114 protein-coding genes (1 of these 114 only partly in view) are annotated in these 94,429 nt (G+C 70.1%); 19 read left to right on the top strand and 95 right to left on the bottom strand.

Annotated elements, in window-relative coordinates; genetic code table 11:
* The 3 genes from JYK17_RS17185 to JYK17_RS17195 all read right to left on the bottom strand — a co-directional run.
* Nucleotides 1–167, bottom strand: partial view of a gamma-glutamyltransferase family protein gene (locus tag JYK17_RS17185; RefSeq protein WP_222810674.1) — the 5' portion only. Its footprint begins 1,663 nt before the window's first position; 167 of the gene's 1,830 nt are visible here — the first part of the coding sequence; its start codon is at nt 165–167; the stop codon falls past the left edge of the window.
* A gap of 118 nt (nt 168–285) precedes the next feature.
* Nucleotides 286–948 carry a response regulator gene (locus tag JYK17_RS17190; RefSeq protein ID WP_108006467.1) on the bottom strand — a complete coding sequence of 221 codons (663 nt, stop codon included), beginning with the start codon at nt 946–948 and terminating at the stop codon, nt 286–288.
* Complete coding sequence (locus tag JYK17_RS17195; RefSeq protein ID WP_108006469.1) at nt 945–2,048, bottom strand: sensor histidine kinase; 1,104 nt, start codon at nt 2,046–2,048, stop codon at nt 945–947. The genes JYK17_RS17190 and JYK17_RS17195 overlap by 4 nt, the downstream gene beginning before the upstream one ends.
* 166 nt (nt 2,049–2,214) lie before the next feature.
* Between JYK17_RS17195 and JYK17_RS17200 the strand changes: the two genes are divergently transcribed.
* Together JYK17_RS17200 and JYK17_RS17205 are read left to right on the top strand one after the other, a co-directional pair.
* Entirely contained in the window at nt 2,215–3,216 is a 1,002-nt protein-coding gene (locus JYK17_RS17200; RefSeq protein ID WP_108006471.1) for a carboxymuconolactone decarboxylase family protein, read from the top strand.
* A 213-nt stretch (nt 3,217–3,429) separates the two neighbouring features.
* A complete protein-coding gene (locus JYK17_RS17205; RefSeq protein WP_222810675.1) occupies nt 3,430–4,095 on the top strand; it encodes a hypothetical protein in 666 nt (221 codons plus the stop codon).
* A 29-nt stretch (nt 4,096–4,124) separates the two neighbouring features.
* On the opposite strand, the gene JYK17_RS17210 is transcribed toward JYK17_RS17205, so the two are convergent.
* The 9 genes from JYK17_RS17210 to JYK17_RS17250 form a co-directional block, all read right to left on the bottom strand.
* Nucleotides 4,125–5,654: an NCS1 family nucleobase:cation symporter-1 gene (locus JYK17_RS17210; protein WP_222810676.1), complete on the bottom strand. Its 1,530-nt coding sequence runs from the start codon at nt 5,652–5,654 to the stop codon at nt 4,125–4,127.
* Nucleotides 5,655–5,806: 152 nt separating this feature from the next.
* Nucleotides 5,807–6,826 carry a TIGR03842 family LLM class F420-dependent oxidoreductase gene (locus JYK17_RS17215; RefSeq protein WP_222810677.1) on the bottom strand — a complete coding sequence of 340 codons (1,020 nt, stop codon included), beginning with the start codon at nt 6,824–6,826 and terminating at the stop codon, nt 5,807–5,809.
* A 10-nt stretch (nt 6,827–6,836) separates the two neighbouring features.
* Complete coding sequence (hydA, locus tag JYK17_RS17220) at nt 6,837–8,240, bottom strand: dihydropyrimidinase (protein WP_108006479.1); 1,404 nt, start codon at nt 8,238–8,240, stop codon at nt 6,837–6,839.
* 49 nt (nt 8,241–8,289) lie between these two features.
* Complete coding sequence (locus JYK17_RS17225; protein WP_108006481.1) at nt 8,290–9,132, bottom strand: nitrilase-related carbon-nitrogen hydrolase; 843 nt, start codon at nt 9,130–9,132, stop codon at nt 8,290–8,292.
* 155 nt (nt 9,133–9,287) lie between these two features.
* Nucleotides 9,288–10,847 carry a PucR family transcriptional regulator gene (locus tag JYK17_RS17230; RefSeq protein ID WP_108006483.1) on the bottom strand — a complete coding sequence of 520 codons (1,560 nt, stop codon included), beginning with the start codon at nt 10,845–10,847 and terminating at the stop codon, nt 9,288–9,290.
* A gap of 27 nt (nt 10,848–10,874) precedes the next feature.
* Nucleotides 10,875–12,158: an aspartate aminotransferase family protein gene (locus JYK17_RS17235; RefSeq protein WP_222810678.1), complete on the bottom strand. Its 1,284-nt coding sequence runs from the start codon at nt 12,156–12,158 to the stop codon at nt 10,875–10,877.
* Nucleotides 12,155–12,997, bottom strand: a complete 843-nt coding sequence (locus JYK17_RS17240) for a nitrilase-related carbon-nitrogen hydrolase (protein ID WP_108006487.1) — start codon at nt 12,995–12,997, stop codon at nt 12,155–12,157. Before JYK17_RS17240 ends, JYK17_RS17235 begins: the two co-directional genes overlap by 4 nt.
* Before the next feature lie 167 nt (nt 12,998–13,164).
* On the bottom strand, nt 13,165–14,622 hold the full coding sequence (locus JYK17_RS17245; RefSeq protein ID WP_222810679.1) for a hypothetical protein: 1,458 nt from the start codon (nt 14,620–14,622) through the stop codon (nt 13,165–13,167).
* Between the two features lie 199 nt (nt 14,623–14,821).
* On the bottom strand, nt 14,822–15,073 hold the full coding sequence (locus JYK17_RS17250; RefSeq protein WP_108006491.1) for a helix-turn-helix domain-containing protein: 252 nt from the start codon (nt 15,071–15,073) through the stop codon (nt 14,822–14,824).
* 57 nt (nt 15,074–15,130) lie between these two features.
* Here JYK17_RS17250 and map point away from each other — a divergent pair, with 57 nt between their 5' ends.
* Both map and JYK17_RS17260 read left to right on the top strand, forming a co-directional pair.
* Complete coding sequence (gene map, locus JYK17_RS17255; protein WP_222810680.1) at nt 15,131–15,910, top strand: type I methionyl aminopeptidase; 780 nt, start codon at nt 15,131–15,133, stop codon at nt 15,908–15,910.
* Between the two features lie 530 nt (nt 15,911–16,440).
* On the top strand, nt 16,441–18,963 hold the full coding sequence (locus JYK17_RS17260; RefSeq protein ID WP_128801541.1) for an ATP-dependent Clp protease ATP-binding subunit: 2,523 nt from the start codon (nt 16,441–16,443) through the stop codon (nt 18,961–18,963).
* Between the two features lie 49 nt (nt 18,964–19,012).
* Here the strand turns inward: JYK17_RS17260 and ggt are convergent, their stop codons facing one another.
* Complete coding sequence (ggt, locus tag JYK17_RS17265) at nt 19,013–20,827, bottom strand: gamma-glutamyltransferase (protein WP_128801542.1); 1,815 nt, start codon at nt 20,825–20,827, stop codon at nt 19,013–19,015.
* Between the two features lie 105 nt (nt 20,828–20,932).
* Between ggt and JYK17_RS17270 the strand changes: the two genes are divergently transcribed.
* Both JYK17_RS17270 and JYK17_RS17275 read left to right on the top strand, forming a co-directional pair.
* Entirely contained in the window at nt 20,933–21,694 is a 762-nt protein-coding gene (locus JYK17_RS17270) for a hypothetical protein (RefSeq protein ID WP_108006499.1), read from the top strand.
* A gap of 116 nt (nt 21,695–21,810) precedes the next feature.
* A complete protein-coding gene (locus JYK17_RS17275) occupies nt 21,811–23,376 on the top strand; it encodes a CocE/NonD family hydrolase (protein ID WP_108006501.1) in 1,566 nt (521 codons plus the stop codon).
* Nucleotides 23,377–23,688: 312 nt separating this feature from the next.
* Here the strand turns inward: JYK17_RS17275 and JYK17_RS17280 are convergent, their stop codons facing one another.
* The 5 genes from JYK17_RS17280 to JYK17_RS17300 all read right to left on the bottom strand — a co-directional run bounded on the left by JYK17_RS17280 (nt 23,689) and on the right by JYK17_RS17300 (nt 28,197).
* Nucleotides 23,689–24,096 (bottom strand): DUF6278 family protein, encoded by a 408-nt coding sequence (locus JYK17_RS17280; protein WP_108006503.1) that lies wholly within the window; start codon nt 24,094–24,096, stop codon nt 23,689–23,691.
* Nucleotides 24,097–24,174: 78 nt separating this feature from the next.
* Nucleotides 24,175–24,954, bottom strand: coding sequence for an exodeoxyribonuclease III (locus tag JYK17_RS17285; RefSeq protein ID WP_222810681.1), 780 nt, complete (start codon nt 24,952–24,954; stop codon nt 24,175–24,177).
* Between the two features lie 50 nt (nt 24,955–25,004).
* Complete coding sequence (locus JYK17_RS17290; RefSeq protein WP_108006507.1) at nt 25,005–25,640, bottom strand: MBL fold metallo-hydrolase; 636 nt, start codon at nt 25,638–25,640, stop codon at nt 25,005–25,007.
* Between the two features lie 26 nt (nt 25,641–25,666).
* Nucleotides 25,667–26,983, bottom strand: a complete 1,317-nt coding sequence (gene pcaDC, locus JYK17_RS17295) for a bifunctional 3-oxoadipate enol-lactonase/4-carboxymuconolactone decarboxylase PcaDC (RefSeq protein WP_222810682.1) — start codon at nt 26,981–26,983, stop codon at nt 25,667–25,669.
* Nucleotides 26,984–27,003: 20 nt separating this feature from the next.
* Nucleotides 27,004–28,197 carry a tyrosine-type recombinase/integrase gene (locus JYK17_RS17300; protein WP_222810683.1) on the bottom strand — a complete coding sequence of 398 codons (1,194 nt, stop codon included), beginning with the start codon at nt 28,195–28,197 and terminating at the stop codon, nt 27,004–27,006.
* A gap of 386 nt (nt 28,198–28,583) precedes the next feature.
* Here JYK17_RS17300 and JYK17_RS17305 point away from each other — a divergent pair, with 386 nt between their 5' ends.
* Together JYK17_RS17305 and JYK17_RS17310 are read left to right on the top strand one after the other, a co-directional pair.
* Nucleotides 28,584–28,829: a DNA-binding protein gene (locus JYK17_RS17305; protein ID WP_222810684.1), complete on the top strand. Its 246-nt coding sequence runs from the start codon at nt 28,584–28,586 to the stop codon at nt 28,827–28,829.
* Nucleotides 28,830–29,062: 233 nt separating this feature from the next.
* Entirely contained in the window at nt 29,063–29,347 is a 285-nt protein-coding gene (locus JYK17_RS17310) for a helix-turn-helix domain-containing protein (RefSeq protein WP_222810685.1), read from the top strand.
* Between the two features lie 31 nt (nt 29,348–29,378).
* Here the strand turns inward: JYK17_RS17310 and JYK17_RS17315 are convergent, their stop codons facing one another.
* From JYK17_RS17315 to JYK17_RS17345, 7 genes are all read right to left on the bottom strand, one after another.
* Nucleotides 29,379–29,693, bottom strand: coding sequence for a MazG-like family protein (locus JYK17_RS17315; protein ID WP_222810686.1), 315 nt, complete (start codon nt 29,691–29,693; stop codon nt 29,379–29,381).
* Nucleotides 29,694–29,725: 32 nt separating this feature from the next.
* The gene (locus tag JYK17_RS17320; RefSeq protein WP_372465157.1) at nt 29,726–30,523 is read right to left on the bottom strand and encodes an endonuclease/exonuclease/phosphatase family protein; all 798 of its coding nucleotides are present in this window, start codon (nt 30,521–30,523) and stop codon (nt 29,726–29,728) included.
* A complete protein-coding gene (tmk, locus tag JYK17_RS17325; RefSeq protein WP_261995840.1) occupies nt 30,408–31,130 on the bottom strand; it encodes a dTMP kinase in 723 nt (240 codons plus the stop codon). The genes JYK17_RS17320 and tmk overlap by 116 nt, the downstream gene beginning before the upstream one ends.
* An 11-nt stretch (nt 31,131–31,141) precedes the next feature.
* Nucleotides 31,142–32,248 carry a radical SAM/SPASM domain-containing protein gene (locus tag JYK17_RS17330; protein ID WP_222810687.1) on the bottom strand — a complete coding sequence of 369 codons (1,107 nt, stop codon included), beginning with the start codon at nt 32,246–32,248 and terminating at the stop codon, nt 31,142–31,144.
* 76 nt (nt 32,249–32,324) lie between these two features.
* Nucleotides 32,325–32,513 (bottom strand): hypothetical protein, encoded by a 189-nt coding sequence (locus JYK17_RS17335; protein ID WP_222810688.1) that lies wholly within the window; start codon nt 32,511–32,513, stop codon nt 32,325–32,327.
* Nucleotides 32,514–32,537: 24 nt separating this feature from the next.
* Nucleotides 32,538–33,020 carry a hypothetical protein gene (locus JYK17_RS17340; protein WP_222810689.1) on the bottom strand — a complete coding sequence of 161 codons (483 nt, stop codon included), beginning with the start codon at nt 33,018–33,020 and terminating at the stop codon, nt 32,538–32,540.
* Nucleotides 33,017–33,544, bottom strand: coding sequence for a hypothetical protein (locus JYK17_RS17345; RefSeq protein ID WP_222810690.1), 528 nt, complete (start codon nt 33,542–33,544; stop codon nt 33,017–33,019). Before JYK17_RS17345 ends, JYK17_RS17340 begins: the two co-directional genes overlap by 4 nt.
* 156 nt (nt 33,545–33,700) lie before the next feature.
* On the opposite strand from JYK17_RS17345, the gene JYK17_RS17350 reads away from it, so the two are divergent.
* The 4 genes from JYK17_RS17350 (at nt 33,701) to JYK17_RS17365 (ending at nt 36,566) form a co-directional block, all read left to right on the top strand.
* A complete protein-coding gene (locus tag JYK17_RS17350) occupies nt 33,701–34,819 on the top strand; it encodes a helix-turn-helix domain-containing protein (protein WP_222810767.1) in 1,119 nt (372 codons plus the stop codon).
* 12 nt (nt 34,820–34,831) lie between these two features.
* Nucleotides 34,832–35,419: an HD domain-containing protein gene (locus tag JYK17_RS17355; protein ID WP_222810691.1), complete on the top strand. Its 588-nt coding sequence runs from the start codon at nt 34,832–34,834 to the stop codon at nt 35,417–35,419.
* Nucleotides 35,420–35,695: 276 nt separating this feature from the next.
* Nucleotides 35,696–35,905: a hypothetical protein gene (locus JYK17_RS17360; protein ID WP_222810692.1), complete on the top strand. Its 210-nt coding sequence runs from the start codon at nt 35,696–35,698 to the stop codon at nt 35,903–35,905.
* A gap of 22 nt (nt 35,906–35,927) precedes the next feature.
* Complete coding sequence (locus tag JYK17_RS17365) at nt 35,928–36,566, top strand: hypothetical protein (RefSeq protein ID WP_261995841.1); 639 nt, start codon at nt 35,928–35,930, stop codon at nt 36,564–36,566.
* Between the two features lie 157 nt (nt 36,567–36,723).
* Here JYK17_RS17365 and JYK17_RS17370 read toward each other — a convergent pair whose 3' ends face one another.
* The 28 genes from JYK17_RS17370 to JYK17_RS17505 all read right to left on the bottom strand — a co-directional run bounded on the left by JYK17_RS17370 (nt 36,724) and on the right by JYK17_RS17505 (nt 67,571).
* Complete coding sequence (locus JYK17_RS17370; protein ID WP_222810694.1) at nt 36,724–37,389, bottom strand: collagen-like protein; 666 nt, start codon at nt 37,387–37,389, stop codon at nt 36,724–36,726.
* The gene (locus tag JYK17_RS17375) at nt 37,386–37,697 is read right to left on the bottom strand and encodes a hypothetical protein (protein ID WP_222810695.1); all 312 of its coding nucleotides are present in this window, start codon (nt 37,695–37,697) and stop codon (nt 37,386–37,388) included. Before JYK17_RS17375 ends, JYK17_RS17370 begins: the two co-directional genes overlap by 4 nt.
* Nucleotides 37,698–37,727: 30 nt before the next feature.
* Nucleotides 37,728–38,048 (bottom strand): hypothetical protein, encoded by a 321-nt coding sequence (locus JYK17_RS17380; protein ID WP_222810696.1) that lies wholly within the window; start codon nt 38,046–38,048, stop codon nt 37,728–37,730.
* Nucleotides 38,049–38,125: 77 nt separating this feature from the next.
* Nucleotides 38,126–39,202, bottom strand: a complete 1,077-nt coding sequence (locus JYK17_RS17385) for a glycoside hydrolase family 25 protein (RefSeq protein ID WP_222810697.1) — start codon at nt 39,200–39,202, stop codon at nt 38,126–38,128.
* On the bottom strand, nt 39,199–39,396 hold the full coding sequence (locus JYK17_RS17390) for a hypothetical protein (protein ID WP_222810698.1): 198 nt from the start codon (nt 39,394–39,396) through the stop codon (nt 39,199–39,201). Before JYK17_RS17390 ends, JYK17_RS17385 begins: the two co-directional genes overlap by 4 nt.
* A gap of 649 nt (nt 39,397–40,045) precedes the next feature.
* The gene (locus JYK17_RS17395; RefSeq protein WP_222810699.1) at nt 40,046–40,594 is read right to left on the bottom strand and encodes a hypothetical protein; all 549 of its coding nucleotides are present in this window, start codon (nt 40,592–40,594) and stop codon (nt 40,046–40,048) included.
* 10 nt (nt 40,595–40,604) lie between these two features.
* A complete protein-coding gene (locus JYK17_RS17400) occupies nt 40,605–44,021 on the bottom strand; it encodes a hypothetical protein (protein WP_222810700.1) in 3,417 nt (1,138 codons plus the stop codon).
* 9 nt (nt 44,022–44,030) lie between these two features.
* Nucleotides 44,031–47,717 carry a phage tail tape measure protein gene (locus tag JYK17_RS17405; protein ID WP_222810701.1) on the bottom strand — a complete coding sequence of 1,229 codons (3,687 nt, stop codon included), beginning with the start codon at nt 47,715–47,717 and terminating at the stop codon, nt 44,031–44,033.
* Nucleotides 47,718–47,812: 95 nt separating this feature from the next.
* Nucleotides 47,813–48,265, bottom strand: a complete 453-nt coding sequence (locus tag JYK17_RS17410; RefSeq protein ID WP_222810702.1) for a phage virion morphogenesis protein — start codon at nt 48,263–48,265, stop codon at nt 47,813–47,815.
* 242 nt (nt 48,266–48,507) lie between these two features.
* Nucleotides 48,508–48,873 carry a hypothetical protein gene (locus JYK17_RS17415; protein ID WP_222810703.1) on the bottom strand — a complete coding sequence of 122 codons (366 nt, stop codon included), beginning with the start codon at nt 48,871–48,873 and terminating at the stop codon, nt 48,508–48,510.
* Between the two features lie 47 nt (nt 48,874–48,920).
* Entirely contained in the window at nt 48,921–50,168 is a 1,248-nt protein-coding gene (locus tag JYK17_RS17420) for a phage tail tube protein (RefSeq protein WP_222810704.1), read from the bottom strand.
* A 3-nt stretch (nt 50,169–50,171) separates the two neighbouring features.
* Nucleotides 50,172–50,582, bottom strand: a complete 411-nt coding sequence (locus JYK17_RS17425; protein WP_222810705.1) for a hypothetical protein — start codon at nt 50,580–50,582, stop codon at nt 50,172–50,174.
* A 73-nt stretch (nt 50,583–50,655) separates the two neighbouring features.
* Nucleotides 50,656–51,189: a hypothetical protein gene (locus JYK17_RS17430; RefSeq protein WP_222810706.1), complete on the bottom strand. Its 534-nt coding sequence runs from the start codon at nt 51,187–51,189 to the stop codon at nt 50,656–50,658.
* A gap of 4 nt (nt 51,190–51,193) precedes the next feature.
* Nucleotides 51,194–52,081: a hypothetical protein gene (locus JYK17_RS17435; RefSeq protein WP_222810707.1), complete on the bottom strand. Its 888-nt coding sequence runs from the start codon at nt 52,079–52,081 to the stop codon at nt 51,194–51,196.
* A 46-nt stretch (nt 52,082–52,127) separates the two neighbouring features.
* The gene (locus tag JYK17_RS17440) at nt 52,128–52,460 is read right to left on the bottom strand and encodes a hypothetical protein (protein WP_222810708.1); all 333 of its coding nucleotides are present in this window, start codon (nt 52,458–52,460) and stop codon (nt 52,128–52,130) included.
* Nucleotides 52,461–52,489: 29 nt separating this feature from the next.
* Nucleotides 52,490–52,762: a hypothetical protein gene (locus JYK17_RS17445; RefSeq protein ID WP_222810709.1), complete on the bottom strand. Its 273-nt coding sequence runs from the start codon at nt 52,760–52,762 to the stop codon at nt 52,490–52,492.
* A gap of 89 nt (nt 52,763–52,851) precedes the next feature.
* The gene (locus tag JYK17_RS17450) at nt 52,852–54,567 is read right to left on the bottom strand and encodes a hypothetical protein (protein WP_222810710.1); all 1,716 of its coding nucleotides are present in this window, start codon (nt 54,565–54,567) and stop codon (nt 52,852–52,854) included.
* Between the two features lie 72 nt (nt 54,568–54,639).
* Nucleotides 54,640–56,472 carry a hypothetical protein gene (locus tag JYK17_RS17455; RefSeq protein ID WP_222810711.1) on the bottom strand — a complete coding sequence of 611 codons (1,833 nt, stop codon included), beginning with the start codon at nt 56,470–56,472 and terminating at the stop codon, nt 54,640–54,642.
* Nucleotides 56,473–56,527: 55 nt separating this feature from the next.
* Nucleotides 56,528–59,161, bottom strand: coding sequence for a phage minor head protein (locus JYK17_RS41005; RefSeq protein WP_308011690.1), 2,634 nt, complete (start codon nt 59,159–59,161; stop codon nt 56,528–56,530).
* A gap of 109 nt (nt 59,162–59,270) precedes the next feature.
* On the bottom strand, nt 59,271–59,504 hold the full coding sequence (locus tag JYK17_RS17465) for a hypothetical protein (protein WP_222810712.1): 234 nt from the start codon (nt 59,502–59,504) through the stop codon (nt 59,271–59,273).
* Nucleotides 59,505–59,523: 19 nt separating this feature from the next.
* Nucleotides 59,524–60,999, bottom strand: a complete 1,476-nt coding sequence (locus JYK17_RS17470; RefSeq protein ID WP_222810713.1) for a hypothetical protein — start codon at nt 60,997–60,999, stop codon at nt 59,524–59,526.
* A 14-nt stretch (nt 61,000–61,013) separates the two neighbouring features.
* A complete protein-coding gene (locus JYK17_RS17475) occupies nt 61,014–61,607 on the bottom strand; it encodes a hypothetical protein (protein WP_222810714.1) in 594 nt (197 codons plus the stop codon).
* Nucleotides 61,607–62,059 (bottom strand): hypothetical protein, encoded by a 453-nt coding sequence (locus tag JYK17_RS17480; protein WP_308011691.1) that lies wholly within the window; start codon nt 62,057–62,059, stop codon nt 61,607–61,609. Before JYK17_RS17480 ends, JYK17_RS17475 begins: the two co-directional genes overlap by 1 nt.
* A 17-nt stretch (nt 62,060–62,076) precedes the next feature.
* Nucleotides 62,077–62,397 carry a hypothetical protein gene (locus JYK17_RS17485; RefSeq protein WP_222810715.1) on the bottom strand — a complete coding sequence of 107 codons (321 nt, stop codon included), beginning with the start codon at nt 62,395–62,397 and terminating at the stop codon, nt 62,077–62,079.
* Nucleotides 62,398–62,413: 16 nt separating this feature from the next.
* Nucleotides 62,414–65,569 carry a hypothetical protein gene (locus JYK17_RS17490; protein ID WP_222810716.1) on the bottom strand — a complete coding sequence of 1,052 codons (3,156 nt, stop codon included), beginning with the start codon at nt 65,567–65,569 and terminating at the stop codon, nt 62,414–62,416.
* A gap of 112 nt (nt 65,570–65,681) precedes the next feature.
* Nucleotides 65,682–66,587, bottom strand: a complete 906-nt coding sequence (locus JYK17_RS17495) for a glycosyltransferase family 2 protein (protein ID WP_261995842.1) — start codon at nt 66,585–66,587, stop codon at nt 65,682–65,684.
* Between the two features lie 103 nt (nt 66,588–66,690).
* Nucleotides 66,691–66,915, bottom strand: coding sequence for a hypothetical protein (locus JYK17_RS17500; protein WP_222810717.1), 225 nt, complete (start codon nt 66,913–66,915; stop codon nt 66,691–66,693).
* Nucleotides 66,912–67,571: a hypothetical protein gene (locus JYK17_RS17505; protein WP_222810718.1), complete on the bottom strand. Its 660-nt coding sequence runs from the start codon at nt 67,569–67,571 to the stop codon at nt 66,912–66,914. The genes JYK17_RS17500 and JYK17_RS17505 overlap by 4 nt, the downstream gene beginning before the upstream one ends.
* A 166-nt stretch (nt 67,572–67,737) precedes the next feature.
* Between JYK17_RS17505 and JYK17_RS17510 the strand changes: the two genes are divergently transcribed.
* Both JYK17_RS17510 and JYK17_RS17515 read left to right on the top strand, forming a co-directional pair.
* The gene (locus JYK17_RS17510) at nt 67,738–68,061 is read left to right on the top strand and encodes a hypothetical protein (protein ID WP_222810719.1); all 324 of its coding nucleotides are present in this window, start codon (nt 67,738–67,740) and stop codon (nt 68,059–68,061) included.
* 163 nt (nt 68,062–68,224) lie between these two features.
* Complete coding sequence (locus tag JYK17_RS17515) at nt 68,225–68,902, top strand: hypothetical protein (RefSeq protein WP_222810720.1); 678 nt, start codon at nt 68,225–68,227, stop codon at nt 68,900–68,902.
* Between the two features lie 151 nt (nt 68,903–69,053).
* Here the strand turns inward: JYK17_RS17515 and JYK17_RS17520 are convergent, their stop codons facing one another.
* The 3 genes from JYK17_RS17520 to JYK17_RS17530 are packed head-to-tail and all read right to left on the bottom strand — an operon-like array spanning nt 69,054 to nt 69,929.
* On the bottom strand, nt 69,054–69,314 hold the full coding sequence (locus tag JYK17_RS17520) for a hypothetical protein (protein ID WP_222810721.1): 261 nt from the start codon (nt 69,312–69,314) through the stop codon (nt 69,054–69,056).
* Nucleotides 69,296–69,532 (bottom strand): hypothetical protein, encoded by a 237-nt coding sequence (locus JYK17_RS17525; RefSeq protein WP_222810722.1) that lies wholly within the window; start codon nt 69,530–69,532, stop codon nt 69,296–69,298. Before JYK17_RS17525 ends, JYK17_RS17520 begins: the two co-directional genes overlap by 19 nt.
* Before the next feature lie 10 nt (nt 69,533–69,542).
* Entirely contained in the window at nt 69,543–69,929 is a 387-nt protein-coding gene (locus JYK17_RS17530) for a hypothetical protein (protein ID WP_222810723.1), read from the bottom strand.
* Nucleotides 69,930–70,085: 156 nt separating this feature from the next.
* Between JYK17_RS17530 and JYK17_RS40560 the strand changes: the two genes are divergently transcribed.
* The 3 genes from JYK17_RS40560 to JYK17_RS17545 are packed head-to-tail and all read left to right on the top strand — an operon-like array spanning nt 70,086 to nt 70,827.
* Nucleotides 70,086–70,445, top strand: coding sequence for a hypothetical protein (locus JYK17_RS40560; RefSeq protein WP_261995843.1), 360 nt, complete (start codon nt 70,086–70,088; stop codon nt 70,443–70,445).
* On the top strand, nt 70,442–70,588 hold the full coding sequence (locus tag JYK17_RS17540) for a hypothetical protein (RefSeq protein WP_222810724.1): 147 nt from the start codon (nt 70,442–70,444) through the stop codon (nt 70,586–70,588). The genes JYK17_RS40560 and JYK17_RS17540 overlap by 4 nt, the downstream gene beginning before the upstream one ends.
* Entirely contained in the window at nt 70,585–70,827 is a 243-nt protein-coding gene (locus JYK17_RS17545) for a DUF8847 domain-containing protein (RefSeq protein ID WP_222810725.1), read from the top strand. The genes JYK17_RS17540 and JYK17_RS17545 overlap by 4 nt, the downstream gene beginning before the upstream one ends.
* 50 nt (nt 70,828–70,877) lie before the next feature.
* On the opposite strand, the gene JYK17_RS17550 is transcribed toward JYK17_RS17545, so the two are convergent.
* The 38 genes from JYK17_RS17550 to JYK17_RS17730 form a co-directional block, all read right to left on the bottom strand.
* Entirely contained in the window at nt 70,878–71,294 is a 417-nt protein-coding gene (locus JYK17_RS17550; RefSeq protein WP_222810726.1) for a hypothetical protein, read from the bottom strand.
* A 299-nt stretch (nt 71,295–71,593) separates the two neighbouring features.
* The gene (locus JYK17_RS40565; protein ID WP_261995844.1) at nt 71,594–71,716 is read right to left on the bottom strand and encodes a hypothetical protein; all 123 of its coding nucleotides are present in this window, start codon (nt 71,714–71,716) and stop codon (nt 71,594–71,596) included.
* Nucleotides 71,713–72,147 (bottom strand): HAD family hydrolase, encoded by a 435-nt coding sequence (locus JYK17_RS17555; RefSeq protein ID WP_222810727.1) that lies wholly within the window; start codon nt 72,145–72,147, stop codon nt 71,713–71,715. The genes JYK17_RS40565 and JYK17_RS17555 overlap by 4 nt, the downstream gene beginning before the upstream one ends.
* A gap of 3 nt (nt 72,148–72,150) precedes the next feature.
* Nucleotides 72,151–72,369: a hypothetical protein gene (locus tag JYK17_RS17560; RefSeq protein ID WP_222810728.1), complete on the bottom strand. Its 219-nt coding sequence runs from the start codon at nt 72,367–72,369 to the stop codon at nt 72,151–72,153.
* A complete protein-coding gene (locus JYK17_RS17565) occupies nt 72,366–73,274 on the bottom strand; it encodes a hypothetical protein (protein ID WP_222810729.1) in 909 nt (302 codons plus the stop codon). Before JYK17_RS17565 ends, JYK17_RS17560 begins: the two co-directional genes overlap by 4 nt.
* Complete coding sequence (locus JYK17_RS17570) at nt 73,271–73,630, bottom strand: hypothetical protein (protein ID WP_222810730.1); 360 nt, start codon at nt 73,628–73,630, stop codon at nt 73,271–73,273. Before JYK17_RS17570 ends, JYK17_RS17565 begins: the two co-directional genes overlap by 4 nt.
* A 372-nt stretch (nt 73,631–74,002) precedes the next feature.
* Entirely contained in the window at nt 74,003–74,326 is a 324-nt protein-coding gene (locus JYK17_RS17575) for a hypothetical protein (RefSeq protein WP_222810731.1), read from the bottom strand.
* The gene (locus JYK17_RS17580) at nt 74,323–75,357 is read right to left on the bottom strand and encodes a WDGH domain-containing protein (RefSeq protein WP_222810732.1); all 1,035 of its coding nucleotides are present in this window, start codon (nt 75,355–75,357) and stop codon (nt 74,323–74,325) included. The genes JYK17_RS17575 and JYK17_RS17580 overlap by 4 nt, the downstream gene beginning before the upstream one ends.
* 1 nt (nt 75,358) lies before the next feature.
* Nucleotides 75,359–75,952 (bottom strand): hypothetical protein, encoded by a 594-nt coding sequence (locus JYK17_RS17585; protein ID WP_222810733.1) that lies wholly within the window; start codon nt 75,950–75,952, stop codon nt 75,359–75,361.
* The gene (locus JYK17_RS17590) at nt 75,949–76,230 is read right to left on the bottom strand and encodes a hypothetical protein (RefSeq protein ID WP_222810734.1); all 282 of its coding nucleotides are present in this window, start codon (nt 76,228–76,230) and stop codon (nt 75,949–75,951) included. The genes JYK17_RS17585 and JYK17_RS17590 overlap by 4 nt, the downstream gene beginning before the upstream one ends.
* Nucleotides 76,227–77,000 carry a hypothetical protein gene (locus JYK17_RS17595; RefSeq protein ID WP_222810735.1) on the bottom strand — a complete coding sequence of 258 codons (774 nt, stop codon included), beginning with the start codon at nt 76,998–77,000 and terminating at the stop codon, nt 76,227–76,229. The genes JYK17_RS17590 and JYK17_RS17595 overlap by 4 nt, the downstream gene beginning before the upstream one ends.
* Entirely contained in the window at nt 76,997–77,548 is a 552-nt protein-coding gene (locus tag JYK17_RS17600) for a hypothetical protein (protein WP_222810736.1), read from the bottom strand. Before JYK17_RS17600 ends, JYK17_RS17595 begins: the two co-directional genes overlap by 4 nt.
* 175 nt (nt 77,549–77,723) lie before the next feature.
* On the bottom strand, nt 77,724–78,131 hold the full coding sequence (locus JYK17_RS17605; protein ID WP_222810737.1) for a hypothetical protein: 408 nt from the start codon (nt 78,129–78,131) through the stop codon (nt 77,724–77,726).
* Between the two features lie 70 nt (nt 78,132–78,201).
* Nucleotides 78,202–78,381 carry a hypothetical protein gene (locus JYK17_RS17610; protein WP_222810738.1) on the bottom strand — a complete coding sequence of 60 codons (180 nt, stop codon included), beginning with the start codon at nt 78,379–78,381 and terminating at the stop codon, nt 78,202–78,204.
* Nucleotides 78,378–79,673 carry a hypothetical protein gene (locus JYK17_RS17615; RefSeq protein ID WP_222810739.1) on the bottom strand — a complete coding sequence of 432 codons (1,296 nt, stop codon included), beginning with the start codon at nt 79,671–79,673 and terminating at the stop codon, nt 78,378–78,380. Before JYK17_RS17615 ends, JYK17_RS17610 begins: the two co-directional genes overlap by 4 nt.
* Nucleotides 79,674–79,742: 69 nt before the next feature.
* Complete coding sequence (locus tag JYK17_RS17620) at nt 79,743–80,723, bottom strand: DNA-methyltransferase (RefSeq protein WP_222810740.1); 981 nt, start codon at nt 80,721–80,723, stop codon at nt 79,743–79,745.
* Between the two features lie 5 nt (nt 80,724–80,728).
* Nucleotides 80,729–81,187 carry a hypothetical protein gene (locus JYK17_RS17625; protein ID WP_222810741.1) on the bottom strand — a complete coding sequence of 153 codons (459 nt, stop codon included), beginning with the start codon at nt 81,185–81,187 and terminating at the stop codon, nt 80,729–80,731.
* Between the two features lie 55 nt (nt 81,188–81,242).
* Nucleotides 81,243–81,761: an ASCH domain-containing protein gene (locus JYK17_RS17630; RefSeq protein ID WP_222810742.1), complete on the bottom strand. Its 519-nt coding sequence runs from the start codon at nt 81,759–81,761 to the stop codon at nt 81,243–81,245.
* A gap of 35 nt (nt 81,762–81,796) precedes the next feature.
* Nucleotides 81,797–82,366, bottom strand: a complete 570-nt coding sequence (locus tag JYK17_RS17635) for a hypothetical protein (protein ID WP_261995845.1) — start codon at nt 82,364–82,366, stop codon at nt 81,797–81,799.
* Nucleotides 82,367–82,388: 22 nt separating this feature from the next.
* Nucleotides 82,389–82,616, bottom strand: a complete 228-nt coding sequence (locus JYK17_RS17640) for a hypothetical protein (RefSeq protein WP_222810743.1) — start codon at nt 82,614–82,616, stop codon at nt 82,389–82,391.
* 197 nt (nt 82,617–82,813) lie between these two features.
* Nucleotides 82,814–83,095, bottom strand: a complete 282-nt coding sequence (locus JYK17_RS17645) for a hypothetical protein (RefSeq protein ID WP_222810744.1) — start codon at nt 83,093–83,095, stop codon at nt 82,814–82,816.
* A 19-nt stretch (nt 83,096–83,114) separates the two neighbouring features.
* The gene (locus tag JYK17_RS17650) at nt 83,115–83,411 is read right to left on the bottom strand and encodes a hypothetical protein (protein ID WP_222810745.1); all 297 of its coding nucleotides are present in this window, start codon (nt 83,409–83,411) and stop codon (nt 83,115–83,117) included.
* Complete coding sequence (locus JYK17_RS17655) at nt 83,408–83,881, bottom strand: hypothetical protein (protein ID WP_222810746.1); 474 nt, start codon at nt 83,879–83,881, stop codon at nt 83,408–83,410. Before JYK17_RS17655 ends, JYK17_RS17650 begins: the two co-directional genes overlap by 4 nt.
* Nucleotides 83,878–84,120 (bottom strand): hypothetical protein, encoded by a 243-nt coding sequence (locus JYK17_RS17660; protein ID WP_222810747.1) that lies wholly within the window; start codon nt 84,118–84,120, stop codon nt 83,878–83,880. Before JYK17_RS17660 ends, JYK17_RS17655 begins: the two co-directional genes overlap by 4 nt.
* Before the next feature lie 16 nt (nt 84,121–84,136).
* Complete coding sequence (locus tag JYK17_RS17665) at nt 84,137–84,490, bottom strand: hypothetical protein (RefSeq protein WP_222810748.1); 354 nt, start codon at nt 84,488–84,490, stop codon at nt 84,137–84,139.
* Nucleotides 84,487–84,801, bottom strand: a complete 315-nt coding sequence (locus JYK17_RS17670) for a zinc finger domain-containing protein (RefSeq protein WP_222810749.1) — start codon at nt 84,799–84,801, stop codon at nt 84,487–84,489. The genes JYK17_RS17665 and JYK17_RS17670 overlap by 4 nt, the downstream gene beginning before the upstream one ends.
* An 18-nt stretch (nt 84,802–84,819) precedes the next feature.
* The gene (locus JYK17_RS17675; protein WP_222810750.1) at nt 84,820–85,953 is read right to left on the bottom strand and encodes a zinc finger domain-containing protein; all 1,134 of its coding nucleotides are present in this window, start codon (nt 85,951–85,953) and stop codon (nt 84,820–84,822) included.
* A gap of 70 nt (nt 85,954–86,023) precedes the next feature.
* Nucleotides 86,024–86,344, bottom strand: a complete 321-nt coding sequence (locus JYK17_RS17680; protein WP_222810751.1) for a hypothetical protein — start codon at nt 86,342–86,344, stop codon at nt 86,024–86,026.
* Nucleotides 86,341–86,637, bottom strand: coding sequence for a WhiB family transcriptional regulator (locus JYK17_RS17685; protein WP_222810752.1), 297 nt, complete (start codon nt 86,635–86,637; stop codon nt 86,341–86,343). The genes JYK17_RS17680 and JYK17_RS17685 overlap by 4 nt, the downstream gene beginning before the upstream one ends.
* The gene (locus tag JYK17_RS17690; RefSeq protein WP_222810753.1) at nt 86,638–87,093 is read right to left on the bottom strand and encodes a LuxR C-terminal-related transcriptional regulator; all 456 of its coding nucleotides are present in this window, start codon (nt 87,091–87,093) and stop codon (nt 86,638–86,640) included.
* Between the two features lie 3 nt (nt 87,094–87,096).
* Nucleotides 87,097–87,348 (bottom strand): hypothetical protein, encoded by a 252-nt coding sequence (locus JYK17_RS17695; RefSeq protein WP_222810754.1) that lies wholly within the window; start codon nt 87,346–87,348, stop codon nt 87,097–87,099.
* A gap of 5 nt (nt 87,349–87,353) precedes the next feature.
* Nucleotides 87,354–88,091: a hypothetical protein gene (locus JYK17_RS17700; protein WP_222810755.1), complete on the bottom strand. Its 738-nt coding sequence runs from the start codon at nt 88,089–88,091 to the stop codon at nt 87,354–87,356.
* On the bottom strand, nt 88,084–88,386 hold the full coding sequence (locus tag JYK17_RS17705; RefSeq protein WP_222810756.1) for a hypothetical protein: 303 nt from the start codon (nt 88,384–88,386) through the stop codon (nt 88,084–88,086). The genes JYK17_RS17700 and JYK17_RS17705 overlap by 8 nt, the downstream gene beginning before the upstream one ends.
* Complete coding sequence (locus tag JYK17_RS17710; protein ID WP_222810757.1) at nt 88,383–88,772, bottom strand: hypothetical protein; 390 nt, start codon at nt 88,770–88,772, stop codon at nt 88,383–88,385. Before JYK17_RS17710 ends, JYK17_RS17705 begins: the two co-directional genes overlap by 4 nt.
* The gene (locus JYK17_RS17715) at nt 88,769–89,380 is read right to left on the bottom strand and encodes a hypothetical protein (protein ID WP_222810758.1); all 612 of its coding nucleotides are present in this window, start codon (nt 89,378–89,380) and stop codon (nt 88,769–88,771) included. Before JYK17_RS17715 ends, JYK17_RS17710 begins: the two co-directional genes overlap by 4 nt.
* On the bottom strand, nt 89,377–90,405 hold the full coding sequence (locus JYK17_RS17720; RefSeq protein ID WP_222810759.1) for a BN159_2729 family protein: 1,029 nt from the start codon (nt 90,403–90,405) through the stop codon (nt 89,377–89,379). The genes JYK17_RS17715 and JYK17_RS17720 overlap by 4 nt, the downstream gene beginning before the upstream one ends.
* Nucleotides 90,402–91,019, bottom strand: coding sequence for an RNA polymerase sigma factor (locus JYK17_RS17725; protein WP_222810760.1), 618 nt, complete (start codon nt 91,017–91,019; stop codon nt 90,402–90,404). The genes JYK17_RS17720 and JYK17_RS17725 overlap by 4 nt, the downstream gene beginning before the upstream one ends.
* A gap of 95 nt (nt 91,020–91,114) precedes the next feature.
* Nucleotides 91,115–91,390 carry a helix-turn-helix domain-containing protein gene (locus tag JYK17_RS17730; protein WP_308011692.1) on the bottom strand — a complete coding sequence of 92 codons (276 nt, stop codon included), beginning with the start codon at nt 91,388–91,390 and terminating at the stop codon, nt 91,115–91,117.
* Between the two features lie 246 nt (nt 91,391–91,636).
* On the opposite strand from JYK17_RS17730, the gene JYK17_RS17735 reads away from it, so the two are divergent.
* Complete coding sequence (locus JYK17_RS17735) at nt 91,637–92,104, top strand: helix-turn-helix domain-containing protein (RefSeq protein ID WP_261995847.1); 468 nt, start codon at nt 91,637–91,639, stop codon at nt 92,102–92,104.
* A 63-nt stretch (nt 92,105–92,167) separates the two neighbouring features.
* Complete coding sequence (locus tag JYK17_RS17740; RefSeq protein WP_222810763.1) at nt 92,168–92,713, top strand: hypothetical protein; 546 nt, start codon at nt 92,168–92,170, stop codon at nt 92,711–92,713.
* Nucleotides 92,714–93,137: 424 nt separating this feature from the next.
* On the opposite strand, the gene JYK17_RS17745 is transcribed toward JYK17_RS17740, so the two are convergent.
* Nucleotides 93,138–94,271: an outer membrane protein assembly factor BamB family protein gene (locus tag JYK17_RS17745; RefSeq protein ID WP_222810764.1), complete on the bottom strand. Its 1,134-nt coding sequence runs from the start codon at nt 94,269–94,271 to the stop codon at nt 93,138–93,140.
* Between the last annotated feature and the right edge of the window lie 158 nt (nt 94,272–94,429).

The following is a 94,429-nucleotide window of genomic DNA, read 5'->3' on the forward strand; positions in this document are numbered from 1 at the left end:
TTCAGGTGCGGCTCGACGACGTGCAGCACGAACGCCCCCGCCACGGCCGCGTCGTACGCGTTGCCGCGGTCCTCCAGTACGGCCATCGCGGACTGCGAGGCCAGCCAGTGGGTGGAGGACACCATGCCGAAGGTGCCCTGGAGGGTGGGGCGGGTGGTGAACGGCATCTCTCACCTCACTGCTGACGCGCCTTCGCGGGCCGATCGGCGCTCGGGTCCACGGGGAGGCTACCCAGCCGCGGGCGCACCAAGATTCCGCCTTCTGGCCGGGCCCGCGGGCCGGTGATCAGGCGTGGCGCGGCGACACCAGGCCCGACTCGTAGGCGAACACGACGAGTTGGGCCCGGTCGCGCGCGCCCAGCTTCGTCATCGCCCGGCTGATGTGGGTCTTGGCCGTGAAGGGGCTGACGACCATGTGGGCGGCGATCTCCTCGTTGCTCAGGCCCCGGGCGGCCAGCGCCGTCACCTCGCGTTCGCGGCGGGTGAGGCAGTCGAGGCCGGGAGCCGTGGCCCGGTCCGGCGGCCGGGAGACGAACTCGCCGATCAGGGTGCGGGTGACCGACGGGGAGAGCAGCGCCTCGCCGCGGGCGACCACCTCGATGGCCTGGAGGAGGTCGGACGGTTCGGTGTCCTTGAGGAGGAAGCCGCTCGCACCGGCCCGCAGGGCCTCGAAGACGTACTCGTCCAGGCCGTAGTTGGTGAGGATGACGACGCGCACGGCGTCGAGCGTGGGGTCCGCGGCGATCCGGCGGGTGGCCTCGATGCCGGTCATCACCGGCATCTGCACATCGATCAGCGCGATGTCCGGCGCCTGCTCACGCACCAGCGCCAGCCCCTGCTCCCCGTCGGGCGCCTCCCCCACCACCTCGATCCCGTCCTCGGCATCCAGCAGGGCCCGAAACCCCGCCCGCATCAACGCCTGGTCGTCCACGAGCGCAACCCTGATCATCCCGCCTCCCCCAACGGCAGACACGCCCGTATCTCGAAACCGCCCTGCGGGCGCGGGGCGGCGTGGAGGGTGCCCGCGAGGGCTGTGACGCGTTCGCGCATTCCGGTCAGGCCCACGCCGGGCTTCGGGGGGTGAGCCGGGTCGGCCGTGCCGTCGTCGGTCACCGATATCGTCAACGCGTCGATGTCATAGGCCAGTTCAACCGACACCTTGGCCGGGCCCGCGTGCCGGGCGGCGTTCGTCAGCGCCTCCTGGACGATGCGGTAGACGGCCCGGTCGAGCGTCGCCGGAAGGGGTCTGACCTCGCCGGTCACCTTGAGTTCGGCGGCGAGGCCGGCCGCGCAGGCCCGCTCCACGAGCAGCGCGGGCGTGCCGGTCGGTTCGTCGCTGCGCAGCACCTCCAGTGTGGAGCGCAGTTCGCGCATGGCCTCGCTGCTCGCGTCCTGGATGGCGAGCAGCGCGGGCGGCACCTCCTCCCCGCGCTTGCGGGCCAGGTGGACCGCGACCCCGGCCTGGAGCTTGACGATCGAGATGCTGTGGGTGAGCGAGTCGTGCAACTCCCGTGCGATGCGCAGCCGTTCCTCGCCCGCGCGGCGCAGGGCCGCCTCCTCGCGGGTGCGTTCGGCCTCCAGGGCGCGCTGTTCGGTCTGGCGCAGATACGCCTGCCAGTTGCGGTCCGCCATGCCGGTGATCACCGCGCACAGGAACCAGCCCGAGAGCAGTGAGCTTCTCTCCACGACGTCGTGGGTGGTCGGCCCGGTCGGGATGTACGCGGCCAGGAACAGCATGGTCGCGCCCGCCGCGTACCCCCGGTGCCCCGCGCGCGCCGCCACGAGCACGGCGACGAAGACGGGCAGGGCGGCGGTCGGTCCCGGGTGGGCGTGCAGGACGTACGCGCTGCCGCCCGCCGTCGACACGGCGAGCACCGCCCGCGGGGAGGTGCGGTGGAAGGCCAGGGCGGCCGAACTCAGCGCGATCAGGCCGTAGTCGACGGCGGTGGTGTCGGTGTCGAAGGCGGCCGCGGTCAGCACGACGGCGCCGACGGCGACCGCGAAGAGCACATCGGCGAGACGGCTGCGTGAGACTCGGTACCCGCTCATGCACGCACAGTAAACGGCCGCGCCGACAACGGCGTCAGCCCTGTGGACGGCTCTGCCGCTACTCCCCCCGTAGTAGAAACCGGTGCGTCCCGCCCCGCGGTCGCAGTGCCGACTGCCTCCGGCCGTACGACGACCTCACCCGCCCCCGGGGCGCACGCTGCTGTCCATGTCCACACCCTTCCGTTTCACCGAACCCCTGCCGCCGAGGGCGGCCACCGGCCGGGTCGCCGAGGTGTACGAACAGCTCGCCCGCGACTTCGGCATCGACAGGGCGTCCACCTTCGTGGTGCTCTCCTCCGCGCCCGAGATCCTCGCCCCCGCCTGGGCGTTGATGCGTGAGTCGCTGATCGCCGGCGCGGGCAGCCGCACCGGCAAGGAGCTGGCGGCCTACGGCGTCTCGCGCGCCAACAAGTGCCCGTTCTGCGTGGACGCGCACACCGTCCTGCTGCACGCCACGGGCGACCACGCCCTCGCCGAGCGGCTGGCCCGGGGCGAGCAGCCGCAGGACGAGGAGCACGCGCGTGTGCTGAGCTGGGGACAGCACACGCGCGTGCCGGGCGCCGGTCTGATGCCGTACCCCTTCCCGCCGGAGCACGCCCCCGCCTACATCGGCACCGCGCTGGCCTTCCACTTCATCAACCGCATCGTCTCGGCGCTGCTCACCGAGCAGTTGCTGCCGGGCAACGTCCAGCGCTGGCGCCCGGTGCGCAGCCTCGCGGGCCGCTCGATGACCCGGACCGTGCGCCGTACGGCGGTGCCCGGCGCCGCCCTGCCCCTGCTCGACGAGCAGGCCGCGGGACCCGCGTGGGCGGCAGGCACCACCGTCGGACCGGCCTACGCGGCGCTCCGCGCGGCGACCGCGGCGGGCGCGGACCTGCTCGACGCGGACGAGCAGGCCGTCGTACGAGAGGCCCTGTGGGACTGGGACGGATCGCATCCGGCGCTGTCCTGGCCCGGGCTCCCGGAGCGCGGTGAGCGGCCCGGCGCGCGGCTGGCCCTGCTCGCGGCGCTCGCGCCGTACCGCATCACGCCGGAGGACGTGAGCGCCTGGCGGCGTCCGGAACACACCGACCGCTGCCTGGTCCGGCTCGTCGCCTTCGGCGCCTTCGCCGCCGTGGACCGCATCGAGAGCTCCTTCACCCTGCACGCCGCCCGGGAGGGGTCATGACCGCTTCCACCGGACCCCCCACCGGCACCGCTGCGACGCCCTGCTCGCCGGCGCGGACCGGCCGGTGCGGGACACTCCGACGGTGACCGAGCGGTAACCACGCGGCCACGGAGCGAGTTGACACTTCCGTCTCACAGAGACTCATGTGAAACTGGCGCCCCCGTCCGCAGTGCGGACCACGTCCGCACACCGTCCCCCACCGAAAAGTGTGCCGTGCGCGATTTCCCTCTGCCGCTCGCCCTGACCGCGCGTCTGTCCCCGGTCGTCGTGCTGGCGGCGGCCGGCTGGGCGCTGTCGTCCGGCCCCGCCGCGACGCCGGCCGCCGAGCACAAGGAGACGCCGAAGACCGGCACCCAGTCGGCCACCGCCCCTGCCACGACGGCCCGGTCCAAGTCGTACTCCTCCGCGCCCTCGCCCTGCGGCAGCGTGTCCACGGCGACGCTCAAGTCGCTGGTCCCGGGCGCCAAGACGGCGGGCAAGGAGATCAAGTCGACCGACGAGAAGCTGCGCCGCACCTGCTCCTGGAACGCGCTGCACGGCTACGACTACCGCTGGCTCGACGTCTCCTACGAGGTCATGAACTCGGACGAGACGGGACAGACGACGTACAAGGAGCGGATCGCGGACAAGAGTGGCGGAGGGGCGGTTCCCGGACTCGGTGACGAGGGGTACTCCGTGGTGAACCTGACCACGGAGAACAAGCAGCAGACGCGCGAGGGCGTGGTGATCTCGCGGGTGGGCAACGTGCTGGTGGCCATCACCTACAACGGCAGCGACTTCGAGACGAAGGAGGCGCCCAGCACGGACGAGATCAACAAGGGCGCCATCAAGGCCGCCAAGGAGGCGGTCGCCACCCTGAAGGGCGGCCAGGCCGGCTGAGCCGCACCGGCCGCCCCCGCGCGCACACCTCAGGCGGTGCGCTCCGCCTCCCGGCCGCGCAGCAGCATCAGGGCGAGATACAGCACCATCGAGGTGCCGAGGCCGACCGCCCAGCCGTAGTCGGCCAGCGACCTCAGCGCCGGGATGGGCCGTCCGTCGACCAGTGGTTTGAAGCTCGCGCCCCCGATCGCCAGGACGCCGCCCACCACGAAGGCCAGTACGGCCCGCCAGTTCCAGCCGCCCGCGTACCAGTAGCGGCCGCCCGCGCGGTACAGGTCGACCAGGTCGAGCCTGGCGCGGCGCAGGATCCAGTAGTCGGCGATGAGGATGCCGGCGACCGTGCCGAGCAGACCGCCGACCAGTCCGAGCCAGGTGAAGATGTAGCCCTGCGGGTCGGAGTACAGCTTCCACGGGAAGATCAGTACGGCGAGCACCGCGGTGATCAGTGCGCCGGCCCGGAAACTGACTTTGCGGGGCGCGACGTTGGAGAAGTCGAAGGACGGCGAGACCAGGTTGGCCGCGATGTTCACCGAGAGCGTCGCGACCAGCACGGTCACCAGCGCGTACAGCAGGCCGAAGACGTTGTCGGTCTGGGACGCGAGCTGCACCGGGTCCCAGATCGTCTTGCCGTACACGGCCTGCGAGCCGGAGGTGACGAGCACGGACAGGAACGCGAAGAGCGTCATCGTGGTCGGCAGGCCCAGCGCCTGTCCCCAGGTCTGCGCCCTCTGGCTCTTGCCGTAGCGGGTGAAGTCCGGGATGTTCAGCGACAGCGTGGACCAGAAGCCGATCATGCCCATGAGCGAGGGCCAGAACAGCTTCCAGAACTCGCCGCCCCAGCCGAGCTTGGAGGGCTGGTCGAGCAGCGGTCCGAAGCCGCCGGCCTTGTCGCTCATCCACCACAGCATCACCAGCGCGCCGACGATGACGAAGGGCGCCGCCCAGTTCTCGAAGCGGCGGATGGTCTCCATGCCCCGGTAGATGATGGCGACCTGGATCACCCAGAAGATCACGAACGACAGCCACATGGTCCAGGCGTAGCCGCCGATCTTCCCGGCGTCGGACCAGCCGTTGCCGATCAGCTTGCCGGCCAGGAAGTAGATCGCCTCGCCGCCGATCCAGGTCTGGATGCCGAACCAGCCGCACGCCACCAACGCCCGTACGACGGCGGGGAGGTTGGCGCCCCGGACGCCGAAGGAGGCGCGGGCGAAGACCGGGAAGGGGATGCCGTACTTCGGTCCCGCGTGTCCGGTCAGCAGCATCGGGATCAGCACGATCACATTGGCCAGGGCGATGGTGAACACCGCCTGCTTCCAGTCCATGCCGACGGCGATCAGACCGGAGGCCAGCGTCCAGGAGGCCGTGTTGTGGGCCATGCCCACCCACAGGGCGGAGAAGTTGTACGTGGTCCAGGTGCGCCGTTCGACGGGAACCGGGAGCAGGTCCTCGTTGGCGTACGGACCGGTGGGCATGGGAGCGCCGGGAGCGATCTCCACGCGCCCGTCGTCCAGGGTGACTTGGGCTGTCGGTGGTATGGCCGAGGGAGCGGTGTCAGTCATGAGCAGGCCAATCGATCAAGGTGAGGTCCGGAAGGCCGTGCGGTCGGCGGGGCTGGGCGGGCCCGCCACCCCCTCCCCGGGGAGGTGGGGAGGGGGAGAACGAGGGTGGGGGGACGGTGAGTTGGGCGCCCTGTCGGGACGCGGGACGGGGCTCAGGCGTTGACCGCCGGGATGACCTTGTTGCCGTAGGCGTCGATCACGGCCTCCTGCGCGTCGTGCATGTCGTAGACGGCGAACTGGTCGACGCCCAGCTCGCGCAGTGCGTTCAGCTTCTCGATGTGTGCCTCGACCGGGCCGATGAGGCAGAACCGGTCGACGATCTCGTCGGGGACGAACCGGGTGTCGGGGTTGTCGCTGCGGCCGTGGTGGGAGTAGTCGTACCCCTCGCGCGCCTTGATGTAGTCGGTGAGTTCCTCGGGGACCTGCGCGGAGTGCTCGCCGTACTTGGAGACGAGGTCGGCGACATGGTTGCCGACCATGCCGCCGAACCAGCGGCACTGCTCGCGGGCGTGGGCGAGCGCCTCGGGCGAGTCGTCCGCGGTGACGTAGGCGGGGGCCGCGACGCAGATCGTGACGTCGTCGGGGTTGCGGCCTGCCGCGCGGGCGGCGTCCTTCACCGCCTTGACCATGTACTGCGTCAGATACAGGTCCGCCAGCTGGAGGATGAAGCCGTCGGCCTCCTCGCCGGTCATCTTCAGCGCCTTGGGGCCGTACGCGGCCATCCACACGGGCAGTTGGGCGCCCGGCTTGACCCAGGGGAATTTGACGACCGTGCCGCCGAGGTCCGCCTCGTCACCGCGGGCGAGGGAGCGGATGACCTTCATGGCGTCGCTGATGCGGGCCAGAGTGTTGGGCTTGCGGCCCGCGACACGCATCGCGGAGTCGCCGCGACCGATGCCGCAGACGGTGCGGTTGCCGAACATGTCGTTGAGGGTGGCGAAGGTGGAGGCGGTGACCTCCCAGGTGCGGGTGCCGGGGTTGGTGACCATCGGCCCCACGCTCAACTTCTCGGTGTTCGCGAGGATCTGACTGTAGATCACGAACGGCTCCTGCCACAGCACGGCGGAGTCGAAGGTCCAGCCGTGGGTGAAGCCGTTGCGCTCGGCGCGCTTCATCAGGCTGACGACCCTGGAGGCGGGCGGGTCGGTCTGCAGGACGAGTCCGAAGTCCATGGCGCCACTCCTAGTTGAGGTACTGACAGGTGGAGCGCGGGGTGTAGACGCCGTGACCGGCGCGTCCGGTGTACTCCCGCTCGTTGATGACGACCTCGCCGCGCGAGAGGACCGTCTCGACCCGGCCGGTCGTGCGCCTGCCCTCGTACGCCGAGTAGTCGACGTTCATGTGGTGCGTCTCGGCGGAGATGACCTGCTCGGCCTGCGGGTCGTAGACGACCACGTCGGCGTCGGCGCCCGGCGCGATGGTGCCCTTCTTCGGGTACATGCCGAACATGCGGGCCGGGGTGGCGCAGGCGATCTCGATCCAGCGGCGGCGGCTGATGTGCCCCTCGACGACGGCCTGGTGGAGCAGGTCCATGCGGTTCTCGACGCCCGGCATACCGTTGGGGATCTTGGAGAAGTCGCCCCGGCCGAGTTCCTTCTGGCCCACGAAGCAGAAGGGGCAGTGGTCGGTGGAGACTACCTGGAGGTCGTTGGTGCGCAGCCCCCGCCACAGGGCGGCCTGGTGCTCCTTGGGCCGCAGCGGTGTGCTGCACACGTACTTGGCGCCCTCGAAGTCGGGTTCGGCGAGGTTGTCGGTGGACAGGAAGAGGTACTGCGGGCAGGTCTCGCCGAAGACGGGCAGCCCCTCGTCGCGCGCCCGGGCCAGTTCGGCGACCGCCTCGATGGCGGAGACGTGCACGACGTAGAGCGGGGCGCCCGCGACCTGCGCGAGCCTGATGGCGCGGTGGGTGGCCTCGGCCTCCAGCAGGGCCTTGCGGACCTCGCCGTGGTAGCGGGGGTCGGTCTCGCCGCGTGCCAGCGCCTGTTCGACGAGGACGTCGATCGCGATGCCGTTCTCGGCGTGCATCATGATCAGTCCGCCGTTCTCGGCGGCGCGTTGCATGGCGCGCAGGATCTGGCCGTCGTCGCTGTAGAAGACGCCGGGGTAGGCCATGAACTGCTTGAAGGAGGTCACCCCCTCCTGTACCAGCAGGTCCATCTCCTTGAGCGTCTCCTGCCTCACATCGGAGACGATCATGTGGAAGCCGTAGTCGATCGCACAGTTGCCCTCCGCCTTGGCGTGCCAGGCGTCCAGGCCCTCGCGCAGGGACTGGCCGACGGTCTGGATGGCGAAGTCGACGATGGTCGTCGTGCCGCCCCAGGCGGCGGCCCGGGTGCCGGTCTCGAAGGTGTCGGAGGCGTAGGTGCCGCCGAACGGCATCTCCATGTGGGTATGGCCGTCGACGCCACCGGGGATGACGTACTTCCCGGTGGCGTCGATGACGCTCTCGGCGGTGAACGCCTCGGCCGCGGGGGTGCCGGAGGCGGCGAGGGCGGCGATGCGGCCGTCCTCGATCAGCACGTCGGCATGGATCTCGTCGGACGCGGTGATGACGAGGCCACCGCGGATGACGGTACGGCTGCTCATGGTCCCTCTCCTGCCAGGGTGAACGGTCCGGTCGGGGTGAACGGTTCGGTCAGGGGGCGGTCAGCGGGTGGTACGCGTCGGGACGGCGGTCGCGGAAGAACTGCCAGCGGTCGCGCACCTCGCGCAGCTTGGCCAGGTCCAGGTCGCGGACGACGAGTTCGGTCTCCTTCTCGGAGGCGACCTCGCCGACGAACTGGGCCTCCGGGTCCACGAAGTACGAGGTCCCGTAGAAGTCGTTGTCGCCCAGCTCCTCCACGCCGACGCGGTTGATCGCGCCGACGAAGTACTCGTTGGCGACGGCCGCCGCCGGCTGCTCCAACTGCCACAGGTAGCGGGAGAGTCCGCGCGAGGTGGCCGACGGGTTGAAGACGATCTCCGCGCCGCCAAGGCCCAACGCCCGCCAGCCCTCCGGGAAGTGGCGGTCGTAGCAGATGTAGACGCCGATGCGGCCGACGGCCGTCTCGAAGATTGGCCAGCCCGAGTTGCCGGGACGGAAGTAGAACTTCTCCCAGAATCCCTGCACCTGGGGGATGTGGTGCTTGCGGTACTTGCCGAGGTACGAGCCGTCCGCGTCGATCACCGCGGCCGTGTTGTAGAGGACGCCGGGCTGCTCCTCCTCGTACATCGGCAGGATCAGGACGAGGTGCAGTTCCTCGGCCAGCGCCTGGAAGCGCTTGACGATCGGGCCGTCCGGGATGCGCTCGGCGTACTCGTAGAACGCCTTGTCCTGGACCTGGCAGAAGTACGGTCCGTAGAACAGCTCCTGGAAGCACAGGATCTGGGCACCCTGCGCGGCCGCGTCGCGGGCCGCCTGCTCGTGCACCTGGATCATCGATTCCTTGTCGCCCGTCCACGCGGTCTGGAAGAGGGCGGCACGGATCACTCGGCTCATCGGGACCTCCGGTCGCTGGGTGTCCGAGGAGCGTAGGAAGTCCGGAAGTCGTCTTTGAGTTGCACGGTGTCACGCATGTCACCCGGCGGCGTGTCACGGTGTCACCCTCTCGAAGGTCCATGTCTCACCGCCGTTTCCCCAGGTAGTGATGTGTTTCAGCTCTGTTGCGCGTCATGCGCGAGGAGCGCGATGTGCACCGATGCGGCCTGTTCGAAGTCGTCGAGATCGACGCCGAGCCGGCCCTGTATGGCTTCCAGCCGGCGGTAGAGCGCGGGCCGGGAGACGTGGTGGAGCTGGGCGGTGCGGGACTTGTTGCGGCCGGTGGCGAGATAGGTGCGCAGCACGGACAGCAGGTCGTCGCCGTCCGGGCACAGCAGCCCGTCCAACTCCCGTTCCGCAAAGGACTGCACCTGCGGATCGTCCCGCAACAGCCGTATCAGGCCCCGCAGATGGACGTCCCGCAGGCGTACGACGGCCGGGAGGTCGAGGGCGGCCGAGGAGTCCGCGACCGCCTCCGCGACGTGCTGTGCCTCGCGCAGTCCCGTCGGCACGTCGTCCCAGGCGGTGCGCGGATCGGCGGCGGCCACGACCGTCCGGGCGGCCTCCGAGCGCAGCCGGGCCGCGAAGTTCGCCACGAGCACCGAGGCGTTCTGGTCCCGGGCCAGGCTCAGAAGTACGGCGGTGGCGCCGTCGGCGAGTTCGGCGACGAGACCGGACAGGCCCACCAGGCGCAGGACGCGCTCCAGTTGAGCCGCATCGCCGTCGTGCACGACCAGTGGCACGAAGGTGCGCCGGTTGACCGGCAGGCCCGCGGCACGCGCGCGTGGCAGCAGCTGACGGGCCGGTACGACCCCGCTGACCAGGTCGGTCAGCAGGCTCTGCGCCGACTGCTCCTCCCAGGTGTGGGCCGAGGTGCCGCCGAGCATGCGGTGCAGCACGAGGGCCTCGGCGGCCCGGTCGGCGAGGACCCGCCCGGTGGCGGTGTCGCCGCGGTAGCCGCACAGCATGATCTCGCCCCAGCGCTCACCGCGCCCGCCGAGCTCGGCGCGGATCCAGCCGTCGCCCTCGCTGCCGCCGGCCTGCCGGGCGATGCGCTCCCAGTCGCGCAGCACGTCGTCGACGGCGGGCCGCTCCCCCGCCGTGGCGAGGACGCGATGGGCGAGGTTGGTGACGACGACCGGACAGGCGCTGTGCTGGGCGACCTCGTCGAGCAGCCGCTGCAGCGGGGCGCCCGCGGTGATGAGTCCGGTCAGGGCGGTGCGTACGGACTCCGAGAGGCTGACGGCGGCGAACTTGCGCCGCACCAGCCGGGCCTGCACCTCCTCCGTCAACTCCGCGAAGGGGAAGGGCCGGTGGAGGACCACCATGGGCAGCCCGCACCGCTCGGCGGCCCGGCGCATCACCTCCGGCGCGGCCGGAAAGGCCCGGCCGAGGCCGAGCACGACGGCCGCCGCCTCCGCGCGGTGCAGCGAGCGGATGTACTCGGCCTGCTTCTCCTCGTCGCCTGCCAGCAGCACGCCGGTGGTGAGCACCATCTCGCCGCCGGTGAGCATCACGCCCACGTCGGGCGCCTCGGCGACATGCACCCAGCGCACCGGACGGTCGAGCTGGCCCGCGCCCGCCACCACCTCGGGCTCCCCGGCGAGCACGCGCTCCAGGGTCAGCACCTGGCGCACCGACAGGGCGGGTTCGAGGGTCCCGAAGGTGGTGGTCATGGCCGGCTTCCCTTGCTCAGTGCACTGCTACGACAGGCTCCTCAGAGCGCGCTCCAGGATCGCGGCGCCCTCCTCGGCCTCCGCGACCGTCAGCGACAGCGGCGGGGCGATGCGCAGGGCGCTGGTGTTGTGGCCGCCGCCCTTGCCGATGAGCAGCCCCTCGGCGCGGGTGGCCTCCAGGACGGCGCTCGCCGCGTCCGGATCGGCCTCGTCGGTCCCCGGTTTCACCAGCTCGACGCCGACCATCAGCCCCCGGCCGCGCACCTCCCGTACATGCGGGACCTGCGCGGCGACGGCCCGCAGCCGCTCGATGAGCAGCCCGCCGACGCGCCGGGCGTTGCCCTGGAGGTCGTGCTCCAGCAGATAGGCGAGGTTGGCGAGGCCCGCCGCCATGGTGATCTGGGTGCCGCCGAACGTCGAAATGCTGTTGGAGTCCAGGCAGTTCATGATCTCGGCGCGGGCGACGACCCCGCCGATGGAGCTGCCGTTGCCGATGCCCTTGGCGAAGGTGAGCAGGTCCGGCGGACCGTTCTGCCCGTGCGCCTGCCAGCCCCAGAAGTGGTCGCCGGTGCGGCCCCATCCGGTCTGCACCTCGTCGGCGATCCACAGGATGCCGCGCTCGGCGAGCACTTCGCGGAAAGCGGCGTAGAGGCCGTCGGGCGGCGAGGTGAAGCCGCCGACGCCCTGGATCGGCTCGGCGATCAGGGCCGCGGGCGCGCGGGTGTGCCCGAGCAGGTCCTTCAGGTCCTCGACGCAGGCGGCGATGAACTCCTCGTCGCCGAGGGAGGCGTACGGGCCGCGGGTGCGGACGCCGCCGTGGACGTAGAGGGTCTGCAGCGGGGACAGCGAGGTCGGGGACCAGCCGCGGTTGCCGGTGATGCCGACCGCGCTGAAGGAGCGGCCGTGGTAGCTGTTGCGCATCGCCAGCAGGGTGTTGCTGCGCCGGTAGGCCGTGGCGAGCAGCAGGGCGGTGTCATTGGCCTCGGTGCCGGAGGTGGTGAAGAAGACACGGGCGTCCGGGATGCCGCTCAACTGGGCGATGCGCTCGGCGAGTTCGACCATCGGGCGGTTGAGGTAGAGCGTCGACGAGTGCAGGATCCGCCCGGCCTGCTTGGTCATCGCCTTGGTGACCTCGGGCAGCGCGTGCGCCGTCATGGTCGTCAGGATGCCGCCGAAGAAGTCGAGGTACTTGTTGCCGTCCGCGTCCCAGACGTGCCGGCCCTCGCCGTGCGTGATCTCCAGCGGGTCCTCGTAGTAGAGGGCGAGCCAGTCGGGCAGGACCGAACGGTGGCGTGCGTACAGGTCGCTCACGGCTGCACCAGCCCCTCGTAGGCGTCGGGCCGGCGGTCGCGGTAGAACGCCCACTGCTGCCTGACCTCCTCGATCACGTCGAAGTCGAGGTCGCGGACCACGAGTTCCTCCTTGCTGTCGCTGGCGGTCTCGCCGACGAACTGTCCGCGCGGGTCGACGAAGTAGGACGTGCCGTAGAAGTCGTTGTCCCCGTACTCCTCCTGGCCGACGCGGTTGATCGCGGCGATGAAGTACTCGTTGGCGACGGCCGCGGCCGGCTGTTCCAGCTTCCAGAGGTAGGAGGACAGACCGCGGTGGGTGGCCGACGGGTTGTACACCAACTGGGCTCCGCCCAGGCCGAGTTGCCGCCAGCCCTCGGGGAAGTGGCGGTCGTAGCAGATGTAGACGCCGACCTTGCCGACGGCGGTGTCGAAGACCGGCCAGCCGACGTTGCCGGGCTTGAAGTAGTACTTCTCCCAGAAGCCCTTGACCTGCGGGATGTGGTGCTTGCGGTACTTGCCGAGGAAGGTGCCGTCGGCGTCGATCACGGCCGCGGTGTTGTAGTAGAAGCCGGACTGCTCGACCTCGAAGACCGGCACGACGATCACCATGCGGGTCTCGCGGGCGAGTTCCTGCATCCGGCTCACGGTGGGCCCGTCGGGCACCGGCTCCGCCCAGCGGTAGTGCTCGGGTTCCTGGACCTGACAGAAGTAGGGGCTGTTGAAGACCTCCTGGAATCCGATGATCTTCGCACCCTGCCGGGCCGCCTCGCGGGCGTGCTCCTCGTGTTTCGCGACCATGGACTCGGTGTCGCCGGTCCAGGTGGCCTGGACCAGAGCGGCACGTACAACGTTGGCCATGAGCTGCTCCTTCGGCGGGTCGTCAGAGCCTCTACGCCCGTAGATGAGGCCGTAGAGGGATGAACGTAAGCCTCCGGGAGGGCCTTGCCAAGACCATCGCCGTCAACCCGCGGACTCGATCATGTTTCGCACTCCTGTGGGTGAGCGTCGCGGCCGGTGGGAGGGTGTCAGGGGGCGAGTCCGGCGACCCGGAGGGCGTGCACCAGATCCCAGTGTCGCTCTTCCGAGACGCCCCGCGCCGCCTCCAGCAGGAGCGGTACGAGGATCTGCGGGTCGGGCCCGGCGCTGCGGGCGGCCTCCTCGGGGGTACGGACGTGGACGTACGCGTCGAGCAGCGCCCGCACCTCGCGGTGGCGGCCCTCGGCGGCCAGCGCCAGCACGGCCCGCCCGGTCTCGTCGGCGGGCCGCGCGACGCCCTGCCGCAGGATCTGCTCGCCGTCGCCACCGCGCCCGGCCGCGGCCAGCGCGTCCGCCACCGCGACCAGCCGCTCCACGGGCAGCGACACGGTCTCCCACAGCAGGGTCGCCCAGTCGGCGCCGAGCCCGGCGTTCCACAGCGCGTCGGCGAGCAGCGGGAGGCGGGCGGGCGGCCACTGGGCGGCCTCGGCGAGCAGCACGTGCGCCTCGCCGCTACGACCCTCGGCCCGCAGCCGTACGAGCCTGTCGACGACGCCCGCGACCTCGCGCACCCCGTCCGCGTCCACCGCCTCGACCTGCGGCTCCGGCCCGTCGGGAGCCTCGGCGGCCCCGGCGAACCGGGCACCGCGCGGGGTGCGCCCGTCCGCGCCGCGATCGGACGGGACCGGGGTCGCACCGGGCGGTACGACGACGGGGGCGGCCTCCTCGTCGGCCAGACCGGCGAAGCGGGCGCTGCCGCGGCGACGCTTGCGCCGGGCGGGGGCGGGGGGTGGGGCGTCGACGGGGGCCGGGGGCTCCGGTTCGGGGGTGACTGGGGGTTCGGGGGCGGTCGAGCGGGGAGTGGGGGTGGGCTCGACCGGAGCGGTGCGGGTGGGGGCGGGCTTGATCGGAGCGGTGCGGGTGAGGACGGGCTCGATCGGAGCGGTGGGCCGGAGCTGACGCTCCGGCTCGGGGGTGCGGGGCGGGGTGCGCGCGCGGAGGCGAGTGTCCAACTCGGCCATGCGGGAGCGGAGTTCGGCGCAGCGGGCGGTGGCCCGTTCGTGGTCGTCGTGGGCCCAGGCGAGGTCGAGCCGGAGGGTATCGGCCTCCTGCCGGGTGGCGGCGGCTGCGAGCCGGCGGCCCAGTTGCGCCTGACGTTCGGCGGCGAGGCGCTGTTCGCGGAGCATCGCGTCCAACCGGTCACCGAGGGCCTCCCGGCCGCCGGGGCGGTCGTCGTACGCGGACATCGCGGCGGCGTGCAGGGGGCGCGCCCGCTCCTGTTCGCCGGTAGCGGCCCGTGGACCGTACACCGTGGCGAAGTCATGCAGCAGTGCCTCCACCACGTCCCAGGGCGGCACCTCACGCCCGTCGAGACAGGCCCGCATACCGTCGGGGTCGCGCTGCCAGAACACGGCGCACCAGCCGCCGCGCTGGTCGAGGCGCGCCAGCAGGTCGTTCAGGTAGTTCGCGAACTCCCGGACCCGGCCCGGGAGTTGATCCACAGCCATCGCTCGACTCCCGCCTGACCGGAGTGCTCCGGTCCCGTAGGCAACACCAGTTGTGTTACGGCGGTGCTACGGGGAGTTTTCGAGCGGCGTGCAGACACCTCGGCGGGCGATCGCGACAGGTGCGCGCGGCCCCGCACACGGAAAGCATCGCAGCCTCACACGGACAGCAGCGCGACCTCACACGGGCAGCAGCGCGACCTCAGACGGGCAGCAGCGCGCACCGCTCGACCAGATCGTCCATGGACAGGCCGAGGGCGCGGGCGAGCGCGGCGACGGTGAAGAAGGCCGGGGTCGGGGCTCGCCCGGTCTCGATCTTGCGGAGCGTCTCCGCGGAGATGCCCGCCTGTGCGGCCACGTCCGTCATGCTCCGGCCGCCACGGGCTTCACGGAGCATCCGGCCGAGCCGCTCGCCGCGTTCACGCTCTTCGGGGGTGAGAGGGGTGCGCACCATGCCGTCATTCTAAGCCGGGATTTCAAGCCGGTCGAACAAGCCGGTATATTAATTGGCATGGTGGAACTGAAGACAGATACATCGATCGACGCCATGTACGAAGCGGGACAGGTGGTCGGGCGGGCCCTGACGGCCGTTCGGCACGCAGCCGACGTGGGTGTTTCCCTGCTGGAGCTGGACGAGGTGGCCCGCGGGGTGCTGCGGGAGGCCGGTGCCTCCTCCCCCTTCCTGGGCTACCGCCCCTCCTTCGCGCCGGTCCCCTTCCCCGCCGTGATCTGCGCCTCCGTGAACGACGCGATCGTGCACGGCGTCCCGACCGGCTACCGGCTGCGCGACGGCGACCTGGTCTCGATCGACTGCGGTGCCGAACTGAACGGCTGGGTGGGCGACTCGGCGATCAGCTTCGTCGTCGGTGAGCCGAACCCGGCGGACGTACGGCTGATCGAGACGGCCGAGCGCGCCCTGGCCGCGGGCATCGCGGCGGCGGTCGTCGGCAACCGCGTCGGGGACATCGCGCACGCGGTCGGCACGGTGTGCCGGGACGGCGGATACGGCATCCCCCAGGACTTCGGCGGGCACGGCGTGGGCCGCGCCATGCACGAGGACCCGGGGGTCCCGAACGAGGGGCGCCCGGGCCGCGGCTTCCCCCTGCGTCACGGCATGGTCATCGCGATCGAGCCGATGCTGATCGCCGGCGGAAGCGACGACTACCACGCGGCAGCCGACGGCTGGACCCTCCGCACGAACGACGGCTCCCGCGCAGCCCACACCGAACACACGGTGGCGATCACAAACGCCGGGCCACGAATCCTGACCGAGCGGAAGCCGGTGGGCTGAGACGGGTGGAGCGGGATGGGTGGGCTGACGCCCGGATGGGCTGACGCGAGTGGGCCGGGACGGTGTGGTCGGGCACGGGTGGGCTGACGCAAGCGGTCCGGCACGGACTGGCCGGGCACGGGGTGGACGGGCACGGGTGGTCCGGCGTACGGACCGACACGGGGTGGTCCGACTCGGCGGTCCGGCACGGGTGGGCTGACGCGGGTGATCCGGCGAACGGACCGGCACGGGGCGGTCCGGCACAGGCGGGCTGACGCGGAGTGATCCGGCACGGACCGACCGACACGGGACCGGTCCGGCACGGGCGGCCCGGCACGGCTCACAGATGGGGGGCACCCGGGGCGAGCGGGCACAATGCCCCCCGCACCCGTGAACGTGCGGGCACACCCCGGGTGTCCGTGAACGTGCCCCCGCCCATTCGGCGTGCGAAGGTGGTGTGAACCGGGCCCTGTCGGGGCACTCGCACGGGCCGGCACGTCGATCAGCGAGCGCGTCCCGGACCGCCCGTCGGGACGCCGGAACGGAAGGCCATGAGCAGCGGTTTCAGTGGTCCTGAGGGTTACGACCCCTTCGGCGAATTCCTCGCCCGCTTCTTCGGCGGCCCCCGCCCGGGGCCCCGTCAGATCGACATCGGGAGACTGCTCAGTCAACCCGCACGGGAGCTGGTCCGCGAGGCCGCGCAGTACGCCGCCGAGCACGGCAGCCGGGACCTCGAAACCCAGCATCTGCTGCGGGCCGCGCTGGCCGCCGAGCCGACCCGGAGCCTGCTCAGCCGGGCCGGTGCGGACCCCGACTCCCTGGCCACGGAGATCGACGAGCGCTCCGGCCCGGCCCAGCACACGGCCGAGGAGGCCCCGCCGCCCACCTCGCTCTCCCTGACCCCCGCGGTCAAGCGCGCCCTGCTCGACGCGCACGACCTCGCGCGGGCCGGCGGCGCCGGCTACATCGGCCCCGAGCATGTCCTCAGCGCCCTGGCCGCGAACCCCGACTCGGCCGCGGGCCACATCCTCAACTCGGCCCGCTTCGCGCCCACCGGACGGCCGCCCGAAGCACCGGAGACCGGCCAGAGCCGCGGCGAGCAGCCGGCCACGGGTACGCCCACCCTCGACAAGTACGGCCGCGATCTCACCGACCTGGCCCGGCAGGGCCGTATCGACCCGGTGATCGGACGCGACGAGGAGATCGAGCAGACCATCGAGGTCCTGTCGCGGCGCGGCAAGAACAACCCGGTGCTCATCGGTGACGCGGGCGTCGGCAAGACCGCCATCGTGGAGGGCCTCGCCCAGCGGATCGCCGACGGGGACGTACCCGACGTGCTGATCGGGCGAAGGGTCGTCGCGCTCGACCTCACCGGCGTCGTCGCCGGCACCCGTTACCGCGGCGACTTCGAAGAGCGCCTGAACAACATCGTCGGTGAGATCCGGGCGCACTCCGACCAGTTGATCGTCTTCATCGACGAGGTGCACACCGTCGTCGGCGCCGGGAGCGGCGGCGAGGGCGGCGGGACCATGGACGCGGGCAACATCCTCAAGCCGGCCCTGGCCCGCGGCGAACTGCACATCGTCGGCGCCACGACCCTGGAGGAGTACCGCCGCATCGAGAAGGACGCGGCCCTCGCCCGCCGCTTCCAGCCGATCCTGGTGCCCGAGCCGTCCGTGCCGGACACGATCGAGATCCTGCGCGGGCTGCGCGACCGCTACGAGGCGCACCACCAGGTCCGCTACACCGACGAGGCCCTGGTCGCCGCCGTGGAGCTGTCCGACCGCTATCTCACCGACCGGCGGCTGCCCGACAAGGCCATCGACCTGATCGACCAGGCGGGCGCCAGGGTGCGGCTGCGGGCGCGCACGAAGGGCACGGACGTACGCGCCCTGGAGCGCGAGATCGAGCAGCTGACCTGTGACAAGGACCAGTCGGTCGCCGACGAGCAGTACGAGCGGGCGATGCAACTGCGCGACCGAATCGCGGAGTTGAAGCAGCGCGTCGCGGACACCGGCGACGGGGACAGGGCCGACGAAGGACAGCTGGAGGTCACCGCCGAGGCGATCGCCGAGGTGGTCTCCCGGCAGACGGGCATCCCGGTCAGCAGCCTCACCCAGGAGGAGAAGGAGAAGCTGCTCGGCCTGGAGGAACATCTGCACGAGCGGGTCGTCGGGCAGGAGGAGGCCGTCAGCGTGGTCTCGGAGGCGATCCTGCGCTCCCGCGCCGGGCTCGCGAGTCCGGAACGGCCGATCGGCAGCTTCCTCTTCCTCGGGCCGACCGGCGTCGGCAAGACCGAGCTGGCCCGCGCCCTCGCCGAGGCCCTTTTCGGCAGCGAGGAGCGCATGGTCCGCCTGGACATGAGCGAGTACCAGGAACGGCACACCGTCAGCCGGCTGGTCGGCGCCCCGCCCGGCTACGTCGGCCACGAGGAGGCGGGCCAGCTGACCGAGGTCGTACGCCGCCACCCGTACTCGCTGCTCCTGCTCGACGAGGTGGAGAAGGCGCACCCGGACGTCTTCAACATCCTGCTCCAGGTGCTCGACGACGGACGGCTGACCGACTCCCAGGGCCGCACGGTCGACTTCACCAACACGGTCATCGTGATGACCAGCAACCTGGGCTCCGAGGCGATCGGCAGGCGCGGCACCGGCATCGGCTTCGGACCGGGCGACGCGGACGCCGACGAGGAGGCACGGCGCGAGCAGATCCTGCGCCCGCTGCGCGAGCACTTCCGCCCGGAGTTCCTCAACCGCATCGACGAGATCGTCGTCTTCCGCCGCCTGACGGGCGATCAACTCCGGCAGATCACCAACCTGTTGCTGGAGAAGACCCGCCGCCTGACGCAGGCGCAGGGCATCACGGTCGAGTTCACGGACGCGGCGGTGGACTGGCTCGCCGAACGGGGCCACCAGCCCGAGTACGGCGCCCGCCCCCTGCGCCGCACCATCCAACGCGAGGTCGACAACCAGCTCTCCCGGCTCCTGCTGGACGGCCGGATCCAGGAGGGCGGCCGAGTGACGGTGGACATGACGGACAACCACTTGGAGTTCCGTACAGCTGAACGCCTTTAGGGGCGCGGGGAACTGCGCGACCAGCCCCCACGCACCCGCAGCCGCCCAACTACGGCGCAGGCTCCACCACCTGCGCCGACCCACCCCCACGCCGCACGGTCTCAGCCGCAGCCAACCACTTCCCACCCGGCAACCGCTGCACTCCAGTCGCCGCCCCGATCTCCGGGTTCAACGTGAACGAGTGCCCAATACCCTCCAGTTGAGCCCTGAGGCCGGACGGACTGGTGTCGTTGTACAGCGCCGGCTCCATCTCCGTGGTCGCGGCATTCCGCTGACTCACCCGCGGCGCCGCGATCGCGTCCACGAGCGGCAGCCCCCGGTCGAGAAACTCGGTCAGCGTCTGCAGCACGGTGGTGATGATCGTCGCCCCACCGGGTGAACCCAGCGCCACCACCGGCTTGTTGTGCCGGTCCAGCACGATCGTCGGCGAGATCGACGACCGGGGACGCTTGCCCGGCCCCGGCAGGTTCGGGTCGTGCACGGCCGGGTTGGCGGGGGTGAAGGAGAAGTCCGTCAGCTCGTTGTTGAGCAGGAAGCCGCGGCCCGGCACGGTCATCGCGCTGCCGCCGGTCTGCTCGATGGTGAGCGTGTACGAGACGACGTTCCCCCACTTGTCGGCCACCGTCAGATGGGTCGTGTTCTGGCCCTCGTACGTCGTCGGAGCCGCCGTACCGCCGGAGGCGCACGGCGCCGGATGCCGCGGATCACCGGGCGCCAGCGGGCTGGTGAGCACGGCGTCGTCCTTGATCAGGCACGCCCGCGAGTCGGCGAACCGCTGGGAGAGCAGGTCCTTCGTCGGTACGTCCTCGAAGGCGGGGTCGCCGACCCAGCGCCCGCGGTCCGCGAAGGCGATCCGGCTGGCCTCGATGTAGTGGTGCAGATACTGGGCCTCACTCGCCTTCGACAGGTCCGTCTTCTCCATGATGTTGAGCGCTTCGCCGACGGTGGTGCCGCCGGAGGAGGAGGGCGCGATGGAGTAGACGCCGAGGCCGCGGTACGAGGTCTTCGTGGGCGCCTGCAGCTTGGCGCGGTAGACCGCGAGGTCCTTCTGGGAGAGCTTGCCGGGGCGGGCGTTCCAGCCCGAGGAAGGATCGACCGGCGGCTTGTTCACGGTGCGGACGATGTCCCTGCCGAGGTCGCCGTGGTAGATCGCGCCGACGCCCTTCTTCGCCAACTCCTGGTAAGTGCGGGCCAGTTCGGGGTTCTTGAAGGTGGAGCCCACCTCCGGGAGCCGTCCGCCCGGCAGGAACAGCTTCGCCGTGTCCGGGAAGTAGCGGAAGCGCGTCTCGTTCGAGGCGGTCTGCGAGCGGAAGGTGTCGTCGACGGTGAAGCCGTGGCGGGCGATCCGCTCGGCGGGCTCGAGCACCGTCCCGAGTCTCCTGCTCCCCCACTGGTCGAGCGCGGTCTGCCAGGTGGCGGGTGAGCCGGGCGTGCCCACGCTCAGCCCGCTGCTGACGGCGTCGGCGAAGGAGAGAGGCTTGCCGTTCTCCACGAAGAGGTTCGAGTCGGCGCTCAGCGGCGCGGTCTCGCGGCCGTCGATGGTGTGCACCGTACGGGACTTGGCGTCGTAGTAGACGAAGAAGCCGCCGCCTCCGATGCCGGACGAGTAGGGCTCGGTGACGCCGAGGGCGGCGGCGGTGGCGACGGCCGCGTCGACGGCGTTGCCGCCCTTCTTCAGGACCTCGATGCCCGCGGCGGAGGCGTCCGCGTCGACGCTGGAGACCGCGCCGCCGTAGCCGACGGCGACCGGGACTTTCGTGGGAGTGCTGCTCGCCGGTGCGGAGGGCGGCGCCGCCGCTCCCACCGACACCACGGCGGCAGAGACCGCCAGGACCGACAGTTTCCGTGCCACAGGACGACGCATGCGCACCTCCGGTGAGGGACCGTCCGCGCAGCTTAATCCAACGACATGCTCTCGTCAGGAACGACTCGAACACGGGTTTCCCGGGGCCCGCTACCATGCGCGCACATGACTGACGACGTACGCAACATCGTCCTGGGTGTGGTCGCCGCCGGGCTGTCCGCCGCGCTCGGCTGGCTGGCCCGTACCTACCTGTGGAAGCGCAGGCTCCGCCGTAAGCAGGCGTTCTTCGGGCTGCCGGACAACTCCGAGTCGCTGCTGGTGGTGAACCGGGGCGCCGGCGGGCCCGAACTGACGGTGATGCGCTACGACGTGTTCGCTCTCCTCGAACTCGCGGCCCTCATCAAGGACTGCAACGCCCACGCCCAGATACTCGCGCATGACGCGGCCCGTCAGGGCTTCGGCGAGCGCACCGAGTTCTGCGTGGGCGGCCCCGCGTCCAACCGGCGCATGGTGGCGCATCTGGCCTCCATGCTTCCGGGGGTGCGGGTGAACGTGGACGCCGAACCCGGCCCCGACCGCGGCGCCTTCCAGGTCGGCACCGAGCGCTACCGGGTGGAGCCGGGCAGGGAGGAGTACGCGCTCCTCGCCCGGCTGACCGTCGGCCAGAGCCCCAACACCCGCCCCGTCTTCCTCTTCTGCGGTCAGACCGCCATCACCAACCAGGCCGCCACCCGCTATCTGGCCCGCAACCACGAACGCCTCGCCCGCAAGCACGGCAACAGCTCCTTCGTCGTCCTGCTGAAGGTCGTCAACTCGCAGGCGTACGGCCCGGATGTGGTGGAGCTGGTGGCGGACGTGACGCGTGCGGCGCGGACGGAGTTGCCCGCGACCAGCACAGCTGCGCGCAATGCGCACCGCGCGTCCTGAGATCCGACACAATTCAACAATCGTTACTGGCACGTAACTTACCGACGGGTTACTTGCGGTAGGCACCCGAGGTTACCGTCTGGTCACTTTGCACTTACACGAGTGAGGAGTGGCCCGTGGGACACGCTCGTAAGGCCCTGCGTACGACCGCCGTGGGCGCCGTGTCGGCGACGCTGATCGCCGGCAGTGCCCTCGGGCTCGCCCCCGCCGCACAGGCCGCGGACGGCATCCGCTTCGTCGACATCACCGGCGACGGCGGCACGGTCCTGAAGGCGAACGTCATCACGCCCGCGGGCGCGGACGGTTCACACCGCTACCCGCTGCTCGTGCTCCCCACGAGCTGGGCCCTGCCCCAGGTCGAGTACCTCGCACAGGCCCAGAAGCTCGCCAACTCCGGTTATGTCGTGGTCAGTTACAACGTCCGCGGCTTCTGGCAGTCCGGCGGCGAGATAGAAGTGGCGGGACCGGCCGACACGGCCGACGCCTCCAAGGTCATCGACTGGGCGCTCGCCAACACCCCTGCCGACTCACGGCACATCGGCATGGCGGGCGTCTCCTACGGCGCTGGCATCAGCCTCATCGCCGCCGCGCACGACAAGCGCATCAAGGCGGTCGCGGCCCTCAGCGGCTGGGCCGACCTGATCGGCTCGATCTACTCGGGCCGCACCCAGCACGTCCAGGCCGCCGCGCTGCTGGACGGGGCGAGCCTGGTCACCGGCCGTCAGGACCCCGAGGTCCGCCAGGTCTTCAACGACTTCTACGCCTCGAACCTGGCCAAGGAACAAGACCTCATCAACTGGGGGAAGAAACGTTCGCCCGCAACATACGTGGACCAACTCAACAAGAACGGCGCCGCGGTCATGATGGCCAACGCCTGGGGCGACACGATCTTCCCGCCCAACCAGTACGCCGACTTCTACGAGAAGTTGAAGGGCCCCAAGCGGCTGGAGCTGCGCCCCGGCGACCACGCCACCGCCGAGCTGACCGGGCTGCTCGGACTGCCCAACGACGTGTGGACCGACACCGGGCGCTGGTTCGACCACTACCTCAAGGGCGCCGACAACGGCGTCGACCGGGAGCAGCCGGTCCGGCTCAAGTCCCGTTCCACGGGCGGCTACGAGGGCTACCCGGACTGGAAGTCGGTGGCCGCGACCGAGCGGAAGATCGCCCTCGGCGGCACCACCACGATCCACACCAACGTCGACTCGGGCGCGGATGGCGGGATCGTGTTCCTGTCCAGCATCCTCGACCAGGTGGCCAAGCTGCCCCCCGTCGCCTCGATCCCCCTGCTCCCCCGCCGCTGGGCCGCCGTGTGGCAGTCGCAGAGGTACGGCACGGCCCAGCAGATCCGCGGTACGGCCACGTTGCACACCACGGTCACCCCGACCAAGGAGAGCGGCACCCTCGTCGCCTACCTGTACGACGTGGGGCCGCTCGGCCTCGGCAAGCTGGTCAGCAACGCGCCGTACACCTTCCACGGGCGCACGCCCGGAAAGCCGTTCGACCTCGACCTGGAGCTGTTCTCCACGGCCTACGACGTCCCGGCAGGGCACCGGCTCGCCCTGGTCGTCGACACGGTCGACCCGCTCTACATCGAGCACAACCCGTCCGGCGCTCAGCTGACCTTCTCCTCGCCGGCGGACGACCCGTCGTACGTGTCGATTCCGCTGCGCAAGCAGTGATCTCCGGCCGGCGCCGGGCGGGTGGGGCTCTTCGGCTCAGTGCTTGAGGATTCTCACGCCGTCACGCGGTGGTCGGTCGGCGGGCCCTGCGGGGCCCAGAAGCCGGCGGGAACACTGGTCGGCGCATGCAACTCCCCCGTAGTACCTGTTGACGTCATGGAATTCGATCAACGGATCGACGGCCATACGCAGCCCTACCCACTTTCAGCTGTGTCGTCCTGGCCGCAAACTATCCGGACAATGGATCACTTATGGCACGACACGCACTTTTCGGGCATTAGCCGTATTTACGTCGATCTTAGGTCCATGGCGTCACACCTCCGCGACCTCGCCGTACAGCTGCGAGAGCTCCGGCACGCCGCTGGAGGCCCATTCGTGCCCCGAGGCCACGACGTCGAACTCGCGGCCGGAGGCGAGCCGTACGACCGGCTGGCCGCTCGGCCAGATCGCCCAGGCGGCGCCGGGCACGGTGCGCACGAGGACGGTGCCCAGATACAGACCCGCGTCGTTGCCGAGCCAGTGCAGCACTTCCTCGTCGTCGCGCCAGCGCGGCAGCAACTGGTCGAGCGCCTCCAACGAGTCGGCGGAGTCGTCGAGTCGGACGCCCTCCCGGGACGCCTGGGAACGCAGCAGCTCGCACTCGGAGAGAAGTTCGGCGATGCCCTCCGGGTCGGGAACGCCGTGCTTCTCATTCGGGTGGCCCAGAAAAGGGATCTTCATACACCCAGCGTGTCATTCGCACCGGCGTGCGCACCACAGGCGCGCGGGCGGTCACTTCGCGGCGATGTCGTGTCGGTGCTACACGTCCAGGTCCACCACGACCGGCGCGTGGTCGGAGGCGCCCTTGCCCTTGCGCTCCTCGCGGTCGACGTAGGAGTCGGTGACGGCCTTCGCGAACGGTTCGTTGCCGTAGACGAGGTCGATGCGCATGCCGCGGTTCTTGGGGAAGCAGAGCTGGCGGTAGTCCCAGTACGTGAAGGGGTGGTCGTACTTGAGGGGGCGCGGGACGACGTCCGAGAGGCCTGTCTCGCGCAGGGACGTCAGGGCGGCGCGCTCGGCCGGGGTGACATGGGTGAGGCCCTCGAAGGCGGCCACGTCGTAGACGTCGTCGTCCGTCGGCGCCACGTTGTAGTCGCCCATCACCGCGAACGGGCGGCTGCCGGCCGCGTCGCCGGCGACGGCCGCCCTGAGGGCCTCGAACCACTGGAGCTTGTAGGCGTAGTGCGGGTGGTCCACCTCGCGGCCGTTGGGCACGTACACCGACCAGACGCGGACCGGGCCGCAGGTGGCGGAGACGGCGCGAGGCTCCTGAACGCCCTCGTACCCGGGGTCGCCGGGCAGGCCCTTGACGACGTCGTCCAGGCCGACGCGGGAGAGCACCGCCACGCCGTTCCACCTGCCGGTCGCGTTCACCGCCGCCTCGTAGCCCAGCTCGCGCAGCTGGTCGAAGGGGAACTGCTCCTCGGACACTTTGGCCTCCTGGAGGCAGAGCACGTCCGTGCTGCTGCTCTCCAGCCAGGCCAGCAGCCTCGGCAGGCGGGCGGTGATCGAGTTCACGTTCCAGGTCGCGATGCGCATGCCTCACAACCTACCGGGCGGGTCCGACAGCGCGGTCCCGCCCGGTTCGGTCAGACCTCGGCCGAGGAACCAGGGGCGAGCCGCAGGTGCTCCGCGCCGCCCAGGGCGCCGATCTGGCGGTCGTAGATCGGGCGGGCCAGGTCGGTGAGCAGGGCGTCGTGGATGTCGTAGGCGCGCTGCGGGCGGACCTCGCGGACGTAGTCGATGACCTCGGAGATCTTGTTCCAGGGGGCCATCACCGGGAGCATCAGCGTCTCGACCGGGTGGTCGGGGACGGTGAGGGCGTCGCCGGGGTGGAAGACGCTGCCGCCGTCGACGAGGTACCCGACGTTGGTGATGCGCGGGATGTCCGGGTGGATGACGGCGTGCAGCTCGCCGTGGACCTGTACGTCGAAGCCCGCGGCCGTGAACGTGTCGCCGTGCCCGACGGTGTGCACCCGACCCGGGAAGGCGGCCGAGATCTGGTCGGCGACGGACTTGAGGGTCCAGATCTCGGCGGCCGGATTGGCCTCCATGGCGGCCCGCAGCCGCCCCTCGTCGAAGTGGTCCCCGTGCTCGTGCGTGACGAGGATCGCGTCGGCGCCGACCGCGGCGTCCTCCTCGCTGAAGCCGCCGGGATCGAGGACGAGCGCGCGCCCGTCCTTGTCGAGACGGACGCAGCTGTGCGACTTCTTCGTGAGCTTCATGACTCCCATCCTGCCCCTTGCGGGCGTCACTCGGTGGGCGTGGTCTCCTCCCTTATGACCTGCTGGGCGATCCGGAACGCGCTGCCCGCCGCCGGCATGCCGCAGTACACGGCCGCCTGCAGCAGCACCTCCTTGATCTCCGTGGGGGTCAGGCCGTTGCGCAGGGCGGCGCGGATGTGCGGAGCGAGCTGGTCCGTGTGGCCGCCCGCGATCAGGGCGGTGAGGGTCACACAGCTGCGCGAGCGCCGGTCGAGGCCGGGACGGTCCCAGATCTCGCCCCACGCGTACCGGGTGACGAACTCCTGGAAGTCCGTGGAGAACTCGTCCGCCTGCCCCAGCGTCCGGTCGACGTGCGCGTCCCCGAGCACCTCGCGGCGCACCTTGATCCCGGCGTCGTACGGATCGGGCCGTCCCCCCGTCGGACCGGGCACCGCGACCGGGGCCGCGATCTCGGCCACGGGTGCGGGCTGCCGGGGCGCCGCGGGCCGCGCGGGCGCGGTCAGGACCGGCTTGACCGGGGCGGCGGGGATGGCCATCTGGCCGGTGGTCGAGTCGAACGCGGGTCTCCAGTCGGAGGAGAAGTGCCGCACCAGCAGGTCGGTGACGGCCGCGGGCTGCTCGACCGGCACGAGGTGGGAGGCGCCGGGGACCACGGCGAGGCGGGCGTCGGGGATGCCGGCGACCAGGGTGCGCGCCTCGGCGGGGCCGGTGACCCGGTCCTCGGAGCCGACCAGGACGAGGGTGGGCACCTCGACCCCGCTCAGTTGGGACCGTACGTCGAAGGAGGCCAGCGCCTCGCAGGCGGCGATGTAGCAGCCGGGGTCCGTGGTGCGCACCATCTGCACGGCCCACTCGGTGATCGCGGGCTGCGCGGCGGCGAACCCGTGGGTGAACCAGCGGTCCGGGGAGCTACGGGCGATCGGGTCGAGCCCGTTGGTCCGCACGATCACCCCGCGCTGGCGGAACTCGTCCGCCGTGCCGAACCGGGGCGAGGCGGCGATCAGCGTGAGCGAGGCGATCCGCTCGGGGTGGCGCAGCGCCAGTTCGAGCCCGATCGCACCGCCGAACGCACAGCCCGCGTAGCCGAAGCGCTGGATGCCGAGGCCGTCCAGCGTGGCCAGCAGCCGCGAGGTGAGCTCGGTGACCGAGTCCACCGGGTACGCGGGCGCGCCGCCGTGTCCGGGAAGGTCGAAGCGGAAGACGCGCCACTGCTTCGTCAGCTCGGGCACCTGCCGGTCCCACATGTGCCATGTGGTACCCAGTGAGGGACCGAGGATCAGGACCGGGGCGTCTTCTGGCCCGTCAAGGCGGTATTGCAGCTGGGTGGCAGTCGTCTCACTCACTCGACTCACGTTCTCATATCTCACAATTTCTCACGCTGCTGGGTGGGGACCCCGTGCAGGCCCTCCCACGTTGCGGCGGCCCCGCGAAGATCCTCGACGTCTGGCTTCACGTAGTACTTCCGCGTCGTCTTCGGGTTCGTGTGCCCGGCCCACCTCGCCAGGATGTGCTCCGGCACCCCCTGGTTCGCCAGGTAGGTCAGGCAACTGGCCCGAGCATCGTACAAACGGACTTGGCGCATCCCGAGCTTGCCCATGAGCCGGTAGGCCGCTTTGCGCAAGTGCTTGCCGTTGAGTGCCACGCCAATCTCGTCGACAAGCACGTAGCCGGAGTCGACGTAATCGGCTCCGGCCGCGAGCTTCTCCGCGGCCTGGACCGCCCGGTACTTCCTCAGCGCCTCCCACAGCGGAGCAGGGAGCGGGAGTCCGCGGTCACTCGCCTGTGACTTGGTGTCCTTCTCGACGACGATCGAGTTGTTCATCAGCGTCCGGGTGCTGGCGACCTGCAGTGTCCGGGCGTCGAGGTCGATGTGCTCCCACCGCAGGCCGCAGACTTCCGCGGGGCGAAGCCCGAGCAGGCTGAGCAGCAGTGGTGCGTAGAAGCGCTCGTCGAGGATGCCGGCGACGAAGGTGCGGACTTCTTCCACGTTCCACGGAGGTACGTCGATCTTCGCCTTCCGCTCGGCCTTGCGGGCCTTACGCGGGATCGACACCTCGGAGGCGACGTTGATACGGACGAGCTTCTTGGTCACCGCGCGGTTGAGGAGTTCCTTCAGCCTGCCGAGCGCCATGTCCACCGTCGTCGTGGACAGCCCGGTGCCAGGGCGGTGACGGACTCGGCCTTCGGCCAGCATCCACTTGACGAAGTCCACGACCTGCTCTTCCGTGAGCTGCTGGAGCGGGATGTGGCCGAGCCGCGCGCGGACTGGCTTGAGCGTCGTCATGTAGGAGTTCATGGTCGTGACCTCGAGGTCCTCGGCCTTCAGCGCGAGCCACTGGTCGATCCACTCGTCGAGCGTGATCTTGTTGGGAACGATCAGCGTGCCGGAGTTCTTCTCGTTGACGAGCCGCGCGTACTCGGCCTTGGCTTCCTTGCGCGTGTCCTTGGTGACGGTCAGCTGCCGGCGGCCGCCGTCCGGCCTGCGCCCGATGTCCAGGACGAACCGGTAACGCTTCTTGCCGCTCGGGAGCTTGATCTCCTTGATCGGGTCAGACATGGGGATTCCCTTGCAGGGTCGGACCCTGCCGGCAGCTCCCCGCTCCTGTGGTGGACGGGTTGCGCCGGCGCCGGGACTGGCTGGTGGTCTCCACGGCTGGCGCCGTAGAGCGGGCGATGGCTGAGCAGGGGGCACGGGCGGTGCTGTCTCCGGCAGACGGTGCCTGCCGGGTGCGCTCGGTCAGGTCACCTCCTTCGCCGCAACTTGCGTGCGCGTGAGTTAGTTGCACGCGTTCCATATGATGCCTTACCGTCCATGCCGGGTCACAGAATCCGTGAATTCCCGGAGGGACTCGCCGGTTCCGCGAGAGCTGCGGCGCTTACCGCACCGCCAGGAGCGCATGCCTGGCGACGACCCCGGGTGGTACCGCGATAGGGAGTCGCCGAATGAGCAAGCACAAGAAGGCCCCGACCCTCGACGAAGTGCGCAAGTGGCCTGCGACGGTGAGCGTCATCGACGCAGCGTCCGCGATGGGCGTGAGCAAGACGAAGCTTTACGAGCAGGTCAGGGCCGGTTCGGCTCCGGTGCGCACGCTCCCCATCTCGGGGGTGCGGCGCGTGGTGACGGCTTCGCTGGTGCGGCTCCTGGAGACAGGTGACGCCGACCAGGCGCTGACGCCGGCCACTGGCTGACAACCGTCTTTGCCTGGGGTCGGCGACGCGGCGCCGGCCCCAGGCGGGGCCGCCTCACCTGGAGCTTTGCGGAGCATGGAGTGAGGCGGCACGCCACTCGGGGTCCGGGAGCAGCGGGTTTCAAGCCAAATCATGATCCTGGCGAGAAGTCAGTATTCAAGCATTTTTATCCGCCCTTGAAAAGTGCCCAATTGGGCACTGACACATGATCTTTTGCCAATCAGTTTTGTGGGGTGCCTGAGCAGGAACCCGACTGGATCGTTCTTCGTCGGCGCGCCATCGGAGAGCGGATCCGTACGGTGCGGCGTCACCGAAAGCTGTCTCAGGAGCAGTTGGCGAACCTGATCGAGATCGATCGCCGGTCGGTGCACCGTTATGAGACGGCGCAGCGGGATCCAGCGCTGTCGATGCTGCTGAGGATGGCCGATGCGCTCGATGTGCCCGTGTCGCTCCTGGTGAGTGGATCGCTAGAGCTGGACCTGCGCAACGCCCACCGGGATGCCCGCCCGACCCTCTGAGGGCCGACGGCGGGCCGCCGATGGTGTGAGGTCAGGAAGTCTGAACGCGCTCGACGATGTGCTGGAGCCGCTCGTCGAAGACCTTCGGAGCGTCAGAGGTAAGTGAGGCCAAGGCGATCAGGGCGGTGATAGCCACGTCTGACAGTTCCTTGTGGACGTCGTCCCAGGTGTGGCTGGCACCCTTGCGGGGATTCGCTCCCATCGCTCCGTGGACGGCCTCGGCAACCTCCCCGAACTCTTCGCCGATCTTGAGCACGCGCATCAGCTTCGCGGTGTCTCCTGTGACCGGGCTCTTCTCGTCGAGCCAGTCGACGAGGCCTTGAAGGCGCTCCCATGTTGCTTCCATCGTGTCCTTCCTGAGGTGGGGGGTGCTGCGGGTCAGAACAGTGCCTTCGTGGCGACGCGTTGCGGGTCCTGCACTGGCAAGGCGCCAACCGGGACCAGGTCGAGCTGGACAGCCAGGCCGGAATGGTCTGTAAGCCGGTTCGCTGCGGTCCGTGGCTCGTGGATGTAGTAGCAGCCGCGCAGGGAGTCCGCGATGCCTGCGGACACGTGGGCGTGGTCGTAGCGGTAGCCGTCGCCGGTTCGCCCGACCCAGGAGTACTCGGCGGCGTCGGGGTGCAGACGGCGGAAGGCGTCCTGGTAGCCGTTACGGTCCAGCCATGAGTAGAAGTCGTACTCGAAGGGCCGGAAGAACGGGTACTTGGGGTGGTGATTCGGTTCGAGGATGTTGAAGTCGCCCATCACGATCCGGTGGGTCTCCTCCTCGCCCGCGGGGATCGTATGGCGCGCCTGCTCGAGGAACCGCTTCTTGCGCTGTGTCTTGGCGGGGCTGGCATCGCGTGAAGGGACATAGAGCCCGAGAATCTCCACCGGCCCGGTCAGTGTGTTGACTGTGGCTGCGACGGCGCGGTGTGGGAGGTACTCGAACCGGATGTCGCTCGGCGTGAGTTCGAGGCGGCTGACGATCATCACGCCGCGCTCACCGCGCTCCGGGAGCGGGAACTGGACGTGGTAGCCGGCGTCGGTGAAGTGCTGTGCCAGGTGCTGGCAGCCGGCGCTATTGGCTGTCTCTGTCAGCACGAGGACCTGTTCCGGCCGGGACGCCAGGTAGGAGAGCTGTCGCTCCGCTCGTTCCTGGGAGGGGTTGTTGAGGTTGAACGTGAGCGCATCCAGCGTCATGAGGCTTGTTGCTCCGTAGTGCGAGGACCTCGCCCGCGATGAGGCGCGCGAGGGTGTCGGGGTCGGTGGCGGTCGCGTCCAGCTCGAGGACCTCAACGCCTTGGTCCTTGAGGAAGGTAGCGGCTTCGATGAACAGCCTGTGCTCTTTCGCGGTGCTGCCGGGTTCGCGCTCGTACCGGCTGTGAGCGCCGCGGTGGGCGAGCCTGGAGCTGATCACGTCAGGACGTGCGGTGAGGAAGACCGCGAGGTCTGGGCGGTCCGCAGCCTCGTTCATCTGCCAGACGGTGTCGCGGTCGAGGCCGTCCAGCACCTGCAGGACGAGCGAGGAGGCGACGTAGCGGTCGCAGACGACGATCTCACCGCGCAGCATGGCCGGCCTGATCTGCTCGTCGAGGTGCTGGTAGCGGTCGGCGGCGATAAGGTGCGCCATTGCCCGGCCTCGGAAGGTGTCGGTGCCCTGGCGGGCGATTGTGCCCAGCGGCGTGTCAGTCGGCTCGCGTGTCACGCAGACTGTGAGCCCTGAGTCCCGCAGGACTGATGCGAGAACGGCTGTCGTCGTGGACTTCCCGATACCGCCCGGTCCCTCAAGGGTGATGAGCATCCCTGAGCCGCTCATGAGGCAGCAATCACGGGGAGCACGCGGGACTGCGGGGGTACGACGGGGCACTGCTCGCTGTCCACGGCGCCGATGCGGTGACCGGCGGCCACCACAGCGGCTGGGCAGCCTTTGCCGCAGCGGGAGTTCATCGAGCAGCCGCCGCACGTGTCGTTCGCGCCGACCTGCCACCGCTCGTGGAAGTCGTACGCATCCAGTCGGTCGGCGATGTTGTCGTCTTCCCACACGTTGCCGACGATGAAGTCGGTGTCGTCGTGCTGCGACACCTTCGTCCGCGCGGCGAAGACAAGGTACGGGCAGACGGCGACCTCGCCCTGGGTGAAGACGTAGATGATCCGGCCTGCTTCGCAGTTACTCAAGGGCTTGTCGTCGTTGGGAAACCGGATGTGGACCATGTCCAGGCCGTCGTCGACGAATGGCATGGTCAGGTCGCGGATGTGCCGCATGTGGTCGTCCGGGCGACGCAGCTTGCGCTCCGCGTTGGCGCCCCGCCCTATCGGGCCGAGCGGGTTCATCAGGACGTAGGAGGCGCCCTGGTCCCGGGCGAAGGCACAAAGCTGCGCGTATTCCTCGTCCTCGGCCAGGTTGTTCGGCGTGCACAGCAGGCCTTGCAGGATGCCGGCTTGGCCGAACTTGCGGACGGTGGCGACGGTCTCCTCGAACCCCTCAGGGCGGCCGCGGAACTTGCCGTGGGACTCGGCGGAGAACCCGTCGAGGGAGACGTTCATGTGCACGCCGAGCCCGGCAAGGACGTCGATCTGGTGGTCGGTCACCATGGTGGCGTTGGTGCAGATACCGACGCCCATGCCGGCTTCGCAGAACTCGCGGGTGATCTGGATCAGGTCGGCGTGCATGAACGGCTCGCCGCCCGTAAGCGTGATGCGGTTGACGCAGGCTTCCGCGAGCTGTGGCACGAGGCGTCCGCGGACGTCGGACAGGCTCATGTAGCTCCCGCGGCGGGTTGCCGAGACGAAGCAGTGCGCGCACTTTTCGTTGCACGGCTCGCAGATCTGAATGAGGGCCTTGCGGTACGGGGGCTCGACGGACGTGCGGAAGTAGCAGGACGCCGCGGTGTCCGCGGTGATGATGGGGCGAGTGGTCATGTCGGTCCTCCTGGGACTGTGTGGATCCCGTCCCGCTCGTGCGTCAGGGCCGGCACGAGCGGGACGGGCGCTGATCTCACACAGCGGTGGGCTGCCGGTGCATGAAGAAGGTGTTCGCCTGGCGCATCAGGCGCTCGAGGCAGTCCGCGCACGCGTGGAAAGGGGCATGCTGGCCGTCCCACTGGACCGGCCCGAGGTAGATCACTGGCAGTCCGGAGCGCTCGCAGCCGAGCCAGCAAGCGCCCCTGATCCACTGCCGCTTCATCGGAAGACTCCTTCCAAGGCAGTGCTAGCGGCACTCGGCCGGGTGCAGGCGTTCCAGGCCGGTGGCGATGAGGTCTCGTACGGCCTGGGGCCGGCACAGGTCGCTTTCGCGGCGGGGCGGGAGGACCCAGTAGGGCCCGGGTGGGGCGAGTCTGTGCAGGGCGGGCACCCCGAGGTAGAAGCCATCGCCCAGGCAGGGGGCGTGGTCCTCGCGGTCCCAGACAAGGCCGGCGTGCGCCTCGATGAGTGCGTAGTAGGTGACGTCCGCTGGGGGACGGTCGCGGATCACGGCGCCGTCGAGGAGCTCGGCGAGCGCGGCTGCGACCTGTCCCGGGTCATCGGTGCCGCAGGCCGCGTGTACGAGTTCGCCCCGCAGACGGATAGCGGACAGGCGATCCCCCATCGGCAGCAGCGCGACCCCCTGGGCCTGCCACTCGGCCTCGGCCTTCCGGGGCTGGCCGTGCACCCGCGCCAGCCACTCGATGATCCGGTACGCGGGCTCGGTCATTGGTCTTCTCCTTGCTGGGTTTGCCGGTACCGGCCGGCGGTGGCTACCTGGATCGCCGCGCCGGTGGGGCACAGGGCGCCGGGGCCGGCCATCGGCACGGCCCAGTAGGAGGCGTGGGCGTGCTGACTGGGGTCGGTGAGATCCGGGCGCGGCACGGAGAGCAGCGCGGAGCGACCCAGGCACTGGACGCCGGGCGGGAGCGTCTCCTGCTCGACGTCCGGCGGGACCAGGACGTAGTAGCTGTCACCGTCGGTGCTGACGAATGCGGGGCCGCCGCCGAGTGCGCTGGCCAGGTAGCGGGCAACGCCGTCCGCTTCACTGGTGTGGGCCGCGGCGTAGATGGTGGGGGCGGGGATGGTGAGGACGGAGAAGGCGAGTCCGCAGTCCAATACGGCGATGCCGCACTTGCGCCAGTCCTCGGTGGCCTCGCCGAGATCGTGGGCTGCTGTCAGGAGCCATTCGGCAACGGCGACGTCCGTCCCGGGCACGATGCTCCCCATCCCGTCGTTCTGCGTCTCGGACATCAGCCACTCCGCGGAGTTTCGGCTTCGGTACCCAACGTGACCGCCTCCCTACTACGCTCGATCGGTGGTGGGTACGACCGTAGAAAGCCGAGGTCAAGCCCAGAAGTGACCCTCAGTACGGGTTACTTGGCGCTCGCCGCGAGGAGACCTGCACGCATGCCTTCACGATCTTCAGGAACCCCGACCGGCAGTCAGGGTTCGTCGAATTCGCGCTCCCGTATCGGGGTGATCTCCGGCTACGTCTTCCGCATCATGCGTGAGCAGCAGGGCTACACCCAGGAAGAAACGGCGGGGCACCTGCGTGTTTCGCCGGACACGGTCGCGGGCTGGGAGTCGGGGCGACGCTCCCTTACTGCCGTGCCGGTGGGGCAGATGCTGATGCTCCGCCACCGGTTACTTGCGATGGGCACCACGCCGGCTCTGCTGGCCGCTTTCGAGCGTGCTCTGGAGGCGGACGTCCTGCTGACGGGGGCCCTGGAAGACGTCTACGAGCCTGAGACCGCCCCGTTGGGCTCCTGGGTCCTCCAGCGCGACCTGGTGGAGGTTCTGGCGTGGCCCCTCAACGGCGTTGCCCCCGAGCCTGTACGGGCGTTGCCTGCCCCGCCCCGGCAGCGCCGCGGGCCCGTCCCGACCGCACCGGAGCTGGCTGCCGGTGACCGCCAGACGTTCTTTGCCCGGATGCGATCGACGGCTGAACAAGCCCGCGGCGAGGACCAGTTCCTCCTGCGCCGGCAGGCCCTGTACCTGGCCGGCTACGACGACAGTGAGGACACCCCGGACTGGCTGGCTCACCAGCAGTCCGTGCAGCGTCCGAGCGGATGGCTCACGGACTGGCTCAACAGCCGTTCCGTTGCCGCTGTCAGCGCACGGCAGGGAGACACCGACCGCATGGAGTTCTTCATCGACCGTGCGCTCACCGACGACGACGCCAGTGAGAGGGCGAACCTTGCGTACTGGGCCTACTGGCTCGGCGAGAGTCCTCACATCCAGCTCTCCGACGACTTCATCGCCTCGGCCGCGCTGGGCTCCTGGCACGGCGAGAAGCTCCTGAACCATCTCGCCGCAGGCTTCAAGGCGGAGCACGGCTTCGTCGCGCTGAACATCCACAGCGTCTGGTCGCTGCTCACGGTCCGGCCTCAACTGCTGCGGTCCGGTGCAGCAAGCAGGGCACTTCGCGACAGGCTCCCCGTGATGTTGGATAGCCGGGAGTTGTCGGCGCGGGCGCGCCGGGAGCTCGAAGGTATCCGGTACGCGATCCGCCTCAATGAGGCGTGAGAGGAGACCACAGTGGCTGATGAGGGCCTGCCTGCGGTAGCACGGTTTCTGTACGAGGCGGGGACCTTGAAGGCGGCGAAGCGCACCGGTTGGTGGATGGCCGGCGTGCGTGACCCCGAGTCCGTGGCTGAGCACTCCTGGCGTACTGCGCTGATCGCTTCCATCATCGCCAAGCTCGAGGGCGCCGACCCGGCGCGGGCCGCTTTCCTCGCTGTCTGGCACGACTCGCAGGAGACGCGCACCGGCGACGTCAATCACCTGGGGAAGAAGTACACGCAGGGCGAGGTCGATCCGCGTGCCATCACTGCCGACCAGGTCGCCGGGTTTCCCCAGGAGTTGGCCCAGGCCGTCGTCGAGGTCGTTGCCGAGTACGAGGAGCAAGAGTCCCCGGAGGCTGTCTGTGCACGGGATGCGGACAAGCTGGAGTGCATGATTCAGGGCGTCGAGTACAGGTCGCAGGGCTACGGGAATGCGCAGCGGTGGATCGACAACAGCCGCGGGCGGATCGTGACCAAGAGCGGCCAGCAGCTGGCCGACGCGGTGCTGGCGTCAGGCTCGCTGGACTGGCTGCGCGCGGCGCTCGGTGAGGGCGGCGCGTAGACCGTGCCGTAGAAGTCGGGGGCGTCGGTGGCGCCTGCTTCGGGGGCCGGCTTTCAGTGTGAGGCTGGGGGCCGGCTTTCGTCTTGGGGGTGAACCGTTCGGGCTTGTGAGCCGTAAAACTGGGCAATTGCACGCGTGCGACTCACACCAACGTGGGAAGAATCCATCAAGAGCGGTCAGTGGCTGGACTTGATCTAGTGACCTGGGTCACAGTGTCAGACCCTTGGGGGACACTACTGTCATCGAGAAAGCTACTGGGGGGTAGGGGCGATTCGGATGACCATCCAAGAACAGCGCGCAGCCGAGCACGACGACGACATCATCACTGAGCTGTCGGAAGACGAGTTCCGTGCTGCCGCGTACCAGGCCCTGGAACGACTAGGGCTGACGTACGCACAGCTGCGTGAGATGGCCCGCCGGCGCGAGTTCAGCTCGGCGCAGGCCCAAACGCTATGGGTATCAATCGGCGGCGCACTTGATCTCTGACAGGCTCCGTGACCAGACCAACATGTTCGGCAAAGAGATCCAGTCTCTTCTGAACAGCACCATCGCCAGTCACGTACAGATAAAGGCGGTTGCGCTCTCCAAGGGCGACGACCGCCTTTTCACGCTCGGGCACCTCGTCAGCAAGCACACCATGACCGCCCAGCGGTTCCCTCTCAAGCCGAAGCGCGAGAAGACCGGCCTGTGGATGGACGTGAGCTTCCAGCTGCGTCTGGATGCCGAGCGCGAGCACCTCATGGTCCACAAATCGTTCTTCGGTGTCTTCGGCTCTCAAGACGCCAAGCATGGCCTGTGCCACTACGACTACGAGCGCGACAAGCCCGACGGCTACCCGGACGCGCACCTGCAGATCGACGCCCGCTCCGATCTCTTCGACGCGGTCAACGATCCCAGATGCGACCCGGGGCGGTCCCTGGCCCAGCTGCACTTCCCGGTCGGCGGGAAGCGGTTCAGGCCCTGCCTGGAGGACGTCATCGAGTTCCTCGTCGTCGAGCGGCTGGTGCAAGCACGCGACGGCTACGAGAAGGTCCTCGAGGCCGGCCGTGAAAGGTTCCGCAAGAACCAGCTGATGGCAGCCATGCGAAGGGACCGCGCAACAGTCGAGGTCTTCGTCGAACGCTACGGCGTACGTACTGGCGCGTAGGAGAAACGGCAAGGTGGGCCCCACCCCCGTCGGGGGTGGGGCCCACCTTGCTTTCGAATACGCCAGGACGTTGGAGCGCCTCACGATGTGTCAGCCGAAACGGCGGATCTCCTTCGCTTCGCAGGACCCGGGCGGGCTGCGGCGCGCCGCAGCGCTCTCATGCGGTCTTCCGCCGGGGGTCGAGCGCGGCGGCCTGCGGTGCCGGCGACGAGCTGGACGGATCGGGGGCACTGTCGCGGCGGCAGACCAGGGCGTCCGGGTCGTCAGCGGGTGCCTGCAAGGAGTATCCGGTGGGGCACGTCTGGCCGTCTTTCCCGTCCGCGCCGTCCTTGCCATCCCTGCCGTCCTGGCCTGCGGGACCGGCAGGCCCCTGGGGCCCCGCAGGACCGGTCGCTCCGGCTGCGCCGTCAACTCCCGGTGCGCCGCTGGCACCTGGTGCGCCACTGGCTCCTGGGTGCCCTTCAGAGCCGTTTCTGCCCGGCGCTCCGGACGGCCCCGGCTTCCCGGCCGGGCCGGGCGGCCCTGGTACCTGCACGGGCACCTTGGCGCGGGCGCCGAGGTCGTCGACCGCCTTGCTGGGATCCGGCGCGACCGGGGTGCCACCGCCCGCCTGTACCTGCAGCCGAAGAGCACGGACGTCCCCTGCGAGCGTGGACACCGCGCTGCCGCGGCGGTCTGCTTCCTGGGCGAAGAGGTCGGCCTTGTGTGCCTCTCTGCCGATGAGGAAGAAGGCGAAGGCCAGGCCGCCCGCCAGGACGGTCAGGCCGGTCACGATCCACAGGAGGTGGCGGGCGCGGTACAGGGCGCCTTCCGTGGGCGTCACGGCAGTTGCCCTCCCAGCTGGGCGACGATGGCGCGGAGACGGTCGATCTCCGCTTGGAGACGAGAGTTCTCGGACCGCAGTGCCGACGCCTCGGCCTCTGCCGCGCTGGCCCGGGCTTCGGCGGCGGCTTCGTCCGTCTCTGCCTTGTCCCGCTCCTTCACGAGGCGGCCAGTGAGCGCGTCATAGCCGGTCAGGGCACCGCTCTCTCGGGCAGCCCGGTTCGCGCCGCGCTGACCGTACATGGCCGCCGCCGCTGTCACGGGTGCTGTCACGAGAGCAGCGATTGCCGTGATCAGGGCAGCATCCATGCGGCCTCCTCGACGCGGTCCCAGGGCAGGTCAGAGTCTGTGGAGCGGCGGTGCCTGCCCATGGGCCGTCGAGGTGGCCTGCTCGATGCGTGGCGCGATGCCGCTTGGCTTCCACAGCGTCCGGTACGCCAGGCCGATGGACACGGCTGCGGTGAGCACACACGTGAGGACCGGCTTGCCACTGAAGTCGTGGTTGAAGTAGGCGGTTCCGGCACCGTCGAGGCCGGCCACCAGGAGCATGAACAGCCCCTTGCTGGGGCCGCTCCAGCGGGGCTGCACGACGATGGCGATGACGGGTGGCAGCACGTAGCCGGTTGCTGCCGCCCACAGCTGCGCGTCGGTGAGTTGCACGCGAGTTCCCCTTCGTCTGGCGGACGCCGGCCGCGGTGGCCTCCCCGGCCGGTGGGAGTGCCGGCGGGTGGAGCAGATCAGGCCACCTTCCACGCGAGCGCGGTGAGGACGGCGCTCTGCACGGTGACCGGGGCGGGCGAGTTGTTGAGGAGGCGGACGCGCATGGTGCGGCCGGACGCGAGGTGCTTGGTGAGGGGGGTGACGTGGAAGGTGCCGCCCTTGGTGCCGACGGCCTCGTCGATCGGGTGGTCGGCAACGTGTTTGCTGCCCGCGTACTCCGCCATGCGGATCTGGACGGTTTCTCCCACGGGGAGACCGGCGATGTGCAGGCTGAGCGAGCCGGTGAACCGGCAGGGCCCGCTCACGAATACGGCGCTGCCCGCCGGATGCTCGGCGGCCGTGTCGAGCCATTCCTTCGTGAACTCGACGTCGTCCCACTGGCCCGGGGCGAGCGTGTAGGGCTTCGCGGTCCCCAGGTTCACTTCGTCGGGCATCGGGTCCTCCTCGAGGGTGTCTGCCTGCCTCTCGGCGGCCCAGGCGCGCAGCGCCGGCTCGGAGAGGTAGGCGATGGATCGGTCCAGGGGGTCGCTGGTGAACTGCCAGATGAGCGGGGTACGCCCCGCCACACGGGGACGCGTGGCAGCCTCGGCACGCGCGTACTCGGCGGCGCCCCACGGATAGGCGGGGTACCAGATCGGCAGGTCGGCGGGGACGTGGCCGGCGGCGAGATCGGTGCCGGAGGTGTAGATCCCGACGCGCTGCGCCGGGAACGCTGCCTGGACCAGGGCGACCCACTCGCTGACCCAGGCCAGGATCTGCGGCGCCGAGCGGCCGGCGTAGTTGCGGCTGTCGGGGTACGCCTCGAGGTCCAGCCAGTGGCAGAACCCGGCGCGCGTGTACGGCGCGACCGCGCCGATGTAGTTGGCTGCCTCCGTCCGGGGGTTCTGGTTGGGCCAGGCGAAGTGGTAGGCGCCCGGGATGAGTTGGGCGGCGAGGATGCCGGTGATGTGGGCGCTGAAGGCGGCGTCGTGGCTGTGCTCGCCTTCGGTGGCTTTGGCGAACGCGAAGGCCACGCCTGCCTTCTTGTGCGCGGCCCAGTCCTGGGCTTTCTGGTGGGCGGAGACGTCGATGCCGCGGCAGGTCTGCGTCGTCATCCCTGGTCGCCGCTCTCGAGCTGGCCGGCGTCTGCGAGGCGTACGGCGTCGGCGGATGCTGCCCAGGCGGCCTTGATGGCGTCTGGGAGGGCATCCCATGCGGGCAGCGGGTCACCGTTGTATGCGCGGCCGCCTACGGCCTCTGCGTACGCCGTGTAGGCGAGCGCGGCGAGTTGGTCGAGATCGAACGCCATGGAATCTCCTGAAACGTGTGAAGGCCTTCTGCGGGCCGGGCCGGATGCGTGCAGGCGAGATCGATGGCGGGACAGCACGGGGGGGGCCGCTGAGGGTTGCTGTCAGAGCCGCCAAGGGTCGGCAGCCCCGCAGCCCTTGGAGGGCTGCGGCGCCCCGCCGGGGCAGCGCGGCGCCGTCGGCGGCTTGAGGCCCTGGGGGGGTTGCAACAACTTGAAGCGTGGCTGGGGCTAGTTGTGGTGCTGGAGACACACGCGCGCCTGCTTGGTCGGCTACGGGCTTCGTCGTGGCTGGCTTTCGGTGGCTGAGGTCGAAGGGCCGGAGGAGTCTGCGCGGCTTGTTTGGATGGGGGTGGCTGAGCCCGGTGAACAGTCGCGCGCGTGGTGAGGCTGGTGATCCAGGTTCAGACAGTGGGGGTTGCTGAGCCACGTACTAGTGCGGAACCCCCGGCGGGAACGGGTTCCGGAACCCGTTCTGGAACGGGTTCCGGGTCTGTCACGGTCTCGGAACCCGTCGCGGAACGGGTTCCGGAACCCCCGGCGGGAACGGGTTCCGGATGGCTCGGAACCCCCGGCGGGAACGGGTTCCGGAACCCGTTCCAGAACGGGTTCCGGGCATCCCGCCCGTGGCCGATGCGACTGGCGGCAGCTGCTAGCCGGAGATCCACCAGACGCCCATGGCGCATGCGACGTCGGTTGCGGCGCTGGTGTTGAGGCCGGCCCCAGACGTCTGGAGGCCCTGCGTCTCGATGTAATCGCCGACTGCGCAGACCACTTGAGCGCCGGTGGCGACCGCGCTGGAGTGGGTCACCGTGGCGGCGAGCGTCTTTACGAAGCCGCCGGGAACTGCGGTGCCGTTGACCGTGATGCGGGCGGCTCGGTTTCCTGTCGCGTTGCCAGCGAACGCCGCGATGCCCAACACGCTGTAGGTGCCTGCGACCTGCACCGTGTACCGGGAGGTGTTCGTCGAGGTGCTGTGCCCGTTGTCACTGTCGAAGGCCTCGGTGTCGAGGGTGAGTGACGTCCAGGTGTTGTCGGACAGGGACTGGACGCTGGTCTGGTAGCCGCGGAAGCGTGGCACGCCGTTGCCGGAGGCGCCGAGCAGGAAGTCGCCCATCGCTTTCACGTTGGCGTTCCACAACGCGCCGGTCAGGAAGTTGCCGGGTGATTCTGACGCGATGACCGGAACGGTGCGGGGCATACGTCACCTCTCAGTACGCGAAGGCGATGGAGTCGAAACGGCTGACGGCGTCCCACGTCGTCGGGTCCGTCGTGCCTGCGGGCAACGGCTCGCAGAGGGTGTCTCCCGCCGTGTGCGACTTGGTGGTGGCGGCGGTGAGGGTGATCGTGGCAGTCGTCCATCCAGGGCTCGTAGCACCGACCGCGGACACAGTGACCGTCTCTGCGTTCGCGGTGCCTTGGCCGAGGGTGAGCTGCTGGCCGGCTGCGAGCTGCGCGGCGAGCAGGTTCGTGTTGTCCTGGCTCGCGTGGATGGTGATCGAGGAGACCCCGGCTGCGATCGACGAGGCGAGTGTGGTGTGCCAGGCGGCGATGATCCCGTAGGGAGTGAGGTCGGCCGGCGAGCACTGGAGCGTGAGGACGGCGTCGTTCTCCTCGTTCCAGTCCCAGGAGATGTTCTCGATGAAGCACTCGGTGCTGCTCTCCGGCGACCCTTGCGGCCGTCGCATGACGCGCGCGCGGGTGCCGAGTTCGAGGGAGAGACAGGCCGGCCACAGAGCCGGGTTCGCTGACGGGTGCAGCGTCATGGTGCTGATGCGCTTCGCTGGCTGCCGGTAGCGGGAGAGCAGGTAGTTCGCGGCGTCCTGGCACTCGGTGCTGCTGCTGGAGTTGACGGTGCGGGTCATCGTGCGCGTGAAGTAGGTCGCCTTGCTCGCGGCGTCCTCGGCGTAGAACAGCTGGCCCGTGGACTCCTGGGTCACGGTGACGTCATTGGCCAGGCGAGTCGGATCGAAGTCGCGCTCAGCGTTCTCGTACGGCAGCTCGCCGAGGTCAGCGCGCTCCCCGAACACGAACAGGGGCACGGTGGCGTTGTAGCGGGCTGCGCGGCTCTTGAAGACGACGGCACCGGCCCGGTCGACGTAGTGCGCGCCTCCTTCGGTGTCGACGACGGCTTGCAGGCAGGAGACCGCGTCGCTGTCGGCTAGGGTGGCAGGGCCCATCGAGGTGGTCAGGCCCGTGTCGATGGACGTGCTGCCGCTGTAGCCGGCGTATCTGAGGATCCGTGCGTACCGGGCGTCGGTCGACTCGCCGGCGCATGCCGATCGCCAGGCTGTGTAGATGTTGGTCATGGCCAGCGCGGACAGCTGGGAGGGGAATTCCGCGACGAAGGAGATGTCGCCCTTGAAGTTCAGGAAGGTGCCGTTGCCCACGGTGGGGTCCACGTAGGCGCCGACGTTGTCGCTGACCAGGCCGCTCGGTTCGAGGGCCGGGTCGACGCTGCTGAACAGATAGGTCACGCCGTCGACGTGGAAGCGGAGTGTCGCGCTGGCCCGGCTGTAGCCGACGAGCATGAGGTGCCAGTCGCCATCCAGTGCAGTCGGGCCGGGCGCGAAACTCACGCCGGCGCCGCCGGACGGGCCGCGCAGCACTACGGCCAGACGGCCGTCGGCGCCGATCTGCCAGTAGAGTTCGCTGCCGCTCGGTGATCCGCCCGACCGTTGCCGGTCGAATGACGACCAGAACACCGAGGCGGTGGTGGGCGTTGGGCCGGTGTATTTGAAGGCGATCATGCGGGTCCAGGCCGAGGGATCGGCCGGCCCGAGGATGCCCGAGGCGCCCAGTCTGAGGAATGTGGCCGGTCCGATGGTGTTCGTGCCCGGGAAGCTGTTGTCGACGGTGGCGACTGTTCCGCTGCTGCCCGTGTAGACGCCGGTGGCGTCGGTGGCGGTGATTTCGGTGCCGAAGACGAAGCTGCCGGCTCCGTACTTGCTGATGCCTTGCTGGGCCGGGGGGTAGGTGCCGGTCGTGTCTGCTGCCGTTGTGCCTTCAGCAGGGTCGTCGAGCTTGAAGAGGAACCGGGGCTGGTTGCTGGTGATCTCCTCGGTGAGCGGGTCGGAGAGGGTCTGCTGGGACAGGAGCGCGAAGGCGTCGACAGCGTTCGGGTTGACGAGGCCGTAGGTGCCGTCGCCGTCCCACTTCTCCGGCCAGCGCTCCATGAAGCCGGCGTAGACCGGGTACCAGATGCCCGGCGCCTGCCACGTCGTCGCCGCCGTGCCTTTCTCCAGCTGCCATCCGTCGGCCTGCAGGGAGCAGGTGGCGGCCGCGGCCGCGCTGAGCGCGACGCCGACGTCGATGCCGGCCGCGTTGGCCGGCGCGGTCGCGGTGACGGTGAGTGTGGTCCAGGCGGCCGTCGTCGAGCCCGTGAGGGTCGCGGGGGTGCCGTAGGTGAAGGAGGTGGGGGTGGCGCCTCCTCCGGCGGTGTGCCAGGCGATGAAGGCCTTCACGCCCAGGCTCGTCGCAGCCGTGACATCGCGTACGCGGATCTGCATCGTGTACGTCTGGCCCGGTGTCACGGACCAGCGGGGTGTGTGGCAGACGCGGGCGGCGATGGCGGAGGCGGAGGGAACCGAGAACTGCAGGACGGTGGAGCCCTGCCAGGCGGTCGCCGAGGGCGTGACCGTGCCGCCGGACGTGTCGGTGCTGGAGAAGATGTCCGAGGTGGCCGAGTTGATCGTGCCGCTGAAGCCGCCCAGGTCACCGCCGCTGGCCGCGGCCTGGTCCAGCAGATTCCGTGTGGGGGGCCACTGCGCGCGCCGCCGGTAGGGCTGGTACGGGTAGATGTTCCCGTACCAGGGGCCGTCGGCGTTGGTCGGGTCCAGGAGTGCGTCGTTGTTCGCGAGGAGGAGCTGGGCTTCGCCGCTGCGGACCTGGTCGGTCTCGTACTGGCGGCCGCGGTCGAAGGAGGCGGTGCCGCGGGTCCGGCTGCCGACGTCGACGAACCGGTCCAGCGGGAAGGCACCCCCGTTGGCGGACCAGTACGGCGCCCAGGCGTCCTCCACGAGCGGGAAGTTGAGGTTGAGCTGGTCGGGTGCCGAGGTCGTGGTGTTGACGTGGTCGACGTATCCGGCGAGGCCGGCCGCTTCGGTGCCGGAGAATCCGCAGAGCCAGATGACCTGCACTGCGGCGGCTGACCAGGTGTGGGCGATCGTGGCCCTGGTGGTCCACGTCCAGCCGTCCGGAGCGGTGTCGAAGAGGATGTTCCCGCCCGCTTCGCGGATGCGCCACCAGGAGTGGTTGAAGGCGTCGTACGCGCCGATCACGGTGGTGGTCGTGGTGCCGGCGTTGACGACGCTCGCGGTGAGGATGCCGCCCGCGTCGAAGAAGAGCGACGCCCGGTTGTTGGCGTCGACGACCACACGCATGATCATCTGTGTGGTGCCGGCCCCGACGGGGGGCGGGCTCACACGGGCGTAGAGGGCGTCGTTCGTGAGTGCCCACGGCCCGTTCCCGCCGAACGCCGGATAGGTCGAGGTGCAGCTGATCTGCACGCGGTCCAGGGCGGGGTCGAGGAGGACGTCGGGTGCGGCGCTGGAGTTGTTCCAGAGCGTCGTGTTGAGCGCCGGGGCAGCGAAGCTGTCCTGCAGGGTGGACAGCTGAGGGTTGGCCACTGGTCCTCCTCAGCGCGTGAAGCTGGTGTAGGTCTGCGGGTTGCGCATGCCGTTCTTGAGGAAGGCCTCCTCCATCGTTTTCTGCAGCTTCCGTTCGGTGGTGACAGTGCCTTCGACGTTCACGTACAGGTTGTTGTTGACCACCTGCATGGGCTGGCTGCCGTTGCGCTGGGTGGGGATGCGGTAGCCGAGGGCGCTGCCGGCGATCGCGGTCTGGTTGAGGCTGCCTGCGGCGGTGACGTCCGCAGACAGATTGCGGGCCGCGGTGATGGCGTGCTGGGCCGCGTCGCTGATGCCGACAGCGAGGCCCTGGGGGATGTAGCCGCCGATGTCCGCGAACACCTGCGACGGCGACTTGATCTTGAGGGCCTTCTTGATGACGGACGCCATCTTCTTAGCGATCTTCGTCATCTGCGCTTCGATGGACTTCTCTTGCTTCTGCAAGCCCTTGACCAGGCCCTGCGCGGCTTTGATGCCCGCCCCGTACATGGCGTCAGCGACGACCGTGCCGGTGGTGTTGGCCTGGGACTTCATGCTCGCCTGGAGCTTGTTGACCTCGGCGATCTGGCCCTTGGAGGCCGCGGCCAGCGCGCGGGCGGTGTCACCGCCGCCCTCGACACCTGCCGAGGCGATCTGCTCGATGAGGTCGCTTCTGACGCCCTTCTTCTTCAGCGCGGCGAGGTTGCGGGTGAAGTCGGCGACCTTCTGCGCCTGCTCGCGCATCTTGGCGACGATGTCGTAGGAGTTGACCGAGCGGCCCTCGTCGGGTGAGTCGGTGACGACCGACATCCCGCCCATGATCGACGAGGCGATCTCGTCGCGTTTCGACGTCCATTCCTTCTGCAGATCGGACAGCTTCTTCTGGGCGTCCTTCAGCTTCTTCGCGACGGAGTCCCGTTTCGCCGCAAGGGACTTGAGGACCTTGTCCTCCTTCTTCACGTACTTCTCGACCCCGGCGAGCGCGTGCATCTTCGCCGCGACCCAGGCGTTGGTCTTGCGCCCGGCGCGGGTCTTGCCGGTGGTGCGCTCGTCGTAGAGCTTGTTCCGGGTCTGGATCATCAAGGTCTCGATCCGCTTCGTCGCGGTCTTGACCTTGGCGGTGCTGGAGGTGAGTCCGTCGACCAGGCCCTGGTTGACGTAGATACCGAGCGAGCGGAACACCTTCGACGGCGAGCTGATGCCGAGGGCGGACTTGAAGGCGCCGGCGGCGCTGTGGGCGATGCCGGACAGGACGCTCGAGACGCTGATGGAGCGGATGCCGTGGAGGAGGCCGCGGATCATGTCCGCGCCCGCGCCTGTCAGCAGGTGCCCGAGGGCGCCCAGGGCCTTCTTGGCGCGGCCGGGGATGCCGGCCACGTACTTGATCATGAGCAGGCCGACGCTCTTGGAGGCGTTGAGGAACGAGGTGAAGCCGTGGCTTGCCAGCGACTTGAGGCTGCTCGGCAGGCCCGACATCGGGTGGAGCATGCGGTTCGGCATGCCGGTGACGAACTTGATGATCGATCCGCCGATGGACTTCGCCATCTTGTACGCCGAGGAGAAGCCGCTGGTGAACTGATGCCATGCCTTCTCGACCTGCTTCACGGCGGGGCCGAAGGCGCCGAAGGCGGTCTGGACGACGTGGCGGAACCCGTCGAAGTGCTTGTAGGCCCAGATCAGCCCGGCCACCAGGGCGGCGATCGCGAGGACGATCAGCATGATCGGGTTGGCGGACATCGCCGCGTTCAGGAGCCACTGCCCGACAGCGGCAGCCTTCTCCGCGACCGACACGGCGATGAGCTTGATCTTCTGCGCCGCCCAGACGATCGCGGACCGCGCGGCCATGAGGGTTGCCTTGCCGACGTTCGCGGCCAGGGTGAGCGCGCCCTTCCCGGCAACCGCCATGGCCCGGCCTGCGGCGGCGGCGCCACGGGTCAGGCCGGAGAAGGCGGCTGTCCCGCCCTTGGCGGCCAGGCGGCCCATGGACTTGCTGAAGGTGGCAATGCCCCGGCCTGCGGCCTTGGCGCCCTTGATCGAGCCGTCCCACGCCTTCCGCATGGCTCCGCCGAAGCTGCCGGCCCGCCCGGAGAACGCGGACCCTGCGACCTGCGCGGAGCGGAAGCCCTGCACCATGCGTGCGCCGGCCTTCACACCGGCCGTGCCCAGCTTCGCGAGCGTCCCGATCGGTTTGACGAGCGCCATGGTCGTCTTCGCTGCGAACGCGACGACGGACAGAGCGAGGACGCCGCCGATGACCGACGCCAGGGCGATCGCGATCTCTTTGTGGCGGGTCAGCCAGTCGACCGCTTTGGTGACGATCGGGATGAGCTTGCTGCCGATCTCGATGGCCAGGACGGAGATGGCCTGCTTGGCCTTGGCCAGGCGGACGTTGAACAGCTTCTGGGTCTGGTCCCAGCCTTCGACGTTCTTCGTCGCGTGCTCGTAGCTCTTGCGGATCTTCTCGACCCGCTCCTTGTAGGCGTCGGTGTTCTCACCGGTCAGCTGCAGCGCGGTGTTCAGCCCGATCGCACCACCGAGCATCTTGCGCATGGCCTCGGTGTAGGTCTGCGCTGCCGGGCCGCCACGCTTCAGCTCTGCTGAGAAGCCGTTGGTCTTGGTGCGGAGCGTCGCGTACTGCTGGAGCAGGTTGGCCTGCTCGGGCGGGAGGCTCTTGAGCTTCTGACGCCAGTCGCCCAACGAGATAGATCCGCTGGCGTACGACTTGGCCAGGCCCTGGATGCTCTTCGGCATCGCCTTGACCATCTGGTCCGCGTCGTGGGCGGCCTGCTTCGTCTTGTTGAAGGCGCTCAGCAGCAGGGTGCCGGACTTGCCCATCTTGGACAGGACGGTCCGGGAGAGCAGGTCGAAGGTGCCGGTGAGACCGCGGCCGCCCTTGTCGACGTCCTTGAGCTTCATCGCGACGTCGGTGGACGACAGGCCGAGCCGCTGCATCTCCTGCACGGCGACGTTGTTCGGGCTGGCCAGAGACCGGATCGTGGAGGCGAGTTCCTGGGTGCCCTCGCGGGCACTCGTGCCGTGCTGAGTCAGCGTGGCGAGAGCGCCGGAAACCTCAGAGAAACTGATCTTGTTGGCACTCGCGATAGGCAGCACCGTGGACAATGACGAGGAGAACTGCTCCATCGTCATTTTACCTTCGCCCGCAGCGGTCTTCATGGCATTCATCACCTGAACGCTGTCTTTCGCTTTCAGGTGATAGGAGGCCATGACCGACGTCATCGCATTGGTGACGGACTCCAGCGATGCGTTCTCTTCACGGGCACCCTGAGCTGCGGCACGAAGAACCTTGAGGCCATCGGCGCCACGCAGGCCGGCCTTCTCGACCTGGTACATGCCCTCGGTGAGGTTGTGCCAGTCGGTACCGGTGTTCTTCGCAATATCGAGAATGCCTTTGCGGACCGTATTCAGCCCGGAAAGGGTTTCTCCTGCAGCGGTGTGCAGAACCATCGTGTTGGCTTCGAAATCGCCCGCCATTTTCATGGACGTTGCGGCGACACCGACGCCGATAAGGGAGACCGATTTCCCCATGCGGGCCATTCCCGCAAAGGCAGTCGCGCCCGCGGCGCGCATACCTGCCGCCGTGCCGTCTACCTGCGCGCGGGCTTCGCGCATCGTGGCGCGCAGCTGGGTGATGTCGCCCAGCATCCGCACGACGACCGGGGGGAGAAGTCCTCCCCCGCCACCGCCGCCTCCGCTCATGCCGCAACCGCCCTCCGGGCACAGCGAGCAGCCCCCTCATCCCGCGCGCCCGGGCGAGGGCGGGATGACAGGGGGCTGGTCAGGGGGAAAGGGGGTCAGTGGGCGAGGGCGGTTCGCCAGGCGAGGTGATAGGTGCGGCTGATCGCGCCGCTGGCCACCAGCTGCTCGTACGCCGGCTGGACGTAGGGGCGCGGCGGGAGTTCGGAGCCGTGGCCGGCCGTGCCGCCGAGCTCCTGGACGCGGCCGTAGACGGCCGTGGGGCCGACTTCTGCCAGCCAGCGGCCGAACCCGGCCGGGACCGGGCCGACGACCTTCGTCGACCGGCGCAGCGTGCCGCTCACGAGCGACGGGGGTTCGCCCGGCGCTGACGGGGTGGGGGTGCCCTTCTCATGGCTCGAGGTCGTCAGCATCTGCTTGATGGCGGCCTCGGCCAGGTGCGCTGCGTGCGCAGTGGCAGTGCGCGTGGCGCGCTGCAGGTCGTTCTCCAGCGCGACGAACGCTCCCCTGAGCTGGGTGAGCCCGGTGATCTGGACGCCGCCACCGGACACAGGCCTTCACCCCCGTTCCGTTTCCCGCCGGGCCCGCTCGCGGGCTTCCTCCCGGATCTCGTCGGTGATCTCGGCGATGTCGGGGAGGCTGTTGAGGACCTCCAGCGGCAAGTCGTCGACCTGCGCCGGGGTCCAGCCGTACCGCTCGGCGAACCAGAAGTACTCAAGGGTTCGCTCCCACCGGTTCGGCGGGAAACGTTTGTTGGAGCGGGCGGCGCTTTGCGGATCCTCCAGCCGTGCTTTCAGCCGGCGGAGGCTTCGGTAGGGGACGTCTCATCAGCCACCTGCTCCGGCGTGGCAGCGGGCTGGTCGGGGTGGAGCAGCTTGTGCGCTTCCTGGATCTCCGGGAGTTCCTCCAGGGCGTTTCCGTCCTCCAGCGGCAGCAGGTCCAGCGTGGCGGCGGTGACGGGCAGCGGGTACTCGTACGACCAGGCGGTGATCATGACCGAGATCGTGCCGTCCGCCATCTCGACGGGCGTTCCCAGGGTGAGATCGATGTCCTCGGCGATCGGCACCATGCGCAGGGCTCGCTTCTTGTCGCCGCGGCGGAGGGTGGCTGGGTCACGGAGTTCGACCCAGTGCCCGGAGGGCAGGGCGTGACGTGCCATGGAGGGCTCCTTGTGGTGAGGGTGAGGGTTGAGAGGGGTGTGTCCGGTCAGTACGTGCCGGGTGCGATGTTGCAGGTGACGGAGATCTTGCAGGGGCTGTAGGAGCCGCTGCCGCCGGCGTTGGTGGTGTTGAGGACTGCCTTGAAGCTGTTGGAGTACTCGACGGCGGTCTTCGATCCGTCGGGCTCCGCTTCCACGAAGGCGGCCTTGGCGAAGTCGAACTGCACGGAGCCGGCGTTGAGGCCGGACAGGCCGTTGCTGATCAGCAGCTGCAGCTGGGGCTGGGTGTTGTTGAGCATGTACAGCAGCGGGCTTTCGTCGGCTGCGACGAAGTTCAGCTTGCCTTCGACGGTGAGGCCGGCGCGCTGGATGATGTAGGGGGTCTGGACGCCGTTGCCGGTGAAGTAGGGGTTGATCTCCCGCTTCATGCTGATCTCGCCGTCAGTGACGGTCGAGATCAGGGTGCCGCCGCTCGCGGGGCCGGCGATGCCGACGGCCATGCGCCAGGAAGGGATGGGGGCGACGCTGCCGGGGTTCGCGACCGGAGCGGAGCCGAGCGGCACCGACGGCCAGCTGGTGGCCTTGGCGTCGAAGGTGAACAGGTCTGATTCGCTGTTCCACTTGAAGCCCATCTCGGAGAAGCACGCGCCGGGGTACTGGCGTGCGCCGCTGGTCGCGGTGGGGCCGAGCATGTGGGTCAGCGTGTGCGAGATCGGCTGCCCCGTACCGGAGTTGAGGAGCGCCCAGGCATAGGTGTAGGGGCCGGTGACGGGCTGCACGGGCTGCGAGGAGGCGTGGGAGTAGACGAGGCCGCCGGACGGTGTGGAGAGCGGGATCGTGTAGGGGCCGGACCCGGTGGGGGTGCCGGTCGTGAACACTTCGGCCGTCGCTCCGGTGCCGATCTGGACGACGGTGCCGTCGGGGATGGTGGCTGCGGTGGAGATGGTGGTGGCGCCCGCCGCAGCGCTCGCGGAGAGGGTGGTGCCGCCGGATCCGGTGGACGTTCCCGTGACGGACAGGTCGCCCATGATGTTGCGGAGCAGGTAGCCGAGCCCGTCGAGGAAGACGGGGCCGCCGAGGTCCAGGTCCGAGGTGGCGACGCCGGGGATCTGGGCGAAGCTGTCGGTGCCCATGGCGCCGCGCCATGCCTTGTCCTCGAGGAACTTCGGCTGGTCCTTCGGCTTGAAGCTGTCGAGCAGCAGGGTGGCGGTCATGTCGACCGGCGTGCCCTGCGCGACTTCGTTGGCGATGCCCACGAACTGTTTCGCGGGCGCGTAGGTGGTGGGAGTGGACACCGCTTACTCCTTGCTGATCAGACAGCCACCGGCGTTGTCGGCGGCCTGGTTGGGCTTCGCGTCGGTCGCCCGCCAGCGGCCGTCCGCCGGAGGCCCGTCCAGCCACTCGAAGACCGTGGCCTTCCGCTCGGGGATCTCAGGTGTCGTCTCCGTCGCCGCGACAGGCGGGTGGTAGGCGTGGCACGTGAGCGGGACGTGCGGATACACGCAGCCGATGCCGTGGACGTACTCGTAGACGCCCGGGGGCAGACCGGCCGCGTCCTCGTCCGGGGCAGTGTCCTGCGGGGCGTGGGAGGCCTCCTCCGGCTGCCCTGGGGTGGCCGGTTCCGCTGCGGGCTCTTCGGCCGCCTCGGTGGCGGGCGGTTCTTCCTGGCCGGCTGGCCGGGTGCGGGTACTGCTCGTCGTCTTGGCCATAGGGGGCCTCCGGGTCCGTAGGGATGCGAAAGGCCCCCACGGGGAGGTGGGGGCCGGGCTGCGGGCAATGAGGTCAGGCTTCGGTGAACTCGACCGCTGCGAACCGCATGGTGAAGAAGCCCTTGGTCAGGCCCGCTTTGGTGGAGGGCTGCGAGTACTCGAAGTCGATGCCGTCGCCGCCGGACTCGCTGACGTGCTCGCCGGCCTGGAAGACGCTCTCGCCGAGGGTGCGGTCCTTGCGCATGTGCGCGACCAGGGCGTCGCGCAGGGCGTAGGCGTCGTCCTGGGCGTCCTCGGCGTAGGCGGTGCGGCTGCGGAGGTAGACGTTGAGGAGGGTGTCGTAGACGATCTGCTTCACGCCGGAGTGCTCGCCCCCTATGGCCCGGCGGTACTCGTGCTGGCGCGGGATCCAGATGACGATCACGCTGCCGGTGCGTGCGCCCGGGTCCATGCCGAGGAAGTAGTCCTCTTGCCGGGGGTCCGCGGGCCACGCGCGGCGTACGACTCCGACGCCGGTGACGGGTGAGCTGCGGTAGGTGCGGGTGACCGGGTCATAGTCGCCGCCGAAGTAGCGGCACATGCCGTCCAGGGCGTCTTGGATGGGCACGGACTCACCTGACCCTGGCGTAGCTGGCGAGTGTCCTGCGGGCCTCTTTGAGCAGGCCCATGCCGCGGGTGCGGGAATCGTCCGAGCGGGTCGAGGAGGTGGCGTTGTCGGGGTACTCGTCCTCGGCCGTGGTGTCGGGGCGCAGGAGCTGGCTGACGGTGTGCAGGACAACGGCCTTGCGGAGGTCGGCCGGCATGCCGGAGAAGTCGCTGCCAGCGGTGTGGGCGTGGCGCAGAGGCTGCAGGAGGCTTACCGCCGTCGGCATGGGAATGGTGCTTGGCGTCGGCGGCGTCCAGGCCGGGTCGACGACCACGTTCTCCTCGACGCCGGGCTCCCAGATCCGGTACCGGGCCCCTGGGGTGATTCCTGTGGGGTCCAGCACGGTGAGCGTCGAATCGCCGTCTGAAGCATCGTCGTCGAGGACGGTGGCTACGTGTCCGGCGACGACGGTCGACTGGACGAACATGTCGCCGCCGAGGCCCGGGGTGCCGAACTGCAGGCTGCCGGACCACGCGACGGTGCCGTTGGTGGCGAAGGAGAACACGATGTTCGTGTCCTGCTCGACCCACACGGTCGGGTCGGTGAGCGTGGTGAGGGCGGTCGGGGTGTATCCGTAGCCGAGCTCGGTGACCTGGATGACGGGCCCGTGGTCGGAGTGGAACTTGAGCTGGCCGTCGGAGCCGCAGAAGACCCGTTCGCGCTGGGTGTAGAGGTGGGCGCCGAGGGGCTGGTCGAGCTCGCTGTCGCACCAGTCTGACGCTGCGAGAAGCAGGTTCGTGAGTTCGGCGGTCTGGGCGTCGGGATCGTCGCTGGCGAGGTTGAGGCCTTCGGTGTCGAGGTATGTCGGGTGGGCTCGGAAAGCTGCCGCGGAGACGTAGGGGGTGGCGGCCACGGCTCACCTCCTGGTGTGTCGGGCGGCAAGTCGTGGGTGACGCCGGTCAGTTGGTGGTGGAGAGGGTGCGCTGCCAGTTGCCGTGCTCGCACCCGACGGCGGTTGCGTCGGGGTGGGGCCAGCCGTTGGGGAAACAGCCGCGGCACAGCTCTTCCACGTCCCCGCCGCCGTCCGGCTCCTCCAGCTCGTCGCCGGGGTCGCTGTCCGGGTCGGGGGCATCGGCCGGAGTCTCCTGGACGGGGGTGTCGCCGGACGTCTCCTGCCCCGGGCCACCATCACCCCCGGCGCCAGCGGGCTCGGGCTCGTGGTCGGCGTCCGCGGGGGCAGCGGCCGTCTTCTTGGCCGTGGTCTTCGACGCAGTGGTCTTGCGTGCAGGCACGATCAGGTCCTTCCAGGCATGGAGTGCGGTCAGTTCTCTCGCTCGCAGGTGCCGCCGCAGCGGGAGCAGTGCTTGAAGAAGGAGCCGAACCCGCAGCCCGCGCAGCGGAATCCGCGGCGGGTGTGCCCGCCCAGGCTCGAGGGGAAAGCGCCGTACTCGCGCAGCGCGCGCTCGTGCTGGGGGTTGTCGACGCTCACGGTCCCGTCGCGGCCGGCCGTGTAGGAGGTGACGGTGCCGGTCTGGGCGCCCTGGATGTCGATGCCGCGTACAGCGCCGTCGGGCAAGCACAACTTGGTGGCCATGAGGGGCTCCTGCAAAAAGGGTGAGGGTTGAGGCGGGGATGCTGCGGGCCGCCCGGCAGGCTGCCGGGCGGCCCACAAGAACGAAGGGGTCAGACCTTCTTGATGCCGGTGATCGCGCCGTTCCAGGCGGGCGCGTAGCAGACGAGCGCGCCGAACCAGTAGCTGGACGACTCGAAGGCGAACTGCTGGACCGGCCAGTCCACGCCCATCATGTCCTGGACGTTGTAGACGGCCCAGACGTCGGAGACTTCACTGTCCGGCAGGGGCAGCGTGTCGGAGATGATCGGGGCGTTGCCCTGGGGCATCCAGGGGTGGACCTCGACCGAGACGCCCTTGCCGGTCACCTCGTTGATGATCGTGTTGACGACGTCGCCGAGGGTGACGCCGGTCAGCTGGTCCTGAGTGATCGTCATCCGGTAGTTGCTGGACGACGACGTCTTCAGGGAGTCGGACAACTGCTTGCGGTCGGTGCCGTTCAGGAGCGTCCGGTCCGGGTCCGCCTTCACGCTGTCGTACAGGGACGCGAAGGCCGCCTGCCACTCGCTGCCCGGGTTGCTGGTGGAGAGGGCGGCGTTGAGGCGGTTGACGTAGCCCGAGTCGGCGCCGGTGCAGATCGGCAGGATGCCGTCGTAGCCGGCGGTGTAGGCCGAGGTGTCCGCGGTGACCGAGGACGCGGCCGTGCCCGACGTGGGCAGCGCACCCTGCAGGGTGAAGCTGTTCGTTCCGGAACGGCCGGCGAACCAGCGTGCGGCGTCGCCCGGGTCCGAGGAGCCGGTGGACACGTACACGCGCATGCCGGTCGCTCCGGCCGGGAGCGTGACGGTGACGTCGACGACCTGCGAAGACGGGGCAACGGTCGCCGCGGACGTCAGGACGGACTGGCCGAAGTCACCCGCGTCGCTGGTGACCTTGACGTAGATGTTCGTCGAGACGCCGCTCAGGGCCGTCTCGCCGGCACCGGCGCTGCGCGCGGTGAGGGTGAGGCCGGTCGGTGCGGTCAGGGCGCCGAGGAAGTTCCTGGCGCTGGTGCCGCGGCCCAGGAGCAGCATGCGCTCCTCGAGGAGCATGCTCGAGTAGAGCAGGCTCGTGCGGGAGAGCTGGCGGATGTCCTGGTAGCCCTGGCCGGCGTACTGCGCGCTCCAGGTGACCGCGTCCGACACGCTGAACTGCGAGTAGGCGACGGTCTTGTCGTAGCCCGCGTACGAGATCTTCGGGCCGCGCGCGTAGTACAGGGCGTTGCCTGCGCCGGCGGGTGCGAAGTTCGTCTGCGTGGTGTCGACGATGCCGGGGTGGATGTTCGCGACGCTGCCGGTCGCGGTGCCCGTGAACCCGGAAATCACCTTGAACTGGTGGGCCAGGCCGACGCCCTTGCGGCGGGGCAGCCGGTTGCGGAGCGGGGTCGGCCGGGGGGTGAGCATCTTGGCCGGGGCCTCGAGGTCGTACGCCACCAGGCCCGTACTGACCGGGCTGGAGGTGGTGAGGTCCTTCATGAGGTCCGGCTGCGCCGTCTTCAGCGATTCCAGCATCGACTGGACAGACGACAGAGTGTCCGGGCTGATCGCCTTGGACATCTCCGGGGTGATGGCCTTGGACAGGGCGTCGTACGCCGTCGCCGGACCGCTGTCGAAGCTGATGCCGCGGCCTTCACCGAACGCGGCCGCGATGTCGGCCTGGTGAAGCGTGCGGGTGGGCGCCGTGTCCAGCGCCTTCATCAGCTCGTCGAAGCGCTCGCTGACTTCGGCGTTGCTGAGGGCGCGTGCTTCCGGGGCGTCCCCGAAGAGCACTTGTGCCTTGGGCAGAGCCATGGCCCTGCTCCTTTCATGGAAAAGCCCCCATACAAGGGGGGCGGGTTGAGCGTGTGTGGGGGCTGCCGACGGTCAGGCGTCGGCCTTCGCCAGGAGGGTGCGGCGCCGCTCGAGGTAGCCCTCGCGCAGGTCGCGGTCCGTGCAGCTGTCCGCCTTGGCGAGGAGGTCGTCGGCCTCGGCTCGCAGCTGGTCGGCGTCGGACTTGCGGGCTGCCTGTGCCTCTGCCGCGGTCCGGGTCAGCGCAGGGCCGCCCGGGACCGGCTGGGCCTTGAGCTCCTCGAGCGTCTGCGTCGCCTTCGTCAGCTCGCCCGTGAGCGTCTCGATGCGCTCCTCCTGGGCCTTGCTGACCTCTGCGACGGCGGACTTCACGAGCTCGGCCACAGCGGCCTTCGTCAGTGCCTCCGCGGGCTCTTGCCCTTCGGAGGCGGTGCTGGTCTCGGTGGTGGCCGCCGAGTCCACGCCCTGCCGGGTCGTGGTGTCGTCGGTCTTGGTGGCGGTGGCCTTGTCGGAGCGGTCCAGGGCGTGCGCGTCCTGCTCCATCTGTTCGCGCTCGTTGAACCACTTCAGTGCGCGGACGGCGTCGAGGAGAAGGCTGATGTCGAGGGCCTCGTGCAGGTTGCCCTGGGCCAGCGACTCGGCCTCACAGATGATGAGCTGGGCGATGCAGGCGATGGCCTGCGTCGCACTCGCCATGTCGGCCGCCTCGTCCTCGCCGCCCTCGTTGCCGGCATCCCCGGCGCCTGCGGCGCCTGCGGTGTCGCCGGTGTCAGCGGCGGTGGCGTCGGCCTTGGCGAGGTCGGGGCAGAGGGCACGGACGTCGCGCAGAACCTCTTCGGCCTTGGCGATGAGCGCGGCCTGGTCGTCCGTGCCCGCGTTCTGGCCTTCCTCGGCCTTCGTCGCGTTCTTCAGCGATCCGTCAGCGTTCCAGTTCGTGGGCACCATGCCCTCCAGTCCCAGGGCTCGCGCCCGCTTGATGATGTGCTTGCGGATGGCGTCATGCTCCGCGCCACCGCGGCCAACAGCCTTGATGGCCTTGCGGAGTTCGGCCTTGCTGCGGATCGGATAGGAGCCGTCCTCCATCGCCGCGCCCGACCTCGCTGCCCGCCGGCGGCCTGCTGCGGACAGGTCGGCCTTGGCGAGCTCGGCCAGGGCCTGCTCGACGCGCTCGTCGACCAGGCCCTGGATCAGCTCCTCAGAGAAGGCAGCGCCCTCGACCTTGAGGAGGACCGACGGCGACACGATCACCGGGCTGTCCTCGGCGTCGTCGGCCTTGACAGCCTCCGCGCTCACGGACGTGCCGGCGGCCGCGAGACTGGTGAGGGCCGTGCGGACGACTTCGGGCAGGAGGGCGTAGACGTCCTCGGCGATCCCGAAGGCCGCGGCGTCGCTCTTCTCGACGACGAGCGCGCCGTCGACGGCCTGAAGGTTCCCGGTCGCGCCGTCAGCCTTGGCGAGTTCGAACAGCGTGGTCGGGTTGCAGGGGCGGTCGACGATCGAGACCTCGACGATGTCGCCGTCGACGACTTCCCCGCCGGGCGCGTCTGCCTTGCCGAGCTTGACCTTCGGGTTCTTGATCCCGACGCTGTAGCCCTTGAGGACCTTGTGCTTGACCTTCAGGCAGGCCACGGGGTCGACGATGTGGGAGGCGAGCATGTGCCCGCTGTCGCCGTCGCCCTTGACGAGGCCGACCCCGACCCCCACCGCCCGCTTGGCGTCGTGCTGCTCGCGTACGTTCGCGCCGTCGGCGAACCAGGCCGGCATCGCCTTGTCCAGCCAGTCCGCGTTCAGGCGCTGCCGGTCGCGGTCCAGGTGGGAAGAGGCGGCAGGCCCGTACACCATGAAGGTGCCGTCGTCCTGTTCCTCGGCCTTGGTGATCGGCGCCCACGCGTAGGTGAGCTCGTCCATAGCTGCTCCTCTCTCGTGAGCGCCGCGCCACCCCAGCGGTTGCCGGGGTGGCAGGTCAGGTACCGAGGCCCTCGGGAAGCAGGGCGCATCGGCAGGAAGGGTGCCCTGGCGGCATTGCGTGGCCGCTGGGGAAGGCCTGGCTGAGGGGGATCGCACCGGCGCCTTCGTTGGTGAGGCACACCGGGCAGACGCGCTGGTCGACCGCGGTGAGCCAGGACTTCTGCCGGACGCCGTTGAGGCGGTAGGTGAACAGGCTCGCGGCGGATACGGCGCGCGCGATCTCGGTGACGGCGATGCGCTCGGCCCAGGCGGGATCGGCGAGGAGGTGCTCGATCGAGATCGCCGTGGTGTCGGCGCTGTCGCCTCGGGCGAGGGCGTCGGACAGTACCTTGGCCAGCCGGTCCATGCGGTTGGCGGCCACGTTGCGGATGACGATGCCGGCGTCGTCCAGCAGGGTCTGCAGCCCGTTGGCGGCGCCGGTGGGGCGTACGAGCCGGGCGGCGTCGGGGTCGCCGGGCCGCCACTTCGACCAGTCGACCGTGCTGTGGCCGGCGAGGACGGCCGTGGCGGAGCGCTCGCCGATGACGTAGCCGTCGGTCTGCACGTCCCGGATGATCAGCAGTGCCTGCACGAGGCTGATGCCTTGTGCGGTGAGCCAGCCGATCGCGTCGTGCCAGGGCGTGCCGGGCGGGCCGGCGTCGCCGGAGTTCTGCACGCCGGACAGGTCGGGTTCGTCGGCCTTGACGGTGATGCCGCGCTGGGCGATCCACCGTTCCGCGAGGGCCCGTGCGTCGATCGCGCCGCGCATCGCCTTGATGATGCGGGGCTTCCAGTAGGCGGCCGCGCGGAGGTCGGCACTCCAGCCTGGCCAGTCCCGGACGTTGTCAATATCCGGGGAAGATGATGCTTTTGGGTCGGCACCACCGCCGTCCGCAGCCGGGTCGGCGAACAGGACGATCTCGGTGTTGATGTCCGGCGCGTCGGCTTTGGTGACGTGGGTGAACGCGAACGGCCTGCGGGGGTTGGGGTTGCGGCGGGCCCAGCGGCGGAAGGCGGCGAGTTCCGTCTTGACGGCCTCGGCGCGCGCCTCGTCCTCCCCGTCCCCCTCCTCGTCGTTGTCCTCGTCGTCGTCGGGGGTTTCCTCGTCGCCGGCCTGGGTGGTCTCGTCGCCGCCCTTGGGGGGTCCGACGACGGTGCCAGGGGCGGCCTGGTCCGCGGCTCCCTCGAGGAAGATGACGCCGCGGGTGGTGACGAGCATCGGCTTGTCGGCTTCGGGGAAGTCGTAGCGGGGCTTGCCCGCCCGGTCCCGGGCCTCGTTGAGGGTGAGCCGGGCGGTCTTGTAGCGGGCCTCGTCCACGGCGTCCGCGGCGGCTTCGTCCTCTTCCTCCAGGCCGAGGAACGCGAACTCGAGGTCGCGGTGCATGCCGAGGTGGAGGCGCAGGATGTCGGTGACGGTCTCCTGCAGCCACCGCACGGTGGGCAGGGTGCCTTTGCGGCGCTGGACGTCGGCCTGGCCCTCGTGCCAGCCCGTCGAGCCGAGGCCGCCCTGTTCGGTGAACCCGAACTCCGCGATGGTGGTGTCGAAGTGCGCCACCATCAGCTTGATCAGGAACAGGTCGTACTCCGGCCGGTACCGCTCGGCAGCATCGGACTGCTGCCCCAACTCCATGCCCGGCGGCAGGATCCGCAGCCGGTGACGCGCCCCTGACGCCCCGTAGGTGTCGTTGAGGAAGGTCTCGTAGTCCTTGATCTGCGCGGGCGTCCAGCCGCTGGCCCCGTTGTTGGTGACCAGCGCGGACGGGACGGTGCCGTCGTCGTACTCGGACTTGATCCACGCGCGGCGCTTGAGCCAGACGTCCAGGTCCTCCAGGCACTGCTCGACAGCGCTGTACCCGTACGGGGTGTGGGCGCGCACGTTGCGGCGCCGGTAGACGAGGTGGTCGCTGCGGTAGCCGTTGAGGACGTTGCCGTCGGCGTCGGTGTCTGCGATGAACTCCCCGCGGGGAAAGCCCCACAGCAGCTGCTGGTAGGCGGGGTTCGGCGGCTGGGGCCGGCCGCCGCGGTGGTCGCGCAGGGGCTTGATGGTGGAGCCGTCGAGGACCTCCAGCGCGTACAGGTCGCCGCCACGGGTGCGCCGCGGGTAGATCGCGATCGCGTCGAGGACGAAGTGCTCCTCGAGGAGTTTCCCGAACCAGTCCGTGGCCGTTTCCCCCTGGCCCCGGTCGGGGCGCTCGAGGAACTCCATGCACCTGGTGATCTCCGGGGAGAGCTGCTGCCGCAGGGCCTTGGCGACCTCGTGGTCCGGCTGCTCGGAGCCTTCCTGCGCGCGCTCGATGGCCTTCTCGGTGAGGCGGATCGTCCATGCCAGGCTGGCGACCTCGTTCTTGCGGATCTCGATGCAGCGCCGCGGCAGGCCGCCGACCTCGGCCGCGTCCCGCAGGACCTTCCAGGGCACCAACCGGTCCGACATGCCGGGCAGGTTGGAGCTGACCGGGTACTCGTTGAACCGCGGCTCGGGGCGGCCGCTGTCGGGCCTGGGCGGGTCGATGGCGGCCGGGTACAGCGGAACGCCGGGGCCGAAGGCCACCGGGGGGTCTGTGCGTGGCAGGGGCGGGAAGGTACCGGTGATCTGGCCGCCGAGCCGGTTGTTCGCGAGGAGCGCCGCCACCTGCTCGCTGGTGAATGTCACGCCTTGCAGCGCCGGGCTGGCGGCCTTGGTCAGTTGTGCCGGCTGCCGGGAGCGACCGCGCTTCCTGCCCACGAGCACCCCCTCATTTTTGCTGGTCGTGTGGACGGGGTTACATGCCTGCCGCTTCGTAGAGGCCGGTCGTGCACAGGGCCTCGTGCGCAGTGCGCTCCAGGTCGGCGGCCGCGTGTTCTGCCGGGCCGCGGGTGAACCAGCGGCGCGTGCAGATCAGGCGCCCTGGGTGTGCGCGGCACAGCAGGACGCGGAAGAGCTGGCGGGCTTGGTGGCACAGGCAGCGTGGGGCGAAGCCGGGCGGCGGGGGCCGCCAGGCGGGCGTGGTCTGCATGGGAGGGGCTTCCTTGGGGTCATGCTGCGGCGTATTCGCGGAGCCATGCCATCTGCTCGTCGAGGCCGCCGGGCGGGCTGTAGAAGGCGAGGATCAGGGCGTCTGCGTCGTCGGGGCTGCGGCCCAGGCGCTTCTTGGTCTCCTCCTTCGGCTCGACGACCGTCCGGCCAGCCGAGTCGATCGTGTACTTCGGGGCCGTGAGCTGGGTGACGAGCTGCTCGCGGTCCTTCTCTGCCAGTTCGGACAGGTCCCAGGAGTGGTCCTCGGACAGCTGGCGGGCGACGCGCCACCAGATCTCGGAGCGCAGCCGCGGGAACTTCTGCGGTTCCTGTGACTTCACGCTGACGTTGACGGGGACGATGACGGCCTGGTGCTCGCCTTTGAGTCCCTTCTCGCGGAGGTTGCCGGCGATGCCCCAGCCGATGCCGATGCTGTCGATCTTCACGGCCGTCGGTTTGACCTGCTGGATGATCTCCAGCAGCTTCGCGGTGGCCTTGACCGGGTCTTTCTCCCTGAAGCCCCAGCGGCGGCCGACCACCATGCCGCGGCGCTCCCAGACGACGGTCTCATCGCCGCCGCCACCCATGTCGATGCCGAGCTCGTGCGGCAGCTGCTCCTCCGCCGGCCGCTTCTCCTCACGCTCGGCATGGCAGGCCCGCACAGCGGAGAGCCGCACCACGCCGTCCTCGGCCTCGTCCGGGAACTGGCCGAGGACCTTGCTGATGTAGGTCGGCGAGCTCTCCCCGAACTCCTCCCGCATCTCCTCGACGTAGTCCGGTCCGACGAGCATCGGCTTGAGTTCGTCCGGCACCGTCTCGCCGGTGAAGTTCGGAGTGTCGAAGGTGCTGATGTGGATGGTGTTCCAGCGTGAACCCGGCAGGCACACCCGGGCGAAATGGCTCCCGGGGTCGTCCGGGTTGCCGATGGCGAGGATCCGGCAGTGCTGACCGGTCGCGATGGACATGGCGGCGGTCCAGAACTGCTTGGTCACACCGCACGCTTCGTCGATGACGACCAGGACGTACTTTGCGTGGATGCCCTGGAAGGCGTGCGGGTTGTAGTCGGAGGGCTTGCGGCCGAAAGCGACCAGCTGCTTGCCGAGCTTCCAGTCGGTCTCGTTGATGCGGCCGATGAACTTCGTACCGCGGGACTCGGCCTTGACCCAGGCGCCGTTGATCTCGGACCAGAGGATGGCCTTGACCTGGTCGCCGGTGGGCGCCGTGGTGACCACGCGGGCCTCGCCCGGCGGGTGGGTATCGAGCCACCAGCACACCAGACGTGAGGCTTGGAAGCTCTTTCCCGAGCCGTGGCAGGAGTGCACCGCGGTGAGGCGGTTGTCCCGAACGGACTCGGCGATCTCGATCTGCTTCGACCACAGATGCTCGCCGAGCTTCTCCTGCGCCCACAGCCCGGGCTGACCGGCATACGCCTCGGCCTGCTGCTCCCGCTCGCCTTCCTCTTCCAGCCGGGCCGCGGCGAGAGCGAGAGCGTCCATGCCACGCCCCCGCCCTACACCGCCCGCAGGTGCCGGGCGGCAACGGCCTTGGCCGCCGAAGCGGCCTTGCCGGTGACGCCGGCGTGCGCGAGCGCCGCCTCGATCGCCCCGATGACGACGGTGGCCTGCTGCTCGCTGATCGCGGCGAGCCGGTCATCGATGCGGAGCCGGCCGATCGTGCCCAGCACGTTGACGCACCGGTCCATCGCCCGCTCGTACAGGGCGACTTCGGAGCGGAGCTGTTCGGCGCGCTTGTCGTCGGTGTACCGGATGTGGTGCAGCTCGTTCACGCGGTCGGCGAGGGCGTCTTTCCAGGCGATGACCTGGCCTGCCAGTTCCGACAGCGCGGTGAGCGGGTTGTCGACGGGTGGCACGTCAAGGACGGCGAGGGCCCGCCGGGTCTCTGCCTCGAGCTGCTCCTCGGCGACGCGGCGTTCGCCGGCGGCGAGGTTCTGCGGGGCCTTGCCGCCGTGGACGCGGCACACCTTCTGCCCTTTGAGCGCCCATGCCTTGCACCGCTCGCCCTGCTTGCCGTCCTTGCCCTTCTTGTGAGCGGTGCAGCGCCGCTTGGGTGTGGGCGTGGCCAGGTTGTTGGTGTGGTTGGCCATTACTGGCCTGCCGGCTGCCAGTGCGTCGGGAGGGCGAAGCGTTGCTCTTCCTCGAGGGGCGCTGCGGGCAGCGTCTCGGGGGTGCAGTCACAGCCCGGCAGGTCGGCCTCGTTGGGGGCGGTGCAGCTGCTCGCGTGGATGGACGCTGCGGCCTGAAGGGTGAGGGCGTGCTGGGCGCAGGCGTAGACGGCGACGCTGGTGTCGGTGCCGGTGGGCAGCGGCGGGTAGACCGGCTCGGGCTGTTGCGGGTCGGCGAGCTTGCGTGCGTGGGCGCGGCGGTCGTTCTCGAGGCGGTGGATGGCGTCGAGTTCGTCGTCCGTGGGGCGGCGCTGCCACTGGACGACGGCTGGCGTTCCGCATGCGGCGCAGGCGGGGCCGGCGGGAGGCAGGGGCTGTTCGATCGTGGCCGGAAGGGGGGCGGGCTGGGGGTCGGGCGGGGTGAGGGTGTCCACGCCGGTCCTCCGTTCTGTCAGGTGACGGTGAGCTGCCCGACGGGGATGACGGGCTGCTCGGGGCTGTCGGTGATGCGGATGTAGAGCGCGTATTTGCCTTTCGTGAGGGTGGGGCCGTCGCTGCCCGGGCCGACGAGGACCTGGGCGCGGTAGGCGGTGGTGCCGGGGATGGGGTCGTTGCCGTCCCAGCCGCCGTCGTACCAGGTGACCGGCCGGCCGCCGATCGCTGTGAAGGCGAACTGGACGGGGTCGCCGGTCGGGTCGTACGGACGGCCTTGCACGGTGACAGCGACTTCGGCGCCTACGTATTCGCGGCTGTCGCGGTCGATGCTCTGCACCAGGCGCCCCCTCCTGTTATTCGTCGATGTCCCAGCGGGAGCCGGTCAGCCAGGTCTGCCAGCGTCTGATGCTCTGGCCGGTCTGCCAGCGGCTGAAGGGGCCGCGAGCCTTGATGATCATGTGGCGGAGGTTGCCGCGGACTGCGGTCACGGCCGCAGTGAGGGCCGCGAGGGCTTGCAGCGGGATCTCGTAGTGGCGGCCATGCTGGGCCACGGCGTCCGTCGTGACCGTGGCGGAGGGGTGCAGTGCGGTCCGGCGGCGCTGTACGGCGTCGGTGGCGAGGGCGGCGGCCCGGTACAGGCCGGTCCGGCGGACTGTGTCTGCGGCGGCGGTGACGGCGGCCTGCAGGAGGACTTGCGTGGCTCCGCGGATCCCTGCGCCGCCGGTGGCCGTGGCGGCGGCGGACAGCAGTTGGCCGATGCGGCGCCCGGCGGCCGCCGCAGCGGTCTGGCCGGCGTTGAGTGCGAGGGCTGCGGCCCGGGCGGTGGTCGTGGTGGTGGTCGTGGCTGCGGACAGGGCCAGGTTGCCGAGCCGGCCGAGGGTGGCGTGGGTGACGCTGACGGCAGCGCGTGTGACAGCGGCCGCGCGTGTGACGCCTGGTGCGGTGGCTGCCGTCACAGCACGTGCCAGTTGACCAGTGCGGGACACGGCCGGGCTGGTCGCGGCGGTGGTCTGCGAGGACAGGGCAGCAGCCCGCTGGGTTGCCGGGCTGGTGGGGACCGCCCCTGCAATGCGCACAAAGGTTGCTCGGCGGACAGCATCCTGGAGGGTTACGGCGGCCGCGGCGCGGAGCTGGGCGGCCCGGGCCACGCCGGACGTGAGGGTGACGGCCGCGCCGAGGAGGATGCCGCGTGCCGTTTGCGTGATGCCGCCGGCCCCGGTCGCCGTGATCGTGGCGGCGAGGGACCGCGTGTATGCGGCGCCCTTGGTCATGAGGGCGCTGGCGGTGCTGGTGCCGGTCAGTGCCAGCGCGGTGACGCGGCCGGCGGCGGCCGAGGCGACTGCGACGGCCTGGCGGGCCAGGACCGTCGTGCGGGCGGCGGCCGGGCTGCCGGTCACGGCGGCCGTGAGCGTCGTGGACAGGCCGCGCACCGCAGTGGCCGACGCCGTGACGCCGCCGTCGCGGGCCATGAGAACGGTGCGGCGGACTCCGGCGCCCAGGATCTGCGCGGCCGCGCGGGCCAGGCTGGTGGTGCGTCGGAGCGTGCTCGTGCCGGTGACGGTGGCGTCGAAGCCCAGACCGGTCGACCGTGCGGTCAGCGGTGTGCCGGTTGCGGAGGCGTGACGGGCCAGAAGGAGCCCGCGCCCGCTGGCCGCCGTCCCGGTGAGCGTGCTGGTCCGGAGCAGTCCGGCCCGGCGGACGGCCGAGGCGGTGGTGGCGGCGATGGCGGAGGCCAGGACCGTCACGGTGCGGCCAAGGGCCGCCGCCGCGGTGGTGGTCACGGTGGCCGCCCGCGCGCCGAGCACGCCTTGGCGGCCCGTCGCGGCGGTGACGGGGACGTCGGCGCCCAGCGCCCCGAGAACGCTGCTGCGGCCGGTACCCGTGACCCCGGAAACGGTGACGGCCCGGGCGAGGCTCCCCAACCGTCCAACCGCCCCGCCAGCGGATGACGTTGCGGTGAGAACGGTGCGCAGGCCTCGCACGGCCGCCGCGGTGACGGATACGCCGGACGCGCGGGACAGGACGCCTGCGCGGCGCGCGGAAGCCGTCGGCGCCGACGTCGCGCTACGGGCCAGCACTCCCTGCCGTCCGGTCGCCGCGGTGACGGCCGCAGTCGCGGTCCGGGGCAGCACAGCCGCGCGGGCTGCCCCGCCCGTCAAGGCTGCGGCCCCGGCGCGGGCAAGGAGCGCCTGCCGCGAAGTCGCGGGCGTGGTCTGGCCGTTGGCGGTGCGCGTCAGCACGGCCCGCCGGGTGAGCGTCAGCGCGGTGGTGGCGGTGACAGCCCTGGCGAGCAGGCCCGCGCGGCCGGCGATACCGGCCATGGTCACGGTCGCGCCCGCGGAGATCGGCACCAGCTGCGAGGAGGAGGTGAACTCCACCAGGGCCCAGAGGGTGGAGACACGGCGCGTGCTGGACTGGGAGACGTTCCCCCGGTAGCCGATCTGCGCGGTCGCGAGTTTCGCCCGGGTCCACGCGCCGCCGCTCTGCGGGTCGGTGTACGAGGTGAGCTGGTGGATGAAGGGTGCGGCGGACCGGTGGGTGGCCCAGCCGTTGAGAGCGACAGAGACTGAGGCGGACTCGGTGACGGTTCCCGACGCCTGGGACTTCAGGCGGTAGACGATGCTGGCCGCAGTGGTCGCCGACGAGCCGATGCGCCCGCCGATGGCCACGAGGGTGATGGTGTCCGAGGCTCCGATCCCCGCCGACGTCGGGGACGAGACGGCGAAGTCGTCGATCGTGGTGGTGCCGGTCGCCGTGGTCTGGTTGTAGCTGGTGGCGTCGTTCGGGGTGGTCTCGTTGACGCGGGTGTAGTTGTTCGCGCTGCCGGCGGTGCCGCCGACCGCGGTGGCCCACAGGTTGCTGTCGCCGGCGGCTGCCGGGACCAGGTGCACGACGCTGCCCTCGCCCGGCAGCGAGGTCTGCGCGCTGCCGGTGGTGTCGTTGACGGCGATGTCGTCGATGTTGATGTCGCCGGTCGTGGACGCCGTCTGGAATCCCGCGCGGACGCGGGAGAACCCGGACCCGGAATCGATCGTGGTCATGGTGGCCGACCCGAACGCTGTGCCGTCCAGGTAGCCGACGACGGCCGCGGTCGAAGCGCCGTCGTCGTCGTCCAGCTCGACCCGGTACCAGGTCCCGGTGGTGAGGGCGGCTGAGGGCGTGCTGACGACGCTGCCCAGGTCTGCGTCGTACAGCTGCAGGGTGCCGTCAGCGTTGAGGGCGATGCAGTGCGGGAAGTTCCCGGACTGGCCGACGCTGTAGACGATGCTCGTGGCGGACGGCACCGTGTTCACCCGCAGGTAGAACCGGTGATACGTCCGCTTGTTGGCGTCGGCGGTGTCGACCTGGTGCTCGATGTACCCGGTTGCGGCTGCCGGGTGCGAGCGAAGCGATGCTGCTCCGGCGCGGTGCGTGGTGGTGTCGATCGTGCAGGTACCGGTCGACGAGGTGAACTCGACGTTCGCGGTCAGAGACTGCAGCTCGAACCCGCAGGTCCACATCCGCGCCACGAGCGTGTGCCCCCTTACCGGTCACGAAGCGGCTGGGGCACGGGCCGGCGCATCCCGCTCACCGCAAGCGGCCCCCTCGCGGCGGAAGTTCGGCCCCCGATCTGCAGGTGGGTCAGGAGAACTTGCAGGTGAGGGTGTACGCCACTTGGTCGCCAGAGGAGAGGCTCTGCGCGCCGTGGTCGGCCTTGAAGAACAAGGATCCGTTGGTGACGTTGCTGACGCCGGGGATGTTCCCGCCGGTGACGACGTCGTTCGCGGCGATCGTGGAGATCGCGGTGGAGCCGTTCTGGGCACGGGTCACGGTCAGCGTGTTCGTGCTGATGCCCGTGATCTTCATGACCTCGGTGCGGTAGCCGAGCGTCTTCACCGCTTTGGTGATCTCGTCGTCCTCGGTGAGGGAGTCGATCGTGTAGTACGAGGCGCCGCCGGGGAGGTCGCCCGCGAGGCGTGCGGCCTTGATCTCCCGGAGCACGCGGACCCGGAACAGGGTGGCGGTGCCGGTGAGGACGACGGCGCGCTCACCATTGCGTTCGATCTCCCAGGCGTAGCGCTGGTACTCCATGCGCTGCAGCTGGCCGAGGAGGCCCCCGCCGTCCTCGCCGTAGAAGACGCCGCCGACCGCTCCGACTTTCCGGCGCATCGCGGCCGCTGCATGTTCCACAAAGCTGGGGTTGAGGACGGTGTCGGCGTCCTGGACGAGGATGAGGTCCTGGTCGTCGAGGTCGGGCAGGACTTCGTCCAGGCCGATGTTGAGGGCGCCGGCCTTCTTGCCCTTGACGTTGCGCAGGTCGAGGACCGCCGCGCCGGCGTCACGGGCCGCAATCGCGGTGGCCATGTTGTCGGTGCAGTTGTTGGTGACGGTGATGATCTCGTCGGGCACACGCGTCTGGACCTGAAGCCCGCGGATGGCGGCGGCAATCCGGTCCGCTTCGTTGCGCGCCGGGATCAGTGCGATGACCCGTGGCTGCTGATAGTCGTGTGTGGCCGCCAGCAGGGAGGCCGTCGTGTAGGTCGTCATGTGGCTGGTCCAAAACGGGTGGTGGGTCAGGGACTTGGCTGAAAGCCGGGCCTCTTCGTGCCGCCCTCGCCGGTCCACGCCTGCGGGTAGGGGCACTCGGGCATCAGGCGTCGGCCGTTCGGCTGCTGCCGTCGGTGGCCGTCTCGGCCTCGTCGACAGCTGCGCGGGGGTCGGCTCCGCGGGCTGCCATGCCGGCGAACGCGAACTGGTCACGGGCACGGCCCGCGGCCTCGTCACGGTCGAGCCGCGTGGCGCGCAGGTCGCCAGCACATGCCTCAGGCGTCGCAGGCGCCGACACGATCGGGTTCGGCTTGTACCGGCTGCTCATGCGCTCGCCACCGGACGGCGCAGGAGCCGGCACTTCTCCGCGTGCGCCTGCGCCACCGCCTGGATCTCGGGCAGCGTGATGTCGATCTTCTCGTCACAGGCGTCGTCGCCCGGCTCCAGATCGATCGGCTGCCCGGCCGTCCACTGGCACCGCTCCCCACCACACGACGCGAACAGCGCACCGTGGCGGAAGCGGATGTCGAGGGGTGCGCCCGCGACCGTGATGTAGCGGGCGATGACGCCGTCCGGCCACGGCTCGTCACGCAGCACGCTGGGCGCGGGAGCACGGCCGGTAGGGGTGAGCAGCGCACGCAGCGCGGTGTTCAGCGCACCGAGTGCCTCCGCCATGAGCCCCGTGTCCGAGCGGTCGTCTTGGACGTCTGCGTACCGACGCAGCAGCGCCCGGGCCACGCTCTCTTCGGGCGTGATCGGGAGCTGGACGGCACGGCGGGAGTCACAAAGCTGCGCGACGCCGGCCTTCATGGCGGCGACGGCTTCGGCCACGACCGTGGACCTGTCGCCACCGCGAACGCCACCGTGCCGTACCAGGGCCTGGCGGGCCGCGGCCTCGCTGACCGCGAGCGGTTGAACGACGTCGAGGAAGTAGAACGGAGGCGGCGGCGGCTCGTCCCGTTCCGGGTGGGTAGTGTCGGGCATTGCCTGCCCTTTCGTCGCTGTCAGGGTGGGCGCCCTCGCCCCAAATGGCGTTCCAGCGCCGGGGCGAGGGCTTTGTGCATCAGCAGCGCGGTGCCGCTTCCGGCGAGTGTATGGCATGCCATACGCTATTCGGAAGCGGCCCGCCCAAATGGAGATGGGGCCAGGTGTGATCGAGGAGGTTCAGCGAGTGGTCGAAGCGGTAAACGCAGTGAGGGCCATCGAGGAGCCCGAGCGCCGAGCACGGGCAATCACTGAGCTCCTGAGGGCCCAGACCGAAGCCGACCCAGACCTACGCGACGAGCGCCGCCAGATCGCCCTCAGCTGGCGCGCCGAGGAACCGCCGGTCTCGTTCCGCGAAATCGCCCGGCGCCTCGGCGTATCGCTCGGCACGGCGCAAGACATCCTGCGCGGCCACTCCGGCCCCTGGAACAACCGGCCGAGAGCGAAAAAGAAGAAGGACGAGGGCAACTCAGGCGCCGACAACAGCTAGACGAGCCGCGGTGCACCGGCGACGGGTCCGTGCCACCCCAGCCGGTCACCGACGCTCGTGAGGCGACGCCAGCTGCAGCTGAATGCTGCGAGATCTTCAAAAGACGGCCGCCGCCCTCGACGACGCGTAACACTGCCCCAACACACGCGTCACTGGGGGGACCATGGGCGAAACACCAGCACGACCACCGCGGCCGGACGAGGAAGACCTCCTGCGCTTCCACAACGGCGACACCCTCGACAACATCCCCGTTGTACGGCTGCCCGAGCACACCGCTGCCCCGCCCCAGCCCGCGGGGCTGAGCTGGTGGAAGGTCGGCGCCCTGGGCCTGGGGGTTGCCGCGCTCGGGGCGCTCGCAACGGTCGGCGCCCTGCAGCTGGCCGCCGGCGACGGCCGATCCGGTCCACCGGCCGCCGCCCGTACGCCCGACGCACCGGACGCCGCGGCGGCCGAGCAGGACGCGTCAACCGCCACGCCATCGCCGACACCCACAGCGTCCGCTCCGTCCGGCAACGACTCGCCTGCCATCACGTCGGCAAGCGGCGTTGAGCAGGTACGCGTTATCCAGGCGCCGGCCACGGGCGGAGACGTCGCCACGACGTACTGCCTGGTCTACACGGGCTCGGAAGACGACGGACAGAAGGAGGCCGTCCTCCTCGCGGATGCGCCGGCCTACCAGTGCGGCGACTTGCTGTCGTACGACCCCGTGCACGGCTCGCTGCACGACACGGTGCCAGTGTGCGAGCCCCCGTCCCGTGCGGCGATGCTCGTTTTCGATCCTTCTTCGAGCTGGGGCGACAGCTTGTTCTTCGCCTGCCTGACACAGCACCACGGCGCATAGCAGTGGCGGCCGGAGACGATCCGGCTGCCCGTACGGATGATGGGTCCGCCTCCCGGCCGGGCGGACCGTGAGGTCGGCAGGAGCGGACGCGGACGGCTGCCCGCCCGCAACCCGGGGGGCAGCCGTGCAGGTCGGAACGGATCCCGTCGCGTCAGGCGGGGCGTGCCGTGGGCGCTACGACGACGAGGAACTCCGGCTCGGGGAACTCCTTGTGGAGTTGGGTGACGGTGTCTTCCATCTCCGGGGCGGTCGGGGCGGTGGTGTAGTGCGCGAGGTCCGTCCGGCGGCGGCGGCCGTCCTGCTCGTCCATCTGGTAGACGGTGATCGAGTACATGGTGGGGTCCTTCCGGGCGGTGAGGGTGTGGACGCGGGCGGTGGCGGGGCGGCGGATGGTCAGTCGGTGGGTTGGCACTTGTGGGGCAGTCGTGCGAGGGCGAAGTAGCGGATCAGCCGCGGGTTCTCGCGGGTGGCGTAGCGCCCGCAGGCCTGGACGTCGCACAGGTACCAGCGGCCGGTGCGGGTCGACTTCTTCCAGGCGAGTTTGTCGTCGCCGCACCGGTTACAGCGGGCCAGCTTCGTGACCTCGGCCGCGTTGTTCATGGGCGAGCCGGTGGCGGTGAAGTGCTCCATGGCTGTTCTCTCAGGCGGCGGGGGCGGTCTGCAGGGTCTTTGGGGGTAGGGGTGGCATGGGGATGACGGAGATGTCGGTGCCGAGGAGTGGGGTGGTGGGGTCGATGGTGCGGACGATGCGCAGGGGTTGGCCGTCGGGGTCGGTGACGTGCCACTCGTGGATCGTGGAGCCGTGGGCGTGGGCGTGGGTGATGTCGGCTTGGGTCTTGGTGATGGTGTCGTGGCCCCACAGGGTGCCGTGGTGGTCGTAGTTGGCGACGATGGCGGGTTCGTCGACGGGTTGTGGGGCGGGTTCGGGGAGGGGGGTGTTGAGGGTGCGGATGGGCTGGGGGTCGATGGGGGCGAGGACGAGGGCCGTGCCGATGAGGCTGGCGGCGGCGAGTTCGATTGTGTTCACGGTGGGTCCGTTCGGGCTGACGGGGTGGGGGCGATGGGTCAGGCGTTGCTGCCTTCCCATCGTTTGTTTGTAGCCACAAAACTACGGCGATTGTAGCCACAAGACAAGGGGCTATGGTCGCTCGTTTGTGGCCACAATCTCGGGTAATCTGACCTCATGACACCCGACACCGGAGCCGAGTACGACACTCCCCGCAAGTTCCGCGCACCCGACGACGAATGGGAGCCCTTCGAGGCAGCCACCCGCGCCGTCCACCCCGAGGGACGTAGCCCTCGCGCCAAGGTGCTGCGCGAGTTCATGCGCTGGTACATGCGCCGCCCTGGAGCCAAGCTCCCCGAGCGGCCACCGGCCGGGCCGTGGTCGCGGAGCAGCCTTGCGTGCGGTGCCCCCAACTACTCCGACCGCTGCGAGCTGACGGCAGGCCACAAAGGGCGCCACCGGGACGGCATCATGACCTGGCCGGAGGGCGTGGAGCGCTCGGTCAGCCCGGCGGGCAGCGAGGAGACCACTGCATGAGCGAGCGCTCAAAGGTCCGGATCACGGTCGACGCGAGCAGCGTGACACGCGCCTTGGACCGGGTCGCCGTCGAACTGCCACAGCCATCTGATGACGACGAGGGAACGGACCTGGTGTGCCCGGGCGGGGAGTCCACCGCGTGAGCGTTGGGATCCAACTCGTCGGCGGCCCGGCCGACGGGTACGAAGTCGTCATCCCCGGCGATCCCATGGACCCGCCCGCCTGTTGGGAGGTGTTCGCGGCTTCAGGGAACATCTGGGCCACTGCCGGCCAGGGACAACCTCCTAGTGCGGGGGTGCGCGAGCTGATCTACCGTCGCGAAGTGAACCGCAGCGACGACGGCCCGCTCTGGCTGTACCGCTACGCCGAGCCCACCGCATGACGGCCCCGCCCGGGCACCCGGGCGGGGCCTCACTATGGCAGCTGCGACACTCAGCCGCCCAGGCTGTCCACCATCTTCAGTTTGTCGAACTGGCCGTCCTTGTCCGTCCACCCCAGGCCATTGATCGCCTTCGCCGCGAGCAGTGCGGTGTAGTCGTCCTCCGACAGCGACTTGCACGCTACCGGCCGGTCCTTCCCGCCTGCCCTGGTCTTCTTGTCCAGTCTGTCGAATGCGTTGTTGGCGACGCTCTCGTAGTTGGACCGGACCATGGCCGCGAGTGTCTTGTCGAGCGCGTCGACGCGCTTCTTGGCTTCGCTGACGGTCGGCTTGTCGGCGGAGTCTGCGCCGGTCCGGTCCGTGAGCGCGGCGGAGCAGTCCTTGGCTTTGTCGTCGCTGGACTTCGAGCAGCCGACCGCCCCGAAGGTGAGCAGGCAGGCGGCGAGCAGGGTGATGGTGGTGCGGCGCATGGTTTCCCCCCAGTGCGTGAATGGTGGGCGGATCGTAGCTGCCGGCGGGGTGAGTGCGGGCCGGAATGCAGTGGCATTGCTGGGGTGGGGGGACTCATGGGCGGCAGGTGGTCAGCACCGGGAGTATTTCGGCTTGGCGGTGCGGCAGGAGCGGGGGGCGGGTGTCGGGGCTGGGCCGGATGATCCGGTGGTGGAAGGGGCGCGGCCGTGCGTGACTCGGGGGGTGGCGACGGTACGGTGGGAGGTGTTGGGGGCGTGCTCTGTCTGGCGAGACGAGGGAGCGCGCCCCTTCCGCATGTTCAGCGGCGGCGCAGGTCGCGGTACCGCATCGCCCTCACGCCGTCGCCCGGGCGACGGATGCCGAGGAACCGGTAGAAGGGGCGAGCGATCCAGTGCTGGGCGTAGATGCGCAGACGTCTCACGGTTGCTGCCGCCCGGGGCAGGCGGAGCAGAGGTCGAGGCCGGCCTGAGTGGACGGACAGTCGCACTGCGCCTTCTTGGGCAGGAGGTCGGCGAGCGCCTGGTCCCAGTCGACGAAGCGCACGGCGCGATCGTCGAGGTAGGCGGTCGCGGGCAGCTTCCGGTTCGTGACGAGGATGCGGTCCCGGTCGTTCCAGAACTCGCAGATTGCGTCGCCGGGCGGCTCCCACGTGATGTTGAACTCGCCGTGCTCGAACAGCCAGTCGGCGACCTGCTCGGGGCTGCGGCTGGTGAACACGAAGACGGCGTCGCGTGCCATGAGGGCGCGGAGGCCTTCGAGGGCGCCGGGCATGGGCGGGTCGTAGATCGTGCCGTCCTGCCAGCCGCGGCTGTAGGCGTGGATCACGCCGTCAAAGTCCACTGCGATCGTCACGGGTTACTGCTCCTTGGAGTGGTGGGTGTGGCAGCGGCAGGTGCACGGCGCCTTGCAGAACTTGCAGCGCGCCGGCGTCTTCGCTCCGGCGAGCCCGGTCTTGCCCTGGCAGTAGCCGTGCTGGCCGTGGAGGCAGCCGGTGGACAGGTAGACGTGCGTGCCGAGTCGGTGGGCGAGGCGGGTGAGGGCGACGGCGGCCCAGCCGACCAGGCGGGCGATCACGTCGGGTCCTCGGCCTGCTCGGGCAGGTCGATCGCGGCGTGCAGCTCGGCAAGCCGCTTGTCCCACCAGCGGGCCATGGACGCGCCGAGGGGCGGCGGGCCGGCCTTCACCCAGCGCTCGTAGAGGTCGATAACGCGGGTGACGTCCTGCTCGGCGGACTGGTGGAGCGCGCCGAGGAGCTTGGTGGTGGGCAGGATCACGGCCAGGACCGCGTCGGCCATGGCGTACTGGTCGACGTCGCCGAAGCGCGCCAGAGCGTCGGCCAGCTGCTTGCGCAGCGGGGATGTGATCGACCCGATCGGGCACTCGGGGTGCGGGTGAACCTCCTCGCCGTTCTCCTCGTAGCAGAGGCCGCAGCCGAGGAGGCGGGGCTCGGTCGCAAGACCTTCGAGTTGGGTGCGGAGGTCGCGGGCGATGGCTGCGTATAGCTGCCGGTCGTCGGTCTTGAGGGCGTTCTCGGCGAATTCTTCGAGCCGGGTCGCGAGGCCGCGTACGCTCTCGATGGCGGCCTCGGCCTGCTCGGCGCGCTGCTCTGCTTGCTGGCGGGCCTCGTGCGGGGTGATCTTGCCGACGCGCTGCAAGGTGAAAGCGAAGCGCTCGGGGTCCTCCGCGACCTTGACCTCCATCGAGACGGGCGTCTCGCTGTAGTTCTCCGCGTCCCCGAGCATGGCGCGGGCGGCCCCGACCCAGTAGGCGACCAGCTCGCGGGCGGGCTCCAGCTCCATGGTCGCTCCGTTACGGAAGTCCATCGACCTCAGCCCGGTCTCGTCCAGTTGCTTCTGAATCCAGCGTTCGCGGGCTTCCTCGTCCCGGCCTCCCAGCTCGGCGAGGATCGCGTCGCGTTCGGCGTACAGGGCGTCGAGTTGGTCGCTGGTGATCGTGTCGACGGTCAGACGGTCGGTCATGCGTTGCTCCGGTGCTGGTGGTTGGGGCAGGTCGGGTCGTGTTCGGCGCCGGCGGATGTCCACCAGCGCTCGCAGCACGCGGCCGCGAGGGCGATGGCGACGACGTCGGCGGTGACGTCGTCGGCAGCCGGAGCGGGTCGGGCCGCTTCTTCGGCCCGTCTGGCCTCGCGTCTCAGGGCGTCCTCGAGGGAGCCTTCGCGCATGAACGCGACGACTGCCATGGCGGAGCCGAGGACGAACGCGCCGCACGCTGGCAGCGCGTGTTTGTGGGCGGCGTAGACGGCGCAGACGGCGAGCCAGCAGAAGTGCGCGCCGTGCGCCACGTACAGGGCCTGCGGTATGCGGCGTGCGTTCATCTCAGCTCCCGGGGCTGGTTGGTGTACTGGCAGAGGGACCAGAGGGCGTCTTGGCGGGCGCCGCAGCATCGGCAGCGCCAGGGGCGGAGCCAGGTGGGGAGCAGTTGTGTCACGTGGGTGCTCCTGCGCGATCGGTCAGGTGTTGCGGCAGCACTGGGCGCGCCAGCCGTGGGGTACTTCGAGGCGGATCTGGGGTGTAGGGGGTGCCGCAGGCGGCGCAGCGCCCGCTGTACAGGGCGGTGAACCAGGGGCGTTGCTGGGGTGGGAGGGTGCCCGGCTCGGCCGGCGAGGTGTGTCCGCCGGCCGGGGGCTGTGGTGCGGGGCGGCAGTGCGCGCACATGCTCGCCTCGAGGTCGGTGAACTCGCAGCGGGTCATCGCTTCGGTGGTGGTGTACTCGGGGTGGCGGGTGGGCTCGTTGGTCTCTGGGTTTGGTCTTTCGCGTTGGTGAGGGTGGGGAGGCCGGCTTCGAGCCGGGCGGTGATGACCGGGTCGGGTGTGCAGTCGCCGGTGCAGGTCGGCGGGCACAAGGCGGTGGCGTCTGGGTCGGCGTCCAGGGCGAGGAGAACGAAGGCGGGCTCGTCGGCGAGGTGGTCGGGGTGGCTGGCCACCAGGCGCAGGACGCGGTGCAGTGCGCGGCGTTGGGCGGTGTAGGCGTCGAGGAGGGCGTCCACGGCGGCTGTGCGGGTGTCGGTCACGGTGTGGCGCCCTGGGTTGTTGCGGGGGCGGTATCGGGCTCTGGGGCCCAGCGCACGGTGAGCCGGTCGGGGTCTTCGCTGATGGCTTCGCTGATCGAGGTGGCGGCGAGGAGTCCGAGTTCGGGGTCGGCGACGATCACGAGTCCGGTGGGGAACTCGACGCCGGCGATGTCCGGGCGGTCGGGGTGTGTGAGGACGAAGCGCCGTGCGAACTGGACGGTTTCGGCGCCGGTTTCGATCGTGTTGCGGCTGAGCGCTGCGGTGTGGTGGCGGATCCGCTCGTACTTCTCCTCGGTGCTGTGGCCGTCCCAGGCCGCACGCGGGTGGCCCGGGTTGACGTGCTCGACGTGCTCGAAGAGGTCTGTGTCGCGGGGGTGGATGTGCCAGCTGGCCTGGTGGCCGCCGATGTACAGGTAGAGGATCTGCCAGCCGGGTTCGTCCAGGTCCTCGGCCGGAGCGGTGACTGATCCGGGGAGCAGGGCGGCGAGGAGCGCCAGGAGGCGGGCGCGTTCGCGGTAGGTGTTGTCGAGCTGGGCTGCTGCGTCGTCGCGTTCGGCTTCGGTGCGGTCGATGCGGCAGGCGTAGCACCAGTCCGCGCACGGCAGCTGCTCGTCCGTGCCGTCGGGCCGGAGCAGGCCGAAGGCCATGTGCTGGTCGACGCCGCGCTGCAACCAGGCCTTGAGGTGGTCCCGCTCGTCGTACAGGGCGGTGAGCTGGTCATCGGTGATGGTGTCGGTGCTCTGGCGGGGGCCGGTTCCCGGTTCGCGCGGCAGGATGCTGCCGGGGTCGATGGTGATGTTGCTGTGGGCGAAGCGTGGTGAGCCGCCGTTCGTGACTTTGTGCCAGCCTTCGCCGGCCTCGTCGTCGATGTAGAACGTCTGGTCGCCGTAGTCGACTTCGACGATGTTGCGGCGGGTGCCGACGAGGTGGCGTGCCCAGTACTGGGGGAAAGGCGCGTCGGTGACGATGGCGGTGATCTGGCGTGCGGTGCAGGGCTCGCCGTTCCACTGCGTGGGGCGTGGTGGCGTCACGTCAGTCTTCTTTCCGTCGGGTGTCATCCAGGCCGGGTGCGGTTGTGGCCTGGTCTGATGCAGAGGGGTGGACTGGGTCAGGGCTGGGGCCGGCGGTTTTGCCCGCGATCGTCTTGGCGTACTCGAGGGCTTTGGCGTAGGCGCTCGGGGTGTGGCCCCATGCGGTTTCGACCTGTGCCTCGGTGACGGGGATCTCGCGGTAGGGCTTCGCGGGGAGGGGCTCACCGGTCTTCAGCGCCCACCAGCCGGCGCACACCATCGCGCCCAGGGGCAGGCCCCGGAACGTGGCGACCGGCACGTAGGCGCCGAAAGCGTTGACGGGCAGGCCCTGGTGGCAGAAGAACGGCTCGTCGTCGGGGAGTTGAACGCCCTGGTTCTCCAGCTCGGGCGAGCCTCGGCGGAAGGCGCAGTCGGCGCAGGGTGCGCGCATCACGCCGGGCGGGCGGGGCGCTCGCTCTGCTTCGCCGCAGGGGTCGTCGGTGAGGCCGCTGCCGGAGCAGTGCAGGCAGCGCTCGCGGGCTTCGCCGTCCGGGCCGGGCTCGATCCCGCCGACGCAGAACGGGCACTTCCAGGGAGCGATGAACAGGCCGCTCACAGAACGTCCACCCGCTCCAGGCCGGCGGCCTTGAGCTGCGCCTCGTGCGCGGCGCTGCCGCGTCGCATGGCTTCGCGTGCTTCGTAGCGCCGGACGGTGTCACGGAGTTGGGTGAGCTTGTTCTGCTCGATGACCGCGGCAGCCGGAACGAGGGTGAACAGCACGAAGATGCCGGCGACGGGGAAGTTCCCGAACAGGTACTGCTGCACCGCGCACCACGCGGACCACACGGAGTGGAGGGCGTAGAGCAGGACGAGGATGCGAGAGCAGCGGGTCACGAGCGGCCCCCTTCCGACACGGACTCCTCGTGGATGTGGTGGTCTGGGATGGAGAGGTCACGGGTGCCGTGGGTGAGCCAGCGGCCGTCCTGGGTCCGGGTGGCGGCCTCCACAGCGTCGCCGGCGGCCGCCTGCTCGCGGGTCGTGGCGGTGCTGCCTGCGGGCGTCCAGGCGAAGGCGGCGGAAGGGGTGCCGGCGGAGGCGAGGGCTTTCATGTCGTCGACGAAGCGGGCCACGGTGTAGGGGTGGGCGTCGTGTGCGGGTGGTGGGGTGGGTTCTGCGGGCGGGGCGGTGTCGTAGCCGCGGGGGTGGACGGCGATACCGAGGGCGTGGCGGATGCCCGGGTACAGGCGGTTGGCGTCAGTGGCTCGCTGGATCTGGAAGTCGATCGGCAACCCGGTCCGGAGCTTCCCGTGCTCGCTGATCGCCGCGCACAGCAGTGCCCACTTCCCGTCGCAGCGGTGCGGCTGCGGGTGTTCGGGGAAGAGCAAGTCGAACTCGTCGTCGGGAAGCATGAGTCTGACGTCGACGTCGCGCCACGACTTTCCTCGGCCTGCGCTACCGACGAGGTAGGGCAGGTGGCCGAAGGCCGCTTCGATCTCGCGGGCCCAGGCGTCGAGGTGCAGGACGGCTGGCATGCCGACGCTGATGGCTCCGGTCTCCCGGTAGAGGGGGGCGGTGCTGGCCTCGGCGGGACCGGCGGGCCGGGTGCCGGGCTCGGCGTCCATGTGGGCGTCCGTCTTTGGTCTGGGGTGTCGGTGGCTGGTCATCGCTGGCTGCTCCGGTGGATGTTGCGGGCGAGGAGGAACGTCTCGGCGGGGATGGGGGCCCGGGCGCGGGTGTGGCGTTCGAGGGTCTGGGCGAGGAGGAGACCGTTGGCGGGGCTGAGGAGACCGGCGAGCTTTCCTGCAGGGCCGCCGAGGGCGTTCTCGACGCCGTTCGCGAACCAGTGCTCCCGTGTCGCGAACTCCGAATGCCAGTAGGCGTTTTCGGTGAGGTCGTGGCCGGCGGCCTCGGCAAGGGTGCGCAGGTGCCGGGCCGCGGCAGCGACGACGTCGCCCGGCAGCAGACCGGCTGCAGGGCTGTCGCTGCCGGGCTGGCTGAGGGTGTGGAGCTGGACGACGTCGGCGCGTGGTGTGGGGGCGGGGCTGCCGGAGTGCTCGGGGCAGTAGTCCTGGTCGCCTGGGTGGGTGCGCCAGCCGAGCCAGCGGCCGACGCCTCGGGCCTCGTCCAGGCTGCGTGCGTCGGTGATCAGCTGGGCCGCGCAGACTCCTTCGGCCCATTGCCGGTTGCAGTGCAGGGTGACGCTCGTGCTCACGTTGGCTCCCCTGCGCTGCCGAGGATCGCGTTGAGGGTTGTGCGGGCGTTGTCGATAGCCGGAGTGAATCTGGTGCGGGGCGTGGTCTGGGTGTCCAAAAAGGCTCCTCGAGGCGGTGGGCGGCCTGGCGGGGCCCGGCCGCCGGGTGTGGCGGCCGGGCCCCGCTGGCACTAGGTCAGGTGCGAGCCGGCTGCGCCGGAGTCAGGGGGCGGAGGAAGTCGAGGACAGCGCGGGCAGTTGCGTGGAGCTCCTGCTTCTGCGCCGGGGGCAAGTGATCGAATGGCATCGACGTCCTGCCGGTGACGTGTTCGTACGCGCCGAGCAGGCGGGCGACGTCGTCGACCTGCATGACCGGCGCGGCCTCGGTCTCGTAGCTGATGACGATCTCGTCGGCGCCCGGCCAGAACGCGATCGCGTTGTCCGGCAGCGGCTCGTTCGCAGCGAGTTGCTGGGCCTCGCGGTACGAGCGGTCGGCTTTGCGCCAGGCGTCGTTCACTGCCGAGTGGGCGGCGCCATGCGACGGATCGACGGGCACGACGAACTCACGGCGCGTGATGATCGATGAACGCTCTGCATATGCCATGGAGAACTCCAAGGTGAGGGTGGGTGATTCAGCCCCGGCGGGCCGAGGTACGGGGGGGTGTGGTCGGGGGTCAGCGGTCCGTGGAGGACTCGGGGTTGGGGGTACGGCGTGCTCGCCGCCGTTTGAGTGCGGCACGGGCCAGGAGGAGAGCGGGGATCGCTATCAGGCCGGCGCCGAGCATGCCCGCGCCGACCACCCATGCTGTTGCAGCCGCGATGACGATGAAGACGTCGTGAATGGGATTGTTCACCCGGCCGGCTCCTGATCGGTGCCGGCCGCCGCGGGCCGCTGCTCGGGGCCGGGCTCGCCGGTGCAGCCCGACTCGGCGCAGGAGTGGTTGTCGCCGGTATCCGGCTGCTGCGCCTGGTACGTCCACAACTTGCTTCGGCAATCGGCGCAGTCGGCCCGATATTCGACCTTGGTCCGCTGCTCCGGGTGCTCGTGCTGCTCGGCCTGGTGTTGCGCTGCACGCGCCACCTCGGCCGCGTCGCGCCTGCCGCATGGGTGCTCGGGGTGCGGGTGCGGGAAGTCGCAGGCGGCCTGCTGCTTGGCGACGTCCACCAAGGCGCCGAGTGCTTCCTGGGCGGCCGGGCTGAGGTCGGGCGCGGCGTGCACGGTGACGACCGCCGCAGGCTGCTGTGTCTCGTCGGCCAGGCGGCGCAGCACGCGGATCGCTGCTGCTTTCGCCTCGCATGACAGGCACTGACCGCTGCTGGCGGGGCAGTCGCGGATGGCCGAGGTGAGACCGTCGATGGCCTCCTGGAGGAGCCCGGCCCGGTCGACGGCAGGCGCGGCAGCAGGCTCGATGCCGTCGAGGGCGGCGAGGATGTCCACGGCGAGGTCGCGGCGGCCGATCTGGTAGTCGTCAAGCCCGGCCGCTGTGTGGTCGCGAGCCTGGACGGCAAGGCCACGCACCCGCTCGATGACGGCCTGCGCCTTCTCCAAGTCGGGCACGATCAACTGGACGTGCCGCTTGTTCCCGGCGGCGACGTGCTCCAGCGTCGCGATGCGGGCCCGCAGTTCGGCTTGTTCGGCGTCCGCGACAGCCATCACCGCGTCGGCGCACCGCCGGTACCGGTCAGCCGTGGGTGTGGACAGCCTGGGGAAGATGCCGGCGGCCCACGCCCATCCGTCGGCGCGGGCCATCACCTCCGCGTATCGGTCGCGGCGGGCGGTCTTTGAGTCGGCTTTGGGCTCGGTGTGCTCCGGCAGGGTGGCCTCAAAAGCGGCGATTGCTGCCTCGTCCGGCTGGTCGGCCTGGCGGGCGAACTCGGTGCCGAGGTCGGTCTGGTCGGCGGCGGGCGCCACACCAGCGGCGTCCACGCTCTGCCTGGCGCGCAGAGCCCGAAGCACCGCGTAGACGTGATGCAGCGGCACACCCGGCAGAGCAACCCGGATGCGCTCGGCCATCTCCCTGTCGGCCGCATTCCACCCAGCGATCTGCTCGGGTGTTGGTCGGTCCGCTGCCACGACGGCCATGGTGCGGCGGATGGTCTCGAAGCGGGCGGCGAGACGGTCGGCGGTCTCGGTCTGGTCGTTCACGGTGGTGGCTCCTGGTCGTAGGGTCGAGCCGGCCGCCGCAGGTTCGAGCTGCGACGCCCGTGCTCGTGGTCATGCGGGCAGGTCAAGGTCGAGGACGCCCTGCGCGAACCGCTCGCGGGCGAGGTCGTGATACGCCGGGTTCAGGTCGATGCCGACGTACTGCCTGCCGAGCTGGCGCGCCGCGGCGCCGGTGGTGCCGGACCCGGAAAACGGGTCGAGGACCGTCCCACCTCGGCGGCAGCCAGCCTTGATGCAGCGGAGCGGCAAGTCGATCGGGAACACTGCAAAGTGCGCGCCCGGGTAGGGTCTCGTCGGGATGGACCACACGTCGCCGGGGTTGCGGCCGAGGGAGTGGCCGTCGACTCCGGGCTCGTCACGCTGCGAAGTGGAATACGTCTGCGCGGGCAGGACGCCGAGGCGCTGGCGTTCCTTGTGACCTCGCGGCCTGCGCTGCGGGCGCATGGTGTGCGGCTCGCGGATCGAGTCGAGGTCGTACCAGTACCGCTGCTGCTTGGCGAACAGGAACAGGTGCTCATGCCTGGTCGACAGCCGGTCCTTGATGCTCTCCGGCATGGCGTTGGTCTTGTGCCAGATGATCTCGTTGCGGAGGATCCAGCCGTCATCCTGCAGCGCGAACGCGGTGCGCCACGGGATGCCGAGCAGGTTCTTCCTCGGGCGGTCGGTCGGCTTCGAAGGCATGTTCTGCATGAGCTGTACGCGTCGGCCTTGCAGCGCGCTGGTTCTGCCCGGGTCGGTGTGCCCGCCGGCGGCGGCGTAGCTGTCGCCGAGGTTCAGCCACAGCGTGCCGTCGTCGGCGAGGACACGGCTGGCCTCGCCGAACAGGGCACGCATGGTCTCGACGTACTCGGCTGGGGTGGCCTCGAGGCCGTACTGCCCTGGCGTGCCGTAATCGCGGAGCCCGTAGTACGGCGGGCTGGTGACGATGCAGTCGACCGCACCGTCGGGCAGGGTGCGCAGCTGCTCGAGCGCGTCGCCGAGGAGCAGGGTCACCTGCTCGTCCTGGTAGTACGGCGGCGTGGTGTCGGTCATGGCGGTCACGCGTCCGTCTCGACAGCAGCCGGGACCGCGGCAAGGCGGGCGGGACCGTGCTCGCACGGCCACGGCGCTGACCGGGTGATCGTGCCGTCCTTGCCGATCACGGAGTGGGTGACGCAGATGTGGTGCTCGTCGACCTGGTCGCAGTAGTCGGCGCCGTCCTCGCGGTCGTGGCCGCAGTCGAACTCCAAGCAGGCCGTGTCGCCGCTGAGGACATGCGTGGGCACGCACTTGGGTTCAGGTGCAGTCGGTGCGCAGGTGGGGCATTCCTTGCGGACGTCGGGCAGCGGAAGCCCGTTGATTCCGCAGGCCATCTCCTGCTCGGTGACGTCGCCGAGGTGCTGGCCGCAGCCGTTGCAGGCCCGCTTCATCTTGATCGTCGTGCTGCCGTCGGGGTTGATCCGGTCTGGGGTATGGGTGCGAGGCTGCTGTTCGGTGGGCGTGGTGTGGTGGCTCATGGCAACTCTGTCCTTGTTGCGGCATGTTGAGATCGGATCGCACATGGGCAGCCGCTCAGGTGGCTTCGGCTACCGCGGCGGAGAGGGCGGCGTCGGTTTTCCAGAGGCCGAGGGCGCCGGCGCGTGGTACGGCCTGGCGCAGTGGCTGTACGTCGGCGAGTTCCCAGTGCCACATCTCCGGGAAGCCCCACGGTGCGCAGCAGCCGTTGCTGGCGCGGTGGCATCCGGTCAGGCGGGCGGTGGCGATGACGGCGGAGCGGGCCAGGGTCGGGTGCGGGGTGGCAACTTCCTTGCTGGGGATGTGTTTTCGGGCGTCCCAGAAGTTGGTGCTGCCGCCGAGTTCGTCGAGTCGGAGGGCGGCCGCGCGGCTGTAGCGGGCGATCGGCAGGGTTCGCAGGAGCGGCTGGCTGGCGTGGATGAACAGCGGGCCGCGGTATCGGGTGCTGCGTGTGCGGTTTTCGATCGTTTTGAAGCCTTCGGCGATGCTGAAGGCGTATGGCTGCTTGATGGACAGTCCTCGGGCCGCGGCCAGCTCGGCCTGGGTGAGGGTGCGTTGTTCGACGGTGGTGGTCATGGTGTCCTTCGTGCCTGGTGGAGGGTCGGGGGCGGTCACGGTGTCGGTCGTGCGAGGAGTGAGGGGCCGACGCCTGGCCAGCGCGGGATGACCGGCTGGGCTGGGGAGCCGGTGGCGTCGATGGCGCTGGCGATGACGCGGCGGATGCCGTCGCGGCGGGGTTCGGGGCAGCGGACTCGGTTCTGGACGTCGGCGAGGACCGGGCGCAGGAGGTAGGCGTCGATGGTGATGCGGCCGCGGGTGCTGTGCTGGCAGTTGCGGTCGGTGATGTGGAGCCAGTCGGCGCCGTCGAGGCCTGCGGCAAGGGCGAGTTGGTCGATGTGGTTGCCGAGGGTTTCGCCGCCGGCGGTCCAGGCGTAGCGGATGGTGGCTCCGCCATCGGGCCGGTGGAAGGTGATCCAGAGGAACGTCTCCGGTTCGGCGGTGCTGGCGATGTCGTCGACGACGGCGTGCTCGACCGGCGCCCGGTCGTTCGTCGGAACGAGCGGCACAGTGTCCGCAGGACACGGGCACGCGTCGAGGTCGGCGGGGTTGTAGAGGTGGCGGCGGGGTACGGCGGCCAGGTTCGCGCGGGTCGGATGGCCGAGGGCGTGGGGTTCGGGCATGGCTGGTTCTCCGGTGAGCTGGTCACAGGCGGGCGATGACGGCCGCAGCCGCAGTGTCCGAGGCGTGGCCGTGTTCGCCGGCCCAGTCCGCGATGTCGAGCGGGTAGCGCTTGTCGAAGTAGCTGATGACGACGACCGGTCCGTCTTGCCGGACCGTGTGGACCTGGTCGCCGGGCCTGGCGGCCTCGGCGATGACGGCGGCGGCGTGCTGCGCGTCGAGGCAGGTGAGTCGCAGGGTGGGCACGCTCATGTGCTCTTCCGTGATGGCGAGTTGGCCAGGGGACGGGCGCGCGGGGGCGCCGAGTCGGCTGCGGGCGGCAGCGGCGGCGCGGCCACCGGGTGTCCGGAGCCATCGGTCGCGTCGTTTCCGCCGGCAGCGGGGGCCCAGGCCGTCGCGGCTCGGCCGGGCCATGCGGTGCCTGCACTCGGCGCACCGGATGGCCTCGCTCACGTAGCCGCGGCTTCGAGGCCGTCGATGTACTCCAGGAGCGCGACGATGCCGGCGCCTGTCCGTACGGTCTCCTCACGGACCGTGCCGAGCTGGCCGTCTTCATCACGGGTGGCGTCGAGGACGGCCTGGGCGATCTCACCGACGCCTTCGACGAGCGCGAGGACCCATTCCTGCAGCGAGTGCTGCTCGGTTCCGAGGCGGGTGCGCTGCTGCTCGCGTGCGCTGCTGATCTCGAGGTAGGGGCCGGTGAGTCGGGGGGTGTCGTAGTCCGGGTACATGCAAGGTCTCCGGTCGGGGTCAGTGGGCGTTGGCGATGGTGAGGAGGGTGTCGATGCCGGTCGGGCTGGACCGGGCGAGTTGCACGGCGCCGACGAGGGTCGGGTAGGCGCCGGCCAGGACGGCGCGGTTCGCGCGGTCGGCTTCGGCGATGAGGGCCACGAGGCGGCCGCGGAACGTGCCCGTCCTGCAGGGCGCGCCCGGGGTCTGGTGGCCGAAGTGCTGCAGGACCAGGCGCGCGTCGTCGGGTGAGATCTGCAGCTGCTCGCCGGCCGGGGCCGGGCGGGGCGGAATGGGGCAGGTGGCGGTGGGGGTCACGGGGTGGGTCCTCCGAACAGGGCGGTCAGCACACCGGTCAGGTAGGTGCGGGTGGGCTCATCGATGAGGTGGGTCGGTTCGACGCACCAGCTCTGGTCGCAGTCGACGGTCACGGGCCCGGAGGGCTCGGTGCCGTGGCCGAAGCGGTAGGCGATACGGCGGGCCGAGTACACGTACGAGCTGTGCCAGAGCACGGGATTGCCCTGGTCGTCGACGGTGCCGAGCCACTGCAGGTGGCCGTCGGGGCGGTGGCGGGTCTGTCCCCAGAAGGCGTCCTCGAGGCACCGGGGCCTGAAGCCCCGTACGGATCGGCACGGGATGTGCAGCTGGCGGCGGACGGCGGTGACTGCTGCCGGTGCGACGCCGAGGAGCCGGACGATGTCCCGGTCCATACGGCCGACGCGGACGTGGGCGGCGATGTCCGCACGGATGAGGACCGTCATGCGGGTCCGGGCGTGGGGGTCGCTCATGCTGAGTCCCGGGCGATGAGTGCGCGGCTGACGTGGTGCAGCGCACCGGCGGTCGTGGCCAGGTCCGCGCGGGTCTCGGCGAGTACGCGTACGGCGCGGTCAAGCCGGCGGCGCAGGTTCTGCCGTTCCCGGTCACCGGCACGCTCGAGACGCCGGCGTTCGAGTTCCGCGGAGAGGCAGAGGCGGTTCAGGCGGGCTTCGGCGGCGCGCAGGCGTCTGGTGGTGGTGAGTCCGAGCATCGCGGTTCTCCTTCGGTCAGGGCCGCCTGCGACGGCGGCGGTCGTCGAGGCGGATGACGCCTTCCGGCAAGGCGCCCTGGCGGGGCCTGCCGGGGGTGTCAGTGGCTTGGAGGGGCAGCTGGGGCTGCTGGGCGGGGCAGGTGGCCACGTGCGGTTTGTGGAGGCGCTCGTAGCCCATGAGGGGCTGCTGTTCGGTGACACGGCGCGAGACCCAGGCAGTGGTGCCGTCGCGGCGCACTGCGGTGTTCCCGGCCGCGTCCGGTACGGGATCGACGGCCAGGCGCTTGCCGCCGGCGGTCGTCGCCCCCGGGAGGGTCCGCGTCCACAGCACGGGCTTGCGGCAGTCGGGGCAGCGCCCGGGCCCGTTCACCGCGGCCGCCCGTCGACGTCGCTGGAGGCCGCCTCGACGGCTGCCTCGTAGGCGGCCTCTGCGGCCTGGGCGCGGGCCCGGTGGACGCCCTCGGTCATCGGTTGCGGGCCGGTCATGCACAGACCGCCCTCGGCCGGGGCGCCGCAGTCCGGGCAGCAGAAGTGCGCGCGGATCCACGCGTCTTTGCGGCCGGGGTGCGGTTTCTCCCGCCGGTCACCGTGGCCGTTGGTGCACGGGAGTCCTGGTATGGCGTGGCACCAGGCGCAGCGCTGTTCGAGTTCGGGGTGCCGTCGCTCGGCACGTGAAGTCATCGTCGTTTCCCCCGGGTTTCAGGTTCCGGTGTGTTGCTGGTCGTCGACCGCGCGCATCTGGGAGCCGAGCTCGGCACGGTGCGGGTGAACGCTGTGCCGTGGCGTGCCGTCCGGCTCCGTGCAGAGCTGGCCGGCGGGCACCTTGCAGTGGCGGCAGGGGGCGTAGGCGACGTCCCAGGTGTCCAGGCGCGCCTTGTGGGCGATGCCGCGCAGTCCCACGCTGTTGCGGCACGGGGTGGCGGCCGGGGCCTCGCAGTAGCTGCAGGGCACTTTGAGCTCGACCGGCATGTACTGGGCGGCGGCGCTGGCGGGGTTGTCGGCTGCGATCACCTGCAGCACCGGGTCCCGGCCGTAGGTGCGCATGGCCGCGGATACGCCGTGGTCGGCGAGGTGGGTGCGGATGGTGTCCGGGTCGGCGGTGGCACTGCCCTGGATGGCCATGAGGAGCGGTGGCTGGGTGGCGGCTGCTGTCGTCCGTCGTGTGCGGCCGTTCGGTGTGGGTACGGGCGCGAGCGCGGGCTGCGTCTTGTCGTGCTCGCTGCCGTGTCTTTCCAGGCCGCGGGCAGGGGGGACCGGTGGACGAGGGCCGGGGCCGGCCGCGTCTTTGTCGGGTCCTTTGTCGATTTCTCTTTGATTTCCCCCGGCGGGGACGGGTTCCGGAACCCGTTGCGGAACGGGTTCCGCCCCCCTTCGGGCCCCGTGGCGCAGCGGGGGCCGCTCCCCGGTCACCTCGGCTTCACGCTGGGCCAGCTGGTCGGCGAGCTCCTTCTCCTTGATGCGCCGCTTACGCCGCGCCTGGGGCGTGTCGGTGTAGAGGTGCATGTGGGCGTCCCAGTCCAGCCGGCTGCTGCCGAGCGGCATCTGCAGCCGGTATGTAGAGCTGGCGTTGGGGCGCCGCTGCTCGACGAGGACCTGCAGCGCCTTGAGGACCTTCTTGGCCCGGGACACCGTCTCCTCGCTGCTGCCGACGATGGCGGCGATGGTGTCGGTCCCCGGGGAGGCGTTGATGCCATCGGAGTTGGCGTAGGAGGCGATGACCCAGCCGATGTGCACGATCTTGGCGATCTCTGGGCGGTTCATCCGCAGCGCTTCATCTCGCATCGCGTTGATCCACGCCGTCCGGGGGGCCTGCACCGGCTCGCTGGCGTTCACGAGAGTGCGCTCCTGGTGGCTGCGTGGGGCACGGTGGCTCCGATCTAGCGAAGGGACAGAAGTACGGGGGCTACTCGCGTTGCGTACGGCGAGCGGCTTGGGCGGCCCGGAACGTGTGAGGGCTGGAGCGGCGTTTGCCGGAGCGGATGGCGGCCTCGTCGAAGACCGCGGACGCGGCCTGCGGGGACGGTGTCGTCCAGGCGCCGGCCGGTAAGCCGGGCCCCGCCTGCGGCTCCGGCTTCCGGGCGAGAGCGGCCGGAGTGTGGAGCGGGCACCGCACACCGATCACATAGGGCCGCAGACCGTCACCGGACCGGCAGTACCGGTGCTCGGCGCCTATCCAGTGGCCGCACTCCCTGGAGGCGGGGCTGCCGCGCATGAAGGTGCTCACCGTGCACCGCCTGCTGCGCGGCGCTGCACTGCGAGCCTGCGCCGCCCTGAGGCACTCATCCCGCCCCGGACCCCGTACCGCAGCTCACCGCCGGCCTCGGCGCGCATCGCGTCTTCCAGGCAGGCTTCGCGGACGGTGCAGTGCGCGTTACAGAAGTTCATGGCCGCCTGGACAGCGGCCCGCGATTCCGAGAAGAAGTCGTCCGGCGCGGGCCCCCAGCCCTTCCCGCAGGCCGCGTCGACCGCCCACGGCTGGATCGGAAGGCTCTCCAGCAGCAGTTCCCCTACCGGCATTCAGTTCTCCCCCAAGAGAGCTGCAGCCGCATCGAGTTGGCCCGGGATCTCCCTGGACAGCGCGCGGTCTGCAGCGTCGGACTGGCATGCGGGGGCGACGCACCACGGGTGCCGGCAGGCGGGTTTCACGTAGCCGGTCGGGCGGCGTCCGTGCTCAATCTCGAAGGCGACGGGGCGCACGGACAGCTTGCGGCCGCGGTGGGAGAGGATCGGGGTGCAGTCCTGGGCCCTCTCCCCGATCCACACCATGTGGCCGCCGTCGGTCTCCCGGGTGTAGAGGACGAACTTCTGCTGCACCGTCAGCGCCGGCCGTGCGGCCGGGAAACGGTGCTTCGCCCGGAGTTCGGCGACGGTCGCCGCACCGACGTTCAGCCGCTCCGTGATGGCGCGGTTGGACAGGCCAGCGGCGAGACACTGGAGGATCTCGGCCTCTTTCGGGTGGGCGCCGGTCGCCATGGGTCACCTCTCCTGCTGACGTCGCAGCTGACGGGGGATGCGCGGAGGACGGCGCCGGCCGGAGGGATGACGGGCAACAGCTGCCTCCAGCTCCGCCCAGTCGGCGAAGGCTTCGGCCTCGGCAGAGCAGTCGTCCTCGGCGCAGTCCGGCGTCTGCAGCTCCGCCGGGTCGGCGAGGAGCTGGTGCAGCGCCTTGCCGACACCGATGGCCAGCACCGTGAGCAGCACGGCGGCGAGGACCACGTACAGAGCCATCGTGGTCACCGGCGGCCGCCCTTCGTGCGAGGCGTACGGCCGGGCCTGTAGCGGCGGCAGGAGGGGTTGCTGTCGTCCAACTCCAGACGGCCGGCCATGACGAGAGCGATGAGATCTCCTCGTACGGCCTTGGCCGACAGCCCCTTCCAGCCCCAGCTCCGGTAGATGCGGTGCGCGCCATGGGTGGTGATCGGCTGCCCGCTGTTCTCGATGCGCGTCAGCAGCCGGGACTGGCGCTCCGCCGCACCGGGCGTGCCGGTGAACTGCCCCTGTGCAAGCTCCTGCTGGACCTTGGCGATGGCGGCGCGCAACTCGGCGATCTCCGCGGCCTGGTCGAAGACCAGGCCACGCAGCAGCTGCGCGTCGTCGAGGCCGGCACGGCGTTCCGGCTCCGGGAGCAGCGTCGGCCACTGGTGCCAGACGCCGTCGACGTAGGCGGCGTGTGCCTGGGCGAGGCGATGGCCGTACTGCCACGTGCAGGTGACGTCGGGCCGGTCGGGATCCGGCTGCCCGCAGTACCCGCCGGGTGGCGGGATCTCCAGCCGGTGCCACTGGCCGTCACGCAGCTCCAGCGTGCGCCACGCGCCGCCCGTGCGGCAGTACTGCAACCGCGCGCCGGTCTCGGGATGCGTCGTCTCGTGGTCCTCCCAGTGCGAGGGCGGAAGTTCGCACTGCACGGGGATCGACCAGTGCACCGATACGCACCGGGCGAGGTCGGCGAGGTCGGGGGCGATCTCAGGCATGAGAGCCTCCCCGCGTCTTGATCGAGCGCAGGTCGGCGCGTGCGCGGGCGATGGCCGAGCAGCGGCCGGCGCAGTACCAGTGGCTGGCAGCGCCGTCCTTGCTGCCCGGGACCCGGACCATGCCGGGGTCCGGCTGCGGTCCGGTGCCCACGCTGCCGCAGCCCTCGGCATAGCAGGCGTCGACGACCGGGCCGCTGGGCGGCAGCTGCTTCTTCTTGGCGCGAGAGGTGGTCTGCACCGGCTTGGACCGGGGCAGCCAGTGGCCGGTGGCGTCTCGCTCGAGGGCGCTGGTCATGAGCGCCCCGAGGAACCCTGCGAGAGGAGCCGGCCGAGGGTGATGTAGCCGTCGACGCTGTCGATGCGGGAGTGGCCGCAGGCCGTGCACGGCCGCACCAGGTCGAAGCTCGTCGTCTCGGCGCCGTGGTCCACGAGATAGCGGAGATACTCCGGGCGCCCGGGCTCCAGGAGCGCCGTCGCCTGCTCCACCGACTCGGCGAGCTCGTCGGCCGGCGTGTACTGCCAGTCGAGATCCGCAGCGGTCTGGCTCAGCGTCTTCTTCGCGCACTGCCGGGCGAAGCCGAGGAACTCCTCGCGGCTGGCTGCGAACTCCTTGGCCTCCAGCTCGGGTACCGCGGCTTCGTACTCCGTGAAGGAGGTGAGGGCGGCTTCGATGACGTTCATACGGCTACCTCGAGGGTCTCGGGCTGGTACTGGGTTGCGATCCAGGCAGCGGCCTTCTCGATCGTTCGGAGCTCGGTGCGCCGGCGGGCCCAGCGCAGGGTGGCGTCGCCGTACGGGCCGTCGGGGTCCGCAACGGCGCTGGCCTGCCATCGGGGGTGCTGTCCGGTGGTGCGGTAGTGGCAGATCGTTCCGGCGATGTCGGCGGCCTGGGCCGGCAGGCGCGGGGTGAGGGTGACGAGGTACTCGCGCGGTTCGCCGCCGCGGCCGGGGACGATCTGCGCTCCGGCCCACAGCCACAGGCCCTCGACTTCGCGGGGCGCCTGCCCGTAGCCGTATGCGGCGGCGGTGGTGCTGTAGATGCCGACGTCCTCGCCGCTGATGATGTGGACGGCCTCGCAGCTGCGGCATACGAGCCGCACGGTGAAGCGGCCGAAGAGGTTGGCGTGGCCGCAGTCCTCGGCGGTGCAGGCGTGCGGGTCGTCACCGACGTTGAGGCGGCCGCGCCGCCCCTCGTCCATGCGCAGCTGGGGCTCCCACACGGGCAGCGGGCAGTCCTGTCCGTGTTCCAGCCGGGTCCATCCCAGGTACAGGTCGCGCACGATGTTCACTGCTTGCCTCCCTCGGCCACGGCGGTGGGCTGCGCCGGGGCCGGGGTGAGGTGGCCCTCGGCCATGACGACGGAGGCCAGCGGGTACAGCTGCCCGTCGCCGCCGCGCAGGCCGACCAGCGGCATGCCGGCCGGGCTCTGGCGCTGGCCGAAGTACAGCCAGACGTGGCCGTTGCGGCCGATGTAGCCGCGGGTGAGGTCGTACATCCGGCCCCACAGGTAGAACGGCTCTCCGGCGGCTTCCTTGGCCTCGGTCAGCAGGCGGGGAACGTCGTGGGCGGCGAGATGGACATCGATGCCGTCGACGTGGCCGGCGACGAGCTGCATGTGCCCGGACGTCTTCGTGGTGATGTTCACCGGGGTGTTGATCGCGGCGAGCCAGTACTCCCAGTCGCTGAGGGAGGCAGCGCGGATCGTGATCAGGACGCGGGGGCCGTCCGCGGCGATCCCGAGGACCTCGAGCCGCCGGTTGTGCTCGGCGCGCAGGGCGGCGGCGACGCTGACGGCGCGGGCGTGCTGGTCGTCCCAGTCGGCGGGCCGCTGGGGCAGGGCCGACACGGGCCGGATCTGCGGGACCTGGCCCTCGACCCGCTGAACGGTCACGGCGCTCCGCTGGGGTCCGTCGGCGTCCGCGGGGTGCCCTGCGGGACGGATGCGGGTGACGACCTGGGCCCCGCGGGCGGCGGGGGTCGGCGGGCCCGGAGCCGGTTCGGGGGCCTGCTGTGCTTCGGGGCTGTCGTCGTCGCCGAGGATGCCTTTGCGGCGGAGGGCGGCCGCGATACGCACGGCGACCTCGCTGGGGTAGCCGCAGTCCTCGACGATGGTGTCGACGGCGGCCTGGTACGCCTGGGGCAGGTTGCGGCGGGCCTCGACCTGGATACGCAGCCGCTCCAGGACGCCGGCACCGCCGGGGCCGACGAGGCGGCCTTGCGCGTCGAGATCGGCGACGAAGGCGCGGGCGACCGTGCCCAGGCGGTCGGCGAGTTCCTGCTCGATGTCACTTCGGGGCTGCTGGTGGGTCGTCATGCTGCGTACTCCCCCTGGTAGGAGCTGCGGAGGGCGCGGTTCTGCTGGAGGACACGCATGGCCCTGTACTGGGTGGTCTTGGTGGCTCCCTCGGACAGGCCGAGGGCGGCAGCCGTCTCCGACACGGACCGCTGGAGCAGGAAGCGGAGAACGAGGACGTCGCGCTGCTGCGGCGTCATGGCGGCCATCGCCGCGCGCAGCTGGAGCGCGTTGAACCGCTCGAAGATCTCGTCGTCCGGGGCCGGGGAGACAAGGCCCCAGTAGTCCGAGACGTCGCTGAGGTTCTCGACGTAGGTGACCCTCTGCATGGTGCGCGACCTGTAGTGGTCGGTGACGATGTTCCGGGCGATCGTGTAGAGCCACGAGCGCAGCGACTTCTCCATCCACTCGAAGCTGTCGAGCTTGCGGAAGGCGCGCAGGAACACCTCGGCGGTCAGGTCCTCGGTGAGCTGGCGGTGGTAGCTGATCCGCTGGCCGATGAAGGCGGCGACGCGGTCGTGGTGCAGGGCGTAGAGCTCGCCGAACGCCTCGGCGTCGCCTTGCTGCGCGCGGGCGACAAGGGCTTGTTCTGTCGTGTCGTGGTCGCCGGATCTGGCGTTAGCCTCAACGATCAAGGCCTTCTCCGTTCATGTACCGATGAACATGGGTTGGCTGTGAGTCACGCGGGGCTGCTCTGGGCCATGGCCCGGCCTGGGCAGCCCCCGTCGTGTCAGGTCTCGCGCGGGCTCTCGGCCGGCGCCTTCCGCGGGCGCGGCACCCTTGCGGGGCGTGTGGCGTGCGGGTCTTCGTAGACGTAGGTCTCGATGCGACCGCCGTAGACGCTGCGGAGCTTCCAGACAGTCGTGAGGCTGGGCTCCTTGTCGCCGTTGGCGAGTCGGTGGAGCGTGGCCTTGCTGATGCCGGTCTGTTCGGCGATGTCCGCCACAGACGTTGCATCCTTCGACCTGGCCTTTTGCAAGACCTTGGTCATGTTCAGGCGAAGCATGGGTGCAGTCCCCCTTGGAACTCTCACGCGTGCGACTTGGTCGCATGCATGCAACCTATGCGACTAACTCACACGTGCGCAAGTTGCATCGCCGGAATGACGGCAGAACTTTTTTGCCGTACGCGCGAGCGAGCAAGAGCGCACGGCCTGCGGAAACGAAAAACCCAGCCTTGACCTGCGAAGTCGCATGCGTGCGACTGTGGTGTAAGTTGCGCGCGTGCGCGCTACTCTCGCGGAATGCGGAGCATGGAAGATCCCCCACAAGGCAACGCCCGCGAGGAACGGCAGGCTCTCGCTGGGCACGTCGGTGCATACCTCACCGATCGCGCGACCTCGGCTGGGTTCGACGTCCGGCAACGAGCCGGCGGCCGGGCCCAGCTGGCCTCTCTACTTGGGGTGAGCATCACGACGGTGAGCCGCACCCTGGACGGCAAGACCCTGCCGCTCCCCTCGCAGCTGAACGCCTGGGCCAACGTTCTCGGCATTGACCATGACGAGCTACTAGTTGAATCCGGGCTCATTCCTCGCAAACAGCCCCCAGAGGCTGCAAAAGAGGAGGTAACGTCAGCCGCACTCACCCCGGATGTGGCGATGGATGCGTGGGGGATCAGCGATCCCAAAATCCGCAAGATGCTCAACGGAACCATCGAGCAAGCGATCGAGCTCCAACGCGGGATCGATGCTGCCGACCGGGGGGCCACAGCAAGGGGGTAATAAGAGGTGGCATACAGACTGGCGGCGGCATCAACGGCCGTATGCGCGGCTGGAGGCGTCCTCGTGGGGGACGGCGTCTGGCGGCACACCTGGGAGACCGCGGTCTCCGGAGTGGGCGTCCTGGCGGCCGGAACAGTGGGGGTATTCGCAGTGACCGTGCGCTACGCGTTGCGTCAGTTCGACGCGCGTACACGGGCACAGCTACGCGAGGTGACTGACCTGCAGCGCACCGGCGACCTGGAGATGCAGCGACGCGAACACGAGCTGGAAAGACGCGAGGAAGCACTCCGGCGCGCACGGACCACGATGAGCTTGCGGCTCGCCAGCTACGCGAAGGCTCTCGACGACGCCCGCAACGCAGCCGGCTATCTGCGCGCTCAGGTGTGTGAGCTTCAGCAGGAGATCGTCGAAGTCAACGACGAGCGGAACCAGCTGATCGTCGAGGAGCTCGTGCAGTCGCGCGAGGCCTTCACGTCGAAGGGCTACGGACGGCTGCGCGTCGCTGGCAGCAAAGGGCCGGCCACCGGCGTCGGGCACCGCCGGTCGCGAGATGCCACCCCGCTCATACCCGAGCGGGAAGGCCAGTTGAGGAAAATCGATACGCCGTAAAGATCAACGTCCTTTGCGGTGAAGGACGTTGGCAGACAGAGCGGAGCCGTCCCGGGCCGGAAGACCGGGACGGCTCCGCTCTCTGCGCCGGCGCCATCATCCGCGGCTGCGTCTCACGGATATCTCACACAGATCTCACGCACTGACCGGCGCCCCCGGCAGAAAGCGGCTCTGACCAGGCACGGAAGCCCCCGCACGGAAAATGCGAACCCGCTGCGGAAGGTCTTTAGAACTTGTGCCACGTCGTTCCCAGTGAGGGACCGAGGATCAGGACCGGGGCGTCTTCTGGGCCGTCCAGGCGGTATTGCAGGGTGTTCATCGGTGTCTCACTCACCCGCCCGAGCCTCTCATCCGTCATGACAGCGCTTGCGAGCGGGGTGCCGGCTGCCGCGGGCCGCGGCGGTGCGGACGCCGTGGCGTCGTCTCACTTCTTCTCGCTCACCGCGTACACGGCTCCGTAGCCGCTGATGTAGGCCACGGAACCGGCGACCGCGGGCGAGGAATCGGAGTTGACGCTGCCCATGCCGGACTTCCATCGCTTACGGCCGCTCTTGGCGTCCACCGCGAACAGGTTGCCGTCGACGCCGAGGTAGAGCAGTCCCTGGGCCACGGTCAGAGCCGATGAGGCGATCTTGGAGTGGAAGCTCGTCTTCCACCGTTGGTGGCCGGTGGCCGCGTCCACGCCATACAGGTCGTCGTCGGAGCCCACGCAGACGATGCCACCGGACACCGCCGGGGCGGCGTTCACCGAGGCGTTCGCGTCGAACGCCCATCGCTTGCGGCCGGTCGCCGCGTCCAGCGCGTACAGGTGGTGGTCATCGCTGCCGGCGAAGACGGTGCCGCCGGACACCACCGGGGAGACGGTGACCTTGTCCTTGGTGGAGAACGTCCAGCGGCGGCGGCCCGTGGCGGCGTCCAGCGCGTACACGTTGTGGTCGTAGCTGCCGGCGTAGACGACGCCCGCGGAGACGCACGGCGACGTCCGGATGACGCTGCCGGCCTCGAAACGCCAGCGCAGGCTGCCGTCGTCGGCGTCGAGCGCGTAGACGTAACCGAAGAAGCCCGCGGCGCTCATCGCGGCGGCGGTGACGTACAGGACTCCGTCCACGACCCGTGGGGGCGCCGGGGTCTCCATGTTGCCCTCGAGCCGGATGGTCCAGGTCCGCCGTCCGGTGGCCGCGTCCAGCGCGTACACGTAGAGGTTGTCGTCGGCGACGTAGACGGTGCCGCCCGACACGACCGGTGATCCTGTCCGGCCTTGGGTGCGGTAGGACCAGCGCGGCCGACCGGTGGCGGCGTCGAGTGCGTACAGGTGGGCGCGGTAGTTGGCGTCCTCGCCGCCGACGTAGACGACGCCCCCGGAGACCGCCGGTGAGGAGTCGTCCACGAAGAATTCGTCCATACCTCCTTTGAAGACCCAGCGCTGTTCGGAATCGGACATGGTCAGCTCCGGGAACAGGTCTTCCACCTCCCCGAACAGCCACTTCAGCGCCTTCCAGCCGCCGTAGCCGACCCCGCTCAGGGCGCCGGCCGCGACGGCCGTACTCCCCGCGCGCACCAGTGCGCGCCGCGTCGGGCCGGGGTGGTTGGCCGCGGGTGGGGTTGGTCTCGCGGGTGGGGTTGGTCTCGCGGGTGGGGTTGGTCTCGCGGGTGGGGTTGGTCTCGCGGCGGGGGTCGGGCGAGCGGTGGGCGTTGGGCGAGCGGCGGGCGTTGAGC

It is taken from the genome of Streptomyces plumbidurans (genome assembly GCF_019857225.1).
Classification (GTDB): Bacteria; Actinomycetota; Actinomycetes; order Streptomycetales; family Streptomycetaceae; genus Streptomyces; species Streptomyces plumbidurans.

Bases quoted from the DNA above. Each gene is read 5' to 3' on its own strand.
- JYK17_RS17360 (WP_222810692.1), top strand. From the start codon at position 35,696: ATGACCATCCAAGAACAGCGCGCAGCCGAGCACGACGACGACATCATC.
- JYK17_RS17670 (WP_222810749.1), bottom strand. From the start codon at position 84,801: ATGACTTCACGTGCCGAGCGACGGCACCCCGAACTCGAACAGCGCTGC.
- JYK17_RS17280 (WP_108006503.1), bottom strand. From the start codon at position 24,096: ATGAAGATCCCTTTTCTGGGCCACCCGAATGAGAAGCACGGCGTTCCC.
- JYK17_RS17345 (WP_222810690.1), bottom strand. From the start codon at position 33,544: ATGTCCGAGACGCAGAACGACGGGATGGGGAGCATCGTGCCCGGGACG.
- JYK17_RS17595 (WP_222810735.1), bottom strand. From the start codon at position 77,000: ATGACCAGCCACCGACACCCCAGACCAAAGACGGACGCCCACATGGAC.
- JYK17_RS17635 (WP_261995845.1), bottom strand. From the start codon at position 82,366: ATGCCCGAACCCCACGCCCTCGGCCATCCGACCCGCGCGAACCTGGCC.
- JYK17_RS17450 (WP_222810710.1), bottom strand. From the start codon at position 54,567: ATGGCTCTGCCCAAGGCACAAGTGCTCTTCGGGGACGCCCCGGAAGCA.
- JYK17_RS17570 (WP_222810730.1), bottom strand. From the start codon at position 73,630: ATGAACGCACGCCGCATACCGCAGGCCCTGTACGTGGCGCACGGCGCG.
- JYK17_RS17305 (WP_222810684.1), top strand. From the start codon at position 28,584: ATGAGCAAGCACAAGAAGGCCCCGACCCTCGACGAAGTGCGCAAGTGG.
- JYK17_RS17605 (WP_222810737.1), bottom strand. From the start codon at position 78,131: ATGGCATATGCAGAGCGTTCATCGATCATCACGCGCCGTGAGTTCGTC.
- JYK17_RS17390 (WP_222810698.1), bottom strand. From the start codon at position 39,396: ATGGCGTTCGATCTCGACCAACTCGCCGCGCTCGCCTACACGGCGTAC.
- JYK17_RS17540 (WP_222810724.1), top strand. From the start codon at position 70,442: ATGAGCGAGCGCTCAAAGGTCCGGATCACGGTCGACGCGAGCAGCGTG.
- JYK17_RS17395 (WP_222810699.1), bottom strand. From the start codon at position 40,594: ATGCCCCGCACCGTTCCGGTCATCGCGTCAGAATCACCCGGCAACTTC.
- JYK17_RS17655 (WP_222810746.1), bottom strand. From the start codon at position 83,881: ATGAGCGACCCCCACGCCCGGACCCGCATGACGGTCCTCATCCGTGCG.
- JYK17_RS17625 (WP_222810741.1), bottom strand. From the start codon at position 81,187: ATGAGCCACCACACCACGCCCACCGAACAGCAGCCTCGCACCCATACC.
- JYK17_RS17285 (WP_222810681.1), bottom strand. From the start codon at position 24,954: ATGCGCATCGCGACCTGGAACGTGAACTCGATCACCGCCCGCCTGCCG.
- JYK17_RS17455 (WP_222810711.1), bottom strand. From the start codon at position 56,472: ATGGACGAGCTCACCTACGCGTGGGCGCCGATCACCAAGGCCGAGGAA.
- ggt (WP_128801542.1), bottom strand. From the start codon at position 20,827: ATGCGTCGTCCTGTGGCACGGAAACTGTCGGTCCTGGCGGTCTCTGCC.
- JYK17_RS17415 (WP_222810703.1), bottom strand. From the start codon at position 48,873: ATGGCACGTCACGCCCTGCCCTCCGGGCACTGGGTCGAACTCCGTGAC.
- JYK17_RS17505 (WP_222810718.1), bottom strand. From the start codon at position 67,571: ATGCCCGACACTACCCACCCGGAACGGGACGAGCCGCCGCCGCCTCCG.
- JYK17_RS17250 (WP_108006491.1), bottom strand. From the start codon at position 15,073: ATGGTGCGCACCCCTCTCACCCCCGAAGAGCGTGAACGCGGCGAGCGG.
- JYK17_RS17495 (WP_261995842.1), bottom strand. From the start codon at position 66,587: ATGACGACCTACACGACGGCCTCCCTGCTGGCGGCCACACACGACTAT.
- JYK17_RS17500 (WP_222810717.1), bottom strand. From the start codon at position 66,915: ATGAGCAGCCGGTACAAGCCGAACCCGATCGTGTCGGCGCCTGCGACG.
- JYK17_RS17350 (WP_222810767.1), top strand. From the start codon at position 33,701: ATGCCTTCACGATCTTCAGGAACCCCGACCGGCAGTCAGGGTTCGTCG.
- JYK17_RS17225 (WP_108006481.1), bottom strand. From the start codon at position 9,132: ATGAGCCGAGTGATCCGTGCCGCCCTCTTCCAGACCGCGTGGACGGGC.
- JYK17_RS17230 (WP_108006483.1), bottom strand. From the start codon at position 10,847: ATGACCACCACCTTCGGGACCCTCGAACCCGCCCTGTCGGTGCGCCAG.
- JYK17_RS17710 (WP_222810757.1), bottom strand. From the start codon at position 88,772: ATGAACGTCATCGAAGCCGCCCTCACCTCCTTCACGGAGTACGAAGCC.
- JYK17_RS17685 (WP_222810752.1), bottom strand. From the start codon at position 86,637: ATGCCGGTAGGGGAACTGCTGCTGGAGAGCCTTCCGATCCAGCCGTGG.
- tmk (WP_261995840.1), bottom strand. From the start codon at position 31,130: ATGCTCATCACCCTTGAGGGACCGGGCGGTATCGGGAAGTCCACGACG.
- JYK17_RS17695 (WP_222810754.1), bottom strand. From the start codon at position 87,348: ATGGCTCTGTACGTGGTCCTCGCCGCCGTGCTGCTCACGGTGCTGGCC.
- JYK17_RS17200 (WP_108006471.1), top strand. From the start codon at position 2,215: ATGTCCACACCCTTCCGTTTCACCGAACCCCTGCCGCCGAGGGCGGCC.
- JYK17_RS17300 (WP_222810683.1), bottom strand. From the start codon at position 28,197: ATGTCTGACCCGATCAAGGAGATCAAGCTCCCGAGCGGCAAGAAGCGT.
- hydA (WP_108006479.1), bottom strand. From the start codon at position 8,240: ATGAGCAGCCGTACCGTCATCCGCGGTGGCCTCGTCATCACCGCGTCC.
- JYK17_RS17660 (WP_222810747.1), bottom strand. From the start codon at position 84,120: ATGCTCGGACTCACCACCACCAGACGCCTGCGCGCCGCCGAAGCCCGC.
- JYK17_RS17565 (WP_222810729.1), bottom strand. From the start codon at position 73,274: ATGACCGACCGTCTGACCGTCGACACGATCACCAGCGACCAACTCGAC.
- JYK17_RS17705 (WP_222810756.1), bottom strand. From the start codon at position 88,386: ATGACCAGCGCCCTCGAGCGAGACGCCACCGGCCACTGGCTGCCCCGG.
- JYK17_RS17330 (WP_222810687.1), bottom strand. From the start codon at position 32,248: ATGACCACTCGCCCCATCATCACCGCGGACACCGCGGCGTCCTGCTAC.
- JYK17_RS17720 (WP_222810759.1), bottom strand. From the start codon at position 90,405: ATGACGACCCACCAGCAGCCCCGAAGTGACATCGAGCAGGAACTCGCC.
- JYK17_RS17245 (WP_222810679.1), bottom strand. From the start codon at position 14,622: ATGGCTGTGGATCAACTCCCGGGCCGGGTCCGGGAGTTCGCGAACTAC.
- JYK17_RS17240 (WP_108006487.1), bottom strand. From the start codon at position 12,997: ATGGCCAACGTTGTACGTGCCGCTCTGGTCCAGGCCACCTGGACCGGC.
- JYK17_RS17195 (WP_108006469.1), bottom strand. From the start codon at position 2,048: ATGAGCGGGTACCGAGTCTCACGCAGCCGTCTCGCCGATGTGCTCTTC.
- JYK17_RS17270 (WP_108006499.1), top strand. From the start codon at position 20,933: ATGACTGACGACGTACGCAACATCGTCCTGGGTGTGGTCGCCGCCGGG.
- JYK17_RS17340 (WP_222810689.1), bottom strand. From the start codon at position 33,020: ATGACCGAGCCCGCGTACCGGATCATCGAGTGGCTGGCGCGGGTGCAC.
- JYK17_RS17700 (WP_222810755.1), bottom strand. From the start codon at position 88,091: ATGCCTGAGATCGCCCCCGACCTCGCCGACCTCGCCCGGTGCGTATCG.
- JYK17_RS17640 (WP_222810743.1), bottom strand. From the start codon at position 82,616: ATGAGCGTGCCCACCCTGCGACTCACCTGCCTCGACGCGCAGCACGCC.
- JYK17_RS17470 (WP_222810713.1), bottom strand. From the start codon at position 60,999: ATGGACGCTCTCGCTCTCGCCGCGGCCCGGCTGGAAGAGGAAGGCGAG.
- JYK17_RS17405 (WP_222810701.1), bottom strand. From the start codon at position 47,717: ATGAGCGGAGGCGGCGGTGGCGGGGGAGGACTTCTCCCCCCGGTCGTC.
- JYK17_RS17550 (WP_222810726.1), bottom strand. From the start codon at position 71,294: ATGCGCCGCACCACCATCACCCTGCTCGCCGCCTGCCTGCTCACCTTC.
- JYK17_RS17445 (WP_222810709.1), bottom strand. From the start codon at position 52,762: ATGGCCACCAAGTTGTGCTTGCCCGACGGCGCTGTACGCGGCATCGAC.
- JYK17_RS17465 (WP_222810712.1), bottom strand. From the start codon at position 59,504: ATGCAGACCACGCCCGCCTGGCGGCCCCCGCCGCCCGGCTTCGCCCCA.
- JYK17_RS17335 (WP_222810688.1), bottom strand. From the start codon at position 32,513: ATGAAGCGGCAGTGGATCAGGGGCGCTTGCTGGCTCGGCTGCGAGCGC.
- JYK17_RS17730 (WP_308011692.1), bottom strand. From the start codon at position 91,390: ATGCTTCGCCTGAACATGACCAAGGTCTTGCAAAAGGCCAGGTCGAAG.
- JYK17_RS17525 (WP_222810722.1), bottom strand. From the start codon at position 69,532: ATGGAGCACTTCACCGCCACCGGCTCGCCCATGAACAACGCGGCCGAG.
- JYK17_RS17315 (WP_222810686.1), bottom strand. From the start codon at position 29,693: ATGGAAGCAACATGGGAGCGCCTTCAAGGCCTCGTCGACTGGCTCGAC.
- JYK17_RS17645 (WP_222810744.1), bottom strand. From the start codon at position 83,095: ATGTACCCGGACTACGACACCCCCCGACTCACCGGCCCCTACCTCGAG.
- JYK17_RS17375 (WP_222810695.1), bottom strand. From the start codon at position 37,697: ATGGATGCTGCCCTGATCACGGCAATCGCTGCTCTCGTGACAGCACCC.
- JYK17_RS17515 (WP_222810720.1), top strand. From the start codon at position 68,225: ATGGGCGAAACACCAGCACGACCACCGCGGCCGGACGAGGAAGACCTC.
- JYK17_RS17620 (WP_222810740.1), bottom strand. From the start codon at position 80,723: ATGACCGACACCACGCCGCCGTACTACCAGGACGAGCAGGTGACCCTG.
- JYK17_RS17630 (WP_222810742.1), bottom strand. From the start codon at position 81,761: ATGACCACCACCGTCGAACAACGCACCCTCACCCAGGCCGAGCTGGCC.
- JYK17_RS40560 (WP_261995843.1), top strand. From the start codon at position 70,086: ATGACACCCGACACCGGAGCCGAGTACGACACTCCCCGCAAGTTCCGC.
- JYK17_RS17365 (WP_261995841.1), top strand. From the start codon at position 35,928: ATGTTCGGCAAAGAGATCCAGTCTCTTCTGAACAGCACCATCGCCAGT.
- JYK17_RS17215 (WP_222810677.1), bottom strand. From the start codon at position 6,826: ATGGACTTCGGACTCGTCCTGCAGACCGACCCGCCCGCCTCCAGGGTC.
- JYK17_RS17290 (WP_108006507.1), bottom strand. From the start codon at position 25,640: ATGAAGCTCACGAAGAAGTCGCACAGCTGCGTCCGTCTCGACAAGGAC.
- JYK17_RS17735 (WP_261995847.1), top strand. From the start codon at position 91,637: ATGGAAGATCCCCCACAAGGCAACGCCCGCGAGGAACGGCAGGCTCTC.
- JYK17_RS17210 (WP_222810676.1), bottom strand. From the start codon at position 5,654: ATGACTGACACCGCTCCCTCGGCCATACCACCGACAGCCCAAGTCACC.
- JYK17_RS17425 (WP_222810705.1), bottom strand. From the start codon at position 50,582: ATGGCCAAGACGACGAGCAGTACCCGCACCCGGCCAGCCGGCCAGGAA.
- map (WP_222810680.1), top strand. From the start codon at position 15,131: ATGGTGGAACTGAAGACAGATACATCGATCGACGCCATGTACGAAGCG.
- JYK17_RS17475 (WP_222810714.1), bottom strand. From the start codon at position 61,607: ATGGCCAACCACACCAACAACCTGGCCACGCCCACACCCAAGCGGCGC.
- JYK17_RS17190 (WP_108006467.1), bottom strand. From the start codon at position 948: ATGATCAGGGTTGCGCTCGTGGACGACCAGGCGTTGATGCGGGCGGGG.
- JYK17_RS17260 (WP_128801541.1), top strand. From the start codon at position 16,441: ATGAGCAGCGGTTTCAGTGGTCCTGAGGGTTACGACCCCTTCGGCGAA.
- JYK17_RS17690 (WP_222810753.1), bottom strand. From the start codon at position 87,093: ATGGCGACCGGCGCCCACCCGAAAGAGGCCGAGATCCTCCAGTGTCTC.
- JYK17_RS17385 (WP_222810697.1), bottom strand. From the start codon at position 39,202: ATGACGACGCAGACCTGCCGCGGCATCGACGTCTCCGCCCACCAGAAA.